The following is a 115,343-nucleotide window of genomic DNA, read 5'->3' on the forward strand; positions in this document are numbered from 1 at the left end:
GCTTTTTTATATTGCTAAGATCGCTGTTTTATGCTGACTGCAGAAATTTGCGATGTTATTCTTCTTCTCGTAAGATCTGATAGGTTTCTGACAAAGAAGCAATTAAATCATTTGGCAATATACTGTTTGCGTCTTCATCCTGAAGTAATAAATCAGCAGTTAAGGCATGTACATAGACAGCACAGGCAGCACTTGTTAAAGCATCTTTGCTTTGTCCAAACAGACCGGCTAAGATACCACACAATACATCACCACTGCCCCCTTTTGCTAAAGCATGATTACCGGCAAGATTCAAATACATCTGCTGGCTATTGGCAATGATTGTATGTGCATCCTTTAAAGCAACCGTCGAAAAAGGATATTTACGTAAAAATTCCTTTAATACGGCGATAGGATCCTGTTGAATATCTTTGATACTATGTCCACTGAGATAGCTCATTTCTTTTACATGTGGTGTTAAGATTGTCGGATATGGACGTTGCAAAGCCGCGGTAATCTTCCCTGTTTCATATAAAGCATCGCCATCTAAAATACATGGGCGATCACTTTCTAACACGGTTCTTACAAGCTCTTTGCCTGCTTCATTGCGTCCCATGCCATTTCCTATGATGATCATATCATATTGCGATAGAATGCGTTTTAAGGCAGTAATAGCATCATGGGCAAAGAAACCATCTTCACTGGCTGCCCCAATGATCATACTTTCTTCCAATTTACTGGCCAATAATAAGGTAATACAATCCGGTACAAATAAAGTAAGTGTTCCAATTCCACTGCGCAAAGCAGCTTTTGCCGCCATGGTGACTGCACCATGCATCTCCTTGCTGCCACCAATCATTAACGCTTTTCCATAAGTACCCTTATGCGAATGAGAAGAACGCTGCGGCAATAACGTTTTTACAAGATCGTCTTCTAAGACAAGCAGTCCCTCTGCCATTTGCTCGATGGCTTTCGGCATCTGAATAGATAAAGGAATGATCTTTCCACTATAGGCACTGCCCGGATATAAAATTTGCCCCAATTTATAGCTTTCAAACGTCAAGGTGATATCTGCTTGTATTGCACATCCCATAATTTGTCCGCTATTTCCATGAATACCACTGGCGATATCGATACTGATAACCATTTTATCAGCCAAGTTAATCTGAAGAATCAAGCGATCATAAAAACCTGATATCGTTCTTGATAAGCCTGTTCCAAATAAAGCATCTACAATAATATCCGCATCCTGTATGAGTTGTTCGATATCCTTTCGTTCCTCACTATGTGAGCATGGAATCTGATAACTATTTGCTACCTTAGCAAAAACGGCCTCATCCAAAGACATATGCCCATAATCCACACAACAATGTAATTGTACATGCGTATAACCTTCCTGTACCAATAAACGCGCTAACGCAAAACCATCGCCGCCATTATTTCCTGGACCACAAACGATCAAAACATGTTTGCTTTTTTCTATATGTGCTAAAAAGTAGCCACATACCGCCATCGCCGCATGTTCCATTAAGACGGTTGATGGAATTCCATAAGTGTGAATTGCTGTCTCATCCATCTTTCGCATTGTCTCTACGGTAACTGCCTTCATAGTACCACTTCCTTTACTTATATTATAACGGATTCCGCTATGAAACGCTTTCTTTTCTTACGAAAAACATAATCTTTTCCCTGAAATCAGTGCTTGTGAATTTTTTCTCATTTTTCATTTAGTAATTCTTGTGGTGTTTTCCGGTTTGCGTTATAATGATTAAGACTTAAATGAAAATAAATAGTTACATCCTGAAGAGGTGCGTTTATGAAAAAAACGATTGTATTGGGGGTCACTGGCGGCATTGCGGCATTTAAGGCAGCCCAGTTGACAAGCAATTTCATTAAAAAGGGGTATGATGTAGAAGTCATCATGACAAAGAATGCAACAGAATTTATTACCCCTCTCACTTTTGAATCTCTGACAAAACACAATGTGATGGTGTCTACGTTTGAAAAAGTAGCCGATCGCAGTGTCAAACATATTTCCATCGCACAGCGTGCAGATATCTTTGTAATCGTTCCGGCGACGGCAAATGTCATTGCGAAGATAGCACATGGCATTGCCGATGATATGCTGACGACAACCTTTCTGGCTGCCAGCTGTAAGAAGGTCATCTGCCCGGCAATGAATACCGGTATGTATGAAAATCCTATCACCCAGAAAAACTTAGACCTATGTCGTTCTTATGGCTATGAAATCTTTGAACCAGCGAGCGGTTTTCTGGCATGCGGTGATATCGGTAAAGGAAAATTAGAAGATATTACCATCATTGAAGAACGTGTAGAACAGCTATTGATGGAAGAACAATTACTAACAGGAAAACATGTTTTAGTTACGGCTGGTCCAACGCAGGAAGCTTTGGATCCGGTACGCTATTTAACCAATCATTCCACTGGCAAAATGGGCTATGAAATAGCTCGTGCCGCAAAAGATATGGGAGCAGAGGTCACCTTGATCAGCGGTCCTACTTCCTTAGCTGTTCCTGCAGGTGTGAAACGTATTTCCATCACCTCAGCTGCCGAGATGTTTCAAGCGGTCAAGCAGGAATATGAAACGCAGGACTTCATCATTAAAGCTGCTGCTGTCGGAGATTATCGTCCCGAAGCCATCGCACAGGATAAAATAAAAAAAGCTGGGGATGTCTTGGAAGTTCGTTTCGTAAAAAACGAAGATATCCTTGCTTATGTAGGCGAGCATAAAAAAGCTCATCAAGTGCTATGCGGCTTTGCCATGGAAACACAAAACCTCATCGAAAATGCGACCATCAAGCTGAAAAAGAAGAACTGTGATATGATCGTTGCGAACAATCTTCGTGTGGAAGGTGCCGGTTTTGCCGGTGATACAAATGTCGCAACACTGATTCATCAAGATCATATGGAAACATTAGATAAAATGAGCAAGTATGAATTAGGGAAAAAGATCCTGCAGATTCTTTTAGAAAAACAAAAACAGAAAGGACAAGCCTCATGTTAATTGTTATTGATATCGGTAATACGAATATTACTATTGGAATTTATAAAGATGATAAATTGATTGGCAATTATCGTCTGACTACCAAAATGAAACGTACCAGTGATGAATATGGATTTATGATCTTAAACTTCCTCTCTGCTTCCAAAGCCAGTGCCGATGATATCAAGGATGTTATCATTTCCAGCGTCGTACCTAAGATCATGCATTCTTTCTTGAATGGTATTCGTAAGTATATGCATAAAGAACCGATCGTTGTTGGTCCTGGCATCCGTACCGGCATTTCGGTCAAGGCAGAAAACCCTAAAGCGGTTGGCGCTGATCGTATCGTTGATGCAGCCGGTGCTTATTATGAATATGGAGGGCCTTGTCTAGTCGTCGACTTTGGCACGGCTACAACCTATGATTATGTCGATGCAAATGGCAATTTTGAATTTGGTGTCATTGCTTTAGGCATTGAAACAAGCGCACAGGCGATGTGGACACAGGCTGCTAAGCTTCCAGAAATTGAAATTAAAAAACCGAAGACGATCTTAAACAAAACTACTACCACCAGCATGCAGGCCGGTTTGGTTTATGGTTATATCGGACAAAGTGAGTATATCATCAAACAGTTTAAAAAAGAGCTGGGTGTGGATATGAAGGTCATTGCGACAGGTGGTTTAGGAAAGATTATCTATAAAAATACGGATGAAATTGATATTTATGACCGTGATCTGACGTTTAAAGGCTTAAAGCATATTTATGAGAAGTATACCAATGAAAAGAAACGTTTAGAAACAAAAGTAGGTTGAGATGTGCAATTCTCAACCTTTTTTATGTCCTATTTTAATGAATTTAATGTCGTTTACGATAACATTTTTCGACCATTCGGATAGCTCCATCTTCTTTCTTTTTATCAACTTCGACATAATGAACAGCTGTATTTGATTTTACAAAGCGCTTATCAGACATCTGTAAAAGACGAGAATCTTCTTCAGAAATAACATATAGTGTAGTAAAAGCTTTTTTCAGCATTACTTCACTGATTATACGATCTTTACATGCTGTTGCACTATATATTTCCAAAATGGCATATGCATGATGTTCTTCATCATTCTTATAAATCATGCGAATGGAAGGATCTTGCAAGGCAAGCAGCTGCTCATAGAGAAGTGACAGCTTTTCCTTTTTTTCCATTACCAATATCATCAAGGCATTTTTCATATCTTTCACATCCTGACAGATGTAGTTTTTATAAGGCGTCTTTCGCATACGATGATAATACTCTTCTTCTACGGCATGATGCAGATCTTGGTAATAGACATGTAAGATCTGATGGATTACCGTATGAATAAAACAATTGATCTTTGCGTCTTGAAAGATGGTCAACAGACGTTTCATGCTTGCCTCATTTATGTACTGGCAATGTTGATACTCTTGTTTTTTTATATCGTAACAACAGGCACCATTCATAGCAATTAACGGTAACTGCAAGGGAATATCCTTGAGTTCTGATAAAACATCCACCGGACTTTGCTCACTCATGATAGCAATATTGGCATGTCGTTCCAGCAACTGTTTCATTTTTACTTTGGTATATGCGCTGAGTTGTCCTTCTTCATTATATAAACCATGTTCTAAACTAACAACAAATAAGCTGGTATCATGATGATGGTTAGGCAAATGCACACCGTTAATGAATAATGCAACGAAAATACCGATTAATGTATCAATCATACGATTTATGGCAAATAGATAAGGATTTACATCCATTGCATGGGATACGGTTATACTCATAAATACGACACAAGAAATATAAGAAGCACTTTTCATATTTAACAATACGCTTAGATAGATGACAACGATAATCGTTACAGAAATGATGATATATTGAATCAGCATATAGTCCTGAGAAATAAAGCTTTGTTCAAATAATAATACCGCCATGCCGATAAAACCGCCTAAAAAAGTTCCTTTGATACGGTTAAAAGCGACACGTTTACTATTTGTAACATCTTGTTGAATGCATAATACCGCAGCGATACAGGAATAAAACACGATGCCTTCCTGCCCACGCAGCAAATAAATGACAAAGCATAAAAACACCGCAAGACTGGATTTTAAGATACGTCTTCCAATTCTTGGCATCCAATCCCTCCAATCTTCCTTATTATAAGCAGTTTGCTAGTAATTGTAAAGAAAAACGAGGCCTATGCCTCATCCTTCTCATTGCGATAACTTGCTAAAAACAAATCCATCACTCCTTTGAATTCTAACATGCCCATACCATGAGGCACTAGCATGGTTTCTCCTTGACGTATAGGTACGCCCTGAATGCTGCCTTCGCCTTTCACACAGGTATAAAAGGCGAAACGATCATGTTTAAAGCTTCCTTGTGCTTCCACTTGTAAGCGCAGCAGAGTATATAGACCGGGTTCATCCCAATAGCGTGTCACATGAATTCCTCTTTCATAGGCACTTGGATAGACGACAAATGTTGTGGAGGTGTCAGGTATATTCACATTATCATAAACCGCTTTTGGTTGGATATCACGTTTTTTCCCGGTTGCAGGATCAATGCGATCATAATCATATAAACGTAAGGTACAATCTGCATTGCGTGAAATATTGTAAGTCAAGACTCCTTTGCCAATGGCATGTAAGGTACCGCTTGGAATATCAATAAACCCATCCTTTACTGCCTTTAAGTATTTTAATAAATGCACAAAATCATTTGCTTCTGTCATTTGCATAAATTCTTCTTTGGTTTTCGCATGATGACCGAATTGGATTTCTCCATCTTCTGTAGTATCTAAGATGACCCAAGCCTCTGGTTTTCCACGGCCGCCATTATAGTGTTTCGCAAAAGCATCGTCAGGGTGAATCTGGACAGAAAGTTTATCCATAGGATCCAAGATGTTTACTCGAATCGGTAATTCAGCAGTTTCACATTGAAACCAATCCGGTTTTTGTTCATACAACTGAGATAAGGTCATCTGCAATTCTTCCACCATACAATCCGCGTGGTTCTTTAATGCGACAACATTGTACACCTCTCCAAGTGGCGCTATCGTTGTTTCGTAATGAAACTCCTCCCGTAAACGCTTGCCGCCTCCCCACATACGCGGCTCATAAAAGGGGGATATCTTCACAATCTTTTTCATACTATATCTCCTTACTTATCCATCGAATAAAGTTTTTTTACAAAAGTATCTTAGCATACTTTCTGTGCTTCCTCTAGCATGCACGTCAAATTACATTAATACCAAGCAACAAATATTGGCATTTGATTATTTCTATCATAAAAACACAAACGGGATACTTTCTTATCCTTTCACCCATTCTGTACATTATGAAAAAGATGCCCCTAAAAGAGCATCTTTCATACATTATAAATGATGAAACATTTTGTATGCCTGTATCAATATGGTTGGTGTGATGGCCAAACCTACGATTACCAAGAGCTGTTCCCATGATAAAGTAGTTACAGAGAATAAGCCATGCAATGCCGGTATCAATAAGATACAAGATAAGAATAGAACACCTATGATGAATGCTCCAATTGTATACAGGTTTGAAAAAAGACCGATACGATACAAGGAATGTTTGCTGCGACAGTTAAAGCCATGAAATAAACGAGCTAAACACAAGGTCGAAAATGCCATCGTCGTAGCAATCTCCCAACTGCTTTTTAATCCTATGAAATAAGCACTCATGGTTACCAAGGCAATCAATATACCTTGGATGCCTAATTGCTTCATAGTGGCTGGGGTTAAAATGCCTTCCTTAGGATTGCGTGGTTTCTCTTTTAAAATATCCTTAGTTGAATGTTCCATGCCGATGGCAATGGCTGGCAAGGAATCTGTTACAAGATTAATGAATAACAGATGCACTGGTAAAAAAGGTAGTGGTAATGCTAATAAAGAAGCCGCAAGTACACAGATGATGCCGGATAAATTCCCGCTTAATAAATAAATGATGCTGTTTTTAATATTGGCATAGATATTTCTTCCGGTAGCTACTGCTTTTACAATCGTCGCAAAGTTATCATCTGTTAAGATCATGCTGGCTGCATCTTTACTGACTTCCGTACCGGTAATACCCATGGCAATACCAATATCTGCTTGTTTTAACGCCGGTGCGTCATTTACGCCATCCCCTGTCATCGCTGCGATATGCCCCTTCTTTTGCCATGCATGAACGATACGTATCTTATGTTCCGGTGCCACACGTGCATAAACCTTGATGCTTTCTAAACGTTCCATAAGCTCTTCTTCACTCATAGCATTTAATTCATTGCCATCAATACATACATCGCCATCCTGGTAAATACCCAATGCTTTGGCAATACTACGGGCAGTCACCTTATGATCGCCTGTAATCATCACCGGTGTAATGCCTGCGCGAAGACAATGTTCCACAGCTGCTTTGCTTTCTTCACGCGGTGGATCCATTAACGATACCAGACCAAGGAAAATGAGTTCTTCCTCATCCGCTAACGTAATTTTAGTATAGCTATCCGGTAAGATTCGATAAGCAAAGCCTAAGACTCTTAGCCCTTGATCGGCAAATTGCATATTTCTTTGTAAGATTTCCTGACGCTCTTTCTCATCGATTTCATGAATCCCATCTGCCTTCATGATATGTGTCGTCTTTCGCAAGATTTCATCACAAGCACCTTTTAACAGCAATGTCTTTTTCCCATCAATAACATGTAAGGTAGACATCAGTTTTCGTTGGGAATCGAATGGATTCTCATCAATTCTTGGATATTTGCTTCTTGTTGTCAACTCATCAATATGGTGCAATTCTAATAGATCGACCAATGCCAATTCTGTAGGATCGCCAATGCGCTGGGAAGGCGTTGTCTGTGCATCACAGCATAAAGCAAAACCTAGCATCATCATGCGCTCCAATGGACGTCCTTCTTCCATATTGGCAGCGGCTAGTAAGGTATTGTTGCAATATACTTGTTGTGCAGTCATTTTATTTTGCGTCAGCGTACCGGTTTTATCGGAACAAATGACGGATACACAGCCTAAGCTTTCAACAGAATTGATATTTTTAATGATGGCATGTTCCTTTGCCATTTGGGATGTTCCCATCGCAAGCACGATCGTTACGATACTGGCAAGTGCCTCTGGAATTGCCGCAACTGCTAAAGCTACCGCAAACATCAAAGCATCTAAGATAGGATTTCCTTGCCATACATTTAAGCCAAAGACAATGATACAAATTGCGATGATTGCCATACTGAGCTTGCGGCTGAAATCATCCAATGTCAACTGCAATGGTGTCTTTCGCTCTTTTGTCGCATTCATCAACGTGGCAATTTTCCCGATTTCCGTTTGCATGCCAATGGCTGTGACAACGCATTTGGCTCGTCCATAGGTGACAAGACCGCTAGCAAACACCATGTTTTTTTGATCGCCCAATGCACATTCTCCATATAATGGCGCACTGCTTTTTTCCACACTTTCCACTTCACCGGTCAATGCACTCTCATTCACCTGCAATGAATAATTTTCAATGATTCTGGCATCTGCCCCAACAACATCGCCTGCCTCTAGCAACATGATATCGCCAACCGTTAATTCACTGCTTTTTACCTCCATCGTTTCACCATCACGCATAATGCGTGTATGAGGTGTAGAAAGCTGCTTTAATGCATCCAATGATTTTTGGGCTTTCACACTTTGATATGTTCCCAAAAATGCATTTAAGGTAATCACAGATAATATAACGATCGTACTTTCCACTTCTCCGCTAATCATCGAGATAATACCAGCCACAATCAAAATGATAACAAGCAGATCCTTAAATTGTGCTAAAAAAATCTGCCAGATTGGTTTTGCCTTAACTTCCTCTAATACATTTTTGCCATAGCGTTCCTGACGTTGCAAAACTTCTGTTTGGGATAAGCCAGCTTGCTTTGTTTCCAACAGCTGCAGAGTTTCTTCACATTCCATCTGATAAAACTGTTTCATCTAAAAAACCTCACTTTTCTTATGAGCACTTCTATAGTCTTGACCGTTTTATCAATAAAAAACAAGACTCATAAAAAGTGCATTCCTTTTATAAGTCTTGTCATATAAAGAATCTGACCAGAATAGGTTCTATTCGGGGTTGTTGACCAGATCCGCACCACGTATATGGTACTGACTACTCCCTTATTGTTAACGATTTTATCATTGTTTGTTCATAAAGTAAACCATAAACCACAATTTAACACAATCTTTACAATTCCCCCAACTGTTTTGAAAGAGCCGGAATGATTTGTTTTTTACGTGAGATTACGCCATCCACAAAATATAAATCATCCATGATATCTTCCTTAAATGCTTCATCTACTACACCAGCTAAAGGACCGATAAATAAGAGATTACTGCCACTGCCATCAGCAGAAGTAAAACACATCATCAATAAATCAAACTTATTGATTGCATTGATGGTTTCCATGTATTCTAAAAAGGCTTCGCGAACTTCTACGATTTCTTGTTCATCCGCAATATTAATCTGACCAATGGCGATACGCTTACCATCAATATTATATTCTTTGAAATCATTATATAAGATTTCTGACATCGTTCTTCCTTTAATGGTTGCTACGGCACCAAACATTTCCTTTGCTAGGGCATCAAGATCAACTTCTGCTAATTCCGCAAGTCCTTTGGCGATTTCTTTATCTGCGGGTGTTGTCGTTGGTGAATTAAAATTCATTGTATCAGAGATAATAGCACAGCATAAAATAGCTGCCGTTGTTTTTTCCGGTGCAATATGTGCTTCCTGATACATTTTCGCAATGATCGAGCAAGTACTGCCAATAATTTCATTACGGAAACGAATCGGTGTCGTTGTTTCTACATCTCCGATGCGATGATGATCGACAACTTCCAATACCTCAGCTTCTTTTAAATAATCGATACTTTGGCTTAACTCATTATGATCAACCAAAATAAATTTTTTCTTCTGATAATTTAATAGGTGATATCGTGAGATGGAGCCTAAGACCACCCCTTGATTGTTTACGACCGGATAAGAACGGAAACGACTCTTCGACATCTTATTGTAAACATCATCAATATACGCATGATTGTTAAAACATATGATCTTCCGTTTCATGATCATTCCTACACAAGGTGCTTTAAACACTCTTCTAACCGTACATAACATACTGAGATCAGTTTTGATAATCGTCGTATGTTTTTCCTTTGCTAAACGTTGTATGCCCTGGGAAATAATATCCACATCAACTAAGATCAGACAGGCTGCCCCATCTTGGATGACACGTTTTTGTAATGCCAAATCATCTCGCATGATGACGATACTATCTTTATAACTAATGTCCGCATAACAGTCTTTGCGACTGCCTAGGATATGCACTTCCCCATTGGGATGATAGCGTTCACTTTTAAATACATACTTTCCCTGTAACACCTTTACGATATTGTCGCTTGGTGTATTGCGCATTAACGTTTTATTTCCAGGCCCCTTATCATTTAATAAAATATTGGAAATATCCGACATGGACACAACTCCAATCAGCTTCTGTTCTTTATCCACAACATATAATGCACTTGTGCGATTGGCTGCTATACGCTCCCACGCCTCTTTGATCGTACATTCTTTTCGTATGATCAATGGATCATCAAAAGGTACATCATAAAGCTTTACTTTTGCATTTTGTATATACACCGGTTCATTCACATGAAATTTCTTTAAAACAAAATCCGTCTCTGGATTCAGATCGCCAATGCGGCAAGCAATAGCATTCATTCCCATCTTCCGTTTCAATTCTGCATAGGCAATGGATGCGACAATGGAATCTGTGTCTGGATTCTTGTGACCGATGATATGAATGATATCCTTCATACAGCACCTTCTCCCTTTTCTATAGTATCATTTTACCTTATCTGTCATGATTATGCCAGTAAATGCATAAGAAAAAGAGTGCAATTTTTGTCAAATGATAGCGTTCGCACTCGTTTGGTTTTATGATGCATTGTATTTGGCTTAGTTCTTCTTTTTCGTTCTTATGAATATCTTCTCATGTACCTATTATGAATGTTTCTTCTTTTCATCTTGTAAGGTCTTATATATTCCCTCAGCAATCTTATTCGCAAAAGCTTTGCGTCTGCCATCCTGCAAGAGATATGCTCGATCACGCTCGCTTTCCAGAAATCCTGCCTCTAATAAGACACTTGGCAATTTATTCTTATACAAAACTTGTAAAGGGGAAATAGCGACATCCTTCAACCCACGATCCATTGTATAACCTAATGTGTTAACACTGGTCTGGATATGCTTGGCGAAGTTTAAAATCGTTTTATCGTTATAATCGCCCCATATTTCAAAGCCACTACCCGTTTTGGTTTCACTGGCATTGGTATGAATCGATACAAATAGTTTTGCCCCACTTGTGTTTGCGATCTGAACACGTGCATCTAGATCCTTTATATTATCTGCAGGCCAAGCAACGTCATCACTCTCTCTTGTATAACAGACAGGAATTCCTTTTGCTTCTAAGGCAGCCCCTATATCTTTTGTTAATGCCAGCGTTACATCTTTTTCAAGAACCCCATTAAATTCGCTGCCACTATCATATCCACCATGTCCGGCATCCAAAACCACCTCAGGAATGGGATCTATCATTTTATGTAAGGCAGTGGATATCGGGTTATCAGGATGATAGATGTATAAATACAGCAGTATGCCAAGTAACACAACTAACTCTGTCAATAGAATGAAAAGAAAGCGTATGGGACTTTTTCCTTTTTTCTTTTTCCTTCGCTGCACTCTTTTCTTATTTGCCATACATCCACCTTCTTTGATGATATTCATTATAACAAAATATGCCTGAAATTCCTACATGACGTTAGAAAAGTGTTTTCTAAAACATGAAGAATGAAAAAAAGCATGATGTTGTATGCCTATCGCATAGCAGCAGATGAAAAAAGCTGACACGTTTGTGCCAGCTTTACAAGTTTCTTACATTGATTCTTTAGCGATAGCCAGTAATCTCTTATGACGTTTCATAGCATCTTTCTTTGTCTTTTCAAACATTTCGTATGCTGTTTCGCCTTTCAGCTTAGGCAGCTGAGAGTAGCGTGTTTCCGTCATCATGAAGTCTAACATCTTATCGTAATCAGGCTCTTTAGAGTCGATTGTCAAAGGCTGTTCTTTTCTTGGGTCATAACGATACAGATCGAAGTAACCACATTCTACAGCTTTCGCCTGTGTTCTCTGGTGGTTAGCTAAACCGCCCTTGATACCGTGTTCAGCACAAGGAGAGTAAGCCAAGATCAGAGATGGTCCATCATAGCTTTCTGCCTCTTTGATTGCTTTCAGTGTCTGTGCCTTATTTGCACCCATAGAGATAGCAGCTACATATACATGACCATATGCCATAGCAATCTGTCCTAAATCTTTCTTAGCTGTTGTCTTACCACCAGCTGCAAACTTCGCGATAGAAGCTGCCTGACTAGATTTAGAAGACTGACCACCTGTGTTAGAGTAAACTTCAGTATCTAATACCAAAACGTTTACGTTCAAATCGTTTGCCAATACATGGTCTAATCCACCGTAACCGATGTCATAAGCCCATCCGTCACCACCGACGATCCAGATAGATTTGCTTACTAAGTCAACTTCAGCCAATTCTTTTACAGCTGGAATGTCAGATTTAGCAGCCAATTCTTTAATCGTTGGAGCAATTGCTCTTTCCGCTTCACGATCACCGTGAACTTCCAGATACTTAGCAAATGCATCTTTCAGAGCTGGTTCAACATTTTCCATGTTGTCTTCCATAGCTTTCAAGATACGAGCTTCTTTGTAGTTCTGAGATAATGCCATACCATAACCGAATTCTGCATTGTCTTCGAACAGAGAGTTCGCCCAAGCAACACCTTCACCGTTTGCATCATTTACAAATGGAGTAGATGGAGTTGAAGAACAGTAGATCATTGAACATCCAGTAGCGTTTGCAACCAACATGTCTTTACCGAATAACTGAGAAACCAGTTTGTAGTATGGAGTTTCTCCACATCCAGGACAAGATCCACTTACTTCAAAGTAAGGCATCAAGAACTGAGAACCCTTCACTGTATCTGTTGGGAAGTATTCTGTTTTGTATTCTGTTTGTTTGAACAGGTAATCTGCCAATGGTTCCTGATCAAGTTTTTCATTGATATCAACCATTTCCAGAGCCTTGTTACCGCCCTTACCTGGACATTCAACAGCACACAATCCACATCCTACACAGTTAGCAGGAGTTACCTGGATACGGTATTTCAAGTTTTCAACACCTTTACCCATTGCCTGGATTGTCTTGAATTCCATTGGAGCGTTAGCAACTTCTTCATCTGTCAATAAGAATGGACGAATCGTTGCATGAGGACATACGAAGCTACAGATACCACACTGGATACAGTTTTCTGGATGCCAAGTAGGAACCTGAACAGCAATTGTACGTTTTTCATTAAATGCTACATTATTACGGATAGAACCATCCAGTAAGAAGTCTCCTGCAAATGCAGATACTGGCATATCGTATCCTTCCAAACCGTTGATAACTGCGACATGGTTATCGAAGTATTCATCACCAGTCAGTTTACGATCTGAGTTGTAAGGCAGATCAGCCCAAGTAGGGTCAACAGCGATTTCAACCAAGCCGTCTTTACCAGCATCGATAGCCTTGTAGTTCAGCTGAACAACAGCATCACCCTTCTTAGAGTAAGATTTCTTAGCAGCTGCTTTCATCAGATCAACAGCCGTTTCTAATGGCATGATCTGCTCATTCAATGCGAAGAATGCAGACTGCAGAATGGTATTTGTTCTACGTCCCATACCGATTTCCTGAGCAATCTTCGTTGCGTTGATGATGTAGAATTTCGCATGTTTCTTAGCCAACTGTGCTTTCATACGATTTGGCATATGCGCAACGATTTCTTCCTTAGAGAATGTTGTATTCAGCAAGAAAGTACCGCCTTCTTTAATATCTTTGACCATGTCATATTTGAACATGTAAGCGTCTAATGAACAAGAAATGAAGTCAGCGTTGCTGATGTAATATGTTGAGTGAATTGGAGAATGTCCAAAACGCAAGTGAGAACGTGTTACACCACCGGCTTTTTTAGAGTCATATGCAAAGTAAGCCTGTGCATACATATCTGTGTTATCACCAATGATCTTAACCGTAGATTTGTTTGCAGAAACGGTACCATCAGAACCTAATCCCCAGAACAGGCAGCTAGTGTAGTCTGCAGGGATATGGAAGTTTTCATCCCAAGGCAAGCTCAAATGCGTTACATCATCATTGATACCAACAGTGAAGCCATTGATCATTTTTTCTTCTTTCAAGTGATCAAATACGCCCTTAATGTGGTATGCCTGCGTATCCTTAGATCCCATACCATAACGTCCACCGATGATTTCGATATCTGTATCTTTTAATGCAGCAAGTACATCTAAGTACAGAGGTTCACCAGTAGCACCAGTTTCTTTTGTACGGTCTAATACAGCAATTTTCTTCACTGTCTTAGGCAATACAGCAGTTAAGTATTTTACAGAGAATGGACGATACAAGTGAACCTTGATCATACCAACTTTTTCACCCTGTGCAACTAATGCATCAATGGTTTCTTTTGCAGCTTCTGTTACAGAACCCATCGCAACGATGATACGTTCTGCATCTTCAGCACCATAGTAAGTAAATGGCGCATATTCACGTCCTGTGATCTCGCTGATTTTCTTCATGTAATCAGCAACGATATCAGGGATTGCTTCAAAGTGTTTATTTCTAGCTTCGACACCCTGGAAGAAAATGTCGTCGTTTTCAGCACCACCACGGGTAACTGGGTTCGTGTGTGGGTTCAAAGCATTTTTACGGAATTTAGCCAAAGCTTCCTGATCGATCAGGTCTTTGAATACTTCAGTATCCATTACTTCAATTTTCTGAATTTCATGAGATGTACGGAATCCATCAAAGAAGTGCAGGAATGGTACAGAACCTTTGATTGCTGACAAGTGAGCAACACCAGCCAGATCCATTGCTTCCTGTACAGAGTGGCTTGCCAACATACAAGCACCTGTCTGACGGCATGCATATACGTCTTCGTGATCACCGAAGATGTTCAATGCTCTTGTAGCTAATGCACGTGCAGCAACGTGGATAACGCCTGGCAGACATTCACCAACCATCTTATAGATGTTAGGAATCATCAGCAACAGACCCTGAGAAGCTGTAAATGTCGTAGCCAGTGTACCTGCCTGCAATGCACCGTGTACAGCACCAGCAGCTCCACCTTCAGACTGTAATTCAGCAACTTTTACTACGCTGTCAAAAATATTCTTGCGACCTTGAGTAGCCCACTGATCCACAACTTCAGCCATTGGTGAAGATGGAGTGATTGGGTAAATCGCAGATAGTTCGGTAAACGCATAGGCGCAATGAGCCGCAGCTGTATTACCGTCCATTGACATAAATTTCTTAGTCATTTGTTTTCCTCCTTGCATAACTTTATACTCCCATATTATAAAACTAAATTTGTGATTTTACTAGGTATTTTCTTGTATTTTTATGAGTTTCTAACTATTCTTACTCAAAAATTTCCAACTTTGAAAAGTTTGTTGCTTATTTTTTCACAAATTGTAAATAAATGATTTACAAATGAAAGAAAAGAGGCGTTTTCATCCTCTTTTCCTTTACCGATATTGTTATTTAGGCATGTGAAAAACCTTATGGATCCTCGTTTTTCATATGCTTCATTTCTCATGCATCAGTTCTTATAAAAGCCTTCCCCTCTGCTCTTTTTCTCTTTCAAAACATTCTGATTCGCAAGGCTTTCTCCACCTGTTTGCTTGTTTTTTTCATCATTTAATTCTTTTCCATTCCCTTATTTATTTCATTTATTGAATAACGATGGTCAGATCATCTAACTCGCTGCCAACATCGTAAAATAAATCATTACGGGTATTAATAATGGTGATCGTGCGTGTCGCATCACTATTGATATCCACGCTGGCTGTACTTGTTTCCTTTCCATCATCAATGATATAGCTGACGGCATAAGGACTGGACATTTCTTCGATCGTATAGCTTTGATATGCCAGATTTTCCAATCGCTCACTGAAGCCATTTTCCTTATCCAAAGTCACCATGCGCTCAAAGTCATTTCCACTGACTCGGATAATGAAGCTTTGCGTGGTTGGTAAGACCAAAGAACCATCTTTTTGACGCAGGCGTTTGGTTAAGGTCATCGTTCCATTTTGTACGTTAGGCAGACGATTGATGATACCGATGATATTGGTACGCTGGGCGGTTGCCTCAAAACGTGCTTCATCTAATAATTCAGCGGAATTCACCAAATATTGCACAGGATATGGAGAACCAATCTCACGAATTTCATACATGCCGCTTGGATATTGCGTCAAGGAACGATGCCAAGAATTTGCTTCGTTTAACTCATAGCTGTCACGAATATTTTCACCGATGATTTCAAAGCGGAAAACCTGTCCGCTAGCCGGTGGTAGATAGTTATCCTCATTATCCAACATATATTTAAATACTTCAATTGTATTTTGATTGATGGTTCGCTCATTAATGACTTCTACGATATGGCGTTTCCCCGGAGTAATGGTAACCGCTGCACTATCGGTTTCCGTTCCGCCATTGACACGATAGGTCACCCGATAAGCATCCTGATCAATTTCGCGAATATTATAAATTCCTTCACTTAAATCCCGTAGTGTATACGTGAACGCATTGCCCCCATTCAAAAGAAGTTGCTGCTGGAAGGAAGCATTGGATACCTCAACCACATATTCATCCCCATCGGCTGGACGTACCAGCGTACCATTTGCCTGACGGATAAATTTTGTAATTTCTAACGTCGATAAGATGGAAGCGCGAGTATTGAGAATCTTTACCGTATGCATCGTGCCATCAACATCAAACGCAGCCTGCTCGCTTTCTTCTTCATTATCTACAATATAAGAAACCTGATAATTTTTTGCCAGTTGCTCAATGACCTGATATCTTCCCCTTGGCAAGTCATTCACATGAATCTGCCAATTATTATCCTTATCTAATATAAAGCGACGTTCATATACATCACTGATGATATCCACATCAAAACGTTCATGATCATTTGGGACGACCAATTGACCTTGGGCATTGCGCACTACTTTATTAATTGTCAATGATCCAAGTGTACTCGTATTGCTTGTATTGATCATCAAAACCAGATTACGGTTGCCTTGCACCCTGACGATGCCATGACGTACCTCACTGCCGCCATTGACGATAAAGCTGACTTCATCATTTGTGTCGACCTCATCAATCACATATGTGCCATCCATCAGATTGCTAAGCGTAATCGCAAAACGATTGGCGGCATTTAAAGTAAACACCTCATTATAACCCGGTTTTGATACATGAACACGAATGCTGAAGGAGGCAGGAGGTAATTCTAATTCTCCACTTGTCAGATTGCGGACATATTTTTCGATACGGATACTGCCGGTTTCCTTTGGTTGTGCATCAATGATATTTACCGTATTGACATTATTGCGAACCGTTACCACAGCTCTGGCAACTTCGCTGCCGCCATTGATGATGAAACTCACATCATCCTGTGCATCAACTTCATCAATCACATAAATACCATTTTCCAGATGATCTAAACGAATCATCCAGTTATTCTCTTTATTTAAGATAAAGTTCTGATTAAAGCCTGGTTTGGATACATGCATGGTAATCTGGAAATCATTGGATGGTTTTACAAGAGCATGATTTCGACGAATAAATTTCTCCATCAAAATACTGCCGCCAGGCTGTTTTCGCGTATTGATGATTTGTACGGTATTACTATTTCCCGCTACTTCAACGATGCCATAATCACATTCACTGCCGCCATTGACGATAAAGCTGACCTTATCGCTAGTTGTTGTTTCCGCAATGACATATTGTCCGTCTTCTAAATGCTCCAAAGTAGCCATCCAGCCATTTTCTTCATTCAGTGTGACCAGCTGATTGAAATTTGGTTTTGAGATATGGAAGACATATTCCCCTTTGGTTGGTCGTATGAGTTCCCCATGCTCACGTACATATTTAGCAAGTGTGATACTGCCATGTTCTCTTTCATGGTTCACCACTTGCACACTTGTCTGATTGCCTGCTACCTTGATAATTGCCTCATCCAAATGTTGTGTGCGATTGATGATATATGAAACGCGTTCACCATGCAGCTCTATCACCTCATACGTACCAGGACGCAGATTCTTTACACTTGCTCTAAAATCATTTTCACTCGTCAAGGTAAAGGTTTTTTCTTCTCCATTGCCCCTTACCATGACTTCAAAAGATCCACTCGTTGGACGAATCAATAAATCACCACTCATGATATATTTCGAAATGTCAATACGTCCCAACTGTGTCTGATAAGGATTAATAACATTGACGGTGTTGGCATTGCCCTGTACATGCACCATGGCCCGTTTGCTTGGGGTGGCATTGTTTACTACATATAAGACATCACGACCACTTTCCTCACTTACCTCATACCAGCCATCCTCTAAATTCCGCACACTGGCATAAAAATGATTGGCATGATTTAATAATACCCTGCTACTATGCGTTTCTCCTTTGATCATGATCCAATACATAGCATCAACATCCGGATAACGATAACAACCTTCTTCATCCTTAAGCAGTTTACATATTTCAATACTTCCCTGATGGTGCGTTGTCTCATTGATGATCTTCACCGTATTCATCGTATTTGCAATCTGCAGCTGCGCCTTTTCACTTTCCATTTCGCCATTGACAATATAGCGCGTATCCTGTGCACCCAACTCTTTTACTTGATACATGCCCCATGCCAGATCCTGTAAATGCACACGCCATTTATTATCGGCAGATAGTGTCAGCACCTCACGGAAAGCATTTGGTCCACTTACTTCCACTTCATATTCCATATCGGTATCCGGACGTTTGAAACAGCCACAATTTTCATCACGGATGACCTTGCTGATTTCCAGTGTGCCTTTTGCACAATTGGCTACATTCACACTAGTGATACGCATATCCTTTTGTTTCAGCACAATGTCCACACTTGGCTGCTGCACGCCATCTACCAGATAATAATGTTCATCAAACGCTTCATTTGTCTGCTGCATGATACGATATGCACCACGATCGACTTCCACACTTTGACACCAATGATTTGCCTGATTTAAAACGAATGTTTTTTTCTTCTCTTGACTGATCACATCCATATAAAAGACATCAGACGCATTTGGAGATACGATATCCTGCGTACAATTTTTCACCACAGCCTCTAAATGCAATTTCACTCTGCTTGGTTGACGGTTAATTACATGCACCGTAACATCGTCTTTCCCCACTTCAAAATAACCGCGCTTACTTACTTCCCCATCATCGATTTGATAGACAACATCAGTTCCGCCATGCACCTCGATGATTTCATAAACCCCGCTTTCCTGCTGTTGCAGCACCTTCGTCCAATGATTTTTTGCATTTAGTTCAAACATCTGCTTGCGCCCATTATGCAGCAGTGTAATCTGAAACTGCTCCTCTGGCTTAGGCATCTGCAAACTTCCATCTGCATCCTGGATATGCTTTTGGATGGTGATATCCGCTTTTTTATTGGAAGATACCACAACATTGACACAAACATGTTCTCCATTTAATTCAATACATACCACATCTTCAAATACCTGACCTTCGATTTCAAAACGCACCTTGTAATTTCCTTGAACACTTACCGTATATGCCTGTGGTTTCAGATCACACAAGCAATCACAAAATTCATTTTCATCTTGTAAGGTTAACGTATATTCTTCCTGTTTGCTTGTAACTGTGACAGCTATCTCATCCTTTGGCTTTGGCATCAATAAGGTACCATCCTCATCTATGCAGCCTTGAAATTCAATACAGCCCTTCTTTATTGCATGATTGATAATCGTAACACAAACATCCTGTTCATCAAGATCAACAACAGCACTTTCACATGGCAATTCATTGACAATATAGCTGACATGATCCGCATTTGCTTCACGAACTTCATAATGACCTTTTGGCAAATCATACAGACGCATACAGAAATCATTCTCATGCGATAAGACGATTTTACGTTTATACTCTTCACTTTCCACAATGACATCAAAACGTTCCCAGCGTTGTGGGCGGCGCAGTGTGCCATCTTCATCTTCTACTTGCTTGTTGATTTCCATACAGCCAATGAAATCTTCTTCATTTATCAGCGTGATATGCTTTTCTTCTCCATCATATAAGAAATAACCGGTATCTTGTAAACTACCGTTGATATCAAACAGTTTGCATTCATGCTCTAGTTCACTAATTTCATAATGCTGCTTTGCCAGATTGGTAAGACAGACACAGAAGTCATTATCGTGATGCAATTCATAAATCTCATGACAGTTTTTACCTTTTAATAAGATACGATAACAGCTGTCAGGATCTGGCATAATGATACGATCAGCACAGCGCAAACGCTTTTCAATACATACCATACCATGCATACGTGGTGTATTGATGATATCTACATCGATATCTTCCATACCTAAGGTAACATCAGCTGAGGCTACCGGTTTCCCGTTTATGCGATAGGTGACATCATAATCCTCACATAACTCGCGAATGCTATACTGTCCCTCTTCTAAATCATCAAAATATACACAGAAATCGTTGCGTTCATTCAGGTGGTACGTGTGTGTAAAACCTCTGCCCTTTAATTCAAATGTGAAACTATCTTGAGGACAAGGCATGACAAGACTTCCATCCTCTTGCTGTACATATTTAGTAACGGTTAGCATTCCACTGCAATCTCTAACTTGATTAATGATACCAATCGAAATATCATTTAATCCCAATGTCACCTTAGCAAAATTAGATTCTTCACCATTGATGACATAGCTGACATGATACCCCATCGTATCCTTTTGAATGATACGATATACTCCTTCAGCCAGATCATCCAATAATACACACCAACCATTGCTGGCTTTTAAGGTCGTATGCACACAGGTGTCAACACCTTCCACAAGAACATCAAATGCCTCTTTGGGCTGTGGAAGACGTGTCGTTTTATCACAATCCCGAATAAGGGTATATAGTTTTAAACGTCCGCTGTGTTTACGATGATTGATAATCAAAACTTCCTGATTACAGGTTCCCAGATAAACAAAGGCTTCCTCCATCACTTCACGATTCACCAGATAACTGACATCATAATTCTCACAATCACATTCACGTATCTGATATTCTCCCGGCTGTAAGCCTTCTAATAAAATACACCAGTTATTGGAAGAGCGCAGGGTATAGTTTTCACAGAAACAAGGACCGCTGACTTCCACACAAAATTCTTCATCTTGACTTGGTTTTACCAGCTCTTGACTGTTGGTTTCTTCATATTTACAAATTTTTAAAATACCGCTGCTGCAAGTACGCACAGAATTGATGATTTTTACCTCGTTGTCGCAACAATCATCAATCACAAAACGCGCACTGCTGCATTCTTTCCCTCCATTGACCTGATATTGTACCTGATACTCTGAATCACTGCATTCTCTGACTTCATAGCCTCCAAAACGCAGATCACAAAAGCTCATGCACCAGTCATTATCAACATTTAATTCAAAATCACGTTTACAGAAATAAGAGCTCAGTGAGACTTGAAAGCACTCATCTTTTTGAGGCTTTACCAAATCACCATTGGCATTACGGACATATTTACAAATACTCACACTGCCCCGATTGCGTTCTTCATTGATAATCGCAACACTGTTACAGCCTCCACACATGATATCAACAATGGCACTGGTACGCTCTGGTCCATCGTTCACACGATAGGTCGTCATATAATCTTTATCTGAACATTCTACGACCTCGTAACAGCCTTCACAAAGATCTGCCACATCGACACAAAAATTATTATTGGCATTTAATAAGAAGGTATCATTACGACCACAACCACACAACATGACCTTGAAAGAGTCCTTCTTATCCGGCTGTGTGATACAACCATCACAGCGACGAATAAACTTACAGATGCGAAGAGGACTTTCTTGTTGTGGATTACAGGTATTGTCAGGATCGGTATTAATAATCAGCACCGATGCTTCCTCACAGCTGTTTAATTCTAAATTGGCATAATTTGTTTCTTTTCGCCCATTGACGATATAACTGACCTCATAGCTGGCATTATCGCTGATTTCCGTAATATCATAATAGCCCGGTTCCATATCGAATAAGGTGACACAGAAATTATTTCGCTCATTTAAACGAATGATGCGATCTTGATTCCAGGCGATAATACGGACCTGAAATTCTTCAAAACGATTTGGCCGGCATAATTCACCGCAAGTGCTGCGAATGTATTTCTCAATGGTTATGCTGGTCGTATCACTTTGGGCATTGATGATTTGCAAATGATTTTCACCCTGTGTCATTTCAAAGACATTATCGACATTCGCCACATCGTTAAAGCTATAACTGACAGAAAAGCCTCGCTGTGGCATTTCTTCAATTGTATAACGATTTCCCACACGCAGTTGCTCAATGACGATGTGAAATTGGTTTTCCACATTCAAAGTGAAGCATTGTTCACATCCTCGCATATCCACGATACGTATTGGAAATTCCCATTGCGGATCTATTGGCATACGGCAGCCATCACGATCCAGCACTACTTTTTCAATATGCAATGATGTTAAAGGAATGCGACGATTGATAATTTCAACTTCTCTTGTTTCGCTTGATCTCTCGTCAAAAACAAAATTGATATAATCCATTTCACTTTCTTCACCATCTAGTTTATAGGTGATGGCATATTCGTCTTCATGTAACATCTGTTGGCCATTTTCATCCACCTGTACTAAAGCCAACTGTACTCCTTCCACATATTCCACTACGACACTGCCCGTACCGCTTTGCGCATCAATGGGAATATCATATTCACGGCATACGTCCTGTGAATCGCAAAGTTTGACATGACGCGTCGTTTCATGCAGCCATGGCGTTCCATCTTCCTGCTGCTCTCTTACTGTAATCCGCATGGTTCCTACAAAATCACAGGGATCATTTTCTATCGTTTCAAGAAAGCTAATGTGCAGCCTGTTTGCCAAGACTTCCTTTAAGCGTTTGCTCATCTTCATCCTCCTATCGTATATAAGCAATCCAATCCTTATACATTCTAGTATATGAGCCCGCCCAGAAATTGTTCTATGTACCGTTCGAAAAGATAGGCAAATTCCACATCATCATTTAAAAAAACCGCTAATTCCAAAGCGGTTCTACTTGAATAAGCAAATAAGGCTGATCATCCTTGCGTAAGAAATGTATCCGCAAGGTCACATACGTATCGTCTAATTGAAGTGTAATAACGATCGGTATAGATACTTCATTCATCCATTCATCATCCTTTACCTTATAGTATGTTCCTATTTCAACATGTCACAAGCTTATACATGAATATCATCATCAAAAATACAAATTAAGACCATATAATAAAAACTTAAAGCAATGCACATGATTATGCCATAAAGTAGAGAAAGTATTGCCGGTATCGCAATATTCACATTATCCAGGACACTTGCCATTAACGTAAACAGTTGTAAAAAAGGATTTGCTCGTGTCATGATATCAATAACGGCCGTTGCCGGAACCAATGAAATAGAAATCTCAAACATCGCATCCATACAGCTATAATATATGGCAGCGATTGCTCCCAAAGCAAGCAATGAGTAAAAGACGGATTGATAATGTCGTAAAATAATCAGCAAGGCATCTTTCAATATGCGCAAGGGATGCTTCTTACCATTTAGTATTTCCAAAATAGCAAATACTTGCCAGGGAATATAAAGCATAAGCAGTAGCAGCAAGATTGGTGTCAATAGATATTGTAAAAACGCCAGATCTTGATTTTCCATAAGTAAGTAGGATACAAAACTGCCCCCAGCCATCAATAGAAAAAACACACTTTGGGTCATAATCAGCGGTATGCGACAAGCTTTCATATCCACACGCAAATCATCATCTCGCTTTTTCTTTAGAAACTGATACAATACCAGCATGTACACATAAGCAGAAACAATGACTAACACATATAAAATCCCATAAAATAATAGGGTATTTCCATTCCAATACATGAAATTCGCCAAAATTGTATATACGGAACAATACAAAAAGCTAGTCAGCATTAAGAGCATGACAAAATTCTTTACTTGTCCTTTAAGATTTGTAAATTCCATAAATTCTTTCCATGCTTTCATATCCTTACCTCATTTTTCTCTATCAGATTTATTACGAGCGTTCTCTGCTCATTTCATATACATTTGCTAAAAAGGTATACAGCACGACAAGTATTACATATTGTACTAAGAAATACACAATACAAAATGCTAATAACAGCCAGATCGTTTCCATATGATCTGCCCCTTGCTGAACAAGTGTTAACAAAGCCTGTTCTAAGGAATCGCTCTCCTTAATAAATGGCTTTAATACCATGCTTAAACCAATTTGCGATAGGATATTCCACAGCACATAGAAACCACCTGCCCAAAATAAGGCGGATGCCTGTACTTTCATAATGTGCAATGGTTTTATGAATAAATCTTTAATGTGTGTATCCTGATCATAGATCAGCCAGGCAATGCAGGCATACCAATAGACGAAAAACAGGCTGAGAAACGCAGATACCAGCATGTATAAGATTGGTAAAAAGGCACATACACTGACAGCTATCTGCAAAAACAGTTGCAACAAGCTTAAGCATAAACCAATGACAATCTGTTCACCGGCCTTAGAAAAAGAATAGCGGATATCCTGTTTGCGGAAACGTAAACTTCTGACCCTTTGAATAAACAGAAAGAGCATCGTATTATTGACCACTACACAAAGCAGCGATAATGCCAAAGAAAGCAAGGTTGCTCCTAACCCATTACCCAAAAAACCGCCAACATTTTGGATGAGTGCTATTAGTAAGGAAACAAACAGCAGCCATCCATATAGAAATAGGAAATGCCCTTTTAACTGCGTTTTCACCTGCATCTTGATTTCATGATAAGTATCCATGTCCATCTTCCTCTCAAACACAGTGTATTATATCATATCGTCCGTAAAGAAAAAAGCAACATTACAATGCATGCTGCTTTCCTATGGCTTTTTCACAGGGAGTGGACACATACGTAACAAAGTAACGTGCCACCTTTTTTCTTCCCAAACATTTTAAAGCAATGCTTTCCTGATTACGCAATACGATATTGAGTACATCCAGATCATTGCGACTGCTGCTAATACTCCATTTTTCAACATCTTCCCAAAACAGCAAGAAACATTCATCCTTGCCATTATTTAAATAAAAGATGGCATATTTATCATAAAACTCAATCAACGTCACATCTTTCACAAACAGCAGATAATATAAAAACATGAACGTAATAACGATACCAATCAGATATAGACGCGTAAACATCAATGCTAAGCCTATCGCAATACAAACCAAGATAAACAGATAAGGTTTTGCGTTGATATGGTCAATCAATTCTCCATCTGTGGGAAGATTTCGGATTTTTAATATCTTACTTCTAACGTTCATCTTCAGACACCTTCTTATCTAAAATTTATTATATCTGAAAATTTATTTATATCAATAATATCACACAATTCCACTTATTTACTTAGATATTTTCAACAATCATCCTCTACATTTCCATATTCTTCTGACATTGCCTCTTCACTGCAAGCTTTTGACGTTTTTCTCTTATGATCCACTTCTTTTTCTTTGACAAAGCATACAATCTGACATAAGATAATCTTGTTATAGAAAGGTGGCGTCACATGGACATTTTTCATGAAATCAATCAATGGGGCAAAGGCTCTGTGTTTAAATATGGATTCTTAGATACCCTAATGATCATGTTATGTTTTCTAGTATGCGCTTATCTGTTAAAACGTCTTATCAATCGTTCTATTAAGCGCCATGTTAAAGTAAATACCAGATTTGTTATGCGCTTAGTGAAAATCACGTTATATACCATTGCTATTTATGGCTGTTTATCCCTATTAACACCATTTGAAAGCGTACTGGGCAAAGTATGGGGATCTGCCGGCATCATTGCGGTTGTGATTGGTTTCGCGGCACAAGAGGCTATGGGGAATTTTGTAAATGGTCTTTTGATCACAACGTTTAAACCATTCAAGATCGGGGATTTGGTTAAGGTCAATCAAGGGGAATATGAAGGCTATGTCGTTGATATTTCCTTACGGGATACCGTCATTCAAACATATGAAAACACCAAGGTGATCATACCAAACAGTGTTATGAATAAAGCGGTATTGGAAAACGTTAGTTTAAATGACAATACCAAAGGAAACTTTTTAGAATTGGATATTAGTTATGAAAGTGATATGGATAAAGCTATGCGCATCATCAAGGAAGAAGTTATGGCACACCCTAATTTTTTGGATCATCGCAGCCAAGATGAAGTTACAGCTGGTGTAGAACCCGTCATCGTCCGTCTGATACGCTTTAACGATTCCAGTATTACTTTGCGAACAACGGTTTATTCTACGTCAAATGCGGAAGGCTTTGCTTTACTATCTGATTTAAGAATTGCCATCAAGCATCGCTTTGATGCTGAGGGGATTGATTTTCCTTATCCACATCGCACAATTATTACAAAATCCCAACACCCGAATGCTAACGACGATTCTATAGAAACAAGATAACTTGATAAGAAAAATGACTTCGGAGAACCTAGGCGATACGTTCTCCTTTTTTATAATATTTTCAATATCTTTACAGAAACAAGCCCTTTTCATGTTATTTCTTTACATGTACTAACGATAACCGTAAAAACAATGGAAAATTGAAGGAACACTACTTATATAAAAAAAAGAGGCACTATGCCTCTAACAATCTTTCTTTACTTTGCTTTCCTTTTTGCACTTTTGCGAACACTCTTATCATGATTTCCAGGACGTTTTGCTCCTCTTCGTGTGGAACCATCCCCAGCATGACGATTGTTTCGTCTAGATGCATCACGAGTGTTATTTTTTGCCCCATCACGGCGATTCGTCTTGCGTTTTGGCGCACTGTCAATTTCAACCATGACTTCCTGTTTACGAATGGTCGTACGCTGCATGTTATTCAACACAATGTCTACTTTATCTGCTGCAATATCAACCAAAGAGAAATTTGGTCGAACATCAATACGTCCAATCGCTTTCGGACTCATGCCACATTCTTCAATAATTGCCGCCACGATGTTACCAGGTTGAATGCCATGGGTGCGACCTACGGAGAATTTCAATGTGATGGCATCAAAATCTGATGCATAACGTTTTACATTTTCTTCTTCCTCAATATCAATGACCTCATTCTTATAGTTCATAGAAATCAAAGCACTGATGATATTTTCAAGGGCAATGCCATCTGCCATCAAAGCATTGGCAATTTCTATACTTTCTTCCGTGATTCCTTCATCGCAAGCTTCTTTAACTTTGGCAATAAAAGCATTACGATTCGCTTCCATCATTTGAGCACTGGTTGGCAGGGCATGACGAGTGATATTTGTTTTTGTATAGCGGATGACATCTTTGATAGCACCGCGCTGTTTTCCCCCACTGATTAATGTGATAGCAAGTCCTTTTTTACCGGCACGACCCGTACGCCCTACCCGGTGTATGTAATATTCCATATCCTGAGGAATATCAAAGTTTACAACCAGATCAATATCGTCTACATCAATACCTCTTGCGGCAACATCTGTCGCAATCAAGATAGGACTTGTCCCATTACGGAATTGTTCCATTACACGGCTACGGAATTCTTGTTTCATATCTCCATGCAAGGAAGTCGCTTTAATATCATGCTTATTTAATTCTTCGCATAATTCATCTACCATCTTTTTGGTATTACAGAAGATCATACACAGATCAGGATCATAATGATTTAAAAGAACCCGCAAGGCATTCGCTTTTTTGCCTCGTGGTGCTTCATAATAAATCTGTTCCACAGTATCTATCGTACGTTGAGAAGATTTAATTTCTACACGTACAGGATCTTTTTGAAACTGTTCGGTGATTTTTAAAATCGCTTGTGGCCATGTAGCTGAGAATAAAATTGTCTGATGCTCATTATCCGCCGGCATCATAGAAAGAATCTCTTCAATATCTTCCTTAAATCCCATGTTCAGCATTTCATCTGCCTCATCCAGAATGATCATGTTGACATCCTGCAATTTCAAGGTACGGCGATTTAGATGATCCATAATTCTTCCTGGTGTACCTACCACGATACCACAGCCGCGTTTTAACAGCTGAATCTGGCGATCAATGGGCTGACCACCATAAATCGGAACAATTTTTACACCTTCCTTATACTTGGAAAACTTGCGCAGTTCAGTTGCGACTTGCGTCACTAATTCTCTGGTTGGACAGATGATCAGTGCATTTGGAAACTTATTTCCAGGAATAACTTTTTCGATTGCTGGAATACCAAATGCGGCTGTTTTACCTGTTCCTGTATTAGAACGACCCAGCACATCTTTTCCTTCCAGAATGCATGGAATGGATTGTGCCTGAATGTCGGTTGCATTTTCGTATCCCATTTCCTCAACAGCCTTCATAATTTCGCTGCTGATTGGTAATTCATTAAATGTTGTCATTGTTACCTTCTTTCTATCATTCGCGATAGCTTTCACTTGACGCGATAACTCACTAAGTTTATCACATGTTGTTTCACACCGTCAATTCATTTCTTTTACATACTACCCAAAAAAGACCTAACTATTCGCATATCTCCCATATGTATCAAAATGTAACCTCTTTCCTGAAATACAAAGATGTGCTATAGTTAAAGAGGAGTAAGTTTACATGAAAGCGTTAAAACCGCAGATGATACGCATACTCATCCCCAATTACATTATATATATACCAATAACCGTCATCAACCACGGTTAAAAAGGTTGATAGAAAGGAAGCGTATATTGTAAGAATGACTGCTTAGATGCGTCATTATTCAGATATACCAGATAATCAGATGAAATTACGAAAATTACTGGCTGTATGGCTACTGTGTTTCGCTATGGCCGGCTGTTCTTCCAACGATAGTCCTTCCATGGAAGAAATCGATTTCCGTTTAGAAAATGCAGGATATGAAGTAACAGGCTATAAAGGCTCGGAAGATAAAATTATCGGTATGGTAATTATAAAACTCAATACAAAAATAACGTTAACGAATGAAAAAGGTAAATTGTCCAGCATTACGTATATGGATACGTTATCAAAAAATCAATATACCATTGATGTAACCAATGATTCTGCCATGTCCATCGTTAATCATAAACAGCAGGTATGCATGTATGATATTGAAGGTGGCAAGCAACAAAAAAATCCATCCATCTGTGATCAAAAGGATGAAGAACACGGCAAAAAATTGCATGATGATTTTTACGCTTTCTTAAAAGAACTTGATATTGATGTATCTGAATTGACGCAATATTACAACTGGTTTATGACGGATTAGGATGTTTCGTTGATTAACCTTTTGATATCTATGCAAGTCCTTCCCTTTTATCAATATCTAATTGAGTAGGAGGAAACAATTGAGTTTCCAAGCTCTCACACCACCTAGTATGTCCCATACCTGGCACACCACATAAAGAAGACCCTGACAAACAGGGTCTTCTTCACTATAGGGGATAGAATGATCAATACGTAAATAGGGATAGTCTTCGGGGATTATTTACGCATAGTAGCAGTTCTCACTGCCATCGTTAGTATACAATATAGCGAATAGAAAGATTTGTCGAATTATGTCAGACGCTTCATTTTTTTTCACAAATCGTAATTTGGTCCTTTATGAAATCATAAAAATCTTCATATAATACAAATTGTATGGCATTCTCTTGTTCATAAGCAACATAACAAATATCACGGCTGTCATAAATAATTTCATAGGCATCCTGCTTTGTATAGATGATTGATAAAGGTATTTTATAACGCGTTTTATTGCCGTTTACCATCTTATCTTCATATGCATAATGCGTACTAACATAAACCGGATATGTTACAGACATGATCTGCATTTCACCTTTTTCAATATCCGGAAGATAAAAATCAACATCATCCTGCTCAATATAGGCATGAGGGAATTGCTGTTTCGCCGCCGTAAGTATCTTTTCTTTATCTAAATTCAAAAAACTTATCATTTTTTACACCTCCCCATCATGGTAACATGATATCACATAACCATGGTTGGATTCCACATAATTTACCACAGATTCAACATACTTATCTGATGACTTTTTACTATACTATAGTCAGCAGGAAGGAACTAACCTCCTGCTAAGTATGACATATTTTCCCCTCAAAATTTCATACTTTCTCCCTTTCAAAAACATAATAATTTAAAGAAAAGAAACGAGAGCTTCCCCCTAAGTTCGCGTTTCTTTTCTTTATCCTATGCAAGAGATGTCTATCTAGCCAAAGCCTCATCGCTACAGATAAAAAATGTTATCTGCAGAGCCAGCAGAACATCACATAAGATTCTTCATACCTTCCTATTTCCATAGTACGAATAGAAAAAACCGCAGTTGCTATGATGTACCCTTAAAAGTAGACCTAAAATCAAACGATGGAAGGCCGATCAAAACATGGCTTTCCGTTGCTAATAAGCGATCCTTCTTTTCAGTTTCCCATAATTCAAAGAAAAACAATGCGATTTACACATAATTTTCCATACTCCTTACATACTTATCTCACATCTTTTTTGTATACTATAGTCAGCAGGAAGGGATATGACCTCCTGCGGTAAGTATGATGATTCCCTCAAAAATTCATACTTTCTCCCTTTCCATTTAATATACTATAATTTATCAAGCAAAAAAGACGTTTCCCCAAGTAACGTCTTTTTTGTTGGATGTTCTATTTTTTTAAGGCATATGCTTTTTATAAACTTCATAAAGTATTAGGATGAGCAGATTATAGATTTTTGTTTTAACCAAATTCTTTCATCACAAATTTATAACTTATGGATATGATGGCTTTTTATTATACTAGGTGTGTGCAAAAGGATTTACCTTACCTATAAATATGACCAATTTTCCAAATGACAAATCACACTACTCTTTTCCATAAATTAAAGGAAAAAGGTACAACGCCTTTTTGTTTATGATTTAATAAAAGAAAGAATACCTATCTCTTTTTTTCCAGAAAATTTCTCACATATTTTTACATGATTCAACGAAACTTGTCTGACATCCTTTTATTATACTATAGTTGACAGGAAGGAGTTCCTGTTAGAAGTATGACTAAATTTCCCCTCAAAGTTATTCATACTTTCTCCCTTTCAAAATTGAGTTTGAGTTAAGAAAAGAAGTACCATCCCTCAGGTACTTCTTTTCTTTGTATAGATATAATTTAGAAAATAAGCTGCATCAGCTCATATAATATCGGCACCAATAACGCAGGCAATAGATTGCCGATACGTATCTGTTTGCCAAAAAACAAATTAATACCGACACCAAAGATCAATACCGATCCAACATAAGATAAGTTTTGAGTCAAAGCATCAGAAAAAATAGGCGCCATGAAGGATGCCAGTAAGGTAATACCTCCTTGATATATGAGTAATGGCAAGGCCGCAAATATTACACCGATTCCTAATGCAGAAGCAAATACCATGGAGATAACGCCATCCAAAATAGCTTTTGTGATCAACATAGTAGGATCATGAAGCAAACCATCCTGTAATGCCCCAACGACTGCCATAGCCCCCACACAAATAATCAGACTGTTACTGACAAAACCCTCCACAAAGCGGCTATCACTGGATTTAGTTAGCTTCTTCAGATATTCTGCCAATGCCTCCATACGATCTTCTAGTCGTAATGCTTCTCCCAATAATGCCCCAATGCCTAAAGAAAAAATTAACAGCATAGTTCCACCGGAGATAAGCGTTGCCCCTTCTACCTTCATCATGCCACTGATAGCACCGCTAATCCCTATAAACATTGTACAAAGCCCAAGAGCTTGCATCAACAAATCGCGCATACGGGAAGGCAAACCGCCTTTCACAAATAATCCGATACCGCCACCGATAACAACAGCTATTACATTGATGATCGTACCCATGTCCCAAACCCTCTTTCTATCTTGTGTTTCACTGTACACGGAAGAAAAGTAATTGTCAACAAATATTTTCAAACATATGACATTTTCTTTCATATAACATGAAAATAATATCATTCCATTTCCATCACCATGTAAATTTTGTCGTTTAGCTTAATCTGTAAGCGCAGAAACACATAGGCAAAAAAAGAATTCCTGTAAGATCCATGTTAAACAACAGATCATACAAGAATACGTTTCTATTTATAGTAACGATGTTCTTTTAGATAACTTTCTTGAGTTCATTCATTAACTGTGCTTTTGGCATAAAGCCCTGTAGCTGTGTCATTGGCTGTCCATCTTTAAAAATAATCATAGTAGGAACTGACATGATGCCAAAACGCATTGCCAATTCACCATCCTGATCGACATCTACCTTTACAATATCCAGTTTTTCTTCTACTTCCTTTGCGACTTCTTCTAATACCGGAGACAGCATCTTACAAGGACCGCACCACGTCGCAAAGAAATCAACTAAGACAACACCTTGTGCAATTACCGAATCGAATTCAGATTTGTTTATAATTTTCATAGTCATTACCTCCAACTGTTTACAGTATAGCATGTTTTTTTTATTTCATGCATTTAAATGCCCAAATGCTTATGAATTGCGGCCACGATTCCATCTTGCATATTGGTAGCCGTCACATCATCCGCAATTCTCTTTACATTCTCCATCGCATTTCCCATGGCAATACCAAGCCCAGCCATCTGCAGCATTTCTATATCATTTTCCCCATCACCAATCGCCATCATCTCATCCAGTTTGATACCGGTAAGCATTTCTAATTTCTTTAATCCATATGCTTTTGTCACGTTTGGCATCATCACTTCTAACCATTTATCACTTGTTAAACCGATCCAATAACGGTCCTTTAAATCCTCTTTCGCCCGTTTAGCGACTTCTTTCATGACATATGGCCAATAAGTTACGGATATTTTATTTACATCTTCAATAATCTCTTCTTTTGTATGAATATAGCGTAAATCCGGATAACCTTGACGATTATCCATCATAAATTCAAATGCTCCTCCGGTCCATGGAAAATCATTTGGCAAAGAATGCAATTTGCGATACGCTTTCTTTTCTTCCAATAAAGCCGGTGGATTATAATCATACATTCCCTCATCCATATTTCCTATGATTTCTACTTTCCATTTTGAGAAATAGGTAAATACTTCTTGAGCGTTTTCTTTTGGCATCCGACCATCCACATGACGCTTCGCATGTGCCAGATCATACACCGCCATACCATTAACCTCAATCAAATAGCCGCCATATTTCTGCATCTGTAGCTGTTGTGCATACGGTAATAATTTAGCATAACTGCGCCCGCTTGCCAAAGCTAAGATGATTCCCTTTTTCTGTGCTTCTAATAATATATTTTTGGTATTTTGCGAAATGGTATTATCACTGCGTAATAAAGTGCCATCCATGTCCATTGCGATTAGTTTTATTGTCATAAACACCCTCCCAGCATAAGATGCATCTATGTTCATTATACACATTTTACGATGAATTTCATTACTTTTCTCATTTGCAAAAAAGTGTTATACTACTGGCAATGGAGGGATATCAATGAAATTGCAGAAGACCAACGCCATGCGTTTGTTAGATAAAGAACAGATACCTTATGAAGTATTTACTTATGCCCATGGCAAAGAAGCTATCGGTGGTACACATGTTGCTGAGTTACTTCAACAAAATCCCGATCAGGTGTTTAAAACGCTAGTGACCATTGCCAATACCAAAGAATATCTTGTCTTTGTGATTCCGGTGGCACAGGAATTAGATTTGAAAAAGTGCGCAAAGGCAGCAAATGTTAAAGCTGTCGAAATGATTCATGTAAAGGATATAAATAAAATAACCGGTTATATCCGCGGAGGTTGTTCTCCTATTGGAATGAAAAAAAGCTATCGAACCTTCCTGCATGAAAGTTGTTTAGCTTTTTCCACGATCATGTTTAGCGGTGGCAAGATTGGTTATCAGATTGCCATGGAACCAAGAAAACTGATAGCACTTATTCACGCTCAAACAGCCGATATCATAAAATAAGGTCCTCTAATAGGACCTTATTTTATGATCTACCAGACTATTTTTTAGCCCTTGCAGGATAAAAAATATATTTATCCAATGCTTTCGCGATTCCCATCTGATCATTGGTATCCGTAACATCATATGCATAACGTTTTAACGATTCCATCGCGTTCCCCATCGCGATTCCATAACGGACACTTTGAAACATGGTCAGATCATTTTCGGCATCGCCAAAGGCCATCATTTCATCTGGCGAGATATGATTTTCTTTACCGATTTTCAATAAAGCACTTCCCTTACTGACACCCTTTGGCATAATCTCGATCCATGCCGGTCCGACTTCGAGTATGTCATAATCACTTAATTCGCGGCGAATACTGTTCAAATGCTTTTTAAAATATGCGGCAGTTTGAATCAAAACGAATTTATTTATATCCTGTGTGATTTCATATTCACAATCCTGAATAGGTAAAAAGCGTCGTTTGCCTTGATTAAAACCATAATCCATTGGTGCACCAAACAGTAAGCTGCGGATTTTTTTCTTTGCTTTTAACTTTTTGCTGATGAAATCATAGTTATCATAGCCACAACAACTAATAACTTCAAAATCGTATTTCTTTCCCAAACGCATAACGTTTTTCGCATCTTCTGCCCCAAAAACGCCATCTACATAATATTCCTTTTTTGCAAAATCATAAATGATCTGCCCATTCACACCAGCAACGAAATTTTTCCCTTCTTCCAAATGCAAAGGTTTACTTACAAAGTCAATTCCACCTTTATCACGTCCTGTCGCTATCGCAATACTGATTCCCATTTTTTGCACTTCTAGTAAGCGTTTCTTCGTTTCCTCATCGATGGTTTTTTTACTTGTCAACAAGGTACCATCTAAATCTAACGCTATCAATTTTATTGCCATATCCTCACTCACTTTCATTCTCCATTATAGACCAAACATAAAAAAAGTAAATGTTTAACAGATAGAAAAAGAAAAGAGGTTCTTCATCAAGAACCCCCATGTATCTTATAATTTAGCTGCAGCCTCTTCATCAACGATAACGACAACATCCGGATGATTTTGTAATACAGATGCTGGACATGCTGGATCTACTGGTCCATTTACCATTGCGGCAACGGCATCTGCTTTATTTGCGCCAGAGGCAACCAACAGAATCTTCTTAGCTTTCATGATAGTAGCAATACCCATGGTAATTGCCTGTGTAGGAACTTTATTAATATCATTTTCGAAGAAGCGAGCATTATCAGAACGTGTTTTTTCTGTTAAGTCAACAATGTGCGTTTCTTCAGTAAATGGTGTACCTGGTTCATTGAAACCGATATGTCCATTTCCACCGATACCTAATACCTGAATATCAACACTGACATTTTCCATTGCTTTTTCATAGCCTTCACAATCTGCTTTTGTATTTCCATAAGGAACATGAATCTTATCTTCTGGAAGATCAATGCCATGGAACAGATTTTCATGCATAAATGTCCAATAGCTTTGGGAATGGTTACGGTCAATACCTACATATTCATCCAGATTGAATGACTGACATTTTGCATAGCTGGTACCATTTTCTTTATGATCCTTGATCATATTTTCGTACAGACCGATTGGACTGCTTCCCGTAGCTAAGCCTAAAACAGCTTCGGGTTTATTTGCTACTACTTCTTTCATCACCTTGAATGCTTCTGCACTCACTTCATCGTAATTCTTAACTTTAATTACTTTCATTAAATTTCTCCTCCTTGCATATTACACACACCCTTATTATAACGCTTTGTTAAAGCCTTTTCAATGTAGAAAGACAAAAGAATGATTTTCTCAGATAGCAATTTCTATTGCATTATAAAAAGGCAAAATTTGCCTTTTTACTACATCCAGTACGTAGCATATTCCTTATGTTTTTCCGCCCATTTAAGAGCATAAGAGCACGTCGCTGTACTTTTGCGTTGTTCCTTTTCTAATAGACTTTGATAAGCTGCCATCAGTTGTGCGGCAACGCCCTGTCCACGCAGACACTCATCAACAAAGGTATGATCAACATTATAATAATCTCCTTCATCTGTATAGGTCAGCTCTGCCAACAGTTTGCCCTCTTGCATCAGATAAATACGCCCGCGTTCCATCTGAAAATGCACTAGAACACCTCAATCGTATAAGCTGTGGTAAATGTTTTGCCTGGGCTTAACAGCATCGTGCCTTCACGATGGTAGAAATCTTCTTTGACCTCACTAAAGTCCGCATGTCCATACCATGGCTCTAAGCAAATAAATGGAGCACCTTTTTTTGCTGTCCAAATAGCGACATATGGATAACCGGCAATGCTGATAGTAGCCCCATGACCCTTAGGCCCTTTTAAGGTCAGATAGGCACTTCTAGCGTCTTTATAAATTAAGGTCGCAAAGTTTTCGATTTCTTCATAGCTGCATGGCATGTCTTTGATCACAACATCCTTTAATTCATATGGATGTTTTTTATCAGGATCAAATACCAACTGTTGCATATGCTCTTCGTTCGTGAAAGATAAAGTGTATTCCTCAAATTTCTCACCTTCACATAAAGGGCAGTTAAATCCCGGATGTAAGCCAAAGGTAAATGGCATTTCATTTTCTCCGGTATTTGTAATATGATAAGTAATCGTTAATTTATTGTCTTCTAATGTATAAGCAATTTCATAATGGAATGGGAATGGATACTGTGCTAAGGTTTCTTCGCTGCTGTCAAGTTCCATGATAACTTCCTTACCATCGTCTTTTTTACAATGTAAGGTTGCATAACGAATAAGACCGTGATTTTTCATTGCATACGTCTTCCCATCAATCTGATAATCCTTTGTATATGTGTTTCCGATAATTGGAAACAGTGAAGGATTTTTGCCTCCCCAGTTATCATTATCACCTTGCCACATATACTGCAAGCCAGTTTGTTTATCCGTAAAGCTGTAAATTTCTCCTCCTTTTTCCACAAAGGTTACTTCATAACGTTCATTTTCCAGTTTCATGCGTACATCTCCTTTTTTCTATATGTTTATTATATCACGAATATGATATCGCTTAGATAAGATTATGTTCTTTACAGAAATGATATAAACCATCCTCATCAATATGGCCACACACCACATCCGCAGCCGTCAATGCTTTAGGATTTGCATTGCCCATGGCAACACCAACACCGGCTGCCTTTAACATATTGACATCATTAGCCCCATCGCCAAAGCATATGATATCCTGCATGGCAACGTTCCATTTCTCACATAAATGGGCAATTCCTTTACTTTTATCTATATCACGGGCAGTAATTTCTAAGGTATGACGTGAATGTTCCACAATAAAGCTTTCTTGTAATAACTGCTTTATTTCTTCTGCCTGCCGTTGTTCACTCGGATAGGCTAGCATATTATACACCTTTTCATTTTCATAGGGCTTTTCTATTGGCATATTTAAATATAGTTTAAAAAATTCATCAAGGATGCGAGCATCACCGTAATGAGCGATGCAATCATCAGCGAAAGTAGAATAGCGTACTGCTATTTTTTCTTTCTTTGTATAGTCTAATAATTTCTGAATTTCATCCGTTTGCATAGGACTTTCTTCAAATACTTCATTTCCTTCCATGACCAAAGCACCACCATCATAAATACAGGCATCAAAGGCAAATTCACGGAAAAAGCGGGGCAGATTGCTTGTTTCAAAACGGCATCGGCTGGTCGCAAAACCAACCTTATAACCATTTTCTTTTAACTTATGTAGGGTATATTGTGTAGATTGGGGAAAATCATGTACACGATGGGTATACAAGGTACCATCTACATCAAAAAATAAGGCTTTTATTTTCTTCATAGCTTACTCCTTTACTTCATCATCAAACATCTTACCACAGAAAAAGCGGCATGGACACCCATACCGCCTATTTTCTTTTTAGAATGCTTCTTTTCCTTTTAAGTAAGTCATTTCTACTGAATAATCATCATTTAATACAACGATATCCGCATCATAACCGGCTACTAATTTACCCTTACGATCATCAACACCTAAATATCTTGCTGGGTTGATCGTACAAGAATTGATGGCATAATCCCAAGGAATCATTGCCTTTTCAACCAATACCTTTAAGCCCTGGTTTACTTTTAAAGTAGAACCAGCTAAGCCTTTGGTATCTGTCAAATGTGCACTTCCATCCGGATACAATTCAATCTCATTACCACCGAACAATACTTTGGTACCTACTGGCAAGCCCTTTACCATTAAAGCATCAGTAATCATGATCGTATAATCTCTTCCTTTTGCCATAAACAAATCATTTAAGGCATCTGGTGTAGAATGGTTTCCATCACAGATTACTTCACCAAATGTATCACGGAAACGCATAGCAGCGCCAACCAAACCTGGTTTACGGTGATGGAATGGTGTCATACCGTTAAAGATATGTGTCATACCGGTAGCACCATTAGCGATTGCCATACCAGCTTCTTCGATCGTTGCAGCAGAATGTCCAATGCTGACACGAACACCTGTTTCTGCACAATATTTCGTCAATTTGAAATCGTCATCTTGTTCCGTAGCCATGGTGATAACTTTAATTAATCCATCAGCGGCAGTTTGATAACGTTTGAATTGTTCTACATCTGGTTTTACGATACACTGTTCAGGCTGTGCCCCCTTGTATTTCATATCCAGATAAGGTCCTTCAAAATGAATACCTAAGATTTCCGCACCTTCATAGCCTTCCTTCACTACATTAGCTACATTGCGTACTGCTTTGGTTAATACTTCTTCTGTCTGCGTAATTGTTGTAGGGCAGATGCTGGTAACACCTTCCTCAGGAATGTTCTTCATCCAATTGCGCAATCCTTCAGGCTCTGCATCATTTGTATCAAAGCCATATGCTCCATGTGTATGGATATCAATAAATCCCGGCACAATGCGTTTGTCGCCATAGTCTTTATCTACTTCCTTAGCACCATAAGCCAGAACGTTTTTGATTTTGCCATCTTCAACTTCCAGCTGAGCTTCTAAGAAGTGCCCCATGACCCATACGCGTTTACTTTGAATAATCATGAAAAAATCCTCCTTTAATCATCCTTTTTTATTCTCTTTTATTATACTCCAAACCTTTTGATAAAGAAAGAAACGCGACTTTTTTTTCGTTTTTTTATTCCTTTTCCTCTTTCCTTAAGATGCATTCCACAAAAGTTATGCTTGTGTATGATAGATCCGCCTATTCTTTATTCTTATTTATTATTAGTAAGTTCTATAGTAATTATTAGTGAGTTCTATGCTTTAATTTAACAGAATTTTCTGATTTCTTATAAAATGTCTTAATTTTTAAGCATATAACTTTCATTTTATATAAGAAAAGCATAGAATAATCAACGGTAAAAGTGATAAAATTAACAATACGAAAAGGAGTGATTGAAATGAAACAAGCCATTCAATTAAAAGAAAACATGTATTGGGTAGGTGTTCATGATTTTAACTGCCGCCATTTCCACGGGGATCTATTTCCGATTAGTGAGGGGACAACCTATAATTCCTACCTGATCGTTGATGAGCAGATCACCTTGATTGATACGGTGGAGGAAGAATTTTTTGACATTATGATGGAGCGCATTCATTCCATCATTGGGGACAAACCAATCGATAATGTAATCGTGCAGCATGCTGAACCAGATCATTCCGGAGGTTTTGTGAAGTTCATGCAGGCATATCCAAATGCGCAGCCATACACTTCCAATGCCGGTGTGAAAATTATGTTGAAGCAATATTTCAAGGAATATGATTATCATAAAGTAAAAACCGGTGATACCCTATGTACCGGTGACTATACGCTCACCTTTGTGGAAATGCCGATGATTCATTGGCCGGATAACATGCTGACCTATGTGGATAAAGCAAACATCGTCTTTTCTAATGATGCCTTTGGGCAGCATATAGCAAGCTATGATATCTTTGATGATGCACATGGTTTAGCGAAATGTATCGATCGGGCAAAAGACTATTATGCAAATATTGTAATGCCATATGGTATGCAGGTTGCCAATAAATTAAAACAGATTCAAGAAATGGGATTACCAATTGATATGATTGCCCCTGCGCATGGCATCATATGGCGTACATACATAAAGGAATTATTTGATGCTTACCAGGAATTTGCAACATTTGCCGCAAAAGATAAAGTGGTTATTGTGTATGAAAGTGTTTGGAAGCATACCCAGATGATGGCAGAAGCATTGGCAGAAGGACTTGGAAGAAATGGGATTTGTGTAAAGATCTTTAAATGTTCCCTAACTTCTCCTGCTATTATTATGAAGGAATTACTGGATGCTAAGGCTATTTTAGTAGGTAGTGGTAACTACAATAATGCTATGGCACCAAGCATCGCTGCTTTCTTAGAAAAACTAGCTAGCTGCAAGGTAAAGAATAAAAAAGCTCTGGGCTTTGGTTCCTATGGCTGGGCGGATGTAGTGACAAAGCAGGTAAATGAACGTCTTGTACGAGCTGGCTTGCCTTTATTACAGGATGGTGTGGTATCACAGAATTATACACCAACCCAAGAAGATCTCGATGCTTTAATGGAACTAGGTAAAACGTTAGCAACAGAAATAAAAGCAAATTAAATATTAAAAAATTCTTACTCCATACGTACTTCAAAGAGGCACTATGATGAGTGAGAATTTTTTATATGCGTGCTTATTATATGTGTGCTATTCTATGCGTGCTTTTCTATGTGTGCTATTATGAAAGATACCACAACATTGTAACTATGATAACAACTGCTCGTATGCGGATATTAATTACACATAATATTTGGCTTGTGCCTTCCACATTTTCGCATACACCTGTTTTGTATCCTTCATCAATTCCTCATGCGTCCCTCGCTGCAACAGTTGTCCATGATCAAATACTAGAATATCATCACAGAAACGACAGCTGCTCATACGATGAGATATATAAATACTTGTCTTATTTTTAACCATGTCGTGAAAATGCGTATAAATTTCATATTCACTAATCGGATCTAAGGCACTGGTAGGTTCATCAAGAATCACAAAAGGTGCATCTTTATACAATGCTCTAGCAATCGCTATTTTTTGTGCTTCCCCACCAGATACATCTTCGCCATCCTTTTCTCGATAAAACATAGGCGTTGCTAAACCATCCTTCATGCGTTCTACACGCTTTCTTACTCCCGCCTGTTGTAGCACTTGCCAAACTCTTGTTTCATCATACTGCTGTTCACATGCGACATTTTCTCCTACCGGAAACTCGAAAAGAGTAAAGTCTTGAAAAACAGCCGCAAACAGATTCAGATATTCTTGATAATCATATTTACGAATATCAATCCCATTCAAAGTGATAGAACCCTCACTCACGTCATATAAACGGCATAATAGCTTAATAAAAGTTGACTTTCCGGCACCATTTGGCCCAACCAGTGCAATCTTTTGTTTCAAATTCAATGTTAAGGATACGTTTTTTAATACGTAAGTATTCGTATTCGGATAAGCAAAACTAACATTATGAAAGGCTATTTCAAATTCATTGTCTAAACGTTTTTCAACAGGCAGTGTACCGGTATCCAACTTATTCTCTTTTTTCATATATTCACTATAATAGCTTAAATACCCTATCATCGTACGTAACTGCCCATTATTTTCTACCAAAGATCGCAAAGCTTCATTTAATTTGGCTATCGCACTAGAATATTTCGTGAATTCCCCAATCGAAATAGCGTGTGAGAAGAACTTTAACGTGGCAAATATATAGGACAATAACATAACGATATGATTGATAAAAACATAAAATAAGGTGGATCTGCGTGTATATTGCCACTCTTTCCTAAGCGATTGATTCAATCGTTCACATAATGCATTCCATGCCTGTAATAACATTGGCTGCATACGATAGATACGTACATCCTTTCCCTTATCTGCATGGAACGCATAACTATCAAAATATTGCATTTCCTGATGCACTGACATATCATGCTCAAATATCTGCAAATTGTTTTTATTGACATACTCTGCGGATTTCCCATATAACAGCAGTAAGCTGATAAATAAGACACATAGTGTGCAAAGCGAGCCAACAGGTGTCAGAAAAAAGCCAAGTACCCCCGGCATCCTCTGCCCATATTTTTGACACAGTTCCAAGAGCAATACGATAGCAATGCTCACCGATAACAGATGTTGTACCATTTCGGTATAAATTTCAAGCAGCAGACCAAATCCTCCATGAATCGCCATTGCCGCATCCGCTTGTGAAAAAGCTTCTAAGCCTTCTTTATCCGCAAATGTCGCATAGTCTAGATCAATCGTCTTTAAACAAATCATCGCATTGAACTGACGATGAACAGACATGGAACGAACCTGACTTTTGCTTTTTACATAATCCAATAAAAGCCCAAACAGTAAATTAACGATTAACATGATGAGAATGGTATAACCGGCTTTTTCCCAATGCTGTTGTAATAAAGCATCAATAATGATGGCACTAAACAAGATTTGAAGATAAGGGGATACAGCTTCCATGGTATGGCGTAATAAGAAAATTGGTAAAGCAGAATGATCAAGACGATAGATAAAACGTAAAAGCTGAAAGCCTTGTTTATGCATTTGGTATAATTTCTTCATTCCTTCCAGCCTCCTTTTGATAATAATGTGCCTGCATCTGAAACATCTTCGCATAAGCTCCCTGTTTCTTAAGCAATTCCTCATGACTGCCTTCTTCGATGATCTTACCATGCTCTAAAAATAAAATACGATCAGCGAAACGGGTACTGCTTAGACGATGTGAGATAAATAACGAAATCTTCCCCTCACTTAACTGGGCATATTTCTGATAAAGCTCACTTTCCGCAATTGGATCTAAAGCACTGGTAGGCTCATCTAGTATGAGAATAGGTGCTTTTTTATATAAGGCTCTCGCTAACATCAGTTTTTGTATTTCACCGCCACTTAACAAAACACCATCCTTTTGCAGATACGTAGTAAGATGTGTATGAATTCCCTGTGGCAGCTGATCAATCTTATCTTGCAGACCGGCCTTTTGTAAACAGCTTAAAATACGTTCTTCATCATAGATGGCATAGGTATCGCCACACTGCATCTTCTTTAATAATCGATTCATAGCAGCATCTTTGCTCTTGAGCGTTTGTTTGTCCTGGCTAGTCGTACAGGCAACATTACTGGCAATGTCAAAGGCAAAAATCTGTGAGTCTTGGAAAACGATGGATAACATCGAAACATATAATTCATGAGGAATTTGTGCAATATCCATATCATTTACATAAATATGTCCGGATGTTAAAGGATACAAACCACATAACAGTTTTACCAGTGTCGTTTTGCCGGCTCCATTCATACCAACCAAAGCAATTTTTTCATTGGCATGCAAGGTGATATTAAAATGCTCAAAGATGGGTGGCTGCCCCGGATAAGCAAAGCTCACATCCTCAAAACGTATTTCATGACATTCTTTCAGCCTATTATCTTCAAGCGCATTTGTAGCTTCAAGATGCGTTTTTGCGTTTTCTTGTGGTTGAGATGTAGTAGATACTTCTGGAACTTCTTTACTCTCCATAGCCACCGTTTCTTGTCTGCCTTCCTTTTGATCTTTATCTTCCTGTGCCAGATATGCCTGTAGAAACGATACACTCAAAGACTCCTGATTCAAGATGGTCAACGTTTCAACAATTGTTTGCATCCATGCTGTAAAACCACTGACAACACCTAGGTAAAGCAAGAACTGTGCAACATCCAAATCTCCATTGATCATGAGATAAAGCAAATATCCATAAGCTGCCCCATCCCGTAGAAAGGTCGCCATTCTAGCGGCAGCATCTGCTAAAAAGCGTTTCTGCATGACATCTTGATAAATCGTTACTGCTTCTTTACGCAAGCGTTCAAAATTATCCGCAAACCATGGAGCTAAATGATACATGCGAATATCTTTGGCTTTTTCCAAATTGATGCTATCATTCTTCATACCCCAAAACTTACCATTGTTCTCCCAGAAGCGTCCCATCTTTTGGTATTCATAAATATTAGCTCGCCGTTTTGCAAACGCGGCTGCACCACCGGCAATCATAATCAAAAACAGTAGAAATGGCTGCAATTGTCCAATGCAAATGGCATATAGCAACAAACCTAACACACTGCTGGCAAGTGATATACTGCTTTCTAACAAAGCTCCAACACCATGACTGCTTCCCTGCAACAGCGCCTGGCGAATTTCCATTTCCATCTCGTTATTCTCACCATTCTCTAAGCTCAAAAGATCCATATGCACACGCCAATTATAAAAACGATGCATGTACAATGCCATTCTCAACATTTCAAAGATGCGCATGTTTTGCGCATGAAACCATGTATCAGCCAGATAAATACCTAGAATCCCGACGATCCATATACTCAGTTTCTCACAGATCGTAACAAGATCTATCTGATGTTCCAACAAGCCAACTAAATAAACAGGAAGCAGCATCAGAAGAATTGGTGCAATGGTTTTTAAAATAATTTCCAACACCATATACACATAATATTGTCTTCCACAACAACCGATATCTTTTAATAACATCCGCATATTATCTTTATAGCGATAGTTCTTTCGTATTTCTTCTCTAGTCATAACATCAACCTTTCTCATACCAACAGTCAATACATGAAATCATGATTTCATAACGATTCCTAACCGCAAAACAATCCTCCTATTTCTCCATTGTTTGACAGTTCTTAAGCTATCGTATGACTTCTAAAATGTTTCTATGGAAAAGTATAACAAAACAATAGTAAAAAAGACATTTCATTCACGAAATCCCTTTTTTCGTTCATAAAACGTCGTTTTCTATATGCCTTTAAAAGAGAATATTATCCCTTTCTATCAGAACATTGCAAAAGGTGCATATCGTGAAGCTATGCTTTATGTGCAAGCTTCGATTGCTGCTTCTTCATCACAGGATACAATCGGCAACATGATTTCACTAACGAATACACCAGGTTCATTCTGCAAGTTTAAGTAACCATCATAACGTTCAACCGTTAACTTTACCCGCTTCATGCCATGCCCATGATTTCCACGCTTTTCACTGATATAGCTCTTTTGATTGAAATTCAGATCTTCCATAGCTGCATTCGTAAACGACATATACAGCTGTTGCTTCACAATCTCTATATAAATCCTGATAAAACGTTCCTTTTCCTCTAACATCTCACATGCTTCAATGGCATTATCTAACAAATTGCCAATGATAACACATAAATCAATATCACGTATCGCAATATGTTTTGCGACATGTGCTTTACACTGCACATGTATCTGCTTTTGTTTTGCGATGGTCAACTTGGAATTGAGAATCGCATCAACCATCAAATTACCGCTTTTTACCAAAGCATCAACACTATCGAGATCTTTTTCCAGCTCAAACAAATAGGCATCTGCCTCTTCATACTGTCCTAACTGCAAATACGCTTTTAAAGATTGCAAATGATTATGATAATCATGCCGCCAGCCACGCATATTCATATAAACACTTTTTACTTCCGCATAATGATGCGCCATTACATCTTCTTGAAATGCTCTGGTATTTTTCTCAAAGTTCGCTGCATATTGCCCATGCAAATACTGCACCATTCCTATCCATAGCAACAAGAAAATGCCTGCACTTGGCTGTTGCAACGCCAGATAACAAACCAGCACGCTAACTCCACTATGTAATAACAGCATAAACCAAGTGACATGTAACTGTAAATACAATAAGATACCATACTGTATCGCAACCATTGATAAAGCAATGATCCAAACAGGCGCTGCCAACAGCCATACCATGACAAGATAATCGATGAAAAACGCAAGTATGCTAAATAGACCATATCGCAGTTTATCATACAAGGTGGCATCACAATAAAAGAAAAGAAAACAATACAGCAGAAAGAACCCACTTAACCAAATAACAAATTGAACATGGAGCATATACCCTATCCCAAAACTACATAAAATCAACAGCCACAATACCATATGTTTAGTTTTTCCAGAATCAAAATGGAAAAGTTGTAACTGTAACAGATAAATGCTGCATAAGGCAAATGCTATAGCCAAGAGTTCCATTTACATAGCCTCCTTAAAATGATGGGCAATAAAGGCCTTGCTCAGCAGACGGTATTTCCCTTTGGGAATCGGTATGCATTGTCCATTGCTCATCCATAGCGTTTGTGTATTGATTTTTTCGATAGCCTCAAGTTGAATCAGATAACTGCGTGATAAATGAAAAAACAGGGATGTTGGTAACGCTTCCTCCATTTCCTTCATTGTTTTTTTCACATGATAACATTGTTTTTTCGTATAAACATCCAAATAATGACCATCACTTTCTACATACAGGATATCTTTTACAGGAAAGCGCAGCCACTGTTTATCACAACATAGAGCGATGGTTGGCTGCTGTGTATTTAGTTTCTCTATTGCCTTATCTAAACAAGCGAACAGCTGTTCTTTTTTTATAGGCTTCATCAGATAATTTAAAGCCTGTACATTAAATCCATCATAAACATAATCACTGACACCGGTAATAAAAATGATGATTGTATCCTTGGAATACTTTCTGACGAGTTTTGCCAGCTCCATGCCATTTAATCCTTTCATTTGGATATCTAATAATAGAATAGGGATGGCATAGTCTTCCTGATAAGCAAACAAAAGGGCATCCGCATTGGAATAGCATTCGATTGTCAAAGGTTGATGATAAATGTTTTGATATTCTTCCACATAGTTTGCGATAAGTTGCAGCTGCACAGCCTCATCATCACATATTGCGATACGCATCAAACCCCTCCATTCTGTTTCCATTATACGCGTTGTTGCTTTATCTTACAAGCATAGGAAAAAAGAGCCTTTCCTTGCCTAAGTTTGGTTTATGCAGGTGGCTCTTGCTTATAGAAGAAGCATTATTTCTTCTTTAATTGTTTCATGCCCTGACGAATCAGTTTTTGTTTCTGACGTTTCCCCTTCGTAAAGAAAACACCAATAAAGATTAATAAGATACCGCCAACAGCTGTTAAATAGTATGGTAATTCTGTCTTTTCTTCTTCATATGTGCCATCACTCCACATGTTCAGCTTTTGTTTTTTGGCTGCTTTTTCTAAACTCTTTAATTCATCGGTATAAGCATAATCCCCATAGATATATTTGACTTCGGCTAAGCCTTGCTTCACCAATTCTCTTTGTAAAAGCTTCCCATCCGCATACACCCAGGCTAAGGTTCTGCCATATTTATCTGTTTCATCACTGCCATCATCATACTCTAATTCTATTGTTTTGGCATTGGTTAAGGCATCACACACATAGGCACTAGCTTCTTTTCCATAAGGTTCTTTTTCCTTTGTATATTCCGGTGCATTTATAGCCAGAAAACGTATCGTTGTATCTTTCCCTTTGACTATGAAATGTGCTGTATCGCCATCCGTACATTTACTGAAGGTAACCTTTTGTTTTGTATTTGCCTGGACTGGCAATAGACATATCAAGTATACCAAACATAAACAAATGAATTTCTTCATCCTATTCCTCCTTTATAAGACTTTTATTATACTAGATACCACCTACATTGAGCAAGTCGCTTTTAAAGATGCAGGTATCCTTTGTGTAGATATGCAGGTAACCCTTCGTGTAGGTATGAAACTAGCCCTTTGTGTAGATATGCAGGTAACCCTTCGTGTAGGTATGAAGCTTGCCCTTTGTTAATACTGATGCTTCTTAGGTAAAAATACATGTGCCACCGATATCATCAATGAAAAAAGATGAATCCTATTTCAAGAATCCATCTACGATAACTTTTTCTGCTTCCTCTACACTTAAGCCAAATGTCTGCAATTTCACCAACTGATCGGAATTGATCTTTCCAATAGCTGCCTCATGCACAATTTCCGCATCCACATGATTTGCTGCGATTTCCGGAATTGAGCTGATCTTTGCATGATCCATAATGATGGAATCACATTGAATGTGCGCACGGGATTTATTGTTTCCAATGGCAATAGGGTGGAATACCTGAATCGAGTCATCCTTCCCCACCGAACGGGATACGATTTGCACAACGCTGTCTTCCCCATTCAAATTCACGGTTACATCACTATGCGCAGTCTGCTTGCCATGTGTCATTAGTTTTTCATTGATGACCAACTTGGCATGCGGACCTAAGTTCGCTTCGGTTTTACGCATCGTAGAATCTACACCTTTGATCTGGCTCATATCCATCTGCGCATAAGCACCATCTTCCATGTGAATGATCGTTACCGGATTTAAGATACGACCACCACGGCCATTACCTTCTCCATAATGCTTTTCAACATAGCGCACCTTTGCGTTTTTTGCGATATGAAAGGTATGAATGCCATCATGCTGAGATGTATCACAGCCATCGTTATGAATACCACAGCCGGCAATAATCTCCACATCTGCATTTTCACCTATGTAAAAATCATTGTATACAACATCCTTAATACCGCTGTCGGTTAAGATAACCGGAATATGTAGACTTTCCCCTACCGTGTTGGCATCGACAATGATATCAATGCCCGGTTTATCCAATTTGGCATTAATTCTGACATGCTCAGTAGAATGGCGTTCAATGCCTTCACCATTCTTTCGCAGACTAAATGCACTTCCCGGCATAAAGCCACGTATATCGGCAATTGTCTGTAACAAGTCTTTTTCCATGTTTTCCATATGCTCACCTACTTTTTCAATCCGCAAGGCTCAAATTCATTCATCAAAGATGGCAAAATAGCCTCGCGTGTTCCTCTTGTTTTCATGCGACCATTCTCAATGATAATGATTTCATCCGCCAGCTGCATGATCCTTTCCTGATGCGAAATCAGGATGATGGACTGTTTAGATTGTGCCTGTAAATGCTGGAAAGTTTCCACCAGCTTCGCAAAACTCCATAAGTCGATACCTGCCTCCGGCTCATCAAAGATGGACAGTTTTAAATCTCTGGCTAAGATTGTCGCAATTTCAATACGTTTCACTTCTCCTCCGGATAAGGAAGCATCCACATCACGGTCTAAGTAATCCTTCGAACACAAGCCGACATCACTTAAATAGCTGCAGCAGACATCTTCATCCAGATCCTTGCCATGAGCAAGTGATAACAAATGCCGCACACTCATGCCTTTAAAACGTGGGGGCTGTTGAAAAGCATAACCGATTTTACGTTTTGCTCGCTCATCAACACTTAGTTCGGTGATATCTTCGCCATCAAATAAGATCTGTCCACTTGTTGGCTTCTCGATTCCCATGATGATCTTGGCAAGGGTAGACTTCCCTCCGCCATTTGGTCCGGTGATGACTGTAAATTGATTATCCGCAATTGTCATCGTAATATCATTTAGTATATGTTTTCCTTCTACTTCAAAGGATACATGCTTTAATTCCAACATCTTCATCGCTCCTTTATATCGCGCTTTTTTATTTTATCACAAAATTTGGAAAATATAGCATGATTTGATTGGAAAGCATGTAAAAATAGTAAAAAAAGAAGAACAGGTCTACTCATCCTGTTCCATTTCATCAAAAAGCCTTTGTATTTTTGTATGTAATGCATTTTGTCGTTCTAAACACTGACACTTTTCATCCAATAGCTGATCTTGTAAAGCAATGATATTTTCAAGTCCTGCTTTCAGTTGTTCATGGCTTTTATTAATTCTCGAATACGCCATAAAATCAAAGATGAAATTATCAAAGAAGATATCTGCTGTACTTAGCCAGCTCTCTATTTCCATTGGCGCGATATCAATGCTATGCACATCCTTAACTTCCTTTTGTAAACGTAACAAATCTTGTTGCAGTTGGGCAATTTTTTTCGATGCTTCTTTTACATGCGAATGCTTGATCATGGATGTCATCATACCGCCTCCGGCAATATCCATCATGCCCCAATCAGATGCACTGCTCATTTCAGATACAGCGAAACGTAACTTATCCGTAACAACATAGCTTGCCGCAATAGCCTCTTGCAGTTCTTTATCCAATAATTGTTCCTGTTCCAATTGGCTGTATAGCTCTGCTGCCTCTTTGCCATGTTCCCCTTGCAAAGCTTCCTGTTTTTGCATTTCTTCCAAAGCGCCGCGTAAAGCATCTTCTTGAGCAATTTCTTCTTCGCACTTTACTAATTCGGCATTGGTGATTTCTAGGTCTTGCTGTAGTCGACTGACTAGGATAGCTGCTTTAACAGCTTCCTGTTCTTCTTTGACTAAGCGCTCTTCCTTATCTTTCGCAAACCAGGCTGCTAAGCTGGCTAAAGAGGCATGCTGGAGTTTTTCAACATCCTGTTGTTCTTTTTCTGCGATATGCATTGCCACTTCCAGTTTCTGGCTGATTTCTTCATAGCGCTGTTCCAATTCTCTTTGATAGTCTTTTAAACCTTCTATTTTTGATAAGCGATGTTTTATTTCTATTATACTTTCATTCATATCCGTTTCCCCTTTCGTGTTATATCGTAATGTAAAGGAATATCTAATAGCGTTAACCATCCTTATAGAATTACGATTTTTGCAAGTCGCCTTGTAATTACACGCAACACTTCCCTAGGATGATTCTATATGGAATACAGATAACTTCTTGTATCTTTCATACAATCATACTGAACAGAAAAAGTCTAAAAGCTATCTTCCTATAGTTTTTAGACTTTTGTATCATTTAATTCTTCAAGCTCTGTAAAGGAGCTGGTATTCTTCCCATTCGATGAATCATGACAGAATTATCACTCTGATTAATTTTCATGATAGGGCCACTTCCTAACAAACCGCCAAATTCCAGTTCATCACCTGCTTGTTTACCAACTGCCGGAATCACACGAACTGCTGTTGTCTTAGAATTCACCATTCCAATTGCAGCTTCATCCGCAATGATACCACTAATTACCTCAGCAGTTGTTTCACCAGGAATTACAATCATATCTAAACCTACGGAACATACCGCTGTCATAGCTTCTAATTTTTCCAGGCATAAAACACCGGCACGTGTCGCTGCAATCATACCGGCATCCTCACTGACCGGGATAAATGCTCCACTGAGACCGCCAACCGTGCTACTTGCCATGACACCGCCTTTTTTTACCGCATCATTCAGCATTGCCAGACAAGCTGTCGTACCATATGCCCCACAAGTCTGTAAGCCCATTTCCTCTAAGATATATGCTACGCTATCACCGACAGCCGGTGTCGGTGCTAAAGAAAGATCCACGATACCAAATGGTACACCTAAGCGCTCACTTGCCAAGGAGCCAACCAATTGACCCATACGTGTGATCTTAAAGGCTGTCTTTTTGATGATATCCGCAATCTCATTCATCGGCGCATCCTTAGGAGCTTTCGCTAACGCAGCCCTTACCACACCCGGACCAGATACACCTACATTTATGACACAATCCGGTTCTCCAACACCATGGAAAGCACCGGCCATAAAAGGATTATCCTCAGGCGCATTACAGAATACAACAAGCTTTGCTGCTCCAATACAATTGTTATCTTTTGTCAGTTCAGCCGCTTCCTTCACCATACGACCCATAAGCTCTACTGCATTCATATTAATGCCTGCCTTTGTGCTGCCAACATTAACAGATGCACACACATGCTCCGTCTGTGCTAATGCCCGCGGGATGGATTCCATTAATTCGCGATCGCCGGCTGCACATCCTTTCTGCACTAATGCGGAATAACCACCAATAAAGTTAACCCCTACTGCTTGCGCACACTTTTCCAATGTCAATGCATATTTTACAGGATCACCGCCACTAGCAGCTACCAACATGGCAATCGGTGTAACCGAAATTCGCTTATTAATAATAGGGATACCATATTCACGAGAAATATCTTCTCCTGTTTTGACCAGGTCTTTTGCCAACCGCGTAATCTTATTGTATATCTTCTCACAAGAACGATCGATATCACTGTCGCAGCAATCTAATAAAGATATACCCATGGTAATCGTACGAACATCTAAGTATTCTTCATCGATCATCTTTATGGTTTCCAGAATATCATGTACATTTATCATAGACAATTCTCCTTCTAAATTTTATGCATGGAATTAAAAATATCCTCATGCATGACGTGGATAATTAAACCTTCTTTTTTTCCTACCTCTTCCATATGCTGTGCAAAATCACTCAAGGATGTATTACCTTTTGTAATATCAATCAGCATGATCATCGCAAACATATCTTGCAGCAATGTCTGTGAAACTTCCAGCACATTCATATTCGCCTTTTCGCATTCTACACTGACTTTCGCCAGAATGCCTACCATATCTTTACCAATTACACTTACTACCGCTCTCATCTTTTTGCCTCCTCTTAAATCTTATCTTAAATTATACTGTATAGTGAAAAAAAGCACAACTATAAATCTAAAAAATGTATACATGTGTATTTACACCGCATACATTTTAAAAGAATATACCTATTTAAACGTCTCATTTGCAATTGCCATTGGCTGTAACTCAAAAGGTTCCCAAGCCGCCTGCAACCCTTCTAGATTACAAATAAATTCTTCTTCGCGATAAGGGACATCCTTCTGCTGCTTTAAACAGTCCGCAATCTTAAGGGACATCGCATTTGATAGTTGCACGATTTTTCTACCTTTCACTATATTCTTACCATCAAGTAAATATAACGTGCAGGTATAACCACTGCCTGTAGCAAAATGTGTAAACAATGTTTCATCATAATCGTTATCATGCACATTAAATACGAAATCACTCGTATCAATCGCATCCTCCAATGTTAATAAGAAGATGGCGATATCATATTTATATACAAACGCTATTTCCAAAGGCTGTTTCTTTAATGCCTTCAACTCGAAATCCGTCCATGTTTCATCCTTGATCACAAAGACAAATTCGTGATCGACATAGTCCATAACCGTTCCTTCCTCTTCAATGGCTATCGGAAATTGCTCATTTACTTCACAACGCATACGCTTTCTTTCCTTTCTGTACTATTCACTTCATGCATAAGCCACCAGCATCCTTTCAGCTTATGCATGCGCTACTTCTTTCTCCAAAGTTTCTTTGGGCAAATCAATATAAAACTGCAAGGTATCCTGCAAAGAACTTGCCCTAAGGATGCCTTTATGCATATCAACAATCTGTTTTGCAATACCTAAACCCAATACATGCTGCTTACCACTTCCATGCAAATCCTCTAAGCGATAATAGTTATGGAAAATATGAGCAATCTGATATGCGGACAAATGAGGAACACTGCCTTTCATCACAATCGTATAATGCGCACTATGCTCCATAAGCTGTATAACAATGGTACTATTGGCATCCCCTAATGCAATCATATTCCGTAATAAATCACGCAGAACTCTGGCAATCTTGTCATTATCCGCATATAAGGGCAGCTGATGTTCATACTGCACATCCACTTTCATACTCTTTTCTTCCAACATTTGATAATATTCATCCAACACCTGCTCCACCATGCGATCCAAATACATATGCTCCGGTGTCCATTTCGCATAACGCAGATTGAATCGAGTGATATCAAAGAACTCATTGATCATCTCTTCCAGATCCATGGATTTATAAAGAACACTTGCCATAAACTCCTTACGTAATTGTGGCGATATTCTTTGTTCCTTTTCTAACAGTTCTAAATACATTAAAATATTTGATAAAGGCAATTTTATATCCTGTGCTAATAAATAAATCAAATCCTTCTTCTTTTCTTCATCCTCTAAAGCTGCTTTCTCATTGCGCTGATAATCCTCCGCAATGGATAAGATTAGTTTTTGGGTAGGCTGCAACTCTTTAGGAAAATTTAACTTTTCGCGTTGCTTTTCCAAAACATCATCCATACCTTCCATTAACACGCGAAGATAGTTTGACAGCTCTCGGCATAGAAAATAAACAAGCATAAAACCAGTAATGGCAATAATGGCAGGTAAAACAATAGCAAAAATCTTCTTAAAGGTTGAAAATGGGTCACCATCTATCAAAAGTACTTTTAAAAAATCAATGACAATGCCATTTAATACATTATCAAAAATATACAAGATCGTAGCTCCACCTAGGCTCAATGCCAATACAATAAAGGTATATTTCAGCACCAAGCGGCGTTCTAAGTTTTTCAAATATCGCTCTTTCATATCGATGCCCCTAACGTATAAGGTAGATGCAGATAAAAGGAAATCTCATCGCCATCTAATTCTGCATGAATATCCCCATGATGCAGCTGCATAATTTCTCGCGCAATTGCTAAACCTAAGCCGGCACCACCACTGCTGGAACTGCGGGCACTCTGTGCACGATAAAATTTATCAAACAAATGTGCAACGGCTTCTTCCTTCATATCCTCAGCTTTATTGCGATATAATAGTTGAATGCCCTGCTCTTGTTTTGTGACCGTAATATAAATGGTCGTATCCGGTTTTGCGTAATTGATAGCATTACGCATCAGATTATCAAATACACGCTGTAGTTTATCATAATCACCATCAATCAACATATCTTGTGGGATTTCTTCCTTTAATTTAAGACCTTTTCCTTCTAATAAAGGATAAAAACCTACCAATTGCTGCTTTAACATCATAGTCAAATCAATATGTGTAACATTCAGTTGTGACACCTTATCATCATAACGTAAAACTTCAGAAAACTCATCAATCAATTCATTTAAACGGTTTGCTTTACTATGTGCAATGGCTAAAGAAGATGCTTCCTGTTCTTCATTCAAATGATGATCCAAAATGTGATTGATATAACCAATCATTGATGTTAAGGGGGTTTTCAGATCATGTGCCAGATACATTAATAATTCATTCTTATGCTCTTTCTTTTGTGCAGACACTTCTTCACTCACACTGCGTTTGGCAAGCAAATTTTCGACTTTCTTTTGAGCCTCCAGAAATTGTGGAAACATTTTGAAAAATAAAGGCTGCTTACGCAAAGGTTTTCCTTGTAGACAGAGTAGTAAGGCATCCATGCTGTGAAAGAAAGATACAATAAAAAATAACAATAAAGCGATAAACCCAATGGTGAATAACAAGGTATTAATCTCCCATGAATGCTGTAAATAGTAATAATAAAAATCCCCATTGCTTAAAGTTCCTTTACTGGCTTCTAACCCAGCTTTACTGCCGATCATGGCAATAAAGAGTAATAAAACTGCAGATACGATAAGCGTCAACAGCAGAAACCGCAGAGTCAATTGTTTCCGCAGCTGCTGATACCAATTATTCTTCAATTTTATACCCTACGCCCCAAACCGTTTTAATAAATTTCGGATTACGAGGCGGTTCCATCATCTTCTCTCGCAAGCGGCGAATATGTACCATCACCGTGTTATTGGAATCAAAATATTTTTCTTTCCACACAGCTTCAAACAATTCTTCACTAGGAACGACTCTGCCACGATTCTTACATAAATACCACAAAATCGAAAATTCAATCGGTGTCAGATTTAAAACTTTATCATAAAGTGTGCATTGATGAGAATCATTATCGATGATAAGTCCTTTAAAATCAATCACATTTACATTATCCTTTGTTGTATTATATTTCTTATAACGACGCAATTGTGCCTTTACTCGTGCTACCATCTCCAGCGGATTAAACGGTTTGGTTATGTAATCATCCGCTCCTAATGACAATCCCTGAATCTTATCCATATCCTCAATTTTAGCCGTTAACATGATAACCGGGAATGTATATTTTTCACGTATGATCTTGCATATCTCAAAGCCGTTAATCTTTGGCATCATGATATCCAACATTGCCAAGTCAACGGGATTATCCTTTATAAAACGCAATGCATCTTCGCTGTCATAAAATTCGTGGACCTGATATCCCTCATTTTTCAGATACAGGGTGACAAGGTCAGCGATTTCTTTTTCATCATCCAGTACCAATATTCTTGTTTGCATAGTATCCCTCCATGCTTGTATTATAACAAATCCTTCACATAAATTCCTTATCTAAAAGAAATGTAAGAAAATTGTAAGCCACAATCTTTAATTTCTGTCTCTTTTTCTTTTATACACGCTTATAAACGTGAAAGTTTACAGATGCTTATGAATGGAAAAAATGCTTATGAATATAAAAGTTAACAGATGCTTATGAACCTAAAAGCTAACTGTAACTTATGAATGGAAAAGCTAATGAATGCTTATGATCTTGCATGAAATTGTACATTACTTGCCATACTGGCTAGTTACTTATTCTTTAAATCACAAAAGATTTCTATCAAATATCACAAAAGCTACTTGTATGAAAAAAGAAGAAGGAAAGGCTCTCCCTCTTCTCTTTATCGATATGTATTATTCTTCAATAACTGCTTTAACAATATCCTTACTAGTTAAGCCATATTTTTCCAACAAGCCAGCAGGTGTACCACTTTCTCCGAAAGTATCCTGAACGCCAACCATCTTAATTTTTGTTGGAGCATACTGGCTCAATGTTTCAGCAACTGTACTGCCCAAGCCGCCGATGACACTATGCTCTTCACAAGTAACGAATAAATCATGGCTCTTCGCCAGTTCTACCAATAAATCTTTATCAATTGGTTTGATCGTATGCATATCCACTACAGTTGGTTCATAGCCTTTTTCCTTTAGCTCATCATAAGCCTGTAATGCTGCTTCGACCATAATGCCACAAGCTATGATTGCGACCTTTTTCCCTTGACGTAGGACATTTCCTTTTCCAACTTCAAACGCCATATCTTCTGAATATACCGTTTCCACTGCACTTCTGCCCAGACGAACGTAGCAAGGTCCATCAATTTCCGCCACAGCACGGATAACTTTATCCGTTTCCACTGCATCTGCCGGACAAATGACAGTCATACCAGGAATGCCTCGCATTAGGGAGATATCTTCAATGCTTTGATGACTGGCACCATCTTCACCAACCGTCAGACCGGCATGTGATGCACAGACTTTCACATTCAGATGTGGATAACCGATAGAATTACGAATTTGTTCAAAAGCTCTACCAGTCGCAAACATGGCGAAGCTAGATGCGAAGACGATATTACCACTTGCTGCCAGACCTGCCGCAACAGCCATCATATTGCCTTCTGCTATTCCCATATTATAATGCTGTTCAGGTGCTACTGCTTTGACTTCTTTTGTCTTTGTTGAACCAGACAAATCAGCATCTAACACGATGATATTTTTATTTTCTTTTGCTAATGCCGCTAAAGTTTTCCCATAAGCTTCACGTGTAGCTACTTTCATTATTTATTTCCCTCCAATTCTTTGAGTGCATCCTGACACTGTTGCGCACTAGGGGCAACACCATGCCAACCTGCCTGATTTTCCATGAAGGAAACACCTTTTCCTTTCACCGTTTTCGCGACAACTACCGTAGGTTTGCCCTTAACGGTTTTCGCCTCTTCACATGCCTCAATTACAGATGCAAGATCATTACCATCTTCCAGCGTAATGACATTCCAGCCAAAGGCTTTAAATTTTTCATCAATTGGTGAAGGATTCATGACATCACTAATCTTGCCATCAATTTGCAATCCATTGTTATCTACAAATGCCAAAAGGTTATCCAGCTTGTAATGAGCAGCTGCCATAGCTGCTTCCCATACTTCACCTTCTTGACATTCACCATCGCCTAACAATGTGTATACACGATAAGGCAGTTCATGATACTTGTTCGATAACGCCATTCCTACAGCCGTTGAAATACCTTGCCCTAAAGAGCCGGTTGACATATCTACCCCAGGCAACTTACGCATGCTAGGATGTCCCTGTAAACGAGAATTCAGCTTACGGAAGGTTGCTAATTCTGTTTCTTCAAGAAATCCTTTTTCTGCTAATACAGCATACAACAGCGGTGATGCATGTCCTTTTGATAACACAAAACGATCACGCTGATTGCTCGTCAGATTGTTCTCATCAATATTCATCTGTGTGAAATAAATAGCCGTCGCAATTTCCACAGAGGATAAACTTCCACCCGGATGACCAGATTTTGCTTCTGTCACCATTTTTACGATATTCTTTCGGATATTCGTCGCATGTCCCTTTAATACGTCGATTTCTGACATTCCTTAGTCCTCCTTATAATTACCACGTTTATTATACTATAAAATCTTTATTTTTCATAAGGAAATTACGTTTTGTGTAAAACTTTCGCTTGCCTTTATTACAAAGCGATATCGTCAATATTTAGTTATATGGATACTACATGTCACATGTTTAGAAATGATGAAATTTTAAATTTAAACTGTCAAAGAAAGCTTGGTTTTCTTCACTTTTTAGCTGATCGTGATTTGCATTGCAAATGATAAAAAAATGTTGATCAGATATAAAAAAAGATCATAATAAAATTAATTCCGTTAGGTTGTAAAGGATAACGCACATCATTCTTTATGAAAGTGGTTCTACTTATCCATATTAAATAAAGATGAATAGATGATGTTCTTAACGTCGCATCTTTAAGAAAAGGATGTGTTTTTTAATCGAAATGATCCTGCGGGTGAAAAGACCAGCACGTCATTTGCTTAGAAAACACATCCATATCTTCATTATAAAGTACTTCCATTACTACCTGATACTATTTTTATCATCATTGACTAACCAGTACCCTCTTCATCAACCACAGCTTTATTTTTGCAATGGTAACAGACTAAGTTGTACTTTTTGTTTTTCTTGATCAATATTGTATACCCAGACTTTGACAACATCTCCTACAGCCACAACTTCACTAGGATGTTGCACTCGCTGACGGCGCATTTTTGAAATATGTACTAAGCCGTCTTCATGCAAACCGATATCTACAAAAGCACCGAAGTCCACAACATTACGAACAACACCTTCCAATTCATCTCCGATATGCAGATCTTCCAGCTCCAATACATCACTTCGTAAAATTGGCGCATCATAGCGTTCACGATAATCACGCAATGGAGAACGTATGGCATCTAAGATATCTTCAATCGTATATACATCAGCGCCTAATTCTTTTGCTAAGGCTGAAGATGTCACTTTTTCCAAAGAAGCTCTTGCTTCCTCGCTTCCCATCATAGAAGGTGTTAAAGCAAATTGGGCAAGAATTTTTTTCGCCAAAGCATAGCTTTCAGGATGAATAGATGTTCGATCTAAAGGTTCATCACCGTCTTCAATGCGCAGGAAACCAGCCGCCTGTTCAAATGATTTTGCTCCGACCTTTGGAATTTGCTTTAACTCGATGCGGTTTCTTATTTCACCATGGTCTTCACGATAGGTCACAATTGATTTCGCGGTGGCTGCACTTAAACCAGATATATTTTTCAATAATTCACTGCTGGCAGTATTCACATTTACTCCTACACGGTTCACTGCTTTTGTAACGACAAAATCCAAACGTTCTTTTAATCGTTTCGTTGGCAGGTCGTGTTGATATTGACCAACACCGATAGATTGTGGATCTATTTTAATCAATTCTGCAAGTGGATCAATAACTCTTCGAGCGATTGATATAGCTGAACGCTGTTCTACTTGAAGATCCGGAAATTCTTCACGGGCGAGCTTACTGGCAGAGTATACGGATGCTCCTGCCTCACTGACGATGGTGTAAGACACCGCAAGGTGATAATCACGTATCAACTTTGCAACAAAAGCTTCGCTCTCGCGACTGGCTGTACCATTGCCAATTGCGATGATTTTTATAGGATATGTTTTTAGCAAATTTAGCATGATACTTTCGGCTTCTTTTGTCCTGGCATTTGGCTGATGGGGGTAGATGACACTGATTTTCAATAGCTTTCCGGTTTCGTCTATTACCGCAAGTTTACATCCTGTACGAAAAGCTGGGTCAAAGCCTAATACCATTTTTTGTTTCATTGGTGGTTGCAACAATAGTTTTTCTAAATTCATAGAGAATACTTCGATTGATTGTTCGTGTGCTCTTTCACTCAGTTCATTGCGAATTTCTCGTTCTACGCTTGGAAATGCAAGGCGTTTTAATCCATCCTGCACAGCTTCTTCAATATAAGGAACCGCTGGACATTGGCGTTTTTTGGTGAATCTCTGGATAGCCCAATTCAGTTGATAATCTTCATCAAAATCTATGGAGACTTGGATGACCTTTTCTTTTTCTGCACGATCGATTGCCATGATACGATGACTCGCTAGGGTGGAAATACGTTCATTGTAATCGTAATACATTTTATACACTTTTTTTGTATCTTCATGTTTCTTTTTCTCTTTTGTCACTAGGCGTCCATAATGTTCCATACTGTTTCTGATGCGTTTGCGGATTTCAGCATCATCACTAGCTTTTTCGGCAATAATATCTTTTGCCCCTTGCAAAGCATCTTGAATAGTTGGTACATCTTCTTTTATATAATTTGCTGCTTCTTGTGCGACATTTACGTTTGGCAGTAGTTTTAATAACCATTCAGCAAGTGGAGCAAGACCTTTTGCCTGTGCATCTGTTGCACGGGTTTTGCGTTTTTGTTGATATGGTCGATATATGTCTTCTACTTGTGACAGCTTTTCGCATGCTTCAATTTGTTTTTTTATTTCTTCTGTTAATTTTCCTTGTTGTTCAATAAGACGTGCCACGTCTTCCTTACGTTTTTTTAGGTTTAGCTGATATGCATAATTTTCCTGAATGACGCGGATTTGTTCTTCATCTAGACCATTTGTGACTTCTTTTCGATAACGGGCGATGAAAGGGACCGTATTTCCCTGCTCTAGTAGATCTAAGGTGTTTACCACTTGTTTTTCACTGATATTAAGGGATTTTGCAATTGGTGTGATAATCATTTGTTCCATTTTAATGTCCTTCCTTTATTTGGTTTTGGTTAGTGTTCTATAACTTGTCAATTTTACGCATAAGTGCTTTGAATGAATATGTATCTTGAATATCATATGCTTTGAATGAATATGTGTTTTAAATATCATGTGTTTTAAACGAATATGCGTTTTGAATTAACATGTATTTTGAATATCATGTATTTTGACTGAATATGTAGGTTTAGATGGAGTAATCAGATATAAAATACGATTCATGCTCTCTTAAAATGATAATATAAAAGCAAAATATAGAATCAATCCATGTATATAAAATACATGATATCATTATAAGACGAAATACCAATGATTGGCAAGTTTAGTTTATTTCTGAAAGGAGCAGATTTTTGAAAAAAAACAAAAAATTGGCTTTGATAATCGTCAAGATATAATCATAAAAAAGATGACTATAGTTTTTAAAAAGATTCACTTTTATCATAACGCTACTTCATCATATTTTATAAGGAATAGATGTAAAAGGACCTTTCTACATTTTTTAGGTTTATAATTAACGTGAAAGACTCTTTTTCACTATATGTTGTCAATGAGTAAGGATTAAAGTAAAAACTATACAAGATTATTCTTTTCATGATAAAATTTTGCACCATGATCAAAAAGTATATAGACTTTCATAACATGGGTGTTATAATGAATCCATTAGAATTTACTTAATAAATTTAACCGTTATACACAAATAACTTGGAGGTTTAAATGAAAATTGAGAAACCAAGAATACCCTCATATTTAGAAGAACAGACAGAATTCCACAAAATGGTGGAAGAGGAGCCCTATCTACAAGGACTAAGTTTTAAAAATTGTCTAATTACTGAACCAGAATTGCCATGTCTGCATTTGGATGGCATAGTATTTGAAAATGTATGTTTTGAAGACTGTAATTTTCTTAACATTGACATGATTGATGTCATTTTTGAAAATTGTGAATTTAACAATGTTGTTTTTAGTGATGGTGCCATACATCGCACTATTTTCAAAACATGTCGCGCAATGGGAACACAATTCATTGATTGTGTGTTACATAATATACAATATATTGAATGCAATCTGCATTATGCGAATTTCAGTGGAAGTCGTTATAAACAGACGATATATAAAAAATGTGATATAGGTAGTTCTAGCTTCATTCAATGTGGATTTAAAAAAACGTTATTTGAACATTGCAGTTTAGTAGATAGTGAATTTTATAATACTAGTCTTGATGGCATGAATTTTGCGACAAGCGAAATTGATGGTATTGGTGTAACACAAGATTTATTAAAAGGCGCCATCGTAAGCACAGATCAAGCGCTACAGCTAGTAAAACTATTAGGCTTAATAGTAGATGAAACTGAGTTGGAATAACCATAATGGTTATCTTTATCTTATTACACGCCACAACAATCCACATAAAGTAATTTATACTGTAATTACATATTAGAAAAACCAACTAAAAATTTGATTGTCCCCTAAAACACTGCATCTATCAGCATTATCAAAGGTTTTAAGATATGGGAACTCTGTATTCGAAGGAGGAATAATATGGCGGAATTATTTAAGGACAGATTTAATTATGAATCACTATACAAGCTCGCATCACAGATTCAAACGGTTTATGATGAGTTTCCGGTAGATACGTTTTTAAAATCCACGATGGACGAAATGTGGGATAGTTTAGAATTGAAACAGAGGGTCATGCAAATTAGTGTAAATTTAGGGAAGTATTTACCAGACGACTATAAAACAGCCATTCACATTATTGATAAAGTGATAATGAATTATGATACCTGCTCAGATGGTTTTGTTTCCTTTTTCCCAACTTTTGTTGAGCTTTACGGACAGGATAAAGAAAACTGGGACATCTCTATGTCAGCTTTAGCAAGATATACTCCATACGCATCAGCTGAATTTGCAGTAAGAGCGTTTATTATTAACGATGAAGAACGTATGATGGCGCAGATGGCATCATGGGCTAAAGATAATAATGAGCATGTCCGTAGGCTTGCCAGCGAAGGTTGTCGCCCCAGACTGCCTTGGGGACAAAGCTTGCCGAACTTCCAAAAAGATCCATCTCCGATTCTCCGTATTTTAGAGTTGCTAAAAGCAGACCCTTCACTGTATGTTCGTAAAAGTGTAGCCAATAACCTGAATGATATATCAAAAACACATCCTGATTTAGTGGTGAAGGTTGCTAAGGATTGGTATGGTAAAGACATGAATACAGATTGGATTATCAAACACGGGTGCAGGACACTTCTTAAAAAGGGCAATAGCGAAGTGCTTCGTATTTTGGGATTATCAGATGCTGGCTGTGTCAGAGTTAATGCTTTTTCACTAGAAACTGTATCTGTTCCTGCAGGGGGTATTTTGACTTTTTCCTTCGAGCTTGAGGCTGAAAAGAAAACTAAGGCACGGCTGGAATATGGAATTGATTATGTTAAAGCAAACGGTAGGCAGAACCGTAAAATATTCCAAATATCCGAGCTTGTTTTCAAGGAAAAGGAAAAGAGGTATTACACAAAAACACATTCCTTTGCGGATACAAGTACAAGGAAACATTACCCTGGAATCCATTCAATTACGCTTATAGTTAATGGTACTGAGCGGGGTACACTAGAGTTTGAAGTATTGGCGGCAAAATAGAATTTGCAGGAGGTGTAAAATGAAGAACAAAGGAATGAAGTTTGAATTTTCAGCAAAGCCATATCATTATTCTGCGACAGAAGGAATGTTTTTGTTTCTCTTCCAAAAGAAATATCTATAGATATAAGAAATATTTTTAAATGTTTAGAAGAAGGTTGGGGTCGATTAAAAGTAACAGCAATAATTGGTAATACACAATGGCAAACTGCTATTTGGTTTGATACAAAGCAGGATACTTATTTACTTCCACTTAAAGCGGCAGTTAGAAAAAAAGAATGTATTGAACTTAATAAACCTTTGCAAGTTATTGTCTGTGTTTAATTTAAAAAGGAAATCTAAATACCTCACTGTGATATAGGATATTAGGAGATTTATTAAATCATCCTATAATCATCACATTAAAGATAGATTTCCTTTCTTTTAGTAGTCAGATGTTAGTACTAATAGAATATCCTTACCGTCTTTTCTATTTATAATACTAATGATTAATTTTATAATTTCAAACTATTTTCAACTATTTTCAAAAGCAATGCGACGCTTTTCTCCATTTCATTTATGGAAACATATTCATATTTACCGTGATAGTTATAACCACCGGTTCCTAAGTTAGGACAAGGGAGACCTTCATATGTCAGGCGTGCTCCATCAGTACCACCACGAATAGCTGCGGAAGCAGGCTGTAAACCTATTTCTTCCATAGATTTTTTTACCAACTCAATAATATTCATATTTTGTTCGATGATTTGACGCATATTTGCATAACTATCCGTTATCTGTAATGTAATCGTATTTTCAGGATACTTTTTATTTAAGTAATCAGCTATGCGCTTAAAGTCTTCTTTTTGTTGTTCAAATAATGTTTCATCATGATTACGAATAATATAAGACATATGCGCGTGTTCACATTCTCCATGCATATCAGTTAAATGATTAAATCCTTCATAACCTTCTGTATATGCTGGGTTTTGTTCAACAGGCAACATGGAATGAAATTCCATTCCAACTAAAAGAGCATTTATCATCTTGCCTTTAGCGGAACCTGGATGAATGCTTAATCCTTGTATATCCAATACTGCACTAGCTGCATTAAAGTTCTCATAATCAATAAACTCAACTTCGCCGCCATCTACTGTATAGGCGAAATCCGCATCAAATGCTTTCACATTAAAGTGATCTGTACCTCTGCCTACTTCTTCATCAGGGGTAAATGCTATTTTTATATCACCATGCGGTAAGTTTTTTTGAATAATTGTTTCTAGCATAGTCATTATTTCGGCTATACCGGCTTTATCATCAGCGCCTAGTAAGGTTGTTCCATCAGTAACAATTAGGTTCTCACCAATATTACGATTTAGGCTTTCAAAATCATTTGGCCCCATATGAATATTTAATTTTTCATTCAAAATGATATCAGAGCCATCATAATTTTCAATTATTCTTGGTTTTACATTTTCACCACTCATATCAGGTGAAGTATCCATATGAGCTATAAATCCTATTTTAGGACAATTAGCCTCGCAATTGGCAAGTAAACTTCCATATACAATACCAAATTCATCTACATATGCATTTGTAACACCAATATTTTTCAACTCATCTACTAAGTATTTTGCCAACTTTAATTGTTTTAAAGAACTTGGTGTTGTTTGTGAGTTCTCATCAGATTGAGTGTCAAAAGTGACATATTTTAAAAATCTTTCTTGTACTTTCATATCTATCCTTCTTTTATATTGTAAATGACTTATAAATGTTATTTACATAATTTCCTTTCTTAGAAGAATTATACAATGAAACAAGCAAGAAAGCCAAGTATTACTCTTCAAATTCAATACGGTATCTATCTAATTTATGATATATAGAAGCATAATCATCTTTCATAATGGCAATCGTCTTTTCTGTTTCATCATCCAAAATGAAATTTCGTGCGTCAAAATCATGCAATGCTTTTGCTCCCATTTCCATATTATGAACAGCCACTTTCAATACTTCTTTATCACTATCAACCGTTAAATTTTTAATATGTGATATGACATCTGTGATTGTACCCATAATTCCTGCTGAGTCAATAGGTTCGCCTCCATGGGCTAATATTAATCCTGTTAAAGATTTTTCATGAATGTGTAGCATGAGTAAAATTTCATCAAATTCTTTATGCAATGTTTCACTTTTGATTTTTTCACGCAAATCTTCAAATATGGATGCACCCATATGTGTTCCTTTCAATAGTTGATTTAATTCTTCTAATAATTTATCTTCCATACTTTTCACCTCACGATTATTATGGAGTTCATTCTTTATGTCTATTCTCAAATGTGTACGTGCCGAGAAAAAGCCATGCTCAGCACGTACCATATAGGGTTCGAACCACATGGCTTTTTTTCCATTGGCTATGCCTTTGGATATGGATGTGCCTTCACCCGTCCTGTAGCGGTATCTATGAGATACTACAGGCCGATTCAGAAGAATCAAAGTGCATGGAGGATGTTAATAGCTGCAACAACATCACGATGTCCATGATATCCGCACTTACATTGATAGGTTCGATCTTTTGGTTTATTTATTCGCCCGCATTTAGGACATTTTTTTGATGTATTATATGGATTTACATATCTAACTTCAATACCGGCGAGTTGAGCTTTATATGTAATAAATTGTTGAAGTCTTTGATAAGACCATAAATAGGCATTAGAGACTTGCCTGACATTAAAGCGATCATGGATAGAGGTTAATTTTTCTAGATATATCATTCCTACATCATTTTCCAAAGCATAAGAAATTATGTCTTTTGAAATCTTATGATCTTGATCAGCCAAGACATTATGTAGTTTATGCCGGAATTGGCGCAATTTCTTAAACTGCTTTCTTCGTTGCATTTCTTGTATATGACGTTTATATTTACGTAGATAAAATTGGCGTTGCCTACCATTTCCAAAAAAACGATAATGCTGATTATCAAGAGCAGCAACTGCGGGTACTTTCATTCCTATATCAATACCTATTGTTTTACGACTTGTTGAAAAAATGATGGGAATATCTACATTTATAAAGGCATACCAGTTTTCTTGAATATGCATTAATTCTAAATTCATCATTTTACCCCTAGCTAACTGCATTAAAGGTTGTTCATTATGATACATAGGAAGATCAATGAATCTTTTATGTTCAAGAAGACCTAACTCTAGCTGCAGGAGATCACCGTTTAGGCGATAGGAGGAGTTGCTCCAACAGCTAGAGCAGCGGATCTTTCGGCTATTTTTACATCCACAACGATATTCGTATTCTTTTTTAGCAAAATCGAGTACTAAGTGTTTGCTATGAAAAGAGATATGATTACTAATATTTTTATATAGATATTCGTAACTATGATTTTCTTTTATAAAAATATCGGCTATGCGTTTTATCTCTTTATGATATATAGTTTCATACCAAGTTAAGCAGTGCTTTAAGTGTTCATTTAAATCTAATGATAGTTTGATCGTTATGTACATTTGATTTCACCTAGATTTCCCTTCACTTATATATACGATTCTAAAATAGAAAATCGTAATTTTTGGTGAATTTTTTTTAATTTCAATAAAACATTGAATTTATAATACTATTTCTTACATTTCCACCCTTTTATATTTATATTATGAATTCGTGCCGCAGAGGGTCTATGTACACGTTTCTCCACCATATTCTTATTAAATAGAGCCCAAGTCCTAGGACTTGGCCATCTTAGCGTTCTTAAGAGCGCAATAGCCAAGCGAAACACGTTATTATTACCCCAGCCGAGGCACTATCAAGAAGCATCTGACTTTTTCGATATCGCCAAGGTCACCAACACTTTAGACTATTTAGTGACATTCAGCCTTCCTTTCTTTACTATGAACTCCATTGTCATTCTCAAGCTAACATGAATAGTGATTCTCATCACATCAAAAAAAGCAATCAGTGTATGATTGCTTTATTGAACTATATGGAGCGGGTGATGAGAATCGAACTCACGTAGTCAGCTTGGAAGGCTGAAGTTCTACCATTGAACTACACCCGCAACATTTAAATGGTGACCCGTGGGCGATTCGAACGCCCGACCCTCTGATTAAAAGTCAGATGCTCTACCAACTGAGCTAACGGGTCATTTATAATGTTGATTTTTTAAAATGGCTGGGGTAACTGGACTCGAACCAGTGGAATGCCAGAGTCAAAGTCTGGTGCCTTACCGCTTGGCTATACCCCAATAAGAGATGGTGGGGGGGGACGGATTCGAACCGCCGAACCATAAGGAACTGAGTTACAGTCAGCCGCGTTTAGCCTCTTCGCTACCCCCCCAGCTCTATTTATTAAGAATGGTGCCGACTATAGGAATTGAACCCACAACCTACTGATTACAAGTCAGTTGCTCTACCAATTGAGCTAAGTCGGCACATTTATGGTGGAGGCTAAGGGACTTGAACCCCTGACCCTCTGCTTGTAAGGCAGACGCTCTCCCAACTGAGCTAAGCCTCCACATAATTTATGCAATCACTGATTTCCTGAGTCCTTTCCATCAGCGCCTTAATATAATACCATCTGTTTATTTTTCTGTCAACAATTTTTTAAAACTTTTTTATATTTTTTTCAACACACTTTTATAATGCATAATCTTCCCATTTTAAAGCCTTTTTATATTGCCTAAGGATTGATTTTTTTAAAATAAGTTGAAGCTATAACATATATTTTTACTTGACCTCTAAACGGCTCAGACATTCCCGGATGCCTGCCTCCTTCATTTTCTAATATCGCGATAACATTGTCAGCTTCACCTTTTTCCACGCCAAGTAATAAAACAATATCACCATATTGTAAAAACTCTCCATTGCAACCAATTTCAGTAGCAGAATAACCATGCTTAACAAGTAATGATGTAATATTATCTGAATATTCTTCACTAGCTATGATTAAGATTAATTCCATCTTATACACCTCTTGTAATATGATAACATATTTCAATTATTATTTCCGCCACTTTCTAAAAACTAATTATAAAATAGAGAATCATCATGATTCTATCAAAAAAGCCAAAGTATTTTCCATTCATATCGTCAACCTTGGCTTACTATTCTATATACAGATAAACTTTTCACTTACTGTTAAATAATGATGATCCTTACCATATATTAAATTTCGTCAATAACATCATCTAAATCATTGATGATGATATCCTCTTTACTCAAAATCTCATCACATTCATCACATACATAAGCAATATGTATGTTAGAGCCACAGCTTTTATGTTTTAAACATTTATAACTTTTATTCAGATGCTTATCTCCCCATAATAATATAGCATTATAAATATCATCTAAATCACTAGATTTCTCTGTTAACAAATATTGATATCTAGGAGGATGTGTTGAATATAATTCACATGTAAGTAAATCATCTTCACATAACCCTTTTAGTCTCTCCGATAAAAGATTTGTAGGGATACCGACTAAATGTTTTTGTATATCTTTGAATGTATGACACCCTTCTTTTACTGCATGTAAAATCAATAAAGTCCATTTATCTCCAATTAAGTTCAGTGTTTGTGCTATATTACATTTTAAATCATATTGTTTTTTCATGTCATCACCTTTTCCCTATAACTTTCTTATACTAATTAGCATTTAACGTTTTTAAAATCATATTCTCCATCATTTCCATTGTCAAAGCACCTTCGATATATCCATAAGGTTTCCCTTCTTTGTCTAGCATAAAAGTAGTCGGCATACTACCAATACCAAATGTTGAATAAATAAATCCATCATCAAATAAAACAGGTACTGTCAGAGCATTATCCGAAATGAATTCTTTTAAATCAGATTTACCCTTTTCTTGCCCACCTGGATAAACAATTGTCAGAATTGCCACATGCTTATCACTTCTATATTTCTCATAAAGTTTTTGAATATTTGGCAGCTCACCACGGCAAGGCGGGCACCATGTCGCCCAAAAATTCAGAAAGACAACTTTACCTTTGTAATCCTCAAGTTTGATAATCTTATCATGTTGATCTTTTAATTCATAACTGCCTAACTGCTGCAATAATGCTTTCTCCTGTTCACTATTTTTCTCATCTTTATTCTCTCCACCATCTTCTTTTTTATCTTCATTCTTATCTTTAATCATAGCATTATTACTGCTTTGTGTCATGTAATTACTGATAAAGTTCATTTTACCGCTTACCATTGATACACCAAAAAATATTAATATGATTGCTCCTAATTTTACTGTATAGTTCATAATACTCTTATGATTGGACAGCCAATTTAATATACTATCTGTAAAGATACCAATAAGTAGGAAAGGTATTGTTAATCCAAGAGCATATATGACCATTAGAAAATTACTCATCCAAAGATTTTGTGAGCTATTCGCCAAAAGTAGAATACTGGAAAGAGCTGGTCCTATACACGGTGTCCATGCAAAACTAAAAGTAAACCCCATCAAAAACGCAAGTAGTAAGTTCATTTCTTTCTTTAAAGTAAACGGGAGTCTTCTTGTTTTCCCCAAAAAATTAGATTTGAAAAATCCCAATTGAAATAATCCTAATACAATAATAAGTATGCCTCCTACTTTTATGAATACGGACATATGATCTCTGAAAAATGAACTGATCAATGTGATTGATATATTCATCAATAAAATGGCGGTAAATATACCAAATATAAAACTCAGTGTAAAAAATATTACGAAACGTTTTTTTCTTATTTGTTTGTTGTTAACATCACTTCCAATTAAATATCCCATGTACACCGGCAATAATGGGAGCACACATGGCGAAAGGAAGGATAGCACTCCTTCCATAAATACCATAAGTATGCTTATATGTTGCATTGTATCCTGTAAATTCATCATAGGCAGTTATTTCCCCATCTTTCTTTTTCTATCTTTTAAATTTAAAATAACATTTCTTTTTTAACATAGCCAATCTAATATTTTTAAAATTAAGTCTTTTTTATATTTATATTGTTATTTTTGTATTATAACTATTGCAATACAATATTTTAAGGCATTTTATATTATAACTACATATTTTTAGGTTCTATAATTTTCAGTTTACCAATATCAGCAAAGAACTTTTATTCTATTAAGAAACTTTCAGCAATACCCATGACTTACAGTAAACACCATTTTATCTTTATTTTGTTTATAAATTTAACATTTTGTTTATAAATTTAATCATATCAGAAGTTACCAAACAGATCATTTAACGCCTCACTCATTGTAGGATGAGTGAAAATGTGGTTTGCTATGTCTGAAGTCTTTAATCCAAGATTTATTGCAAGCTGAACGAAATTGATCATTTCTTCTGAAGCAGTACACAACAATACACACCCTAGTATTTTATCCGTTTTGGCATCAGCAATTGCTTTTAACACGCCTTCTTTGCATTCATTTACATGTGCTCGTGGTATAGCAGAAACTGCCAGTTTCGCCACTTTGATTTCATACCCCTCATTTTTTGCCTCCTCTTCACTCATCCCTACGCGTGAAAAAGTTGGTTCAATAAAGACAGAATAGGGTATCGCTCCTCTATTATCAGTTGTACGTTTTTTATCACCAAATATATGATCTTTTACAATACGATAATCATCTAATGAAATATATGTGAATTGTAGTCCGCCTTTAACATCACCCATTGCGTAGATGTGTGGCTGAGACGTTTGTAGATATCGATTTACCTTAATAGCTCCACGAGCATCTGTTTCTACACCGGCTTGTTCAAGATGTAATCCATCTGTATTAGCTTTTCTTCCAGTTGCCAATAACACAGCATTTACTGTTAATTGCTGTATATTACCATCTTTGTTTTTATAAGTAACTATCACATCAGAATCATTTACATTTTCCACCGAAAGGACATTGCTTTTAAACTCAAATTGTACACCTTGTCTTTCTAATATTTGTTGTATATGTAAAGCGATATCCTCATCCTCTCGCTTGACAAGACGATCACCATATTCAAAAACGGTCACTTGAGTTCCATAACGAGCAAACATGCTTGAAAATTCTAAGCCAATATATCCGCCACCAATAATTGCTAACGTTTTAGGCTGTTCTTTCTCTTTCATTATATCAGCACTTACGTATATATGTTTTGTATGCTCGATACCTTGAATATTAGGGATGATAGGAACACTTCCTGTGTTAACAAAAAGATAATCACCATATATTTCTTTCGTACCCTTTTCATTTTCATATGAAATTACGTGGGTGTTTACAAAGCTTGCTTTAGCGGTAATTACATCAATGTTAGGATTTTGATTCAGCTTCTCAAAGTTCTTTTTTCTCAAAATTGACGTTATTTCTTCTTTTTTGTTAATAGCATCAGAAAAGGTTCTTTTACCAGCTTGTACAATCAAAGATTTTGATGGTATGCATCCTTCGTTAATGCATGTGCCACCATACATCTTTGACGATTTTTCTATCATCGCGACTTTTTTACCTTGCTTTGCGAACTCTGCTGCCAAAGTTTTTGCTCCTTTTCCAAATCCAATCATGATTGCATCATATTTTTTCATGAATATTGCCTCCTTATCATTTATGAACTCAGTATAACATAGTGACTTTATATTTTAAAGTGATTTGATTAAATATATTTAAATGCAAGCAAAAGTAATTTAAACTCTCTCTTTGCTTTATATCTCGATTTTCATAAAATTTTCAATGCTCCCTTTCATATAAAAAGAATCAGGCAGCTATAACCACCCGATGTCTTTAACATATAATAAACTTTATCAAATTCCTCTTAACTCTTGATATAATCGTTTCGCATAACTATCTGTCATACCTGCAATGAAATCCGTAGCAAGTAGTAAGCGGGCATACACTTTATCTTCTTCACTTTTTACAGTTTTTGCTGTTTCATGATATTGCTCTAAATAATTTTGTGATAAAAGATCAATATACTTTTTTTGTATCTCCGTAATTTCTATATCTGTATCATATGGCAATAAAGCATCGACAAAGCGATCTAACAGAAAGCTGAGAATTTCATTTCCCATCAATTCTAATTTTAGAATTGAAGAATGACAATATATGCGTCGATAGGCAAATTCTTTCAACGCATTAATTAGTTTACCTTCAGAGCTTTCTGTGATTAATTCATCAAAAAATTCGCCATTCATAATTTCATCATAGTGAAGGATAAAAGCATCACTAACTCTTGAAACACTATAAAGTTGTTTTTTTGTAAGCCAAGAAAAGACTGCATATTTATAAGGATCCACTGATGTTTTAGATCCAATTTGCTCCTGGATTCCGTTTTCCAACTCTTTTTCTAATAGCGCTTTTCCTTTCTCATCGCCAGCTTTAATGACAACATCCAGTAAATCTTGATATGTATATAATCCTTTGTTATAACCATCCTCCAGATCAGCAAAAGTGTATGCAAGATCATCTGCCGCCTCTAATAAAAAGCACAGTGGATTACGTGTATTTCGTGTACCGGTATTATTCTTTATTATAGCAAATTGCTCTTGCTCACTTTGAAAATACCCAATTTTCTTTTTTAGTAAATTGCGTTCATGTTTAGGTTTCTGTTTTTCCTTCATCATCGTCAAAGAATCGCATGGATATTTTATAATTGTATCCATAACAGCAGATGTAAGATGCATTCCATTTTTTCCTATTAACCTGTGCAATTTCGTAATAATACGCAATGCCTGGGCATTTCCTTCAAAGTTTTCCAAATCTGCAATTTGTTGCGGATCTAATATGTTGCGCAACTTTCTACCTTTGAATTCTTTTATGTCCAAGTTTTTTTTGAACCAATCGCGTATGCTGAATTCGCCGAAATGACCAAATGGTGGATTCCCGATATCATGTAGCAATCCTGCACAATTTAAAGTTTCCATAACTTTGATAGTATCTGGCTGATGTCCTTCATCTTCTAATTGTTTTTCTAATATCACATTACACACTTGTTTTCCCATTAATTTTGCTAGAGAGCTGACTTCCATAGAATGTGTCAGTCTTGTTCTTACAAAGTCACTATGATCTAAAGGAAAAACTTGTGTTTTATCTTGTAGTCGACGATAAGAAGCACTGCGGATTATACGATGATAATCGCTTTCTATTTCGCTGCGATATCGATGTGCCTCTTTTGTCTTTCTACTTGGAATACGTTCTTCACTAGTGATTAAATCCCATTGTAATCGTCCCATTTTCAAACCTCTTTCTTGTTTTTATGTCATTTACACTATACCTCATTCGAAACTAAAATGGAAGAATTTCACTACATACAATAACTTTATGTTATTAAAAAAAATCATTACTTCCTATTTTTAAAATATTACAATTTCCGCATCTATTATTATCTATTTTACTGACTCCGATATAATATTTCTAGTAAGCACTTATCTCGACGTATAAAAAAACCTTTCGCCATGAATAGCAAGGATTACTTACTAAATTCATAACGAAAGGATATGCCAAATAACTTCATTATATTATTGCATAGTTACTCCCCTTCATACCATGCTATAAGGATTTCATTTCCAGCAATACCGGCAATTTTTTATTGCTGATTATAATCATCAACTATCATCTTATCCGCATCGCTTTAGATTACATAACATCATCTTATCCGCAACGCTTTAGATTTCATAACATCATCTTATCCGCATTGCTTTTAGATTTCATAACATCATCTAATCAGCATTGCATTTAAATGCCATAACTATCATCTGAACAGCATTGTGTTTAGATGCCACAACTAGTATTTAAACAGCATTGCGCTTAGCTTAGGTACATTATTGCTCATTCAATCTTTTCTCAATATCTGCTAATTCTTCTTCTAACTGTTGGATGAACTCTTTCTTTTCTTCTATACGCTCTTCCATTTCATCAATAGCTCTTTGTCCCAATAGACCAACCATTTCATCTTGCATACGCTTGATTTGGCGTTTTTGGTTTTGTACAAGCTCTTGTTTGCGAGAACGCGCATCCATCATACGTTGACGCCATTGCTGATGCTTTTGCTCGTTCCATTGCTTCAAACCATTAAAATAGGCATCCATAATTTCACGGAATTCTTTCCAAACCTGATCTTCTTTATCTTTACCACAGGAACCAATTGTTTTCCATTCCACATTGAGATCTTTCATCTCTTTTGTATTTTCTCTCGTATATTCATTCCTATCAACAATTACTTTAGCTTTAGCAATTAATTCCTTCTTCTGTTCATACTTTTGATCTTGCTCAGCGTGTAATTCATTATAATATACATTTCGACGTTCATAGAATGTTTGTCTGCTTTCATTAAATGCTGCCCATAACTGATCTTCATACTCTTTACCAGCACTTCCAACAGCTTTCCACTCTTCCATCAAATGGCGGAACTCTTCACTTGTTTTCTGCCAATCCTTAGAATCTACAAGAGCAGCAGCTTTTTTAATCAAGTCTTCTTTTACTTGGCGGGCATTGCCAAATTTTGATTGTAATTCTTCCCAATGCTGATGTTTACGATCAAAAAACTTTTGACGTGCTGCATTAAATGCATCCCACAATTGATCATCGGTATCTCTGCCGGCAGAACCTGTTGCTTTCCATTGATTCATCAGTTCATTCATTTCTTCACTTCCCTGATTCCAATTATCTGTTTCGGCTAATGTTTCAGCGCGCTGAATCAGTTCATGTTTCAATACTTCATTACTTTGATATCCCTCTTTACGTTTTGCATAAAACACATCAATATAACTATCAAATTCTTCTGACAATTTTTCTTCATATGCAGAATCCCAATAAGAAATTCTTTTCCATCTTTTCTTTAAATTTAAGATTTCTTTCCAATCTGCTGTCTCTGGCAAATTCTTTGCCTCTTCTATCAAGGCTTCACGACAGCGAATATCTTCATCATAATCATTTACTTCATACAATTCATCATTCTCGTTATACATATATATTCCTCCAGTTCAAATTCCTTTATAGTGTCGCTCACAATATCAATTTTACCTCATCTTGGTGGAAATTTCATCCCCATTTTGAAATTTACTCGCTTATTATAAACGATTTTTTCATTTGGATAAGATAAATTTTCCCAATTGAAAGTACAAACGACATAATTATTTGAATTTGCCTATAAGAAGGGCACCCTATGATATCTATTCTATTAACTGTATCTTCATATAAAATAAAAATGATAAAACCATTGAATTTTGCTTCATTCTTAATAATAGTTTACCATTTCAATTAATCCATCTTATCCACGAGCTTATTCACTGATTATTTTAAAATCTTACAAACATCAATCCCATATAAAACATGCAACGTACTTCCATTATCCCAATGTACTAGCAAACTGCCAATATCATCAACTCCATAAACCGTACCTTTTGTACCTACAGGAGGAGCTTGTACATCATCCATTTTCACTAATTCCACTCTTGTTCCTATCGGATATAACTTCCGCAAACATGCTAGCATCTTAGTTGATATACATATATTATCTTGTTTTTTATACATATTACCGCTTGCCTTTCTATAAAGGATTTCATCTTTTTAATAGGGTCTATTTGTCTTTTTAAAAAGTTATTTCGTTTCCTTTTATTAACCTTTAAATAAGTCATTTCATCATTTTGAAACAACTTCCTTTCCTTTCAAAAGGTTTCATTCATTTTTCGAATTTTATTTATTGTGAAGCTTCCTTCATCTTATGAGAAAACTTCTTTCACCCTAAGCGTAAGACTTCTTTCACCTTTTGATAAACTATAACACATAGTGCGTACAGCAGTATCAAAATACAAGTTACTTAATATATTCGAAAGGAAACTATCGAAAAACTTTCATTCTCGATTCTCCAGCCCTCTTTTAACAATAATGAAACGTATACCGGTTTCAAACATGTAACATTCAAAACACAATAAAAAAAGAAGATTTGATCTTATTTTATCAACATGATCAAAATCTTCCTATTTTTTATTCACCCTTTATTTCACTCTTTAAAAGCAAGAATCCTATCAACGCGCGGATTTTTTACTTTCTACATGTAACACAATCATAAAATGATTTGTAGCAATCCTAATTACCCCTTAAATTAATCCTTAAAAACCGCTTTGATTTCTTCTACTGTTTCCGCCTTCAACAAGGTTTCAATCGCTTCATCGTTACCAAGCTTACGTGCGATTTCTGCTAACAATAACATATGATTCCGCGCATATTCATGATCATTGGAAACAGCAAAGAGGAAAATCAGCTTAACGCCATTCCCATCCAGCGTCTCCCATTCTATTTCATGATCCAACTTACCAATAGCAATACCAACATTGGTCACAGAATCACTTTTACCATGAGGAATAGCCACATAATTGCCAATTCCTGTCATACCTTCACTTTCCCTTAAATAAATATCCTTCTTAAAAGATGCTACATCATCGATATAATTTGCATCCTTTAACCTCTGTGCCAGTACAGTCAAAGCTTCATCCTTATTCTCTGCCTGCACATGCATATCGATAATTCTTTCATCTAATACATCATTCAGTTTCATTGTAATATCCTCCCTATTGAATTAAATATTTATACAATTCTACATTCGATTTCATCTGCTTAAGTTTCTGTACTTTTTCATCTGTTTCTACTAATGAGATGTATTGTTTATAGAACACCTGGATGCGTTTTACTTCATCTGGTGTATCCATCTTGAATCCTAATAGAAACACTACATCTACTAAATCATCATTCCACAGAATAGGATTTTTCAAGGTTGCTATAACGACTTTCGAGTTATTGACTTCACTCTGTGCCCCATGTGGCAAACTGACGCCATTTCCTATGGAAGTCGTCGTTGCTTTCTCTCTTTCCAAGACACTCTCGCAGAATTTTCCAGTTACAAAGCCTTTGTTTTCCATCTGTTGAGACAAATAAATTAACAATTCCGTTTTATCTTTCACATCCAAATTCATAAAAATCAAGTCTGGAGAAAATAGTGGAAAACAAATAGGTGAGAAAGGATTTGGCACATCATCTGTCTTAAGATTCAATTCCTCCATATGGGAACGCAGCTTCAGGATACCACCATCGCTTAGAATATTAGAAATTTCGACGATTCGTTTATCATGAAACGGCAAGGTGTGCGGTGTGATGATCATATCCATCTCCGCCTGCTCTTCCAATTTAAAATCATGAATACCTTCCACACGAATTTCATTAATTTCAGGAACCAACTTACGCAGACGTTCTACTAACAATTGTGCATGTCCGCGGCTGGAATCCGTTAACAGACATACCCGATATTGTCTAGTCTTTCGTTCAATGGCAGATTGAATGTACAGCACGATATATCCCAATTCATCTTCGGTAATCTGTAAACCATATGTCTCTTCAAATAAAATGCTGATAGCCCAGGTTGCTCGGAAAACATTTTTATACTCTTTCTTAATAAATGGCTGTAGTGTTGCGCAAAAAATGGCAAAACGTTGCATTTAAAATGGCAAAAAAAAGGTGCTTGTTAAAAGGATAATAAAAAGGTGTTTTCAATGGTTTTAAAACCTTCTTGATAACACCTTTTTTGCGGTCACTTCAACCAGCATTTTTCTTTCGCTCATTATCTGATTCATTCTCTAATAATTCATAGACTTTACAGTTAAGAGCGTGACAGATTTTATCAATCGTTTCGAGTTTAACATAATCACACAACTCCCAATAAAGCTCGTTAATAGTCGCTTTACGGACTCCAGTTTTTCTAGAAAGCTCTACCTGTGTCATTTTTTTCTCACCCAAAAGTCTTGATAATCTAATTCTGATCATAACAACGCCTCGTCCAAATTTTACCGCAAATGAATTGTTTTGCTAAAATATGGAATTATATTACGCTTTGCGGAATAAGGCTTGACTTTCTTAATAGTTTGTTATTATCAGTTCTTTAAAGGTTCCTCTTGCTTTATCTAAATTGTTTGATCTCTCAACTGGATAGATATTGAAACCTGTATAAAGGCTACGAATAAACTCATCATCATTATATGATAAAATGAATTTACCCTTAATGGCTGCAAGGCAGTCCCTTAAATGAATATGGTCTTGCTCCGTAAATGTAGCCATATAATAATGTTCAGTCTTGTGATATGGTGGATCGCAATAGAATAATGCTTTCTCTCTGTCATAAACTTTAATTAGATTATCATAGTTTTTATTTTCTATAACAACCCTTTCAAGGCGCTTTCTAATGCCATTTAACATATCAGGAGATATATTCTTTTATTACACCCAAATGTATCACACGATGCACCATAGGAGGCTCTGACCAGATAGTAGTATCGTGCTGCTCTTTGTATATCAGTAAGTCCGTTCACATTGATCTGCTCTCTAAAATCATTGAATTGCTCTCTGGATAAAAGTAAGAAATCTAACTCTTTACGTAGTTCTGCATCATGATATTTGATGCATCGATAGAGATTTATCAATTGTGAATTGATATCATTGAATACCTCCATCTGTTTTGAATTTACTTCCTTACCAAATAGTACCCATCCAGCACCTCCAAATACCTCGATATATCTTTCTGGAACATCCTCTGGAAACATAGATATAATCTGTTTCCTTAATAGTTTTTTACCGCCTATCCACGGTATAAATGAATTCATATAAACTTTCCTCTCATAACGGCGTTGTTATAATCAGGAGAGCAGGACAGCTGTTCTACTGTCCTGGCTGTCGCTATACCTTATATAAATTGTCTTTGTGAACCGCAGCAGTAACTGCGCCATTATGCCCGATTACTACACGATTACCATTGATTTCAATAACTGAATATGTGGTATTGTAGACAAAGGAAGCAAGACCAACACCATTATAGTCTTTTGCTCCTTTTTTAACACGTACACTGCAGCCTTGGAACAATCCACTTCCAGATGCAGATGCCTGTCCTTCAATGTCCTCAATACGTACCCATGACATTATTTCTTTAAGCAAGGCTTTACCAGACCCAAGCTGTAAGATTGTATAAGTTTCATCTTTAACCCATGAAGGAATGCTTTCGCCTGTTACGTAATTAGTTGCGGATTTCTTCACTTTAACTTTCTGACCTTTTTTTAATGATGTAGAAGGTGCATGAGCTGGTTTCACCGGTTCAGATACTCCTGGTGCAGGCTGTTTTTTCAATCCTGCAATAATAGAAGGATAGTCCTTATATGCATAATTCATATCAGTTCTTGCACTGGATCCATCGACTTTGCCATCAGATGTGTATTGCCACATACCGCAGCTCATGCTAGGCTCTGAAATACCCCAATGAGCTAGCCAAGGATCCAATGAATCGACAACTTTAGAATTTACATTTCTCAAACGGTTGAACCATGACTTGCTCATATATAAAGTAAGATACTCGCCTGCACCCTCAATGATGTCCTTGAAAATTTGAATCGTTCTGATGTTCTGAGCATCGCCTACACCGTTGCGAGCTTTCCAGCCATCGGCATCTTCCATGTCCAAGTTTAGTGGATATGTGTATCCACCCAATTCTCGGCATAATGCTAAGAAATGAGTCGCCTCAGTACGTGCGGCAGCGTCACTGTCAGCATAACTGTAATGGTACAAACCAAAAGGTAAACCTGCCTTTTTGCATTTTGCCACATTGTTTCGAACTTGAGCATCTTCTTGGAAGTGTCCCCAGCTTGCTCTTAACATAACAAATTCAACACCAGACGCTTTAATTCTTGCCATGTCCACATTTCCGTTGTGTTCTGAAATATCTACGCCTAATCTACGCATTTTCTTTTCCTCCTTCGCTTGTTTTATCTGATACTAGAACAGTACCAATATCAATAGAATCCTTTAATGCATTACGCTGCTCTCTGATATTTTCAATCAGTTCGTGAATAGCCGGCGCTCCTGCAGATAAAATCAGACCACTGATTACCATATCAATAATCGGAATATTAGATTTCAAGCCAAAAGCCTCGAAAACATCCACTCCAAACATAAAGGCAAACAGAATGCCTGCACCTGCTGCAATCATAGCCGAAGGAATGTACTGCATAAACTTTTCTCCAAATATTTCCTTGATTCTGTCCACCAAGAACTGGATCAGGATAGAGAATACGATCATTAAAGATAACACCTTGAATACTTCATTTAATTCCATAAAAAGTATTCCTCCTTTCTTTGTACTATAACTTTATTCTTTTATAGCAAAATCGAAAAATAAAACATTTTATAAATCATTGTTACTTATTTCTGTCAGATTTTTACATCCTATTTCCACAAGAATTTTCCCTACTGAATATTTTAGTGCTTCTGGAACATGACTGTACTCTAGTTTTCCAGAAAAAATACGATATGCTAAAAACTCTGCCATTTTAATTTCCTCCCATTTGCATCAGAATCATTTCCTGCATAGCACTTTCTAGCATATCAACACGTTGTGTAAGTGTTGGCACAGATCCTGCTTCAAAAGTTAATTCTGGAAATAGTTGTTTCTTTTCCAACTCCGTCAGTTCTACTACTGATCCTTCAATATATTTATAATTATATCTGCCAAACTTATCTGTTAAGTTCTCATGATTGATATTTTGAATATTATAATCTAATATCCAGTCTGATCGATCTGCAACATCATGAAGGTTTTTGATATCGATAATGATATTGCGATCATCAATTCTGATCATTACTTTATCTTCCATTACTTTTCTCCTTAGAAATTTGATTTACCTGTCATGTATACAAAATGCATATTTAATCCAAACCCTATGGGTAGTTTTTCTGGTGTTGTAAATATCACTTTTCCAGTGGTAGTTATATCAACTTTAATATTTTTACCTGCATAGGATATATTAGGGTATGCGGTAATATCCACGTTTGGACAATATTCCGCCGGCATAGACAGAGCGACCACATATCCTGCATTAGCTGGCACTTCTTTTTCCAAAATACCAGAGCATTTGAGATACACTACCTGTCCATTACGATATCCAATTGTAACTGGATAATAAGATGAGTTTGTAAGTTCAATACGATTCTGGTTGCACTGATTTTTTAATTTTTTATCTATTACATTTACAGTTTCCTTCACTTGTTCTTCTGTTTGATATTTAATATCGTTTTCAAATGCACTTAACTTGCTTGGAAAATCTGTTATTTCAGTTTTTGAGTGCTTATGACTAGATGGTGGAAACTCCGTTGGCTTATTGATGAAGTTGCGATAATCAATTAAATAATTAACATTTTTTCCATCGACAGTATCAGCATTTCCTCCATTAGCTGGAAGCGATTTAGGAAAATCTGTAATCTGTGATTGTGTGTGAGTATGATTTATAGGCATTCGTGCATCTGTTAACCTTGGATCATCACCCTGGCACACGGTTCCGGCTGTATTGCCGAAGTTTTTATTGAATGCAGTTTTCTTTTCAAAAGCGGGTTCAAAATCACTTGCGCGCTTCCCCTCGATTGTATCAGCATTACCACCGTTTGCAGGAAGTGATGATGGAAAGTCCGTAATATCTGATTTTGTGTGTTCATGATTGATCTCTGCTTTAGTTCCTATCAGCTTGGTTACGGTAGTCGCAAAATTAGGATCATTGCCCAATGCATTTGCTAATTCCTCTAAAGTATCTAAAGTTTCAGGCGCTGAATTAACTAGGGCTGAAATCAATCTTTTTACTTGTTCTTCATTTTGATAGTTATTGTCATTTGAAAAATATGAAACTTTAGATGGGAAGTTTATAATTTCTGCTATTTGATGCGTATGGTTAAGAGGTGCCTTTTTTGATAATGCCACTTTAGTATCGTTGCTTATTGGTTTTTCAGCATCACTTGTATTGTCAACATTACCAAGCCCAATCAGCATTTTTGTGACCTTATGTGGATTATCATTATCTTTTACATGTGCATCTAAATCTCGTTGTAATGCATATACACTTCCATTGATTTTGATATTGATATTTATATCATTAGATATATTGAAAATGAATCTTAATCTTTTTTCATAAGCAATACCATCCGTCTGGGAATTTATAAATTCAGCATCAGTTCCTGAGTTATCGTATGCATATAACACCTCTGCTCCATTGCTGTTTTCAGCAATAACACCGATTTCTCTTAAATAATAATTATCATGTATTGAATTTGCAATATCCGCTTCAACAAATAACGCATTATCCTCATGCTTGATTTCTGGAATTACATCGAATAACGGTTCTATTACAGTATTTGTGATATTACCAACATTATAGCCACAACCAATGCGAATACATTTTATTGTAAAAGACTTATTATTTTGCGCCTGTGCTAGTAAACATCGACCACCATCAGTTATTTTCATGCCTTTAAAAGCCATTTAATTCACCTCCTGAAATTCAAAAATGCTTGATACTAATGTTCCTACTCCGATGTTCGTTGTAGGATTATCGGATCTAATTAAATGTATTATGTAGCCCAGATGAGCAGGCTTTATGGTTTCAACTAAATCTGTGATGTCTGCTATATTATTTACAGACATTAAATCATCTTTATCTCTGATAATATCTATTGTAAATATATATTGTGCAAAATACTCATTAATTTGTATATCTTTACTATATGTAATTGTAGATATAATTTTACGCATGGTTGCTAGTGTGGCATTTGTCTGTGTATTGAGTTTTGCCAATATTCGCCTAATTCGTACTGAATCTGAATCTGATTTTGAATTAGTTTCGAAACCGAACATTGCCTCATATCTTGATAGATATATACTAGCTGTACTTATAATAGTTTGAGATCTTAAAAGTTCAATACAATCGCTGAGACGATCTATTTCTACCTGTTCTGCATCCAGTAGTTCTTTTATATCCGGATTGGATAAGATAAATTGTGGCAGGAACTGCAATGATGATATGTTCATGTTTTGATCTCAATAGAGTTCAGTTCGAAGAACTCCTCAGCTTGTGCTGTGATGCTCTCTTTCTTACCATTCACTGTATAATCAATGACATCCTTTACCCCTGCCACATTGTATAGCAAGTCACTGATCTTATAGTATGATAAGACTTTGCTGTCCTCTTCATAGGCTATTCCTGTTAGATATGTATGAATAATCCTGTAACATTCATTCTGCACATCTGATAATTTATATCCTTGTTTCAACTGTATTTTACCAACAACGTTGATTGTCTTTGCGATAGCTTTACTTACGGTCACCTGTGCGCCGACAGGGCGCTGTGTTTCGATATAGTCTGCTACGTTTTTGATGATTATATCATCTGGTGTGCCGCCATCGCTAGATAGAATAACAACCTTTACAGTGCCATTCCCATTCCATAATGGAATACATCTGGCATTTCCAACACCGGATACCTGTTTCGCCCAATACACATAAGAATTGGCATTTCCGCTGCTTATGGGATTACGCAATTTCTCATAAATACGTTTTCTGAATGATTCATCATCTTCAATCTCAGTTCCGCCTTCAAAATCTGTTTGATTTTCAGCTTTAACTCCGTCGATAGCATCAACCGCACGTATTCCAGTTATAGCACCAGCTGAGATATTGGTTTCAATTCCCGTCGTTATACAGGTTACAGGAATTGAAACACTTAACGTACTGGATATGACTGCCTCATAATCAGTTAAAAATGTAAAACCATCACTTATCACACCAAGTCCCTTAGGAATTGTCGTACCTTCTTTGCCTGTAAAAATCACTATTCCTTTTGATGGTGTGGCAGGATTTCTCTTCATCCCATAGTCATCGGCTTTACGATCGAGAAATTCTCCGACCGCTGTATCCAGAAAGGTAAGATCAAGATAACTGATCACACGCATATACATCATGCGTGAAATCTCCTGAGCGATTGCTTGAATGCTATCCATCGCGAAGGATCCTTCCTGCTTGCTTGCAGGGTTTTTTAAATTGGATCTCATTCTTGCAATGATGTTTTCAAACGCGAATTCATCACCCTGCATTGACCTTGCTATTTCAAGGTAATCCTTTTCTGTCATTATCCACTCACTCCTTTCAGTTCAGTATCAATATCCATTTCTCCATAAACTGATAGCACAGTGAAACGGACTGACATCTTACTTTCCTTTACTTCAAATTCAAAGTCTTTCAGCTCAGTTATATAATCGTTATCATACATAAGAGCTTCGACAATATAACGTTTGACTTCCATTTTCGCGATTTCTTCGTTCATGCTTTGCCCGATTAAGGACAGCATTTCATTTCCGTAATCTTGCGAATAGGCTAAGTGGCGGAACCTCTCGGTCATTAGCGCTTTATATATATGGATTTGTAATGCATCATTGCCATACACATAGTAGTTCCTTCCAGCTGCATCCTTTGCCAGACAATTCTGTTCAAAGTCATATGCATATTCACATAATATTTCATTTGATGGCTGTTCTGCCAGTTCCTCAACCATTTCAGTGTTGATGAATGGAAATATTGATTGATTCATGCCATCTTCACCACTCTTTCGAGAATGTAAAACGATATACCACTCTGCAGTACGATGACCATATCTCCTTTATGCAGCAGCTGCTTTTTAAGGACGCTCTGCAAATATGGGAACATGGCATAATTGGCTTTGTCGTCGTCCTTGCCCCATGTAATGCTATTAGATATTTCGCTATCACTTGTACAAGTATAAGCATTATTGAGATAGATGTGTTTTTTAATGATCTGGTCATACATATTTAGCTGCAGGGGAGACACACTGTGGATCTTGCCAACTAGGATATGATCCTCTGACTGCTTTCCTCGAATCTTTAAGATTGCATCAATCAATTTTCTGTCTGTTGGTTTCATGTTCTCCTCCTATTCTGATGGGATGTCCTTTTCGTCCATCGTATTTTCAAATGCCAAAGTCAGGCTCATTTCATGTTTTCCATTTGCGAATGTATGTGAATCACTCTCAATGTAAAACAATCCATATAGCCCTGATTTGCTTTCCTGTACTGCCAGCGAATATCCGGATACTGCCCTGGTATCTCCCAAAGAGAGAATTGTACCTGTTTCATCAATGCCATGGAACAATGCCTTTGCCTCTGTTGTTGCATCTGTACCATCTTCCTGCTTATAAACCTTTTGCACCGTTCCATATTTGTTTCGGCTTGCTAGATCATCCAGCGTCTTGATGGTGTTTCCGTTCTTGTCCGTAACGACTACTTGATTCACCACATTCTCACTGGTTACGCTGTACGTAGCATCTTCCAGATTATAGGTACCTTCAACAACCACTCCGCTATATTGACCTTTTTTGATCACACACAGCTTGTTGATATCTTTCATTAAAGGTATATAGATATTGCCATTCGTTCTGCCTGCATAGGTATAGGCAATCATGATTGCCTCGTATGCAGTTTTCTGCAAACAAGGATAATAGACCTTGATGCCTGTCTTTTCGATGCTCCCTGTCGGTATGCCAAGATCGTCACAAATGGTCTTTGTAATGCTCTCTGGCGTATTGTCAAATATCTTTGATATTTCTGATCGACTCACGTAAAACAGAAGATCATAGGCAAGGTAGGTCATTGTTTTCGCTGCAGAGTTTCGGTCGATTTTATGAATAACACCTCCGAAGATAGCTTTTCCTTTATCGTCCTGCAGGATGATATCATCTCCTGCATTGATGCTGACCTTAGGCATCTGCTTGTCCTTTTCGTTTTGATATATTACAAAAGAAAGTTTCCTGCTGACTTCCTTCGTATCTCCACTCCATGTAATGCTCTCCACCAGTTCAATGATGTCCTTTCCACCAGTCAGCAGTTTCATTTCGGAATTGTCAACTGGGTTCCTGCCCAGATCCAGTGTCCCTGTTGCGAGCTGGAGAATCTATGTGCCTTCGCTGCGCTCTCAATCGTGGAAGAGTTCGCATTATAGATTTTCATATACTGCGTACCGTTCCCGTAAAATCGTGTTGCGATAGCCCACAAGGTATCATTGCTTTTGATGGTGTAAGAACTTCCACCTCCACCGCCAGAGCTTCCGGATGATCCGGAACTCTTTGCTGCAGGTTTTGGGCGTGTCTTTATGGAGCTTTTCACTTTGGTGGATACTTTTACAGTTGGAACATTCAGCGTCTTATACTCCGTCAGGACAATGGAGTAGTAGATATCATCATCTCCCTCGCGCTGCTTGTATTCAAAGCTGTCTACTGACATAGCGAGGTTGATATCCAGATCTGTGATAATCATTCTGACGACGCTTTTGTTATCTTTCCATTTCTTGACCATCGCCTTATATTCCTTAGGTGTGCGATTGGCACCACCGCGAAAATACAAAGGCGATTTTTCAGCAGGAAAGAAACTTTCAAAGGTAACACTGATTAGACCGCGCTCTCCAAGCAGATTCACACTTCCTACATCAAGGAGTGTTACCTGCTGGTTGTTCTGCGGATCCGTAAATGCTATCTCTGATGGATTGATAGGAAGCTGGATCACTTCCTTTCTATCATTTGCACTGAGTTCTATAATTCTTGTCCTCATGTCTTTCCTCCTTCCTAGTCAAGATTTTCAGCCACTTCGATAATCTTCTCAGCGACTTTTTCTGATATGTTGTCAATGTCAGCCTCTTCTCTGACAACGACTTCATCTGCGACTTTAGCAACTGTGATGTTGTAGGTCTTATTTATGATCTGACCATTTCCTGCTTGTCCAGGCGTTGGTGCAGGAGAAGGGAACGGATCACTTTTAGGTTTTGGTGTACTACGCTTTGATGCTCTGCTGTTGATCTTATCTGCAAGCTGTGAGATCCAGCCGGTATTATTTTCAAGTGGCATGACTGCCTCTTTACCAGCTTCACCAACAATAGCAGGTGTTGCCTTGTTGACGATTCCACCTTTTGCAAGATAGTCGATCTTATCCAATCCAAGGCTCCAGTGTTCACCACCTACGAATGGTACCCAGTCAGGAACATCAACCGCTATTGAATTGATACCGTCGATAGCACCGTTTATGATACCAATAACCGCGTTGATCGGAGCCTTACAGATTTCCCCAATACCGCCGAAGATAGTTCCAAAGGCATCCACAACGCCCTGCCAGTCGCCTGACCAAATACTGCTGATCAGATCAAGTCCGCCTTGAATGATGTCAGCTATGCCGGACACTGCAGTTCCTATGGTTTCGCTGATGCCAGTAAAAACATCGTCGATAATAGGTGCAATCGCAACAATCACATCCGCAATCATGCTAAACGCATTTCCAAGCGGAGGAAGGATTGTAGTCACGATATTTCCGACCGTGGTCACAATAGTTGAGAATACCGGTTCGATCGCAGGTAAGATACGTGCGATGGCATCAACGATCGTCTGTATGACAGGTGCTGCCTGAACAATAACCGACTTTATCGTTTCGCCAACCGTCCCGGCAAATGCCATAATCGGTGGGAGCATCTGCTGGATCCCTGAAATGATAGCGGAGAAGGTCGGCATCATTTGTTTGAATCCGGAAATGAAGCCAGGCATCATATCACTAATAAACTGGATGCCTTTTCCAAGGCTGTCACCGAACTTTGTACCCAGCTCATCAATATAAGGCATTGCCTTATCAATAAAGCCTATGACATTGGTAAGAACAGGCTTGAGCTGCTCTACGATCTTCAAGCCAAAGTCTGCGACTCCTGACTTCATCTTTCCGGTGATGGTTGATAATAAATCACTTCCGGTCGTAGCCAGTTTTTCAGCAGCACCGCCATAAAATTCTGAAAGGTCTTTTGAAACACCTTCAAAACCCTTTGAATCAAATTCCTCAGCCGATACTTTAAAGCCAAATTCTTTCAGACGCTCCATTTCACCGAGTTTCGCATCTGCTAGTGCCTCGATTGCATCACTTACAGATTTTGTACCACCAGATGCTGCAGCCATGTCCTCTGCTAAGGTTACAAGATTCATAGCCTCCTTGCGGTTACCTTGAGTAATTGCGATTGCTCGGGATCCTGCCTGAATGACTTCTCCCGTCTCAAACGGTGTCGCATTGGCATTTTCACGAAGAGCGTTTGTAAACTCATTCGCTGCTGCCTTGATTTGATCTTGTCCATAGTCTTTATTCGTAGCACCGATAAAGTGTTCAATAGATACCTGCTGATTTTCGAGCTGCATACCACTGTTTACTGCTGCACCTAGCGCTACTACGCTGGCAGTAACCGGTATAACAAGACCTTTCGCCAATGATTTCAGCTTACCGCCGATAGATGCAAGAGCGCTTCCTGTTTTATCGATAACTTTAGCAATCGGCTTTACAACCATCTTTCCAACTGTTTTCAGTTTGCTTGTGATTGGTGCTAGTTTTGCACTGATCATATCTTTCAATATTGCAACCGGCTTTACTACCGTTTTCCCAACTGTTTTCAGTTTGGAGAACACACCACTCACTTTACTTGTTGCCTGGTCTTTTAATGCTACCAGTGGACGGGATACGATCTTTCCAATGCGCTTTACTTCGCTGTAGATTGATTTCGCCTTGTTTAAAGCATTACCAGCAATCCTCACAATAGGAGATACGACCATAGAAGATAATGCTTTGAGTTTGGCTCTGATTGCTCTTATACCGTTTAAAGCATTTCCACCTACATTCACAATGGCTCTGTAGGTTCTTCCCGGTATCGCAAACAGTGCGCTGCGGATCCGGTGAATGCCTGCACTTGCAAAGTCCGCCAGTTTGATCACCGGCTGGATACTCAGCTTAGCGAGAAAGAGAAGATTGTTCTTTATCTGTACCAGCCTTCGTGTTGCCATGTCTTTCAATGCCAGCAAAGGTATCATGGCAAGACCGCCCATTTCCTTGGCAAAAGCCTTGAATGCTGATAACTTAGCAGTCGCTTGATCCTTTAGACGGATAACCGGAGCAATCACTGTTCTTGCGGTTGCTTTCAGCTTGCCAGTAATCAGAGCAAGCCTGCTAGTCACTTGATCACGAATCCGGATAATTGGATCCATGACATAATTCTTTACTTGCTGAAATAACTTTATAGATGATTTCAGCTTGTTCAATGCCATGTCTTTCAGCTTGACGATTGGTGTGATCACCATGTTGCCAAGTCGCTGGAGTTTCATAGTAAGTGCCTGCACTTGCTTTGTCCCATAGTCCTTGATCTTAATAAAAGGGGAAGCGACCATTCGTCCAAACGCGGTCAGTTTCGCCTTGGCTTTGTTCAGCTTCCTCATATCGTCGTCATTCAAGCGGATCCTGGTATTGACACCCTCCTTGAATTTATTAGCGCTTGACTGCAAGCTGCGGATAGACTTCATGGCAGATGTGCTGTCGATTGCGGGTTTATACTTCGTGTCCCACGTTTCTTTAAGTTCTTTTCCGGTTGACTGCATCTCATCTTTTAAAGATTTGTTTTGTTTCCGGATTTCCTTAAAGGTAGTGGTCACATCATCCGTAACGCTCAGCTTTGCTAAAACTCCCATGATTCACCGCCTTTCCTGTACCTTAGGTTTTCTTTGCCGCAGATTTCGCTGCTTCCTCCAGTTCTTCGTAATGGTATTCCATACTCGCCTGATAAAACAGTTTTTCAAATTCTGGAAGGTTAAGAAATTCCTCTACCTTCCAGCCTTTCTGCACATAATGATGGAGCAGGTACATTTCACCATCATGCTTGATTAGTTTTTTAGATGCTTAACGACCTTGACTTTCTTTTCGCCGGGAAGAACGCCAGAGAGCTGCATGATCTGCTTTGCAATCTCCGTTTGTTCATAGCGGGTAAACATATCCACGACCTGCATCGTATAGTCGATATCACCGCTCTGTTTCATCAGCTTGCCAAGTTCCTTCATGTCAGGATTGGTAACACCAATATACACCGCATATTTATCTGCACTGTCATCATCATCACCATCTGTGCCATAATTGATACACTCAGTAATTTCGGCGTCAGACAGCGATCGGATCGTAATAGTTTTTGGAGTATCGTCACCATCGTCCAATGAAGGGATTTCAAGTTCCTTGGTCTGATACTTCTTTTTTGCTTTGATACGTGCTGCAGCTTTAGCAGCCATGATTTCCAGCATTGTTTTTGTTTCTGTTGAGTTTGCCATTTTCTTTCCTCCTGTTATGCAACTGCGATCTGATCAAGTGGTGTCATATCGCTTGGTGTGAATCCTCCTGTTAATTCTTCTTCAATGATTCCACCTTTTTCCATAATGACCAGTGGAAGATCAGTCCACCAGACATTATCAATACTGTATCGAGACACGCCACCATTGACAGCATCAGGATCTGCAAGTTTCGTGATGACCTGACTGCGCACGTCTTTGCCTTTTTTATAATTTGCCAATACCGCATTGTATCTGTCATATACCTTGGCGATCGTTACGCTGATTTCACCTTTTAACCCTGTCATTTTGGAGTCAACATCGATACCAAGCTGAACATCTTCACGATTGACAGAAACTTTGGCTTCAATCTTTTTGAATTCCATGACCGGAAGTCCATCGATCCATAAGGTTCCCCATGTACCTGATAGCGTTTTATTTCCTGTGATTTCCATTTCTTTACCTCCTACATTTCAAGTGACAGGTCAAGATCTTCCATTGCATCCACAAGTTTGATCTTACCTTCCAGCATGATCTTACTTCCTGTATTTGCAGAGAGGATCTCAGCGTCACTCATCTTATCTGTGTCAATCTCATTCATTTCGAGATAGGCTTTCTGCTTTTCCAAAGAGATAGAAACAGTATTCTCCGCATTAGAATCTAAAACATCACCCTGAATACCGCGGAAATATTTCAGTATGGCAGCCACAAATGCCTGCTTGTGATCATAATCATTGATGACCTGCCCAACATAATCATTTTCAAAGGTCGTTTTAATGTCCTCCTTGATCATGTCACGTCCTTCAATGATCTTGATTTTTCTAAGGTCATCACTTTTCCCAGATGTCAATGAATTAACACCACGACCGACCTTGAAGCTCTCTCCATCATAAATGATGATGAGTTCGCCTTTGCCAATTCGTTCCTCTGCATCAGCGGGCGTTTCGGCTGAGATAATATCAGACAGTTTGTAATAGGTCATTGATCTACTCAATGGCAGACCAGCAGCAATTCCCGCAATACGTGCGCAGTATTCAGCTGCACTCAGCGTGACTTCTGTCCCTGAGATGGTAGATACAACTTTATCAGTCGTATAGTTGATAATTCCTTCATTGTCAGCTGCAGTTCCTGCAAACACTGCCTTAAAGGTCTTTTTGTTTGCTGTTCGCTGTTCTTTCATCCAGCTAACCAGCGTAGTGGTTGCTTCCTGATCAGCGCCCGGAACTGTCAAATAGTTCCACTTGTAATCGACAAGCAGGGCAAGTGATGCGGTGTATGTTGCCACTGATGTTTTTTGTGTTACGATGATGACCTTTGCGGGCGCTCCCTCAAAGATCAGTTTCAGGTATTGATAGTTCTTTTCATTTAATTTCGTAAAGTCAACATCATTCAAGCTCTTACAGATTTGAAACGGGATGGCATCTGCAGTATCATCTTTTAAAATTACTGCTACCACACCACGCTCGCTGCGCTTAATGATGCTCTGCGCTTTTTCAGCGAAATCAATGATCACCTGTGGTAATCCTATACTCATGTTTTTTTCCTCCTGTTTAAATAATCGTGAAGTCCAGTTCCTCTGCAGGAACACCATCTTGCGGTTTATCCACAAGGTCAGTGAACTTCAATGTAAATACATAATGTGCGACATCATCTACGATCCTGAATGTAACTTCTGGAATCGTGATATGTCTATCTAAGATGTGAAAGCAAGGCTGGAATACTTTATCCAGTGATTCATTCATTTCAAAATAACGTTTTCTTGATTGCTCTTTATGCCAGTAGGCGATATCGATGATAAACGAGCGATCGCGCATCTTTTCACCATTCAGCTGATTCGTGACTGGAAGGAGGGTAACAAAGAACCACTCATCCAGTGTTTCACTTTCTTTGGTTTTTGAAAGCTCCTCGAAAGCCACTTCAATGTCTTTTATACTTTTTAAATCACTAACGATCTTTTTTTTGAGTTCAGTGAATGTAATCATTAGAAATCAATCTCGTGGCGGTCTAGAAAGTCGCTCATCCAGTCTTTTAGATATCCTGGTAGCATGGTGTCAAGCATATCGCATGAAACCTCCAGCATATGAGCGCCCTCGATGAAGCCTCCGCCTTTTGATCTATGACCATAGTTTACTGGTTCTGCATATTCGACATTGTTGTAAAGTGTAATGATGTAAAGACTGCCTTTTTTCTCGATATCACCGATAAACCAGTTTTCCTGCAGGTGATGCGTCCTTACCGGAGTAAGATCCTGGACTGCACTTTGCCAATCCACACCGATCTGTGCAAGGAGTGCTAAAAATTCAGTGGGATAGTCATGTTCGATGATTTGAGCAAGAGCCTTGTCAAACTCATCAAGACCGCTTGTATCAACACCGCTCATCAGGCATCCTCCTCATCCATCAGCAAGGGCAGATTGTTATGGCTGCAGTATCCTTTTTCAAGTCCTGCAGAACAAATGATCGTTCGTCCAAGATGTGTGACTTCAATCGTATCATTCTTCTCAACATGAATTTCCGGACGATAGAATAAGGAATATTCCGTCACCGCTTTTACAACCATTCCATTTTTTGTGATCTTTCCACCAGTCGGACTGGATAATGCACAGGGGATATCGGTGTATACTCGCTTACCATCCAATCCTTTCAGGAAAATGGTTTCTCCAGTTTCTGGATCCTTGCCTTTTACTGGTCGGTACACATTCATGGTATCGTTATATGTCGCAGCTAAAATATCAGCTTCGGTCATATTTTGGATCCCTTGGTGTGTTGAGTTTTTTGAAATGAACTAAGATACAGTTATAATCCTTCATGAAATTCACACTATTTTGATAGGCAGATTTCGGATCACGATAAGAAATGGACGTATCTCCTCTGGAAATACTTGATACTTCCTTATTGTTTGGATTTTCAATATGACCATCTGCAATCAGCATATCCTCACATATCTGCGCTGCGGTATCCTCCAACTGTTCTGGTAGATCTTCGCGGTGGCAGTGTGCAAGGATTTGCCAGACAGCCCTGCGCACGTAACGCTCGACTGTCTCGCTCATTCCTTCATCAAGTTTTTTATTACTTTTTACTTCCTTTGCTATTCGCGTCACTGCTTCCTGGATCCTTGGTTCCATTCTGGTCAGCTCCTTCCTTGGCAGCTTCCTCAAACTTCTTGATTTTCGCTTTCAATTCAGCATTTTCTTTCATTAGAAGTTCCTTGGCTTTTTCAACCTTTGCAGTCAATTCTGCATCGGTGTATTTCTTTTCTGCTTTACCATCGACGATCGGATTTCCGTTCTTATCGTACTGTAAACCAATAACTGTAGACATAGTGGCACCTCCTTACGCTGCAGCGTGGGAACAGTAGATCCCAGCCAGCTTGTTTTCGTAGATATAAGCATAAAGCGTATTGTTTCTGTATTTGAATACGTGATCATCAGCGATCTGGTCAGCATCAGGACTGAAATATTTCAGGAACTGAACCAACTTAGAAATGACTGCGCTCTTTTCAACTACCAGGAAGTTGACATCTTTACCGCCGGTAGCCTTACTATAACCGAACTTGGTATCTCCGTTTTCCTCCTTACCAGTGGCAAGATTAATCGCAGTATAGAAACGAGCCTGTGGCATCTCGATGATCTTAGAGAACTTATCAAGTACCTTTTTTGATTTCGTTGTATCCAGATCATCGATGTAAGACTTCAACGTTCCCTGGATAAACAGGATTCTGTTTTCCTTAGAGACCTGGTCATTGTCCATCTTGTCAGATGCTCTACGCAATGCTTTGACAGCTTCCATTCCATCTGCGATGGTTTCTTCAACCTTTGTAATACCACTCACACCGCATATTTTTGCAATACGACCGGCATCAGTTTCAGGGATGACTTTTGTTCGCAAGAACTCGCCAGACAAGCGACTGAACGGAATACCTAAAGCCTCCTGGTTTGTCAAACGGTCGATACGTAATTCCTGAGAACGTTCCTTGTCATACTTGACAACTTCCCAGCTTAATTTTGTGGATCCCTTGGTATAACCGGAATTACGGTCAAAGTCACCAAGTCCATCCATATCCAGTTTCGCGACTCTCATCTCTCCATACTGATCAACCATAACGGAATTTTCATCAGCGTCCAGAATGGAAGTCAAAGCCTCCTGCTGGTACAGCTCATCAAGAATAGGGAGCCATACCTGTGCTAATTCAATATTGTTCATAACTTACAATCCTACTATTTCTTTTTGATACCCATAAGTTTTCGGGCGTTTTCTTTTTGCGATTCGACACTGCCAACTTTTACATCACTAGCAGCCTGTGGGGTTCTACCCTTTAAATGTGATTTGATACCATTTTCAAGGGATGACTGAAAGACTTTCGTAACCCTCTTAAATGATGCATCTAGGGCATCATCGCCTGAAACGTCAAGTAAATCGATCAGTTCTTCCGGATAACCAGCACCAGTCAACTTCTTAGCTGCATACTGTTTACGCAGATCTGATTCCAACTTTGCGATACGCTCAGCCTCGGAAACCTTTTTTTCTTCTTTTGGTGCTGCAGTGGTTGTGGTAGCTGTTTTTTGTGCCTCCTGCCACTTCTTTTGCTCATCGGCAATCATCTGCTGAACTTCCTCTGCAGTATAGGATTTCTTTTCTCCCTCTGCTTTGGCTGTCTGATCACCTTCTATTGCTTGTGTAGCCCCATCCGTATTTGTTGTTGTATCTCCAGGGACTTCACCATTCTTCACCCAGCCGACAATTTTTGCAAAAATGTTCTTTGCCTCTTCCTCTGCTGGGGGTGTTGACGCTGTCTGTGTCTGCGTCGTTGTTGCTTGAGATTTGTTTTCTTCCATAGTGGTTCCTCCTTTGCAATCTCATCTATAACAAGCCTTTTAAAAGGGCTTTGTTATCTCTTTTTATTTGCTTTCACAAATTTCTCTTTCCATTGCTGGTACTTTACATTTTCATGTAAGGGTGTGATTTTTCCACGTTTTTCATAGTCAAACATGGATAGATCACCTTGTGCGATAATCCGGCATTTACAGTTCGGATGCATAGGTGGCATATTCACACCTGGCTCTGCTTCCTCAAACGTGAAGATTTTCCCATTTAGTGCTGCACAATCCGGACAACCATCACCAACAAACATATATTTTTTAAAGCCCATCTTTTGATAAGACATTGCCTGTGCCTGCTGTGTAAAATAGGTTGACTCTGTTCTTACCAGGCGTTTGGCGTTGTACATACCTTTATCCATGACCTTGTTGATAGCAGATGCCATCTTATCAACGCTATGACCGGCTATCATGCCATTCGCGAGTTCTTTTCTCAAAGTCGTTGTCAACTTGTCGATATCTTCCCAGATTGCCTTGGAAAAGGTTTTTGTCTCCCACGGATATTCAATAATCTTCTTGATCATGTCCGGATTGAACTTTCCGACCTTCCAGCCAACGCCTAACGCTTTCTGTACTGCATAGTGACCGCGATAGTAATGTTCGACTAGCACCTTTTCAAGATGCTTTTTAATGATCTTATTGCTTTGATCAGCAAGTTTTCCCATCTCCATGTCGATCTGTGATATCAGCTGTTCTTTTCTTGTGATCCTGCTTTTGGCTGATAAAGTGTTCAGTTCCAGCAGTAGCTTAGGATCTTCGCTGGTTTCTATCTCTTTCAGATATTCCTGAATACTCATTCGCCAGAGATCATATTCTTTTCCTTTCAGCAGTTCTGTTGCCTGCTGGGTAGTCAATTCATTGTCCTCGGCAAATTTATAAACAATTCGCTGTATTTCACTTTGTAGGTGTTCCGCGGTCTTGTCATAGCAGTTGATCAGTTCTTCAATAACCTCATCGTCCGCTTTTGCCTCAGCAAGTGCATTTTCCTTTTCAGTCTCCACCAGTTTTTTCTGTTGCTTACTCATTGGATTCCTCTGCATCGATCTCATTTATATCCAGCACAGTGTTAAAGGCAGCACCCATCTTTTCATATCTGCTTGCTTCCTCATATTCCTCGACCTGTTCATCCTTGATACGTTGTAATTCGTCTTTTGCATCATCAATCATGTTCAGATTAGTCAAAGCAGTTTCATGTGAGATATGAGGCGAGGCAAGGTTGACAATCTGTGCGTTTTCCAGATCGTTCTGCGGTGCATTACGCTGGAATGTAATATCAATATCGCGATAATCGTATGGTCTGCCAAATAGATGCTCTATGTTGCAGATTAACTCAAAGCGCCTTTGTAGTGCCTTTTTAAACTTTCGCTGCTTGTCCGATATGATCTGATTAGGACTCCACATTTTATAGCCAATCGCAACACCGGAAAGATTTCCTGAAAAACTCTCATCATCCATTTTTGGTGTGAAGGAGTATAAGTGCATATCATTTTTAAGGCGATCCTTGTAGTTCTCTGTGGCAGTATCATTGATCTCCTTCATGATCCAAGACAACTCGCCACCATCTTCTGTGATGATTACGCCTTTCTTTCTCATTTCAACGACATCCTCAAGCTCCACATCGCCTAGTTTTGATAAATGCATGATGGCATCGTCATTGTACTCAAAGAGATTAGCGGTGTTTGATTGTCCTTTGTCGTAGGCATCGTTAATGCTGATGACATCTTCAAAGTCACCTTTCATTTCTTCGTTGTTCTGGTAAAGTACGATAGGCACATCGCCCCAAAAATGCTCCTGAACATCTGTCAATTCAAGAACTGCTTTGTTCTTGCTGGTAAATGTCCAGCACTCATATGCGGTATAAAAATCAATGCGCAGAATAGGGTTTCTGAGTTTATCCTTGGAATGGATCACACGCATAAATCCAAGATATTTTCCGTCTGTAGTTGATTCCTTGAACAGGATACCTTCATCCGCCGGAATTCTTGTAAAGCGGATGTTTGCATCCTCATCCATATAGAGAAGTTCAAAGCAATGACCATGAATACTCATCTTCTTGGCAATCTCGAAGTTTTCTTCCTCCTCATCGTTATAGTCCAAAATGTCCTTGATACATTCCAGTAAGGCATCATCTTCTGAACCATATTTGACTGGTTTTCCTATGAAAAAGCCAGTCAGTACGATGGTTACATATTTGCACATGGCATGAATGAGTTTATTGTTTGGATCATTGGAATTGAATTTCGGCTTTCTATTCAGCTCATGCTCATTCAAGAAATACTTTTCTAGTCGCTGGTATTTTTGGATATCCTGCTGTGATTCCTGATAGAATCTGCGGATATCCGTTTCATCAAAAGTTTCAAAACTTTCTGCATCTACTGTTATAATCATGTCTTTCCTCCTTTAATGAAGGCTTAACTGTCGCTTGTCGGCGATCATAAAGCGTTTCACTTTCTTTGCTACTGTTCGACATCCTTCCAGTGCATCAATACCGTCATCATGGGATCCCATAGGGAACTGTAGCATCTGTTCAAGCAACAACTTGTGTCTGCGACTGAACAGGATGTATCCATTCTTGACATCCGGCTGTAGCGTCTGCACACGCAGTGTCTTATCACTTGATTGCATAACCTCAACGATAGGCAGGTAAAGTCCAGCTCTTACGGATTCCTTTTTCAGCGTTTCTTTCAGGAACCACTGGAACTGGTTCGTCTCACAGCCGAACTTCTTGAATCCTTTACCAAACTTTCTGCGTAGCTTGCGTTCCAGATCAAGAATATCGCTGATGATCTTATCCGGATGCCTACGCTGGATGTCAGCTTCGACCACATATAGAAGTCCAGTCTTTTTCCCGCGTGCAAGGCAGATGATGGCACTGAAATCTGATTTCTTGCTTTTGCCAAGGGATGGATCCACAAACCCAAAGAAGTCGAAGCCATGAGAGAAGTCCATTTCCACATCGTTGTAGTAACTGATCCATTCTTCCATAAATAAGCAATCTTCCGGATTGATAGGCTCATTTTGCATTTCACTATTGAATGCTGCATCACCTTCTGACACCTTCATAATCATCAGGTCGTAGTAGGAAAGTTTTTCTTCCCACAAGACCTGTGTTCCTTCTAGCATCTTTTCTTGGCGTGTCTCAAAATATCTTTTTGCATCCTGCTCTCTGTGATCATTGGACAGATCGGTATAGATCTTTTCCCATTCATCCCATAGCTCACTGTACTTGGCAAAGCCAATGACAGCCTTGTACTTAATTGATCGATAACTAGGATTTTTCAATACGTTAGCCAGCAGGGAGTCGTAATGGAGCAAAGTACCAATATAAATAATATCTGTGTAATCATCACCGGCTTTTGATACTGCTTTATAAAACCAGTCGGACAATTTCTTTCTTTGATCAGGCGTTCTTACATTTTCGTCGTTCTCCACATCATCCAGAATAATGAGGTCAGGTCGCCAGTTTCGATGCTTACGACCACGAATCTTCTTTCCGGATCCGATTGCTTCCACCTTGATGTTTGTCTTTGTCAGGATGACATTGTTCCGCCATACCTTTCCACGCAGATCGCCAAAGTCCTCGATAATCTGCGGGTTCTCTTCAAATTCAACCTTGATGTTATCCAGGAAACTTTCTGCCTGGTCGCTGGAATCTGACAAGATGATAGGGTAATGCTTGTAGCCATAACAGATGGCGTGCATAGTTCCTTTAAATGTGAGGTTCGTTGATTTCGCATGACCACGGGGTGCAGCGATTGCACGTTTGCATCCTGCTGACCGCGAGATCCTTTTGATTTCACGTTTGTTGTCTGGTATACGATTTTTCAAAACACCGTCTGTCCATATCCTGTCAAGGTCGCGATGGAACTCAGGCGATTCCCTGACAAAATAGTGGGGGAAGTATGACCTTCCAAAGAACTCCATATCAAATGCTGCAAGCTGTCGGCGTAGCCCATGTTCTCCTGTCAATGGATATCCAGCCTTGAACTTTTCAAGAATTTTTAAACGCCTTGCATCACTATCTTTTTTTAAAAAGGTCTTAAAAAGGTTTGAAAGGTATGTGCTGTATTCCTCCTGGTCGATATCATCTTCCTGATCTCTTAGATTCTGTTCTGCTTCACTGACTGCATTGATCAACTTAGTAAAAGCATCATTTTTTCTGTTTTTCATATCATCACATCCTTTCAAATAAAAAAACGACTGCGAAAGAGCCGTTTTAAGCGTAGTTTCTGTTTTTGGTAGTATTTGTTCGTTCTCAACCTGTTTCAAAAATTTAAAAGGGTTTTACAAACTTTTAAAAGGGGTTTGAGCGTATCTCGTCAATGTAATGTGATGTAGATACGCTTCGCCACCCCGGATTGACCAGGTTAAGGGTTTTATGTCCGCCAGTTCCTGCCTAGAGGGACGAATCAACCCCTAGTTTTCACTGGTTTCTTTTTCATCAGTTATGATCGACAATGTAATCTTGTGGATTTCATCAAATACTGTTATTTCAAATGTTGCTTTCTTTTGTCTTTTCTGGCAGGATATGATTCTGCTTTTAAAATTTAAAAGGATACCCTTTTTAATCAGGTAACTTCCATCATCCTGAAAACTGATCAGTGTTGGTTCAATCATCTTGCCATCATTGCCAAGTAGACGGATCCATTCTGATTCCAAGTAGCTGAGAGTAGCTGGTGTTCTAGGATTTCCAAGTAGTGCTGTAACTCCTGGTACCCTCATCACTTTGTAATAGGTGTTTGCACTGAAATTGCATTCAACAAATACATAGCCAGGGAAGAGGATACGTTCCTTTGATTCCCATTCACCATTAGTTCTGATCTGCTGTTCCTCTCGTGGAACCAGAGCATCAAAGCCAGCGGAGCGAAGCTGCTCCATGACTGTGACTTCCTTATTCTTTTTTGTTTGTACTACGATCCATGACATATCATCCCGCCTCCTTTTTCTGGTTTAAGTAGGATACGACATTCTTGTATAACTCAGGACTTTCTTTTGCCATCGTCTCAAATAACAATGTTTTCATTTCCTCAATGGCAGCATCCTTAATATCCTGATTCTGTGTTTCAATACGTTTCTTGTAGGCAGTAGCCCTGATGAGCGCATTGGTTTCCTTCATCAGTTTATCAAGTTTGACCTCGTTCCAGTCCTCTTCCTCTGTGTTTGCCAACCGGTTGAATACGTTACCTGAAACAATACGAATGATTGCCTCGGTCGTATCAAGATCAGGATAATTGTTTAACTCACGCATGATGTTTTTAAAATTCTCATTCGTCATGCGCAACTGTTCAACATTGGCGTTGTATGCTCTGGCATATCGGCATACTGCAGCAACAGATATGGATTGCTCATTCTCTTTCAGAAAGTCGACAATCTCGCTGTATGTAGAGCCGGATAACAGCATTTGTTCCACCGCACCTTTTAGGTCGTCTGGTAGATTGTCAATCTTGCTGTGCTTACGATTAGCCACACGCTACACCTCGACCGCGTCGTCTTCGATTTTTTTCATCAAGAGTTTAATACCCTTGGATGACAACTTCGCCTCTAACTTCTTGTAATTAACATTCTGAGACAGCTCCGGCACTAGCTCCAGTGATTGGATATCCCTCATTCGGATATATCCTTCGAGTGATAGGTAATTGATACAGTCCATAAATTCCCAATTCTCCACGCCTTCATCTTTTAAGACTTTTTCAACACTCTGTAATTCCATGTATTTGTAACGCAGTATATTGATGGTACGTAATACTTTTCCATTATTACGCATAAAATTATCTGCCATAACTCGCTTCTTGATTTCTTCTCTATCCATATCAGTACCTCCCATTATTTCATCATCATTTTCATTAACTGATCTAATTTATTAGATAACTCTCTTTGACTACCAATAAATTCATCTCTTGATATGCTATTTTTGTTTAAGTCTTTCAAGTCATCTCTAATTTCATGTAATGCTTCATCAAAATCTTTTCTTGGGGTATAGTTCTTTTTGATTTCCTCAATATCCCCCTTCAATGATTCTGCATCTTCTTTTTTCAAATAATTGTTTTCAATCGAACGGATTTCATTATCATGCTTGTCTGCACGATCAATCGTTTTCTTTAAAAAATATCCAGCAATAGCATACAGGACACCAAAAATCCAGCTCTGAATATCATTCATTTTTATCCCTCCGTTCTTTGTACAGACACAATCTTACTCTTATATTGTCAAATGAAAAAATAAAGCCTTTGAATAAAATATTTTAAAAAATACTTTACCCAAAGGCTATATCTCTACATCGAATATCGTTAGCTGACCATCTACAGGAGCGTTTTTCAACTCCCTATATATATCAGAAATAATATTCCTAATTTGATTTTCCGTCAATCCGTATTTGACGCTAAGTGCTTTTGTACTTCTTGTTTTTTGATATTCCTGACATATCTTCTCATTGCGGATCCTGCGCTCCAATGCGTCTGTCTTTGGTATATAGATACTGCACCCTGCATAGTTCTGCAGGAGATTCCTATAAGCCTCTAAACCTATGATGTCGACCAGTTCCTTTTGTTCCTGATCAAGGTCATCATAGGTCAGCTTCTGGATGATTTCTTCCATCAGTTTAGCATATGACCTGCAGGTCTACGCAGCTCCGCAGATTCAATATAGTGTTTCAGGATCTCAATGAGTTTGTTTCCATCCTCGCGATCAAGATACGTAAACAATCGCTGAGGTGTTGATTTTACATTGAACTGACGCTTGATGATACCTGCCAGTCGCTCGCCAACCGGCGTGGTATCCTCTATCTCGTCAAGTTCTTTCAAGCGGTACATCAGCGCCCATATCTTTTTCTTTTGACCTTGGCTCACGCTCTCAACACTCATATGACTTTGTTTCTGTTCAAGATATGCGATGATCAATTCTGCTTCGTTGTGAGTAAGGTCTTTTACGGATTCTTTTCCGGTTTGCGCATACACAATCATGTGAAGGATATCGTTCTCCTTGTCCTTGCTGTCAACATATCCTAAGGCGTTGGCGATTGCGTATATCTTCTTTTTCTGCCATCCTTGTACAGATTTCATATGATGTTGCTCCTTTCTATTCCTCTGCTTCCAGTGTCACCTTGATGGTTTCATCAATGATCACGGATGCCTTAGCCTTTGCTACTGCATCCTCAACGGATCCATGGAACTCTGATGCGTCCATAATCTGCAGGATTGTCTGGTAGTTCATGACCTCCGTAATCAGATAAGCCCAATCGCTTGCCTCTTCCTCTGTTAATTCAGGAACATATTTAAGCAGGTTCTTCTTATCTTGTGCAAATTTACCTTTCAGTTTCTTGCTAAGTGTCTTTTGTGCTTTGGTATCACTGGTAATCTTACAGATGGCATCTGCAAGCGTGCCTTCTGTGTAATTGCCCGATACCATATCAGCAAGAAATTTTTTACTGTTAGGCTTGAGGTCTGATTTGACCTCTTCCTTTACAAAGTCACCATACGCAGAACCAAATAGTTTCTTTAGTACGCTCATTGCGATTGGTTTCACTGTATCTGCGTTCTGTACAATAATCTTGCAGTTTCCAGTTCCATAATACTCGACTGTCTTTTCCTTGCTGTCTTTAAGATCCTCCTGTGCTTGTTTCTCAAAGAATCCTTTGAGTTCATCCAGCTGGAGCTTTAACCCCTCCAGCTGCGCTGAAAGGTCGGCATAGCGATCAACTCGTTCACTCATTGTCATTGCTGTGTTCATGTTCTTCCTCCTTTGCTTTTTCGTTGAATCTTTCCAAGCATCTGGAGCATAACTCTGTACCGTCGACAACTACTACACCATCAGCACAGCCACACATGATACACGTTGGTATGTGCTTACGGATGATGAGTGCATCATCGGCTGTTTCCACTTCCACAGCTGCGCCCTTAGGGATGTTGAGTTCATGACGCATGATCTGCGGTATCGTGATGCCACCAGCCTTGGAAACTTTCTTAAACTGTTTCATCTCAATTCCTCCTTTGTTTACTCCACTCTGCATTTTGCGGGCTTGTGACCGTCTTTGGCTGCATTAGAGCAGGGGATTATATATCTTCCCCTGTGGCTTTTATGTATTCCTCTCTTGTAACTGCCACCACTTCTTTGACCAGATCGCAAAAGGTTTCTTTAAATGCCTCTTGCGTGATTTCGCAATTAGTACGTGCATACATTTCATTTCCATCCACTGTTTTAATTTTCCAAAATTGTGATGACCTCATATCTTAGTCCCTCCAGTTCTTCTCTTGTTTCATTCACTTTCTTTGTATAGCTTGTTTCGTAAACATCTTGATTCCATAATCTTTGAGCGCCAGCTTCGCCCATGTTGTAAGCCATCAGTGCCATGTTCATATCTTGATACTTTTGATAAAGCAACCCTAGCATATAGGATCCTGCTTCAACGTTCTGCAATGGCTCCATTATGTTGGTAAGCTCTAATGTATTACTCAAACGTTCATGATTGCATATGTTGATTTGCATTAAGCCATAGTCATCTGTTTCACTAACGCTGTCAGGATTGTAATTGCTTTCTACATCAATGAGTGCTAAGACGGTCAACTGGTCAATACCGTTTCTGTTTGCAATCCCCATGATTTCATCCTGCATATCCTCACTCAATGGTATTCTATAATATGTTTCTACCAGCTTAACCGGTTCCGGTGTATCCTTGTTCTGCAGTATGATCTGAGGTGTTTCCTGTTCTTTGCATTGTGTTGCTTGATCAGTGATATAGTAAGACATCAACATACATATGATCAGGATTGCTTTCTTCATCAGCTGCACCTCCTGTAGCTATTCAGTTCTTTCAAAAGCCTTTTACGGTACTTTTGTAAGTCACGCTTGCGATAAGGTGATTTTGTGTTCATGTAGTCCTTATCGCATTTCTTTAATTTCTCTCTTATTTCAAATTCAGTCATAATTCTTCTTATAACCTCCATATAGGATTTAGAAGTTCTATAATCTCATCGACATTCATAGTTTTTTTATCTTCTATCTCCATCTCCAACTGTAATTTCATAGCACATTTCTTTAATTTAAGGATACCAACATCCTCCAAACTGACGGATCCAAATTTTCCGGAATTGGTCATCATAGAAAGAACAAGCATGATCCATCTAGGGTTGATGTAGTCCATTTCATCCCACTCTTTACAAACTTCTTGAGCAAACTTTCTGCGGTTCAAGCGAGGCTTATCAGGGGGGACGATGCCTTTCTCTTGTAGCATCTTTTTTACTTCTCTGTTTTCTTTGATTTCTCTTTGCGTCAGCTTTTTACGTTTCACTGCCATTTTTTCACCTTCTTGCCATACCTGTAGCGATTGTCATGCGTAGGCACTTTGTCAATCAGTGAAAAGACCGCTTTTACTTCTTTTTCATTTGTCAGGTCATCACTGGATAGACTGTAGATATAGAGTTCATCACCAGTGTCCCTGATATAAACCGTTTCTTCACAGTGCCTGCAGATCTTATGGCTGGAGTATGTTCCACCGTACCAACGGATACCGCCAAATTCGCTGACCACTCTAGGCTCAAAGTATAGTTCATCTCGTAAAACCATAAGTCCTCCTTTCTGCTTTTTATTGCTTGTTAGAATCATGATTCCGCTCACTCTGCATTTCTACGGGCTTGTGACCGTCAATGGCTGCATTACGGGGAAGGAACCTATTTCATAAGTTCCTGGAGCATTTCTTTCATATCGTGCATATCCTGATCCGTTGCAATGTAGTCCGGATCAATCGCATCGCGAATGATGTCGCATACATCACTTAGTGCTTTTTCTGTTGTGCATTCATAGGTTTTTATTTGATACAATGCGATTTTAACGATGTATGGCTTATAGTTCATCGTCGTGGCCATTCTTGGAGCCTCCGGCAACGATTGCCCAGCATAGCCATGATAATGCCGCCCATACTGCGAATCCTATGATCCAATTCATTTCTTGTACCTCTCTTTCAGGAACTCTTCCATTTTTTCATGATCACCACATATTCCTAGAACTTTGCAACTTTCACAGTTATAAAAATACTGTTCATGTTCTGCTTTATCTGCAAATTCGTGGCAGCAGTGACCTTCCATTTCTGATGCCATGACATATGCAATTTGTTTGATATAGACATCCATGTTTGTTCTTGTTCGGTACCTGTATTCAGCATACAATGCATGGATCAGGCACACGGTATAGAAGATTGCAGCTCCTAAGAACCAGAGCTTTGTGACAAAGAAGAATGCTCCTTCAAAGATGACGCAGATAAACAAATGAAAGTAATAGCCCTGATCTAACAAATATCTGTTCAGACAATACACGCTAATCAGGAGTATCAGCATAAGCCCTGCGCCGAATCCCCATATCACTTTTGAGATAAACTTCATCTATACACCTCCATCACTCTGCATTTTGCGGGCTTGTGACCGCCTTTGGCTGCATTACTGGAGAGCGGATGCTCTCATTCTTTTTTACTTTTGTATGGCTTTGCTGTGTGCCTACAATTCACATGAAAGGGTATGCTGAATCTCCATTGAACACCTTTATGAATACCTCGCTGATAGGCTTTATACAGTCGCTTGTCCAAGTCGCTGGTATAGATGACTGCTATTAGTAACGCAAGCAGGAATATCAGTGCGACAAATATAAGTTTATGTGTAGCATCTAGTTCCTTTAAAGTGAGATTGAGTAAGGATCCAATCGTGATGCCCAGCACTCCTGTCAAAAAACAATCCTTCAAGTTACGATTTTTCATTATGGTTTCCTCCTTGATTCAATATAGTAAAGTAAGATAATAGTGGTACATATGATCAGCGTGATCTGTGTTGCTGTTGCCATCAGATCACCTCAATTCCAAGCATTCTAGCCATGCCATACAATCCATCAAAGGATACATCCTCATTATTGATAGCCCCGTCATAAATGTTCACAGCGCCTCGTACACCCCATTTACTGCGTGCGATGCCATGCAGGAAGGCAAGTTCCTTCTTGTTTGCAGTTACGGATAATGCTGGGAACAGTTTCTGTATATCGTCCAGCGTAGCGTCGTTTGTTGAAAAATAACGGTTCATTTTAATACGAGAGAACAGCTGTGCGAAACGTGCCTCCTGTTTACCGCGCATCTTTGTATAGACCTCTGTGTTACCAATCAATACAATGCCGACACCTTTCTTTCCAGTGATGCTGTTAGGATCTGCCAGCGTTCTGATTTGTTCTAATGCAGTAAGTTTCAGATGCTGTGCCTCATCAATGATGATGACCTTGTTTGTTCCTTCCAATTTCTCACGGATAATTGTGATCATATCCAGTTTGTTTCTCGTTTCAGGCACCTTCAATGTTCTTGCCAGTAGTTTCAGCATATTACCAAGGGTTCCAGAGATAGGGGACATTTCAAGGTACACAGCAAGATGCGGATTCTCAACAACGTATTTCTGAGCTGCCTTTGTCTTTCCAATGCCAGCATCTCCATGTGCGATGACGATACCACCATTCACTTGTGCATACTGGATCATCGCCTGTATGTTCTGGCTTGTTTGCGTTTCAACATAGTCCTCAGCAGGCTTGTAAGGTGTTGCCTTACGTTTTTGTTCAACCTGCTCATCAACGGTGTTCAGGAATTCATCTAGTTTCTTTTCTACCTCTTTGATGTTTCCTTTATAGTTACCGTTACGGTACTGGCTTAGCACCGTCATGCTGACACCGATAACCGGTGCTGCCTTTGCCTGCGATAGACCTGATTCTTTCAGGTATCTTTCCAGACGTTCCTTTGTTAATGGGTTGTACTCTTCGTTACGCATAATTACTTCCTCCTTGTTCTTGTTGACGTTTCATTGCGTTCTTAGCCATTTTCTGTAAATCTGGTACTGGTACATCATGCAATAAAGGTTTCTCATCAGCCTTCTGGATTGTGATGTCCTCCAGCTCGCCTTTTTCAATGTTTTTCTTTTTGTTTTCCTCGGCTTTTCTCAATACCAGTTCAAGAGCAGTTCCTTTATCAATGGATGTAATAACACTATCCTGGAGCTGTTGCTTAACCACTTTTTTAGCTTGCTTAACGGTCTGCATCGCTTGTTTAACTTCATCTTGACTTGCTCCATATTCAAGCACTGCCTTATTATCAACTGGTACCGACATAATGTAACGGTCGTTTAGATCATACAAGCGTACACTGCTTAGATCTTCTGGATCGTAGCGGAAGAACACCTGTTTTCCAAGCATCTGAGTGACCAGTTCATTATTCCAGTAATCAAGGCGTTCACCATTGATATTGAGATGCACACCTCTGCGGGTTACTTTCTGCGCTCTAGTAGATCTCAACAACATTAAGTTAAGGTCTGCCTCTATTGCGACACGTTTTGTAATCAGATGCTGATAGTAAACTTCAATCTTTTGTGTTCCTCTATCTGCTTCTACCGCACCATTATACGGTTCAAAATTGAAGTAATTTTCAATCAGTTCACTGCATACTCTTGTCAGTTCTTCATCAGTAGGTAGGTTCTTACCATCCTTCAAGATTTTTTTCAGTATTTCCGGCTTTTCAACTACCGTACCGCCTGTATAAGTGCAGAATAATCTGGAAAGACCGTTCTTTATATCCAAGAAACGTCGCTCAATGACCTTCGCCTTTGCATTCCGTACTAGGGCATTGACCATTTTTATGCCTAATCTTTCAAAGATCGGTGTAGGATCAAAACGATTATCATTCTTCTTTGCTCTATGTCCTAAGCCACCTAAGTCAAAGGTCAAGAACTCACGCCCGTTGTCTAGATACAGGTTTTCAGGGATACCATATTTCATAATACCTCTACGCAGTGCGATAATCGTTGACTGTGATGATGGCGCTGTTGTTACATAGCATCCAGTAAATATTCCACTTCTCGCATCGAAGAACGCTGTGAGGTAAAGCCTATGCATCTTACCGTTATCACCCTGTACCAAAATATCAAAGGTGTGGTTGTCACCGACCCAATACTCATTAGATCGCATATTGTCATAGGTTCTCTTGATATAAGGAGCTGCCCGGTCATCGAATGCCTTATCTCCTTCACGTCCAAGGATCTTTACTGATTCAGCTACATCACTTTTTATATGGCGTGTAAATGTACAGTACGCCGGTATACCATCAACAAGCTCGGGATAATTTTCTCTGCAATACATTTCTGTGTACTGTAGGCACTTCCTGATCGGATGTTGTGCTTGATCTAGGTAAAAACTAAGAAATACCTGCCACACAGTTTCATCAATTTCAGTTTGCCCTTTACGAGCCTTACCTCGCATATCTGCTAAGCCTTTGATATCGTTCTCTTTATAAGCAGTGAGCTTTCTATATAAGGTTCTCAGTGAGAAGTTTCGATCCGGATATTCCAGTTTAAGATATGCTATATACTTCTCATCAACATTAGCCTTTGATGTAACACCATCAGCATTGCGATATGCTATCCAATTTTCAATTATCATAGTCCAGAATGCGATTTCCTCGCGCTCCTCAGAACTAAAGGAATCTAACTGGCTATTGTCTTTTCTTACTTCGGCTTTTAGAATGCCTTTTGATTGATAATACTTATGTTGTAGATCTTCCGACAACTGATCTATTGGAATAGCATGTATTATTCTATTTCTGGAATTCTTTGTATCAACAGTTTTGTAAGTTCCATCACTAACTAACTGTTGAATGCGTGACCGATTACATCCACGTAATTCAGCCACTTCTTTAATTGTTAAGAGTTCCATGCTAGTGACCTCCTTTACCTCACTCTGCATTTTGCGGGCTTGTGACCGCCTTGGGCTGCATTAAGGTGGAACTAATAGATATCAGTTCCAAGTAATTCTAGGGGGCTTACTTTAAGGGCTATTGCCAATCTACATAGGTTCTTACCTGTAGGTGATCTTCGTTCATTTTCATAATTGATTATTGTTTTTAATGGGATTTTGCTAATAGTTGATAACTCTTTTTGAGTAACATTATTCATTTTTCTTAATTTTTTCAAATTGCACTTAAATGAATTATTTAAAAATTCATCATTTGATGAACTAGGAAGTGTTTTTGTACTCATATGCTTGTTTCCATATTGATCTAGAATGTATTTTCTAAAAGCCATCGCTAATCTAGATGTCTGATATGTAACATCTTCCCATGTAATGTAGATGTCATATGCATCTAATTCAAATAATGATAATAGATTATGAGCATTCAATACCTGTCCATCTACAAAGCCATCTAACTCAGCTATGTATTCTTGGATGCTATCCTTCCATTCATCATTTTTCATTTTTTCATAAGCATCTTTAATGCTATCTGCATAAAATGTAATCATTTTCTATCCTCCTCAAAAATATCGTTTATTTTGCATCCCATTGCATCAGCTATTGCTTTTGCTCTAATAGGGAAAGTGTATTTAAACTCTCCTTTCTCTAACCTACTGATTGCATTAGCAGGTAGTCCGCTTCTGATTGAAAGTTGGCGTTGACTCAAACCCATCAATATACGTCTCTTCTTTATTTCTTGTTTTTTTACCACCAACATACAAAATCTCCTTTCTATCGTTACGTTCGTAACTCTTCATACATATAATAACCGATACGTTAGTAACTGTCAAGCAGATAAATATGAAAATCATATAAAAAGTGTTACGTATGTATCGGTATTGTGATAAGATAATAACCAAGGAGTGATCACTATGGAATTTAAAGATATATTAAAAAAGCTAAGATTAGAAAGAGGTTTAACTCAGGAACAGCTAGGCAAAGAGTTAGGCTTATCTGCCATTACTATTAGAAGTTATGAGGCAGGCAGGAGAACGCCAAATTCTGAGGCATTAGTTAAGATGGAGAAATTTTTTAATATATCTGGTCTGCAGCTACATGGCATTGAAGATAAACAAATGTCTTGGGACGATTCTGAAATTATGGATGAAGTCCATAACTCTTTTTCTTTTATGTTTAAAAATATGCTTTCTATAATTCAGAGTGAAACTGATCATAATCAGAAAATGTTTTTTGATATTTTTACTGGATTGCAAAGTATTATGGATATAAAAAATAAAGATGTTCGATCTATAATATTAGAACGCCTTGCAAGGGATGTTTATAATGATAGGAACCTTGCTGATAAGATGTCAGAAATTTCCTCTACTGAAGATTAATCCAATGCCCTTTTACAAAATACGATTTAATCAATGTCTTTTCAACCATTGTTCCGAATAGTGTAATAACGTTCCGAAATTCGTAATTTTTAAAACCTTTTAAAAAGGGTATTAAAATCATTATCTCAGTGTTAATCTGATTTAAAATTAAAGAAGCCTATGATACACAAAAAATAGCGTATTCATGGGCTTTTACCACAATTAACACTTAAAATCTTCCATATTAACAGTGAGTACATAAGAATTGAATATATTCAGCTAACAATTTTCATCACTTTTTAAAAAGGGTTTTAAATAATCTTTTTAACTAAAAAACGCCAATTTTATCGTGTTTTTTTTAAACGTTTGAAAAAATAATTGATGTTTTTAAAAGGCTTTAAAAAGGGTTGTTTATGAGGGCTTTTATACTAACAATAAAATAATAGAATCCATTTATTTTATGTTGCACACACTGCTGAAAAGGATTGCAGAAAATTACAGCAAATTACACCCGCATTACACAAAAAAAGCCCGTTTTTACGGGACTTTCCGTTGTTTTTCGTTTTTTTACACATTACATTTTCTCAAACTGTTAGTATTTGACGTTCTTTATGATAGTTTACAATGGCACTAAAGAATTGCTTTGCGGTGTTCCATAACGAATCCTGAAAATCGTTGGTCGCAAATGAAATATCAAAGATTCCTTTAATTTTTCATCACTCAGCAAATCAACATCCAGAATATTTCCGATAACATCCAGCATACGATTCACAAAACCAATCAGTTTATCATCGTACTGTTTTACTTGTCCAAGTGTTTCACTCAACTCACTGCGTCCAATAAACTTCGAACACATGATTTGAATAGAGAGAAATACCACTTCTTCATTCGATACCAGAATATGCATTTTCTCATGTAGTTTTTTGAAGATTGCCACGGTAAATGGATATTCGTTGTAACGCTGGATTAATTCTAATTCTTCATTGTCATAACGCAGATGTGAATTAAAATCTTTTCGCTGATAGGCAAGGCAGCAATAAATCAGAATTTCATGAAAAGAATCATCCGTGAAACGATAATTCCATTCATTTTCTGTTTCGATAATGCATTTTTTTATCAGATTGACATCCAGATTTCCAAAGAAATAGAACATATTCTTTCTAATTTCTTCTAGATCTCCTTTTCCCATAATGAGATTTTTTAAAGCCACTCGATAATTGTTTTCCTCATACTGCATCCGCAAACCACGATTACGTTCATTTACAATAACAATATGATATCTGCCCAACCATTCTTCACATTCTTTGATGACCTTCAATACGGTTGGCGTGCTAACATATAATTCATTTGCCAACTGCTGTGTTGTCATGGTTTCATTAGGCAACATGCGAAACAGACGTTTTAAAGTCAGCATCATTCTTTCCATAGCATCATAACTGACACTGATTTCATCGCTGCTTTCCAACATTCTGACAATGCGTGAGCGTTGTTTTTCATCAGCCTCTAACCAAATACCTACCCTTGGTTTTTTACAGATTTCGCCTAGATCATTATCACGCAGGTAATCTTCTATCGCACTGAGTTTATTTCGTGTCGATTTTTCACTTAATCCGATTTCTGACGCGATTTTGCCTGTTGAGACGATATCCCCATCCATCAGAATTGATAATACCTGGCGTACATAATAATTTGTTTTCGCATCTTTCAAGGACACATCTCCACCTTTCTGCATCTATAAGATATCATGTAATAATCTTCCCTGAAAAAAAGGATAGGGAATTTTAATACGGTATTTTTCCCATATAGGGAAAAAGGGAGGGGCATTTTAATACGGTAATTCATCCGTTTTTTCTTTTTTAACTAAATAATGTATCAGATGCCTATTCATCTTACCACGAGGATTAATCCACAAAAATGGATATATAAAATAAAAAAGTTTGTTGGTGATGGTGGCCTTATCGTAAGAAGGGTTACTTAGGTTAACACTGGCAAATAGAGTAAGTATTTATATGGTAATGCTGGCAAAATAAAAAAAGGCAAATTGAAATAAACCATTGTGATTGGTTTCATTCCATTTTATATTTGCCTTTTTCATCAGGATCGTTTTAACAGTTGTAATGTATAACCATCAGGATCTTTTATAAAATAGAAACAAATGGTCGGATTTGGAGCAATAGGACCTGTTAGTTCATAACCATTCTTTAATAACATCGCAACGAAAGCATCGAGATTTTCTATCTCTAAACCGATGGATACTCCATTTCCTACTTCTTTATCAGCTTCCCTACGATTTTGAATAAGCTCAATTAAGACCTCATTCTTCGTTTTTAACATCGCAATTTCATGTATACCTCCATGAAAACGTGATACTACTTGCATACCGAAAACTTCTGTATAAAAAGCAATGCTTTTCTTTATATCAGAAACGCTTAAGGTTACCCAGGTTATCTTCATAAACTATACCTCTTCTCAGTAATGATGCATTCATGCGAATACATTTATAATGGTTAACAAAATTATAGCATAGGTAATTTTTATCGTCGATACCCGCTAAAACGATGTTTCAAACCTAGTATACATAATTTATGCTAAGCGTTAAAAGATTATAAATCATCCACTAATGCACTTGACTTTGCATAGGCAGAACTGCGGGCTTCAAAGAAATCCGTTTTAATCAAATTGGCATTCGCATACATCGATACCCATTCCATGGATGCCGGTTCTTTTTCATAGCCTTCATATAAGGTTCCAAAGCCTAATGATGTGCTGCGCAAATTTCCCAGGTAATAGATATATTCGCGAACCATTTGCATTGTTAAGCCTTCAATATCATTTCCTATCACATACGAGCCCCAGCGAATTTCTTCTTCTACCCCATAACGCAGCATATCCTTATATTCTTCCACCAACGCAGGTGTAAAAAGCTGTGGTTCTTCTTTTTGCAGTTCTAGGATCATAGAACGGAAAAGCCATAAATGGGTATTTTCATCACGGTTAATATAACGTATCTCTTGTACCGAACCTGGCATTTTTCCCATACGACCTAAATTATAAAAGAACATGAAACCGGAATAGAAATAAATACCTTCCAATATATAATTGGCCATCATCGTCTTCATTAAATGGATGCCATCATGATGGGTAATAAAATCATTGTATAAATCGCCAATAAATTTATTTCTTTCCAATAAACGCGCATCATTTTTCCATTGGTATAAAATATCATTACGTTCTTGCGAAGAACAGATGGAATCCAACATATAGCTGTAACTTTGTGAATGCAATGCCTCTTGAAAGGCTTGTATAGTTAAACAGAGGTTGACTTCATTTGCGGTAATATAGTCCCCTACATTAGGCAAATTTGCCGTTTGAATAGAATCTAGAAAAATTAAGAAGGATAAGGTTTTATCATAGGCATTCTTCTCGGCCTGCGATAATCGACGATAGTCTTTAACATCCTGATTCAGATTAATTTCTTCAGGAATCCAGAAATTGTTCATCGCTTGCCGATACCAGTCAGATACCCAAGTATATTTCATATTGTTAAAGTCATTGAGGTTCGTGGTATTGCCATTGATCATGCGTCTGTTGATTACATCGCAATCCCCATGTTCATTAAATAACGGTTTTCGTTTTAAATCAGTCATAAGTTCTCCTTTAAGATGCACAAGATTCGCATTCTTCTACTTCTAATGCCTTACTACGCACATAATATAGTGTTTTAACACCATTTTCCCATGCCTGGATATATAAATTCAGAACCGTGCGCAATGTAAATTCATTTGTGATATATAAGTTTACAGACTGTGCCTGATCGATATGGCGCTGACGGATACCAGCAGCTTTCACGATCCATTCCTGTTGTATCTGATGGGCGTTTTTGTAAAGCCAGAAAGTCTGTGGATTAAGATCAGGCGCCACACGGGCAATCATACTGCCTTTTTTCTCTTCTAAAAAATATTTGTTCATGATGGGGTCTACACCGGCACTGGTGCCCGCGATGATTGATGTTGAACTAGTTGGCGCAACAGCCAACAAATAAGCGTTGCGCATCCCATATGTGTGAACATCCTGACCGATTTTCTGCCAACTTTCGTTTTGATAACCACGTTTCGTAAAGTAAGCGCCACTGTCCCAGTCACTCCCTTTAAAATATTGATAACTGCCTTTTTCTTTGGCTAAAACATTACTTGCCTGAATGGCATAAGCATTGATCGTTTCAAACAGCGTATCCACAAATTGCAAATGTTCCTCACTTTCAAAGCGCAAACCTTGTTTTACCAGCATGTGATGATATCCGCTAACCCCTAAGCCAATTGCTCGATATTGACGATTTGTTATTTCTGCATATGGAATCGGATAGTAGTTTAAATCGATGACATTATCTAATGCGCGAACGATCGTATGTATGATATGTGAAAGCTCTTGCTTGTTTGTCACATCGATATTACCTAAGGATAGACTCGCTAGATTACAAACAACAAAATCGCCTGGCTTGCTTTTATTTACAACAATCTCTTCCTCATCAACCTTTATGATTTGTGGTTCTGTTAAAGTGATAGCTGACATGTTTTGGGCAATTTCTGTACATAAATTACTACAATAGATCATGCCCTTATGCCCATTGGGATTCATTTTATTTACCTGATCGCGATTAAATGTGAAAGGTGTTCCTGTCTCCACCGCGGACTTTAGAATCAGACGCACTAGATCTTTTAAGATCATTTCA

Annotated in this window: 115 protein-coding genes and 6 tRNA genes (1 of these 121 only partly in view); 10 read left to right on the forward strand and 111 right to left on the reverse strand. The window is 38.2% G+C overall.

Annotated features, from left to right (window positions below; all coding sequences use genetic code 11):
* Positions 1–55: 55 nt before the first annotated feature.
* Entirely contained in the window at positions 56–1,588 is a 1,533-nt protein-coding gene (locus LI241_RS01410; protein ID WP_008687333.1) for a bifunctional ADP-dependent NAD(P)H-hydrate dehydratase/NAD(P)H-hydrate epimerase, read from the reverse strand.
* A gap of 207 nt (positions 1,589–1,795) precedes the next feature.
* On the opposite strand from LI241_RS01410, the gene coaBC reads away from it, so the two are divergent.
* Positions 1,796–3,004 carry a bifunctional phosphopantothenoylcysteine decarboxylase/phosphopantothenate--cysteine ligase CoaBC gene (gene coaBC, locus LI241_RS01415; RefSeq protein ID WP_008687332.1) on the forward strand — a complete coding sequence of 403 codons (1,209 nt, stop codon included), beginning with the start codon at positions 1,796–1,798 and terminating at the stop codon, positions 3,002–3,004.
* The gene (locus LI241_RS01420) at positions 2,998–3,795 is read left to right on the forward strand and encodes a type III pantothenate kinase (protein ID WP_008687331.1); all 798 of its coding nucleotides are present in this window, start codon (positions 2,998–3,000) and stop codon (positions 3,793–3,795) included. The genes coaBC and LI241_RS01420 overlap by 7 nt, the downstream gene beginning before the upstream one ends.
* 43 nt (positions 3,796–3,838) lie before the next feature.
* Here LI241_RS01420 and LI241_RS01425 read toward each other — a convergent pair whose 3' ends face one another.
* The 11 genes from LI241_RS01425 to LI241_RS01470 form a co-directional block, all read right to left on the reverse strand.
* Positions 3,839–5,131, reverse strand: a complete 1,293-nt coding sequence (locus LI241_RS01425; RefSeq protein ID WP_008687330.1) for an HAD hydrolase family protein — start codon at positions 5,129–5,131, stop codon at positions 3,839–3,841.
* A gap of 62 nt (positions 5,132–5,193) precedes the next feature.
* The gene (locus LI241_RS01430; RefSeq protein WP_008687329.1) at positions 5,194–6,147 is read right to left on the reverse strand and encodes a type I phosphomannose isomerase catalytic subunit; all 954 of its coding nucleotides are present in this window, start codon (positions 6,145–6,147) and stop codon (positions 5,194–5,196) included.
* Between the two features lie 225 nt (positions 6,148–6,372).
* A complete protein-coding gene (locus LI241_RS01435) occupies positions 6,373–8,970 on the reverse strand; it encodes a cation-translocating P-type ATPase (protein WP_008687327.1) in 2,598 nt (865 codons plus the stop codon).
* Between the two features lie 250 nt (positions 8,971–9,220).
* The gene (locus LI241_RS01440; protein WP_008687325.1) at positions 9,221–10,855 is read right to left on the reverse strand and encodes a putative manganese-dependent inorganic diphosphatase; all 1,635 of its coding nucleotides are present in this window, start codon (positions 10,853–10,855) and stop codon (positions 9,221–9,223) included.
* Between the two features lie 186 nt (positions 10,856–11,041).
* Positions 11,042–11,797 carry an N-acetylmuramoyl-L-alanine amidase gene (locus LI241_RS01445; RefSeq protein ID WP_008687323.1) on the reverse strand — a complete coding sequence of 252 codons (756 nt, stop codon included), beginning with the start codon at positions 11,795–11,797 and terminating at the stop codon, positions 11,042–11,044.
* Between the two features lie 174 nt (positions 11,798–11,971).
* The gene (gene nifJ / locus LI241_RS01450; RefSeq protein WP_017144701.1) at positions 11,972–15,478 is read right to left on the reverse strand and encodes a pyruvate:ferredoxin (flavodoxin) oxidoreductase; all 3,507 of its coding nucleotides are present in this window, start codon (positions 15,476–15,478) and stop codon (positions 11,972–11,974) included.
* 411 nt (positions 15,479–15,889) lie between these two features.
* Positions 15,890–23,173, reverse strand: coding sequence for a collagen binding domain-containing protein (locus LI241_RS01455; RefSeq protein WP_008687321.1), 7,284 nt, complete (start codon positions 23,171–23,173; stop codon positions 15,890–15,892).
* Positions 23,174–23,300: 127 nt separating this feature from the next.
* On the reverse strand, positions 23,301–23,432 hold the full coding sequence (locus tag LI241_RS15770) for a hypothetical protein (RefSeq protein ID WP_008687320.1): 132 nt from the start codon (positions 23,430–23,432) through the stop codon (positions 23,301–23,303).
* A 53-nt stretch (positions 23,433–23,485) separates the two neighbouring features.
* Positions 23,486–24,295 carry a hypothetical protein gene (locus LI241_RS01460; protein WP_008687319.1) on the reverse strand — a complete coding sequence of 270 codons (810 nt, stop codon included), beginning with the start codon at positions 24,293–24,295 and terminating at the stop codon, positions 23,486–23,488.
* 31 nt (positions 24,296–24,326) lie between these two features.
* Complete coding sequence (locus tag LI241_RS01465) at positions 24,327–25,097, reverse strand: hypothetical protein (protein WP_008687318.1); 771 nt, start codon at positions 25,095–25,097, stop codon at positions 24,327–24,329.
* Between the two features lie 61 nt (positions 25,098–25,158).
* Positions 25,159–25,620 (reverse strand): hypothetical protein, encoded by a 462-nt coding sequence (locus LI241_RS01470; protein WP_008687317.1) that lies wholly within the window; start codon positions 25,618–25,620, stop codon positions 25,159–25,161.
* Positions 25,621–25,862: 242 nt separating this feature from the next.
* Between LI241_RS01470 and LI241_RS01475 the strand changes: the two genes are divergently transcribed.
* Positions 25,863–26,753 (forward strand): mechanosensitive ion channel family protein, encoded by an 891-nt coding sequence (locus LI241_RS01475; protein ID WP_008687316.1) that lies wholly within the window; start codon positions 25,863–25,865, stop codon positions 26,751–26,753.
* 197 nt (positions 26,754–26,950) lie between these two features.
* Here the strand turns inward: LI241_RS01475 and LI241_RS01480 are convergent, their stop codons facing one another.
* On the reverse strand, positions 26,951–28,693 hold the full coding sequence (locus tag LI241_RS01480) for a DEAD/DEAH box helicase (RefSeq protein WP_008687315.1): 1,743 nt from the start codon (positions 28,691–28,693) through the stop codon (positions 26,951–26,953).
* Between the two features lie 341 nt (positions 28,694–29,034).
* Here LI241_RS01480 and LI241_RS01485 point away from each other — a divergent pair, with 341 nt between their 5' ends.
* Positions 29,035–29,553 carry an SECRET domain-containing protein gene (locus LI241_RS01485; protein ID WP_008687314.1) on the forward strand — a complete coding sequence of 173 codons (519 nt, stop codon included), beginning with the start codon at positions 29,035–29,037 and terminating at the stop codon, positions 29,551–29,553.
* 301 nt (positions 29,554–29,854) lie between these two features.
* Here LI241_RS01485 and LI241_RS01490 read toward each other — a convergent pair whose 3' ends face one another.
* The 4 genes from LI241_RS01490 to LI241_RS01505 all read right to left on the reverse strand — a co-directional run bounded on the left by LI241_RS01490 (position 29,855) and on the right by LI241_RS01505 (position 33,662).
* Positions 29,855–30,238 (reverse strand): hypothetical protein, encoded by a 384-nt coding sequence (locus LI241_RS01490; protein WP_008687313.1) that lies wholly within the window; start codon positions 30,236–30,238, stop codon positions 29,855–29,857.
* Between the two features lie 1,210 nt (positions 30,239–31,448).
* Positions 31,449–32,162, reverse strand: coding sequence for a DUF554 domain-containing protein (locus tag LI241_RS01495; RefSeq protein ID WP_008687311.1), 714 nt, complete (start codon positions 32,160–32,162; stop codon positions 31,449–31,451).
* A 259-nt stretch (positions 32,163–32,421) separates the two neighbouring features.
* Entirely contained in the window at positions 32,422–32,730 is a 309-nt protein-coding gene (gene trxA, locus LI241_RS01500; RefSeq protein ID WP_008687309.1) for a thioredoxin, read from the reverse strand.
* A gap of 53 nt (positions 32,731–32,783) precedes the next feature.
* Positions 32,784–33,662, reverse strand: a complete 879-nt coding sequence (locus LI241_RS01505) for a Cof-type HAD-IIB family hydrolase (protein ID WP_008687308.1) — start codon at positions 33,660–33,662, stop codon at positions 32,784–32,786.
* Positions 33,663–33,777: 115 nt separating this feature from the next.
* Between LI241_RS01505 and ybaK the strand changes: the two genes are divergently transcribed.
* Positions 33,778–34,254 carry a Cys-tRNA(Pro) deacylase gene (gene ybaK, locus LI241_RS01510; RefSeq protein ID WP_008687307.1) on the forward strand — a complete coding sequence of 159 codons (477 nt, stop codon included), beginning with the start codon at positions 33,778–33,780 and terminating at the stop codon, positions 34,252–34,254.
* Between the two features lie 37 nt (positions 34,255–34,291).
* Here the strand turns inward: ybaK and LI241_RS01515 are convergent, their stop codons facing one another.
* From LI241_RS01515 to nagA, 6 genes are all read right to left on the reverse strand, one after another.
* Positions 34,292–35,155 carry a Cof-type HAD-IIB family hydrolase gene (locus LI241_RS01515; protein ID WP_008687306.1) on the reverse strand — a complete coding sequence of 288 codons (864 nt, stop codon included), beginning with the start codon at positions 35,153–35,155 and terminating at the stop codon, positions 34,292–34,294.
* Positions 35,156–35,260: 105 nt separating this feature from the next.
* Positions 35,261–35,977 (reverse strand): glucosamine-6-phosphate deaminase, encoded by a 717-nt coding sequence (gene nagB, locus LI241_RS01520; RefSeq protein ID WP_008687305.1) that lies wholly within the window; start codon positions 35,975–35,977, stop codon positions 35,261–35,263.
* A gap of 140 nt (positions 35,978–36,117) precedes the next feature.
* A complete protein-coding gene (locus LI241_RS01525) occupies positions 36,118–36,384 on the reverse strand; it encodes a GNAT family N-acetyltransferase (protein WP_008687304.1) in 267 nt (88 codons plus the stop codon).
* Entirely contained in the window at positions 36,384–37,247 is an 864-nt protein-coding gene (locus LI241_RS01530) for an aldose 1-epimerase family protein (RefSeq protein ID WP_008687303.1), read from the reverse strand. Before LI241_RS01530 ends, LI241_RS01525 begins: the two co-directional genes overlap by 1 nt.
* Before the next feature lie 52 nt (positions 37,248–37,299).
* A complete protein-coding gene (locus LI241_RS01535) occupies positions 37,300–38,085 on the reverse strand; it encodes an HAD family hydrolase (RefSeq protein WP_008687302.1) in 786 nt (261 codons plus the stop codon).
* 78 nt (positions 38,086–38,163) lie between these two features.
* Positions 38,164–39,303 carry an N-acetylglucosamine-6-phosphate deacetylase gene (nagA, locus tag LI241_RS01540; protein WP_008687301.1) on the reverse strand — a complete coding sequence of 380 codons (1,140 nt, stop codon included), beginning with the start codon at positions 39,301–39,303 and terminating at the stop codon, positions 38,164–38,166.
* Between the two features lie 359 nt (positions 39,304–39,662).
* Here nagA and LI241_RS01545 point away from each other — a divergent pair, with 359 nt between their 5' ends.
* Positions 39,663–40,862: an FprA family A-type flavoprotein gene (locus tag LI241_RS01545; protein WP_008687300.1), complete on the forward strand. Its 1,200-nt coding sequence runs from the start codon at positions 39,663–39,665 to the stop codon at positions 40,860–40,862.
* A 177-nt stretch (positions 40,863–41,039) separates the two neighbouring features.
* Here the strand turns inward: LI241_RS01545 and LI241_RS01550 are convergent, their stop codons facing one another.
* From LI241_RS01550 to LI241_RS15930, 18 genes are all read right to left on the reverse strand, one after another.
* Complete coding sequence (locus tag LI241_RS01550; protein ID WP_008687298.1) at positions 41,040–42,878, reverse strand: ABC transporter ATP-binding protein; 1,839 nt, start codon at positions 42,876–42,878, stop codon at positions 41,040–41,042.
* The gene (locus LI241_RS01555; RefSeq protein ID WP_008687296.1) at positions 42,853–44,874 is read right to left on the reverse strand and encodes an ABC transporter ATP-binding protein; all 2,022 of its coding nucleotides are present in this window, start codon (positions 44,872–44,874) and stop codon (positions 42,853–42,855) included. The genes LI241_RS01550 and LI241_RS01555 overlap by 26 nt, the downstream gene beginning before the upstream one ends.
* Before the next feature lie 291 nt (positions 44,875–45,165).
* Entirely contained in the window at positions 45,166–46,350 is a 1,185-nt protein-coding gene (locus LI241_RS01560) for a sensor histidine kinase (protein WP_008687295.1), read from the reverse strand.
* A complete protein-coding gene (locus tag LI241_RS01565; protein ID WP_008687294.1) occupies positions 46,351–47,064 on the reverse strand; it encodes a LytTR family DNA-binding domain-containing protein in 714 nt (237 codons plus the stop codon).
* Between the two features lie 122 nt (positions 47,065–47,186).
* Positions 47,187–47,798 (reverse strand): thermonuclease family protein, encoded by a 612-nt coding sequence (locus LI241_RS01570; protein WP_008687293.1) that lies wholly within the window; start codon positions 47,796–47,798, stop codon positions 47,187–47,189.
* A gap of 247 nt (positions 47,799–48,045) precedes the next feature.
* Entirely contained in the window at positions 48,046–48,966 is a 921-nt protein-coding gene (locus LI241_RS01575) for a SufD family Fe-S cluster assembly protein (RefSeq protein ID WP_008687292.1), read from the reverse strand.
* Between the two features lie 8 nt (positions 48,967–48,974).
* Positions 48,975–49,679: an ABC transporter ATP-binding protein gene (locus LI241_RS01580; RefSeq protein ID WP_008687291.1), complete on the reverse strand. Its 705-nt coding sequence runs from the start codon at positions 49,677–49,679 to the stop codon at positions 48,975–48,977.
* A gap of 108 nt (positions 49,680–49,787) precedes the next feature.
* On the reverse strand, positions 49,788–50,711 hold the full coding sequence (locus LI241_RS01585) for a hypothetical protein (RefSeq protein ID WP_008687290.1): 924 nt from the start codon (positions 50,709–50,711) through the stop codon (positions 49,788–49,790).
* A 226-nt stretch (positions 50,712–50,937) separates the two neighbouring features.
* The gene (locus LI241_RS01590; protein WP_008687288.1) at positions 50,938–52,296 is read right to left on the reverse strand and encodes a PFL family protein; all 1,359 of its coding nucleotides are present in this window, start codon (positions 52,294–52,296) and stop codon (positions 50,938–50,940) included.
* Positions 52,297–52,310: 14 nt separating this feature from the next.
* Complete coding sequence (locus LI241_RS01595) at positions 52,311–52,580, reverse strand: ACT domain-containing protein (RefSeq protein ID WP_008687286.1); 270 nt, start codon at positions 52,578–52,580, stop codon at positions 52,311–52,313.
* A 120-nt stretch (positions 52,581–52,700) separates the two neighbouring features.
* Positions 52,701–53,216, reverse strand: coding sequence for a hypothetical protein (locus tag LI241_RS01600; RefSeq protein ID WP_008687284.1), 516 nt, complete (start codon positions 53,214–53,216; stop codon positions 52,701–52,703).
* 60 nt (positions 53,217–53,276) lie between these two features.
* On the reverse strand, positions 53,277–54,395 hold the full coding sequence (locus LI241_RS01605; RefSeq protein ID WP_008687282.1) for a sensor histidine kinase KdpD: 1,119 nt from the start codon (positions 54,393–54,395) through the stop codon (positions 53,277–53,279).
* Positions 54,392–55,492, reverse strand: a complete 1,101-nt coding sequence (locus LI241_RS01610) for a sensor histidine kinase KdpD (protein ID WP_008687280.1) — start codon at positions 55,490–55,492, stop codon at positions 54,392–54,394. The genes LI241_RS01605 and LI241_RS01610 overlap by 4 nt, the downstream gene beginning before the upstream one ends.
* Positions 55,482–56,171, reverse strand: a complete 690-nt coding sequence (vanR, locus tag LI241_RS01615) for a VanR-ABDEGLN family response regulator transcription factor (RefSeq protein WP_008687279.1) — start codon at positions 56,169–56,171, stop codon at positions 55,482–55,484. Before vanR ends, LI241_RS01610 begins: the two co-directional genes overlap by 11 nt.
* 393 nt (positions 56,172–56,564) lie before the next feature.
* Complete coding sequence (locus LI241_RS01620; RefSeq protein ID WP_026006739.1) at positions 56,565–57,488, reverse strand: transketolase family protein; 924 nt, start codon at positions 57,486–57,488, stop codon at positions 56,565–56,567.
* Positions 57,485–58,309: a transketolase gene (locus LI241_RS01625; RefSeq protein WP_008687275.1), complete on the reverse strand. Its 825-nt coding sequence runs from the start codon at positions 58,307–58,309 to the stop codon at positions 57,485–57,487. Before LI241_RS01625 ends, LI241_RS01620 begins: the two co-directional genes overlap by 4 nt.
* 559 nt (positions 58,310–58,868) lie before the next feature.
* A complete protein-coding gene (locus LI241_RS01630) occupies positions 58,869–61,022 on the reverse strand; it encodes a Tex family protein (RefSeq protein ID WP_008687272.1) in 2,154 nt (717 codons plus the stop codon).
* A 476-nt stretch (positions 61,023–61,498) separates the two neighbouring features.
* Complete coding sequence (locus tag LI241_RS15930) at positions 61,499–61,648, reverse strand: DUF2672 domain-containing protein (RefSeq protein WP_119957507.1); 150 nt, start codon at positions 61,646–61,648, stop codon at positions 61,499–61,501.
* A gap of 103 nt (positions 61,649–61,751) precedes the next feature.
* Here LI241_RS15930 and LI241_RS01640 point away from each other — a divergent pair, with 103 nt between their 5' ends.
* The 3 genes from LI241_RS01640 to LI241_RS15935 all read left to right on the forward strand — a co-directional run bounded on the left by LI241_RS01640 (position 61,752) and on the right by LI241_RS15935 (position 63,998).
* Positions 61,752–62,399: a pentapeptide repeat-containing protein gene (locus LI241_RS01640; protein ID WP_008687271.1), complete on the forward strand. Its 648-nt coding sequence runs from the start codon at positions 61,752–61,754 to the stop codon at positions 62,397–62,399.
* A 177-nt stretch (positions 62,400–62,576) separates the two neighbouring features.
* Positions 62,577–63,677 carry a DNA alkylation repair protein gene (locus LI241_RS01645; RefSeq protein WP_008687240.1) on the forward strand — a complete coding sequence of 367 codons (1,101 nt, stop codon included), beginning with the start codon at positions 62,577–62,579 and terminating at the stop codon, positions 63,675–63,677.
* 123 nt (positions 63,678–63,800) lie between these two features.
* Positions 63,801–63,998: a DUF1905 domain-containing protein gene (locus LI241_RS15935; protein ID WP_227150924.1), complete on the forward strand. Its 198-nt coding sequence runs from the start codon at positions 63,801–63,803 to the stop codon at positions 63,996–63,998.
* 170 nt (positions 63,999–64,168) lie between these two features.
* Here the strand turns inward: LI241_RS15935 and pepT are convergent, their stop codons facing one another.
* The 66 genes from pepT to LI241_RS01980 all read right to left on the reverse strand — a co-directional run bounded on the left by pepT (position 64,169) and on the right by LI241_RS01980 (position 110,016).
* The gene (pepT, locus tag LI241_RS01655; protein ID WP_008687238.1) at positions 64,169–65,389 is read right to left on the reverse strand and encodes a peptidase T; all 1,221 of its coding nucleotides are present in this window, start codon (positions 65,387–65,389) and stop codon (positions 64,169–64,171) included.
* Between the two features lie 100 nt (positions 65,390–65,489).
* Complete coding sequence (locus LI241_RS01660) at positions 65,490–65,936, reverse strand: DUF2383 domain-containing protein (protein ID WP_008979344.1); 447 nt, start codon at positions 65,934–65,936, stop codon at positions 65,490–65,492.
* Positions 65,937–66,142: 206 nt separating this feature from the next.
* Positions 66,143–67,165 (reverse strand): RNA-guided endonuclease TnpB family protein, encoded by a 1,023-nt coding sequence (locus LI241_RS01665; RefSeq protein ID WP_008687236.1) that lies wholly within the window; start codon positions 67,163–67,165, stop codon positions 66,143–66,145.
* A 471-nt stretch (positions 67,166–67,636) separates the two neighbouring features.
* Positions 67,637–67,710 (reverse strand) — tRNA-Gly (locus LI241_RS01670).
* Between the two features lie 10 nt (positions 67,711–67,720).
* Positions 67,721–67,796 (reverse strand) — tRNA-Lys (locus tag LI241_RS01675).
* Positions 67,797–67,820: 24 nt separating this feature from the next.
* Positions 67,821–67,896 (reverse strand) — tRNA-Gln (locus tag LI241_RS01680).
* Between the two features lie 8 nt (positions 67,897–67,904).
* A tRNA-Tyr gene (locus LI241_RS01685) sits at positions 67,905–67,988 on the reverse strand.
* An 18-nt stretch (positions 67,989–68,006) separates the two neighbouring features.
* Positions 68,007–68,082: transfer RNA gene (locus LI241_RS01690), tRNA-Thr, on the reverse strand.
* 7 nt (positions 68,083–68,089) lie between these two features.
* A tRNA-Val gene (locus LI241_RS01695) sits at positions 68,090–68,165 on the reverse strand.
* A gap of 165 nt (positions 68,166–68,330) precedes the next feature.
* Complete coding sequence (locus LI241_RS01700; protein ID WP_008687235.1) at positions 68,331–68,612, reverse strand: cyclic-di-AMP receptor; 282 nt, start codon at positions 68,610–68,612, stop codon at positions 68,331–68,333.
* Between the two features lie 203 nt (positions 68,613–68,815).
* Positions 68,816–69,265 carry a helix-turn-helix domain-containing protein gene (locus LI241_RS01705; RefSeq protein WP_008687233.1) on the reverse strand — a complete coding sequence of 150 codons (450 nt, stop codon included), beginning with the start codon at positions 69,263–69,265 and terminating at the stop codon, positions 68,816–68,818.
* Positions 69,266–69,296: 31 nt separating this feature from the next.
* On the reverse strand, positions 69,297–70,538 hold the full coding sequence (locus LI241_RS01710) for a cytochrome c biogenesis protein CcdA (protein ID WP_008687231.1): 1,242 nt from the start codon (positions 70,536–70,538) through the stop codon (positions 69,297–69,299).
* 329 nt (positions 70,539–70,867) lie between these two features.
* Entirely contained in the window at positions 70,868–72,205 is a 1,338-nt protein-coding gene (locus LI241_RS01715) for an FAD-dependent oxidoreductase (protein WP_008687230.1), read from the reverse strand.
* A 216-nt stretch (positions 72,206–72,421) separates the two neighbouring features.
* Complete coding sequence (locus tag LI241_RS01720; protein WP_008687229.1) at positions 72,422–73,849, reverse strand: deoxyguanosinetriphosphate triphosphohydrolase; 1,428 nt, start codon at positions 73,847–73,849, stop codon at positions 72,422–72,424.
* 588 nt (positions 73,850–74,437) lie between these two features.
* A complete protein-coding gene (locus LI241_RS01725; protein ID WP_008687226.1) occupies positions 74,438–75,583 on the reverse strand; it encodes a DUF349 domain-containing protein in 1,146 nt (381 codons plus the stop codon).
* Between the two features lie 325 nt (positions 75,584–75,908).
* Entirely contained in the window at positions 75,909–76,148 is a 240-nt protein-coding gene (locus LI241_RS01730) for a DUF4314 domain-containing protein (protein WP_008687224.1), read from the reverse strand.
* Positions 76,149–76,719: 571 nt separating this feature from the next.
* Entirely contained in the window at positions 76,720–77,172 is a 453-nt protein-coding gene (locus tag LI241_RS01735; protein WP_008687222.1) for a PTS sugar transporter subunit IIA, read from the reverse strand.
* A 13-nt stretch (positions 77,173–77,185) separates the two neighbouring features.
* The gene (locus tag LI241_RS01740; protein ID WP_227150898.1) at positions 77,186–78,106 is read right to left on the reverse strand and encodes a PTS sugar transporter subunit IIA; all 921 of its coding nucleotides are present in this window, start codon (positions 78,104–78,106) and stop codon (positions 77,186–77,188) included.
* 97 nt (positions 78,107–78,203) lie between these two features.
* Positions 78,204–78,431 (reverse strand): helix-turn-helix transcriptional regulator, encoded by a 228-nt coding sequence (locus LI241_RS01745; protein ID WP_128125365.1) that lies wholly within the window; start codon positions 78,429–78,431, stop codon positions 78,204–78,206.
* 90 nt (positions 78,432–78,521) lie between these two features.
* The gene (locus LI241_RS01750; RefSeq protein ID WP_227150900.1) at positions 78,522–78,860 is read right to left on the reverse strand and encodes a DNA adenine methylase; all 339 of its coding nucleotides are present in this window, start codon (positions 78,858–78,860) and stop codon (positions 78,522–78,524) included.
* Positions 78,854–79,264 (reverse strand): DNA adenine methylase, encoded by a 411-nt coding sequence (locus LI241_RS01755; RefSeq protein WP_227150902.1) that lies wholly within the window; start codon positions 79,262–79,264, stop codon positions 78,854–78,856. The genes LI241_RS01750 and LI241_RS01755 overlap by 7 nt, the downstream gene beginning before the upstream one ends.
* Before the next feature lie 73 nt (positions 79,265–79,337).
* Entirely contained in the window at positions 79,338–80,390 is a 1,053-nt protein-coding gene (locus LI241_RS01760) for a GH25 family lysozyme (protein WP_128125364.1), read from the reverse strand.
* Entirely contained in the window at positions 80,383–80,763 is a 381-nt protein-coding gene (locus LI241_RS01765; RefSeq protein ID WP_128125363.1) for a hypothetical protein, read from the reverse strand. The genes LI241_RS01760 and LI241_RS01765 overlap by 8 nt, the downstream gene beginning before the upstream one ends.
* 69 nt (positions 80,764–80,832) lie before the next feature.
* Positions 80,833–80,976 carry a hypothetical protein gene (locus LI241_RS01770; RefSeq protein ID WP_227150904.1) on the reverse strand — a complete coding sequence of 48 codons (144 nt, stop codon included), beginning with the start codon at positions 80,974–80,976 and terminating at the stop codon, positions 80,833–80,835.
* 1 nt (position 80,977) lies between these two features.
* Positions 80,978–81,301 (reverse strand): hypothetical protein, encoded by a 324-nt coding sequence (locus LI241_RS01775; protein ID WP_128125362.1) that lies wholly within the window; start codon positions 81,299–81,301, stop codon positions 80,978–80,980.
* Between the two features lie 11 nt (positions 81,302–81,312).
* Entirely contained in the window at positions 81,313–82,953 is a 1,641-nt protein-coding gene (locus LI241_RS01780; protein WP_227150905.1) for a hypothetical protein, read from the reverse strand.
* Positions 82,954–83,499: a putative phage tail protein gene (locus tag LI241_RS01785; protein ID WP_128125360.1), complete on the reverse strand. Its 546-nt coding sequence runs from the start codon at positions 83,497–83,499 to the stop codon at positions 82,954–82,956.
* Positions 83,496–84,596, reverse strand: a complete 1,101-nt coding sequence (locus LI241_RS01790) for a baseplate J/gp47 family protein (RefSeq protein WP_128125359.1) — start codon at positions 84,594–84,596, stop codon at positions 83,496–83,498. The genes LI241_RS01785 and LI241_RS01790 overlap by 4 nt, the downstream gene beginning before the upstream one ends.
* Positions 84,596–85,054 carry a DUF2634 domain-containing protein gene (locus tag LI241_RS01795; RefSeq protein WP_128125358.1) on the reverse strand — a complete coding sequence of 153 codons (459 nt, stop codon included), beginning with the start codon at positions 85,052–85,054 and terminating at the stop codon, positions 84,596–84,598. The genes LI241_RS01790 and LI241_RS01795 overlap by 1 nt, the downstream gene beginning before the upstream one ends.
* Positions 85,051–85,404 carry a DUF2577 family protein gene (locus LI241_RS01800; RefSeq protein ID WP_128125357.1) on the reverse strand — a complete coding sequence of 118 codons (354 nt, stop codon included), beginning with the start codon at positions 85,402–85,404 and terminating at the stop codon, positions 85,051–85,053. The genes LI241_RS01795 and LI241_RS01800 overlap by 4 nt, the downstream gene beginning before the upstream one ends.
* Positions 85,405–85,413: 9 nt before the next feature.
* The gene (locus LI241_RS01805) at positions 85,414–86,370 is read right to left on the reverse strand and encodes a hypothetical protein (protein ID WP_128125356.1); all 957 of its coding nucleotides are present in this window, start codon (positions 86,368–86,370) and stop codon (positions 85,414–85,416) included.
* Complete coding sequence (locus LI241_RS01810) at positions 86,367–87,083, reverse strand: LysM peptidoglycan-binding domain-containing protein (protein WP_128125355.1); 717 nt, start codon at positions 87,081–87,083, stop codon at positions 86,367–86,369. The genes LI241_RS01805 and LI241_RS01810 overlap by 4 nt, the downstream gene beginning before the upstream one ends.
* 14 nt (positions 87,084–87,097) lie before the next feature.
* Positions 87,098–90,010, reverse strand: coding sequence for a hypothetical protein (locus LI241_RS01815; protein ID WP_227150907.1), 2,913 nt, complete (start codon positions 90,008–90,010; stop codon positions 87,098–87,100).
* Between the two features lie 22 nt (positions 90,011–90,032).
* Complete coding sequence (locus LI241_RS01820; RefSeq protein ID WP_227150909.1) at positions 90,033–90,185, reverse strand: hypothetical protein; 153 nt, start codon at positions 90,183–90,185, stop codon at positions 90,033–90,035.
* Between the two features lie 17 nt (positions 90,186–90,202).
* Positions 90,203–90,637: a hypothetical protein gene (locus LI241_RS01825; RefSeq protein WP_227150911.1), complete on the reverse strand. Its 435-nt coding sequence runs from the start codon at positions 90,635–90,637 to the stop codon at positions 90,203–90,205.
* Between the two features lie 14 nt (positions 90,638–90,651).
* Complete coding sequence (locus LI241_RS01830) at positions 90,652–91,089, reverse strand: phage tail tube protein (RefSeq protein WP_128125350.1); 438 nt, start codon at positions 91,087–91,089, stop codon at positions 90,652–90,654.
* An 11-nt stretch (positions 91,090–91,100) separates the two neighbouring features.
* Positions 91,101–92,168 (reverse strand): phage tail sheath subtilisin-like domain-containing protein, encoded by a 1,068-nt coding sequence (locus tag LI241_RS01835; protein ID WP_128125349.1) that lies wholly within the window; start codon positions 92,166–92,168, stop codon positions 91,101–91,103.
* A 16-nt stretch (positions 92,169–92,184) separates the two neighbouring features.
* Positions 92,185–92,616 (reverse strand): DUF6838 family protein, encoded by a 432-nt coding sequence (locus LI241_RS01840; RefSeq protein WP_128125348.1) that lies wholly within the window; start codon positions 92,614–92,616, stop codon positions 92,185–92,187.
* The gene (locus LI241_RS01845) at positions 92,616–93,014 is read right to left on the reverse strand and encodes an HK97 gp10 family phage protein (protein WP_128125347.1); all 399 of its coding nucleotides are present in this window, start codon (positions 93,012–93,014) and stop codon (positions 92,616–92,618) included. Before LI241_RS01845 ends, LI241_RS01840 begins: the two co-directional genes overlap by 1 nt.
* Positions 93,014–93,379, reverse strand: coding sequence for a hypothetical protein (locus tag LI241_RS01850; protein ID WP_128125346.1), 366 nt, complete (start codon positions 93,377–93,379; stop codon positions 93,014–93,016). Before LI241_RS01850 ends, LI241_RS01845 begins: the two co-directional genes overlap by 1 nt.
* Entirely contained in the window at positions 93,366–93,758 is a 393-nt protein-coding gene (locus tag LI241_RS01855; protein ID WP_128125345.1) for a translation initiation factor 2, read from the reverse strand. Before LI241_RS01855 ends, LI241_RS01850 begins: the two co-directional genes overlap by 14 nt.
* Positions 93,703–93,954 carry a hypothetical protein gene (locus tag LI241_RS01860; RefSeq protein WP_128125344.1) on the reverse strand — a complete coding sequence of 84 codons (252 nt, stop codon included), beginning with the start codon at positions 93,952–93,954 and terminating at the stop codon, positions 93,703–93,705. The genes LI241_RS01855 and LI241_RS01860 overlap by 56 nt, the downstream gene beginning before the upstream one ends.
* A gap of 12 nt (positions 93,955–93,966) precedes the next feature.
* Positions 93,967–94,713: a hypothetical protein gene (locus LI241_RS01865; protein WP_227150912.1), complete on the reverse strand. Its 747-nt coding sequence runs from the start codon at positions 94,711–94,713 to the stop codon at positions 93,967–93,969.
* Between the two features lie 137 nt (positions 94,714–94,850).
* Positions 94,851–95,468, reverse strand: coding sequence for a hypothetical protein (locus LI241_RS01870; RefSeq protein WP_227150913.1), 618 nt, complete (start codon positions 95,466–95,468; stop codon positions 94,851–94,853).
* A gap of 53 nt (positions 95,469–95,521) precedes the next feature.
* Positions 95,522–96,535 (reverse strand): minor capsid protein, encoded by a 1,014-nt coding sequence (locus LI241_RS01875; RefSeq protein WP_227150914.1) that lies wholly within the window; start codon positions 96,533–96,535, stop codon positions 95,522–95,524.
* Positions 96,528–97,898 carry a phage portal protein gene (locus LI241_RS01880; protein WP_128125340.1) on the reverse strand — a complete coding sequence of 457 codons (1,371 nt, stop codon included), beginning with the start codon at positions 97,896–97,898 and terminating at the stop codon, positions 96,528–96,530. The genes LI241_RS01875 and LI241_RS01880 overlap by 8 nt, the downstream gene beginning before the upstream one ends.
* A 12-nt stretch (positions 97,899–97,910) precedes the next feature.
* Positions 97,911–99,680: a phage terminase large subunit gene (terL, locus tag LI241_RS01885; protein WP_227150915.1), complete on the reverse strand. Its 1,770-nt coding sequence runs from the start codon at positions 99,678–99,680 to the stop codon at positions 97,911–97,913.
* A gap of 246 nt (positions 99,681–99,926) precedes the next feature.
* Positions 99,927–100,436, reverse strand: coding sequence for a transcription termination/antitermination NusG family protein (locus LI241_RS01890; protein WP_227150916.1), 510 nt, complete (start codon positions 100,434–100,436; stop codon positions 99,927–99,929).
* Between the two features lies 1 nt (position 100,437).
* On the reverse strand, positions 100,438–100,977 hold the full coding sequence (locus tag LI241_RS01895; protein ID WP_128125338.1) for a phage protein Gp27 family protein: 540 nt from the start codon (positions 100,975–100,977) through the stop codon (positions 100,438–100,440).
* Positions 100,978–100,980: 3 nt separating this feature from the next.
* Positions 100,981–101,319: a type VI secretion protein gene (locus LI241_RS01900; protein ID WP_128125337.1), complete on the reverse strand. Its 339-nt coding sequence runs from the start codon at positions 101,317–101,319 to the stop codon at positions 100,981–100,983.
* Positions 101,320–101,333: 14 nt separating this feature from the next.
* Positions 101,334–101,669: a hypothetical protein gene (locus LI241_RS01905; protein WP_128125336.1), complete on the reverse strand. Its 336-nt coding sequence runs from the start codon at positions 101,667–101,669 to the stop codon at positions 101,334–101,336.
* 105 nt (positions 101,670–101,774) lie between these two features.
* Entirely contained in the window at positions 101,775–102,104 is a 330-nt protein-coding gene (locus LI241_RS01910; RefSeq protein ID WP_128125335.1) for a Mor transcription activator family protein, read from the reverse strand.
* A complete protein-coding gene (locus tag LI241_RS01915; RefSeq protein WP_128125334.1) occupies positions 102,104–102,568 on the reverse strand; it encodes a regulatory protein GemA in 465 nt (154 codons plus the stop codon). The genes LI241_RS01910 and LI241_RS01915 overlap by 1 nt, the downstream gene beginning before the upstream one ends.
* A 16-nt stretch (positions 102,569–102,584) precedes the next feature.
* On the reverse strand, positions 102,585–103,235 hold the full coding sequence (locus LI241_RS01920) for a hypothetical protein (protein WP_128125333.1): 651 nt from the start codon (positions 103,233–103,235) through the stop codon (positions 102,585–102,587).
* On the reverse strand, positions 103,210–103,482 hold the full coding sequence (locus LI241_RS01925; protein ID WP_227150917.1) for an AbrB/MazE/SpoVT family DNA-binding domain-containing protein: 273 nt from the start codon (positions 103,480–103,482) through the stop codon (positions 103,210–103,212). The genes LI241_RS01920 and LI241_RS01925 overlap by 26 nt, the downstream gene beginning before the upstream one ends.
* A 76-nt stretch (positions 103,483–103,558) precedes the next feature.
* On the reverse strand, positions 103,559–103,732 hold the full coding sequence (locus tag LI241_RS01930) for a hypothetical protein (RefSeq protein WP_227150918.1): 174 nt from the start codon (positions 103,730–103,732) through the stop codon (positions 103,559–103,561).
* Positions 103,704–104,285 (reverse strand): transglycosylase SLT domain-containing protein, encoded by a 582-nt coding sequence (locus tag LI241_RS01935; RefSeq protein ID WP_128125332.1) that lies wholly within the window; start codon positions 104,283–104,285, stop codon positions 103,704–103,706. Before LI241_RS01935 ends, LI241_RS01930 begins: the two co-directional genes overlap by 29 nt.
* A gap of 151 nt (positions 104,286–104,436) precedes the next feature.
* Positions 104,437–104,799: an addiction module toxin RelE gene (locus tag LI241_RS01940; RefSeq protein WP_128125331.1), complete on the reverse strand. Its 363-nt coding sequence runs from the start codon at positions 104,797–104,799 to the stop codon at positions 104,437–104,439.
* Positions 104,790–105,068: a hypothetical protein gene (locus LI241_RS01945; protein ID WP_128125330.1), complete on the reverse strand. Its 279-nt coding sequence runs from the start codon at positions 105,066–105,068 to the stop codon at positions 104,790–104,792. The genes LI241_RS01940 and LI241_RS01945 overlap by 10 nt, the downstream gene beginning before the upstream one ends.
* Positions 105,069–105,172: 104 nt before the next feature.
* A complete protein-coding gene (locus LI241_RS01950; protein ID WP_128125329.1) occupies positions 105,173–105,367 on the reverse strand; it encodes a hypothetical protein in 195 nt (64 codons plus the stop codon).
* Between the two features lie 75 nt (positions 105,368–105,442).
* A complete protein-coding gene (locus LI241_RS01955) occupies positions 105,443–105,880 on the reverse strand; it encodes a hypothetical protein (RefSeq protein WP_128125328.1) in 438 nt (145 codons plus the stop codon).
* A gap of 74 nt (positions 105,881–105,954) precedes the next feature.
* Entirely contained in the window at positions 105,955–106,248 is a 294-nt protein-coding gene (locus LI241_RS01960) for a hypothetical protein (RefSeq protein ID WP_128125327.1), read from the reverse strand.
* An 82-nt stretch (positions 106,249–106,330) separates the two neighbouring features.
* Positions 106,331–107,290, reverse strand: coding sequence for an AAA family ATPase (locus LI241_RS01965; RefSeq protein WP_128125326.1), 960 nt, complete (start codon positions 107,288–107,290; stop codon positions 106,331–106,333).
* Positions 107,283–109,223, reverse strand: coding sequence for a Mu transposase C-terminal domain-containing protein (locus tag LI241_RS01970; protein ID WP_128125325.1), 1,941 nt, complete (start codon positions 109,221–109,223; stop codon positions 107,283–107,285). The genes LI241_RS01965 and LI241_RS01970 overlap by 8 nt, the downstream gene beginning before the upstream one ends.
* Before the next feature lie 71 nt (positions 109,224–109,294).
* Entirely contained in the window at positions 109,295–109,807 is a 513-nt protein-coding gene (locus tag LI241_RS01975) for a helix-turn-helix domain-containing protein (protein WP_227150919.1), read from the reverse strand.
* The gene (locus LI241_RS01980; protein ID WP_128125323.1) at positions 109,804–110,016 is read right to left on the reverse strand and encodes a helix-turn-helix transcriptional regulator; all 213 of its coding nucleotides are present in this window, start codon (positions 110,014–110,016) and stop codon (positions 109,804–109,806) included. Before LI241_RS01980 ends, LI241_RS01975 begins: the two co-directional genes overlap by 4 nt.
* 154 nt (positions 110,017–110,170) lie before the next feature.
* On the opposite strand from LI241_RS01980, the gene LI241_RS01985 reads away from it, so the two are divergent.
* The gene (locus LI241_RS01985) at positions 110,171–110,635 is read left to right on the forward strand and encodes a helix-turn-helix transcriptional regulator (RefSeq protein WP_227150920.1); all 465 of its coding nucleotides are present in this window, start codon (positions 110,171–110,173) and stop codon (positions 110,633–110,635) included.
* Positions 110,636–111,233: 598 nt separating this feature from the next.
* Here LI241_RS01985 and LI241_RS01990 read toward each other — a convergent pair.
* The 4 genes from LI241_RS01990 to LI241_RS02005 all read right to left on the reverse strand — a co-directional run.
* On the reverse strand, positions 111,234–112,322 hold the full coding sequence (locus LI241_RS01990; RefSeq protein ID WP_227150921.1) for a PRD domain-containing protein: 1,089 nt from the start codon (positions 112,320–112,322) through the stop codon (positions 111,234–111,236).
* Positions 112,323–112,708: 386 nt separating this feature from the next.
* A complete protein-coding gene (locus LI241_RS01995) occupies positions 112,709–113,068 on the reverse strand; it encodes a VOC family protein (RefSeq protein ID WP_008687219.1) in 360 nt (119 codons plus the stop codon).
* Between the two features lie 149 nt (positions 113,069–113,217).
* On the reverse strand, positions 113,218–114,261 hold the full coding sequence (locus tag LI241_RS02000; protein WP_008687216.1) for a ribonucleotide-diphosphate reductase subunit beta: 1,044 nt from the start codon (positions 114,259–114,261) through the stop codon (positions 113,218–113,220).
* Positions 114,262–114,271: 10 nt separating this feature from the next.
* Positions 114,272–115,343: the end of a ribonucleoside-diphosphate reductase subunit alpha gene (locus LI241_RS02005; protein WP_008687214.1), read on the reverse strand. 1,430 nt of this gene lie beyond the right edge of the window; the window shows 1,072 of its 2,502 coding nt (coding positions 1,431–2,502); its start codon lies beyond the right edge, outside the window — the gene reads right to left on this strand; it ends in the stop codon at positions 114,272–114,274.

It is taken from the genome of Longicatena sp. 210702-DFI.1.196, from assembly GCF_020563125.1.
GTDB classification, from domain to species: Bacteria; Bacillota_I; Bacilli_A; order Erysipelotrichales; family Erysipelotrichaceae; genus Longicatena; species Longicatena caecimuris.

Coding starts and splice junctions, on each gene's coding strand:
- LI241_RS01410 (WP_008687333.1), bottom strand. CDS start 1,588: ATGAAGGCAGTTACCGTAGAGACAATGCGAAAGATGGATGAGACAGCA.
- coaBC (WP_008687332.1), top strand. CDS start 1,796: ATGAAAAAAACGATTGTATTGGGGGTCACTGGCGGCATTGCGGCATTT.
- LI241_RS01420 (WP_008687331.1), top strand. CDS start 2,998: ATGTTAATTGTTATTGATATCGGTAATACGAATATTACTATTGGAATT.
- LI241_RS01425 (WP_008687330.1), bottom strand. CDS start 5,131: ATGCCAAGAATTGGAAGACGTATCTTAAAATCCAGTCTTGCGGTGTTT.
- LI241_RS01430 (WP_008687329.1), bottom strand. CDS start 6,147: ATGAAAAAGATTGTGAAGATATCCCCCTTTTATGAGCCGCGTATGTGG.
- LI241_RS01435 (WP_008687327.1), bottom strand. CDS start 8,970: ATGAAACAGTTTTATCAGATGGAATGTGAAGAAACTCTGCAGCTGTTG.
- LI241_RS01440 (WP_008687325.1), bottom strand. CDS start 10,855: ATGAAGGATATCATTCATATCATCGGTCACAAGAATCCAGACACAGAT.
- LI241_RS01445 (WP_008687323.1), bottom strand. CDS start 11,797: ATGGCAAATAAGAAAAGAGTGCAGCGAAGGAAAAAGAAAAAAGGAAAA.
- nifJ (WP_017144701.1), bottom strand. CDS start 15,478: ATGACTAAGAAATTTATGTCAATGGACGGTAATACAGCTGCGGCTCAT.
- LI241_RS01455 (WP_008687321.1), bottom strand. CDS start 23,173: ATGAGCAAACGCTTAAAGGAAGTCTTGGCAAACAGGCTGCACATTAGC.
- LI241_RS15770 (WP_008687320.1), bottom strand. CDS start 23,432: ATGAATGAAGTATCTATACCGATCGTTATTACACTTCAATTAGACGAT.
- LI241_RS01460 (WP_008687319.1), bottom strand. CDS start 24,295: ATGAAAGCATGGAAAGAATTTATGGAATTTACAAATCTTAAAGGACAA.
- LI241_RS01465 (WP_008687318.1), bottom strand. CDS start 25,097: ATGGATACTTATCATGAAATCAAGATGCAGGTGAAAACGCAGTTAAAA.
- LI241_RS01470 (WP_008687317.1), bottom strand. CDS start 25,620: ATGAACGTTAGAAGTAAGATATTAAAAATCCGAAATCTTCCCACAGAT.
- LI241_RS01475 (WP_008687316.1), top strand. CDS start 25,863: ATGGACATTTTTCATGAAATCAATCAATGGGGCAAAGGCTCTGTGTTT.
- LI241_RS01480 (WP_008687315.1), bottom strand. CDS start 28,693: ATGACAACATTTAATGAATTACCAATCAGCAGCGAAATTATGAAGGCT.
- LI241_RS01485 (WP_008687314.1), top strand. CDS start 29,035: ATGCGTCATTATTCAGATATACCAGATAATCAGATGAAATTACGAAAA.
- LI241_RS01490 (WP_008687313.1), bottom strand. CDS start 30,238: ATGATAAGTTTTTTGAATTTAGATAAAGAAAAGATACTTACGGCGGCG.
- LI241_RS01495 (WP_008687311.1), bottom strand. CDS start 32,162: ATGGGTACGATCATCAATGTAATAGCTGTTGTTATCGGTGGCGGTATC.
- trxA (WP_008687309.1), bottom strand. CDS start 32,730: ATGAAAATTATAAACAAATCTGAATTCGATTCGGTAATTGCACAAGGT.
- LI241_RS01505 (WP_008687308.1), bottom strand. CDS start 33,662: ATGACAATAAAACTAATCGCAATGGACATGGATGGCACTTTATTACGC.
- ybaK (WP_008687307.1), top strand. CDS start 33,778: ATGAAATTGCAGAAGACCAACGCCATGCGTTTGTTAGATAAAGAACAG.
- LI241_RS01515 (WP_008687306.1), bottom strand. CDS start 35,155: ATGGCAATAAAATTGATAGCGTTAGATTTAGATGGTACCTTGTTGACA.
- nagB (WP_008687305.1), bottom strand. CDS start 35,977: ATGAAAGTAATTAAAGTTAAGAATTACGATGAAGTGAGTGCAGAAGCA.
- LI241_RS01530 (WP_008687303.1), bottom strand. CDS start 37,247: ATGAAACTGGAAAATGAACGTTATGAAGTAACCTTTGTGGAAAAAGGA.
- LI241_RS01535 (WP_008687302.1), bottom strand. CDS start 38,085: ATGAAGAAAATAAAAGCCTTATTTTTTGATGTAGATGGTACCTTGTAT.
- nagA (WP_008687301.1), bottom strand. CDS start 39,303: ATGATTATTCAAAGTAAACGCGTATGGGTCATGGGGCACTTCTTAGAA.
- LI241_RS01545 (WP_008687300.1), top strand. CDS start 39,663: ATGAAACAAGCCATTCAATTAAAAGAAAACATGTATTGGGTAGGTGTT.
- LI241_RS01550 (WP_008687298.1), bottom strand. CDS start 42,878: ATGAAGAAATTATACCAAATGCATAAACAAGGCTTTCAGCTTTTACGT.
- LI241_RS01555 (WP_008687296.1), bottom strand. CDS start 44,874: ATGACTAGAGAAGAAATACGAAAGAACTATCGCTATAAAGATAATATG.
- LI241_RS01560 (WP_008687295.1), bottom strand. CDS start 46,350: ATGGAACTCTTGGCTATAGCATTTGCCTTATGCAGCATTTATCTGTTA.
- LI241_RS01565 (WP_008687294.1), bottom strand. CDS start 47,064: ATGCGTATCGCAATATGTGATGATGAGGCTGTGCAGCTGCAACTTATC.
- LI241_RS01570 (WP_008687293.1), bottom strand. CDS start 47,798: ATGAAGAAATTCATTTGTTTATGTTTGGTATACTTGATATGTCTATTG.
- LI241_RS01575 (WP_008687292.1), bottom strand. CDS start 48,966: ATGGAAAACATGGAAAAAGACTTGTTACAGACAATTGCCGATATACGT.
- LI241_RS01580 (WP_008687291.1), bottom strand. CDS start 49,679: ATGTTGGAATTAAAGCATGTATCCTTTGAAGTAGAAGGAAAACATATA.
- LI241_RS01585 (WP_008687290.1), bottom strand. CDS start 50,711: ATGAATGAAAGTATAATAGAAATAAAACATCGCTTATCAAAAATAGAA.
- LI241_RS01590 (WP_008687288.1), bottom strand. CDS start 52,296: ATGATAAATGTACATGATATTCTGGAAACCATAAAGATGATCGATGAA.
- LI241_RS01595 (WP_008687286.1), bottom strand. CDS start 52,580: ATGAGAGCGGTAGTAAGTGTAATTGGTAAAGATATGGTAGGCATTCTG.
- LI241_RS01600 (WP_008687284.1), bottom strand. CDS start 53,216: ATGCGTTGTGAAGTAAATGAGCAATTTCCGATAGCCATTGAAGAGGAA.
- LI241_RS01605 (WP_008687282.1), bottom strand. CDS start 54,395: ATGAAAGAGCGATATTTGAAAAACTTAGAACGCCGCTTGGTGCTGAAA.
- vanR (WP_008687279.1), bottom strand. CDS start 56,171: ATGCAAACAAGAATATTGGTACTGGATGATGAAAAAGAAATCGCTGAC.
- LI241_RS01625 (WP_008687275.1), bottom strand. CDS start 58,309: ATGTCAGAAATCGACGTATTAAAGGGACATGCGACGAATATCCGAAAG.
- LI241_RS01630 (WP_008687272.1), bottom strand. CDS start 61,022: ATGGAACAAATGATTATCACACCAATTGCAAAATCCCTTAATATCAGT.
- LI241_RS15930 (WP_119957507.1), bottom strand. CDS start 61,648: ATGGTGCAAAATTTTATCATGAAAAGAATAATCTTGTATAGTTTTTAC.
- LI241_RS01640 (WP_008687271.1), top strand. CDS start 61,752: ATGAAAATTGAGAAACCAAGAATACCCTCATATTTAGAAGAACAGACA.
- LI241_RS01645 (WP_008687240.1), top strand. CDS start 62,577: ATGGCGGAATTATTTAAGGACAGATTTAATTATGAATCACTATACAAG.
- pepT (WP_008687238.1), bottom strand. CDS start 65,389: ATGAAAGTACAAGAAAGATTTTTAAAATATGTCACTTTTGACACTCAA.
- LI241_RS01660 (WP_008979344.1), bottom strand. CDS start 65,936: ATGGAAGATAAATTATTAGAAGAATTAAATCAACTATTGAAAGGAACA.
- LI241_RS01665 (WP_008687236.1), bottom strand. CDS start 67,165: ATGTACATAACGATCAAACTATCATTAGATTTAAATGAACACTTAAAG.
- LI241_RS01700 (WP_008687235.1), bottom strand. CDS start 68,612: ATGGAATTAATCTTAATCATAGCTAGTGAAGAATATTCAGATAATATT.
- LI241_RS01705 (WP_008687233.1), bottom strand. CDS start 69,265: ATGAAAAAACAATATGATTTAAAATGTAATATAGCACAAACACTGAAC.
- LI241_RS01710 (WP_008687231.1), bottom strand. CDS start 70,538: ATGATGAATTTACAGGATACAATGCAACATATAAGCATACTTATGGTA.
- LI241_RS01715 (WP_008687230.1), bottom strand. CDS start 72,205: ATGAAAAAATATGATGCAATCATGATTGGATTTGGAAAAGGAGCAAAA.
- LI241_RS01720 (WP_008687229.1), bottom strand. CDS start 73,849: ATGGGACGATTACAATGGGATTTAATCACTAGTGAAGAACGTATTCCA.
- LI241_RS01725 (WP_008687226.1), bottom strand. CDS start 75,583: ATGTATAACGAGAATGATGAATTGTATGAAGTAAATGATTATGATGAA.
- LI241_RS01730 (WP_008687224.1), bottom strand. CDS start 76,148: ATGTATAAAAAACAAGATAATATATGTATATCAACTAAGATGCTAGCA.
- LI241_RS01735 (WP_008687222.1), bottom strand. CDS start 77,172: ATGAAACTGAATGATGTATTAGATGAAAGAATTATCGATATGCATGTG.
- LI241_RS01740 (WP_227150898.1), bottom strand. CDS start 78,106: ATGCAACGTTTTGCCATTTTTTGCGCAACACTACAGCCATTTATTAAG.
- LI241_RS01745 (WP_128125365.1), bottom strand. CDS start 78,431: ATGATCAGAATTAGATTATCAAGACTTTTGGGTGAGAAAAAAATGACA.
- LI241_RS01750 (WP_227150900.1), bottom strand. CDS start 78,860: ATGTTAAATGGCATTAGAAAGCGCCTTGAAAGGGTTGTTATAGAAAAT.
- LI241_RS01755 (WP_227150902.1), bottom strand. CDS start 79,264: ATGAATTCATTTATACCGTGGATAGGCGGTAAAAAACTATTAAGGAAA.
- LI241_RS01760 (WP_128125364.1), bottom strand. CDS start 80,390: ATGCGTAGATTAGGCGTAGATATTTCAGAACACAACGGAAATGTGGAC.
- LI241_RS01765 (WP_128125363.1), bottom strand. CDS start 80,763: ATGGAATTAAATGAAGTATTCAAGGTGTTATCTTTAATGATCGTATTC.
- LI241_RS01770 (WP_227150904.1), bottom strand. CDS start 80,976: ATGGCAGAGTTTTTAGCATATCGTATTTTTTCTGGAAAACTAGAGTAC.
- LI241_RS01775 (WP_128125362.1), bottom strand. CDS start 81,301: ATGGAAGATAAAGTAATGATCAGAATTGATGATCGCAATATCATTATC.
- LI241_RS01780 (WP_227150905.1), bottom strand. CDS start 82,953: ATGGCTTTTAAAGGCATGAAAATAACTGATGGTGGTCGATGTTTACTA.
- LI241_RS01785 (WP_128125360.1), bottom strand. CDS start 83,499: ATGAACATATCATCATTGCAGTTCCTGCCACAATTTATCTTATCCAAT.
- LI241_RS01790 (WP_128125359.1), bottom strand. CDS start 84,596: ATGACAGAAAAGGATTACCTTGAAATAGCAAGGTCAATGCAGGGTGAT.
- LI241_RS01795 (WP_128125358.1), bottom strand. CDS start 85,054: ATGAATCAATCAATATTTCCATTCATCAACACTGAAATGGTTGAGGAA.
- LI241_RS01800 (WP_128125357.1), bottom strand. CDS start 85,404: ATGAAACCAACAGACAGAAAATTGATTGATGCAATCTTAAAGATTCGA.
- LI241_RS01805 (WP_128125356.1), bottom strand. CDS start 86,370: ATGAAACTGCTGACTGGTGGAAAGGACATCATTGAACTGGTGGAGAGC.
- LI241_RS01810 (WP_128125355.1), bottom strand. CDS start 87,083: ATGAGGACAAGAATTATAGAACTCAGTGCAAATGATAGAAAGGAAGTG.
- LI241_RS01815 (WP_227150907.1), bottom strand. CDS start 90,010: ATGGGAGTTTTAGCAAAGCTGAGCGTTACGGATGATGTGACCACTACC.
- LI241_RS01820 (WP_227150909.1), bottom strand. CDS start 90,185: ATGTACCTGCTCCATCATTATGTGCAGAAAGGCTGGAAGGTAGAGGAA.
- LI241_RS01825 (WP_227150911.1), bottom strand. CDS start 90,637: ATGGCAAACTCAACAGAAACAAAAACAATGCTGGAAATCATGGCTGCT.
- LI241_RS01830 (WP_128125350.1), bottom strand. CDS start 91,089: ATGGAAATCACAGGAAATAAAACGCTATCAGGTACATGGGGAACCTTA.
- LI241_RS01835 (WP_128125349.1), bottom strand. CDS start 92,168: ATGAGTATAGGATTACCACAGGTGATCATTGATTTCGCTGAAAAAGCG.
- LI241_RS01840 (WP_128125348.1), bottom strand. CDS start 92,616: ATGATTACATTCACTGAACTCAAAAAAAAGATCGTTAGTGATTTAAAA.
- LI241_RS01845 (WP_128125347.1), bottom strand. CDS start 93,014: ATGAGCGGTGTTGATACAAGCGGTCTTGATGAGTTTGACAAGGCTCTT.
- LI241_RS01850 (WP_128125346.1), bottom strand. CDS start 93,379: ATGACCGAAGCTGATATTTTAGCTGCGACATATAACGATACCATGAAT.
- LI241_RS01855 (WP_128125345.1), bottom strand. CDS start 93,758: ATGGAACCAAGGATCCAGGAAGCAGTGACGCGAATAGCAAAGGAAGTA.
- LI241_RS01860 (WP_128125344.1), bottom strand. CDS start 93,954: ATGTCTACAGTTATTGGTTTACAGTACGATAAGAACGGAAATCCGATC.
- LI241_RS01865 (WP_227150912.1), bottom strand. CDS start 94,713: ATGAGAGTCGCGAAACTGGATATGGATGGACTTGGTGACTTTGACCGT.
- LI241_RS01870 (WP_227150913.1), bottom strand. CDS start 95,468: ATGGAAGAAAACAAATCTCAAGCAACAACGACGCAGACACAGACAGCG.
- LI241_RS01875 (WP_227150914.1), bottom strand. CDS start 96,535: ATGAGTAAGCAACAGAAAAAACTGGTGGAGACTGAAAAGGAAAATGCA.
- LI241_RS01880 (WP_128125340.1), bottom strand. CDS start 97,898: ATGATTATAACAGTAGATGCAGAAAGTTTTGAAACTTTTGATGAAACG.
- terL (WP_227150915.1), bottom strand. CDS start 99,680: ATGAAAAACAGAAAAAATGATGCTTTTACTAAGTTGATCAATGCAGTC.
- LI241_RS01890 (WP_227150916.1), bottom strand. CDS start 100,436: ATGTCATGGATCGTAGTACAAACAAAAAAGAATAAGGAAGTCACAGTC.
- LI241_RS01900 (WP_128125337.1), bottom strand. CDS start 101,319: ATGGATAGAGAAGAAATCAAGAAGCGAGTTATGGCAGATAATTTTATG.
- LI241_RS01905 (WP_128125336.1), bottom strand. CDS start 101,669: ATGAATGATATTCAGAGCTGGATTTTTGGTGTCCTGTATGCTATTGCT.
- LI241_RS01910 (WP_128125335.1), bottom strand. CDS start 102,104: ATGGAAGAAATCATCCAGAAGCTGACCTATGATGACCTTGATCAGGAA.
- LI241_RS01915 (WP_128125334.1), bottom strand. CDS start 102,568: ATGAAATCTGTACAAGGATGGCAGAAAAAGAAGATATACGCAATCGCC.
- LI241_RS01920 (WP_128125333.1), bottom strand. CDS start 103,235: ATGAACACAGCAATGACAATGAGTGAACGAGTTGATCGCTATGCCGAC.
- LI241_RS01925 (WP_227150917.1), bottom strand. CDS start 103,482: ATGAAACAGTTTAAGAAAGTTTCCAAGGCTGGTGGCATCACGATACCG.
- LI241_RS01930 (WP_227150918.1), bottom strand. CDS start 103,732: ATGAGGTCATCACAATTTTGGAAAATTAAAACAGTGGATGGAAATGAA.
- LI241_RS01935 (WP_128125332.1), bottom strand. CDS start 104,285: ATGAAGAAAGCAATCCTGATCATATGTATGTTGATGTCTTACTATATC.
- LI241_RS01940 (WP_128125331.1), bottom strand. CDS start 104,799: ATGGCAGTGAAACGTAAAAAGCTGACGCAAAGAGAAATCAAAGAAAAC.
- LI241_RS01945 (WP_128125330.1), bottom strand. CDS start 105,068: ATGGTTTTACGAGATGAACTATACTTTGAGCCTAGAGTGGTCAGCGAA.
- LI241_RS01950 (WP_128125329.1), bottom strand. CDS start 105,367: ATGGCCACGACGATGAACTATAAGCCATACATCGTTAAAATCGCATTG.
- LI241_RS01955 (WP_128125328.1), bottom strand. CDS start 105,880: ATGAAGTTTATCTCAAAAGTGATATGGGGATTCGGCGCAGGGCTTATG.
- LI241_RS01960 (WP_128125327.1), bottom strand. CDS start 106,248: ATGAAAAATCGTAACTTGAAGGATTGTTTTTTGACAGGAGTGCTGGGC.
- LI241_RS01965 (WP_128125326.1), bottom strand. CDS start 107,290: ATGCGTAACGAAGAGTACAACCCATTAACAAAGGAACGTCTGGAAAGA.
- LI241_RS01970 (WP_128125325.1), bottom strand. CDS start 109,223: ATGGAACTCTTAACAATTAAAGAAGTGGCTGAATTACGTGGATGTAAT.
- LI241_RS01975 (WP_227150919.1), bottom strand. CDS start 109,807: ATGATTACATTTTATGCAGATAGCATTAAAGATGCTTATGAAAAAATG.
- LI241_RS01980 (WP_128125323.1), bottom strand. CDS start 110,016: ATGTTGGTGGTAAAAAAACAAGAAATAAAGAAGAGACGTATATTGATG.
- LI241_RS01985 (WP_227150920.1), top strand. CDS start 110,171: ATGGAATTTAAAGATATATTAAAAAAGCTAAGATTAGAAAGAGGTTTA.
- LI241_RS01995 (WP_008687219.1), bottom strand. CDS start 113,068: ATGAAGATAACCTGGGTAACCTTAAGCGTTTCTGATATAAAGAAAAGC.
- LI241_RS02000 (WP_008687216.1), bottom strand. CDS start 114,261: ATGACTGATTTAAAACGAAAACCGTTATTTAATGAACATGGGGATTGC.